Source organism: Paracoccus versutus (assembly GCF_000763885.1).
In the GTDB taxonomy this organism is placed as follows: domain Bacteria; phylum Pseudomonadota; class Alphaproteobacteria; order Rhodobacterales; family Rhodobacteraceae; genus Paracoccus; species Paracoccus versutus.
Genome location: NZ_JRKO01000009.1, coordinates 1 through 110,062 on the forward strand (window position 1 = coordinate 1; position 110,062 = coordinate 110,062).

The following is a 110,062-nucleotide window of genomic DNA, read 5'->3' on the forward strand; positions in this document are numbered from 1 at the left end:
CCCTCGGTGCGCTTGACCGGCCCCTCGACCACCTGCTCCAGCAGGTTGCCCAGCTCGATGGTGGAATGCTGCCCGGTGGTCGAGACCAGCGAGCCGACCATCAGGATCGACGAGGACGAGCGCGTGACCGAGACGCCGTCGTTCTGCACCGGCGTCGGCAGCCGGCTTTCGACCGAGCGGACCTTGGACTGCACCTCGTTCAGCGCATCGACCGGGTCCACGCTGTCGTCGAAGACCATCTCGATCACGCTGCGCCCGGTCGAGGCCGAGGAGATGGTATAGAGCAGCCCGTCGAGCCCGGTCAGCGCGTCCTCGATCGGCGTCGTGACCGAGTTCTGCACCGCCCGCGCCGTCGCCCCGGAATAGTTGGCGGTGATGCGGATCGTGGTCGGCGCGATGTCGGGATATTGCGAGACCGGCAGGTTGATCAGCGACCAGGTGCCGATCAGCATGGTCACGATGGCCAGCACCCAGGCAAAGACCGGGCGGTGAATGAAGAAACGTGCCATGTCCTAGCCTTCCCCGCGCTCGTCCATCTCGCGCACGACGCCCTGGGCGTCGATGGTGACGGGGACGGTGGCGATCTCGGCGCCGGCGCGCAGGTTTTCCAGCCCGTCCACGATCAGCTGCTCGCCCGGATTGATGCCCTGGGTGACGATCCAGCTGTTGCGATAGCTGCCCTGCTCGCTCAGCGTGACCTGCTGGGCCTTGCCGTCGCGGGCGACGAAGGCGGTCAGCGTGCCGTCCGAGGCGCGGCTGGTCGCGCGCTGCGGGACCAGCACCGCGCGGGTGGTGCCCAGCGTCAGCTTCACCCGCAGGAACTGGCCGGGCAGGATCATCCGGTCGGGATTGTCGAATTGCAGCCGGATCGGCACCGTGCCGGTGGTGGGCGAAACCGCGATGCCGGGGCTGACGATCCGCCCCTCGCCCTGGTATTCCTCGCCGGTCTCCAGGATCAGCTGGGTCGTCACCCCGCTGTTGACGACCAGCTGGCCGGCGCTGATGCGCGCCCGGTTGCGCAGCATGCGGGCGCTGGATTCCGAGACGTCGACATAGATCGGGTCGAGCTGGGTGATGGTGGTCAGCGATTCGGACTGGCTCGCCGTCACCAGGTCGCCGACCGAGACCGCCGCCACATCCGCCACGCCGTCCAGCGGGCTCTTGATCTCGGTGCGCTGCAGGGCCAGCCGCGCCGCATCCCGCGCGGCCTCGGCCGATTTCAGGTCTGCCTCGGCCTGTTTCAGCGACACCTCGGCATTGGCGCGGTCCACGGCCGAAACGCCCGAACCCTCCAGCCGGCGATAGCGGGTGACGGTGTTCTGCGCCTGGGTCAGGCTGGCCTCGGCCCCCGCCACGGCGGCCTCGGCGGCGGCCAGCGCCGCGGCCAGCGTCTCGGGGTCCAGGCGGAACAGCACGTCGCCGGCCTTCACCGGCCTTCCGGGATCATAAGAGATTTCAAGCACTTCCCCGCCAACCTGCGGCCGGATGCCGGTCTGCTGATAGGCGATGGCGCGGCCGGGCAGGGTGACGGTATAGGGCACATCCTCCTCGGCGGTGGCCACCACGCCGACCTCGGTCGGGCCCTGCGCCCCGCCCCCACCCGGACCCTGCTGCGCGAAAGCTTGCCCCGCCAGCATGATCGCCAGCGCCGCCCATCTCATCATCCCCTGCCCAGAGGCCATCTGCCGTTCCTTGCGGTTTTGGTGGTTGGCGCATTGTTTAGACGCCGAACCCCAATGGCAAGTAAACGGCCAGCTCAACGCCGTTCACGGATTCGCCAGCAGGGCGGATTTCTCCGTTCTCCAAATACCCATGCGACCGGGCAGCCGGGCACGGCGCCTCAGAAATCGACGCAGATGCCCTTCTTTTCGTAATCGCCATAGCGCACCGGCTCGGGCCCGTCGCGCCCGCCCAGCTCGACCGGCAGGTCCAGCGGCTTCGCCTTGCGGCGGCGCTCCTCGGCCTCGGCCAGCGCGCGCTGCGCGGCGGGCGGCAGATCCTTGCGGTCGGTCATGGCGGTTTCCCCTGCTTCACGCTAGACGGGATCAATCTAGGCAAGGGGCAGGCTTTGGACAAGTCACAGGGCAAGACGGTCAGGGACGGGGCACGCAAGGGCGCGCTGCGCCTGCTGGCCGCGGTGGACGAGGGCGCGACGCTGGACGAGGCGGCGGCGCTGACCGAGCGCCTGTCGCCGCCCGACCGCGCCCGCGCCCGCCGCCTCGCGCTCGAGGTGCTGCGCCGCGCCGACCGCGCCGACCTGCTGCTGGCGCCGCTGCTGGCCCGCCGCCCGCGCCCCGAGATCATGCGCATCCTGCGGCTGGCCACCGTCGAGATGCTGGCCCTGGACGAGGCGCCGCATGGCGCTGTCAATGCCGCCGTGGCGCTGGCACGGTCCTCGGGGCCAAAGGGGCAGGCGGCGGCCGGCATGGTGAACGCGGTGCTGCGCAAGATCGCCGGCGCCGCCCCGGCCTGGGCCGCGCTCTCGCCGCAGAAGATGCCGCCCTGGCTGCGCGCGCCCGTCGTCGCCGCCTGGGGCGAGGATACCGCCCGCGCCATCGAGGCCGCGCATGAGGCCGGCGCGGCCCTGGACCTGACCCCCAAGGGCGCGGATTGCCCCGGCGAGGCGCTGCCCACCGGCTCGCACCGGCTGCCTGCCGCCGCGCAGATCTCGGCCCTGCCCGGCTATGCCGAGGGCGACTGGTGGGTGCAGGACGCGGCCGCCGCGCTGGCGGTGCGGGTGCTTGATCCGCAGCCCGGCGAGGCGATCGCCGATCTTTGCGCCGCGCCGGGCGGCAAGACGCTGCAGCTCGCCGCCGCCGGGGCCGAGGTGACGGCGGTGGACATTTCCGAGCCGCGCCTGGCCCGCGTGGCCGAGAACCTGGCGCGCTGCCGGCTTTCCGCCCGGCTGGTCGCGGCGGATGCGCTGGACTGGCGGCCGGACGCGGCCCTGGACGCGGTGCTGCTGGATGCGCCCTGCTCGGCCACCGGCACCATCCGCCGCCATCCCGAACTGCCGCGCATCCGTGACGGCGAGGGGCTGGCCGAACTGACCGGCTTGCAGGCGCGGCTGATCGACCACGCGCTGTCCTTGCTCAAGCCCGGCGGACGGCTGGTCTATGCCACCTGCTCGCTCCTGCCCGCCGAGGGCGAGGCGCAGCTGGCCGCCGCCCTGGCCCGCCATCCCGGCCTGGCGGTCGAGCCGCCCCGCGCCCCCGGCATCGAGCCGGGCTGGATCACGCCCCAGGGCGGCTTGCGGCTGCGCCCGGACCTGTGGCCGGAACGCGGCGGCATGGACGGGTTCTTCATCGCGCGCTTGCGGAAATCCGCCGAGCGGACCTAAGGTTGCGCCGTCCTAGTGAATGCGTTGCCCATGACCGATAGCACCGTCGCGCCCAGGGGATTCCTGCGCCGTCCCGAACCCAAGGCCATCGGCCATCCCGGCCGCGGCGAACAGATCGCCGCGGGCACCCTGCACCTGGGCGGCATCACCCTGTCGGGCGATTTCTTCGCCGCCGACCTGCCCGCCAGCGTCGCGGCCGAGCTGGCCGGCTTCGGCTGGCTCGACGACCTTGCCGCCGTGGGCACGCCCCGCGCCCGTGCCATCGCCCAGGACCATGTGCTGCGCTGGCTGCGCCCGCATCGCCAGCCGCAGCCCGAGGCGCCGGAATGGGCGCCGCAGGTCGCCGGGCGGCGGGTGCTGCGCTGGATCTTCCATGCCGGGATGATCCTGCCGGGGCTGGACCGCGACGGGGCCGAGCCCTATTTCCGCGCCCTCGACCAGCACCTGCTCCACCTGCGGGACAAATGGTTCGACAGCACCGACGGGCTGTGCCGGATCGAGGCGCTGGCAGGGCTCGCCATCGGCGCCATGTCGCTGCGCGACCGCCAGGCCCTGGCGCAGCCGGCGCTGATCGCCCTGGCCGAAGAGGCGGACGCCATGGGCGTCGCCACCCTGTCCGAGGCGCGCGCGCCCGAATCGCTGCTGGAGGCGATGGCGCTTCTGGTCTGGGCGCAGGAGGTCGCCGAAGAGGTGGGGCTGGAATGCCCGCCCGAGCTGCGCGCCATCATCGCCGAGATCGCGCCGATCCTGCGGGCGCTGCGCCATGCCGACGGCGCGCTGCCCAGCTTTCACGGTGGCGGGCGCGGCGCGGCCGGACGGCTCGACCGCTGCCTGCGCGCGGCCGAAGGCCCGGCACTGCCTGTCAGCGGGCTCGCCATGGGCTTTGCCCGCATGGCGCGGGCCCGCACCACGCTGATCCTGGATGCCGCGCCGCCGCCCGGCGGTCCGGCGGCGATCCGCGCCCATGCCTCGACCCTGGCCTTCGAGTTGACCGTGGCGCGCCAGCCGCTGATCGTGAATTGCGGCCCCGGCGACGGCTTCGGCCCGCTGTGGGCCAGGGCCAGCCGCGCCACGCCCTGCCATTCGGCGCTGTGCCTGGCCGGCCTGTCCTCGTCGCGGCTGAACCCGAACCGGCAAGAGGGCGAGCCCGACATCCTGACCGAGCGCCCCGACCTGGTCTGGGCCGGCGATTGCGACGCGCTGGGCAACCTGACCGCCCCGGATTGCGGCCCGGCGCATTCGCCGGAACCCGCGCATCTGCTGGCCGGCCATGACGGCTGGCTGGCCAGCCACGGGCTGACGCATCTGCGCGAGCTTTGGCTCGATCCCGACGGCATGGGCCTGCGCGGCGAGGATTCGCTGGCGGCGCTGGACGCCAGCGCCCAGGCCCGGCTGGACCAGGTCCGCCCCGAGGAAGGTCTGGCCTTCGACATCCGCTTCCACCTGCATCCCGAGGTCCAGGCCCGCCAGCAGGGGCAGGAAATCCACCTGACCCTGCCGGGCGGCGAGGAATGGCTGTTCAGCCATGACGGCGTGGGCCAGCTGCGGCTGGAGGCGTCCTGCCTGCTCGACCGCGCCATGGCCGAGCCGCGCCCCTCGCGGCAGATGGTGATTTCCGCGCATCTGCTGGGCCGGGCGATCCAGATCGGCTGGACCTTGGCGCGTTCCGGGGGTAGGTGACGGGCCAAATCCGCCATCCACCGCACGGGGCCTCCGACCGATGACCGACCGCATTCCGCTGAAGCGCGCGCTGATTTCCGTTTCCGACAAGACCGGGCTGATCGACTTTGCGCGGGCGCTTTCGGCGCGGGGCGTCGAGATCCTGTCCACCGGCGGCACCGCCAAGGCGCTGCGCGAGGCGGGGCTGAGCGTGGTGGACGTGGCCGAAGTGACCGGCTTTCCCGAGATGATGGACGGCCGCGTCAAGACGCTGCACCCGGTGGTCCACGGCGGCCTGCTGGCGCTGCGCGACAACGAGGAACACATGGCCGCCGCCCGGTCGCACCGGATCGGCATGATCGACCTGCTGGTCGTCAACCTCTATCCGTTCGAGGCGACGGTGGCCAAGGGCGCCGCCCATGACGATTGCATCGAAAACATCGACATCGGCGGCCCGGCGATGATCCGCGCCGCCGCCAAGAACCACGCCTTCGTGACGGTGGTGGTCGATGTCGAGGACTATGCCGCCGTGCTGGCCGAGCTTGACGCCAACGACGACCGCACCAGCCTGGCCTTTCGCCAGCGGCAGGCGCAGATCGCCTATGCCCGGACGGCCGCCTATGACGCCGCGGTCTCGACCTGGATGGCCGGGGCCATCGGCGAGGAAACCCCGCGCCGGCGCAGCTTTTCGGGCCAGCTGGCGCAAACCCTGCGCTATGGCGAGAACCCGCACCAGTCCGCCGCCTTCTACAAGGACGGCTCGGACCGTCCGGGCGTCGCCACCGCGCGGCAATGGCAGGGCAAGGAACTCAGCTACAACAACATCAACGACACCGACGCGGCCTTCGAGCTGGTGGCCGAGTTCGACCCGGCCCAGGGCCCGGCGGTGGCGATCATCAAGCACGCCAACCCCTGCGGCGTGGCCCGCGGCGACAGCGCCGTCGATGCCTACCGGCGCGCCTTCGACTGCGACCGCACCTCGGCCTTCGGCGGCATCATCGCGCTGAACACCACGCTCGACGGCGAAACCGCGCAGGCGATCACCGAGATCTTTACCGAGGTGGTCATCGCCCCCGACGCCACCGACGAGGCGAAAGAGATCTTCGCCGCCAAGAAGAACCTGCGGCTCTTGACCACCGGCGGGCTGCCCGACCCGGCGGCGCCTGGGCTGGCCTTCCGCCAGGTCGCCGGCGGCTTCCTGGTGCAGGGCCGCGACAACGGCCGCATCCTGCGCGCCGACCTGAAGGTGGTGACGAAACGCCAGCCGACCGACCAGGAACTGGCCGACCTGCTGTTCGCCTGGACCGTGGCCAAGCATGTGAAATCGAACGCCATCGTCTATGCCCGCGACCTGGCCACCGTCGGCATCGGCGCCGGCCAGATGAGCCGCGTCGATTCGACCCGCATCGGCAAGCGCAAGTCCGAGGACATGGCCGAGGCGCTGGGCCTGGCGCAGGCGCTGACCATCGGCTCCTCGGTCGCCTCGGACGCCTTCTTCCCCTTCGCCGACGGGGTCGAGGCACTGGCGGCGGCGGGCGCGCGGGCGGTGATCCAGCCCGGCGGCTCGATGCGCGACGCCGAGGTGATCGAGGCCGCCGACCGGCTGGGCCTGGCCATGGTCTTTACCGGCCAGCGGCATTTCCGTCACTGATGGCCGAGACCGCGACCCCCAAGCCGCGGAAAAGCCCGGCGGCCCGCAAGCGGCGCGGCAAGAAGCAGCCGCCGCCGCGCGTCGGGCGCAACGTGGCGCTGGTGGCGGGGCTGGTCTTTGTGCTGGACCAGGCGCTGAAATACCTGGTCGTGCATGTGCTGCGGCTGGACCAGCTGCGCGAGATCGACGTGATCGACCCCTGGCTGAACCTGCGCATGGCCTGGAACCAGGGCATGAACTTCGGCCTGTTCGCCAGCGATGTCGAGGTGATGCGCTGGGTGCTGATCGCCATCGCGCTGGCCGTCTGCCTGTGGGTCGGGATCTGGGTCGGGCGGGCCAAGCCGTCGCGCTTTGCGCAAGCCTCGGCCGGGCTGCTGATCGGCGGGGCGCTGGGCAATGTCGTGGACCGGCTGACCTATGGCGCGGTCGCGGATTTCCTGAACATGTCGCTGCCGGGCTGGCGCAACCCCTACAGCTTCAACGTGGCCGACATCGCCATCTTCCTGGGCGCGATGGGGCTGGTGCTGCTGCCGCCCGAGCGAAAGCCCGAGCCGAAGAAGCGCCGCGCCCCGGCCAAGCCGCGGGCGCCCAAGCCCCGCCCCGCGAACGGCGAACGGCCCTTGGCCGGCGACGAGGCGCAGGCGGAACTGGCGCTGGACGACAAGACCCGTGACGAGGCCGGGAATACACGCTAAGAACGGGCCGGACGAACAAGAGGGACGCAAGATGCGGGCGATCGCGCTGACCATGACCACGCTGCTGCTGGCCGCTTGCAGCAGCGATCCGCGTCTGATGAACACCAACGCCGGCCGCACCAGCCCGGACGAATTCTCGATCCTGCCGACCAAGCCCTTGCAGATGCCGGCCGACCTGAACGTGCTGCCGCCGCCGACGCCGGGGGGCGGCAACATCACCGATCCGACGCCCCATGCCGATGCCGTGGCGGCGCTGGGCGGCAATCCGGGCCAGCTTGCCGCGCAGGGCGTCGGCGTCGCGGATGCCGCGCTGATCGCCCATGCCTCGCGCCTGGGCCGCGACCCGGCGATCCGCCAGACCACCGCGCAAGAGGATCTGGCCTGGCGCAGCCGCCATTCCCGCCGCGCGCTCGAGGTCCTGGCGCGGACCAATGTCTATTACCGCGCCTATGAATCGATGACGCTGGACAGCTGGTCGGAACTGGAACGCTGGCGCCCGACCGGCGTGCAGCTGCCCGCCGCGCCGCCCCGCGGCATGAGCAACGGCGACGTCGCCGCCCGACCCAGCGTGGTGGACCGCGTGCCGATCCTGCGCGAGGACTGATCGCGCCCCGATCACGCCGAGATGAGGGGCGGCAGGCTTGCGCGCGACCCCGCGCAAGGGCAGGTTCGTGGCGCGACCCCGAACCGGAGCCTGCCATGACCATCCTGACCCGACTTGCGCCCCTTGCGCTGCTGCTGGCCGCATCCCCCGCGCTGGCCGAAATGCCCAAGGGAATCAGCCATTTCACCCTGGAAAACGGCCTGGAAGCCGTGGTGATCGAGGATCACCGCGCCCCGGTCGTGGTGCAGATGCTGTGGTATCGCATCGGCTCGGCCGACGAGCAGCCCGGCAAGTCCGGCATCGCGCATTACCTGGAACACCTGATGTTCAAGGGCACCGACAAGCTGGGACCGGGGGATCTCAGCAAGACCGTGACCGCCAATGGCGGCATGGACAACGCCTTCACCAGCTACGACTTCACCACCTATTTCCAGCGCATCGCCAGCGACCGCCTGCCGCTGATCATGGAGATGGAGGCCGATCGCATGGCCAATCTCAAGATCGGCGAGGACGACTGGCAGGCCGAGCGCCAGGTGGTGCTGGAGGAACGCTCGCAGCGCACCGACAGCGACCCCGGCGCGCAATTCTCGGAAGAGCGCAGCGCGGTGCAGTTCTACAACCACCCCTATGGCCGCCCGGTGATCGGCTGGCGGCAGGAGATGGAGGGGCTGACGCGCGAGGATGCCATCGCCTGGTATGATGCGCATTACGCCCCGAACGCCGCGGTGCTGGTCATCGCCGGCGACGTGACCCCCGAAGAGGTGCGCGAACTGGCCGAGAAATATTACGGCCTCGTCCCGCCCAAGCCCGACGCCGCCCGCCAGCCGCGCCCGCAAGAGCCGATCCAGCGCTCGCCCCGGCGGATGGAGCGGGTGGACCCCCGCGTCGCCCAGCCGGTGATGATCCGCACCGTGATCGCGCCCGAACGCAACCGGGGCGAGCAGCAGCAGGCCGCCGCGCTGACCGTGCTGGCCAACCTGCTGGCGGGTTCCAGCCAGACCTCGGTCCTGGCCCGCGACCTGGTGCTGACCGGCAAGGCGCTTTACGTGAATGCCTCCTACGACGGGTTCGCGGTCGATCCGACCACCTTCGGCATCTCGATGGTGCCGGCGCCGGGGGTGGAGAATGCCGAGGCCGAGGCGGCGCTGGACGCGGCGCTGGCGAAATTCCTGGCCGAGGGCCCCGACCCGGCGCAGCTGGAACGGGTCAAGACCCGGATCCGCGCCGCCCGCATCTATTCCCAGGATTCGGCGCATGGCCGGGCCTATGACTATGGCCAGGGCCTGGCCACCGGCCTGACCATCGAGGACGTGAACGAATGGCCCGACATCCTGGCCGCCGTCACCACCGAGGACATCCGCGCCGCCGCCAGGCTGGTGCTGGAAAGCAAGGCCAGCGTCACCGGCTGGCTGCTGCCGCCGCCCGAGGAGCCGCAACCCGTCGCTGCCGAAGCCGCCAATCCGGGAGAAGCCGAATGATCCGCGCCCTTGCCACCCTTGTCTTCGTCGCCCTGGCCAGCCTGCCTGCGCGCGCCATCGAGATCCAGGAGATCACCTCGCCCGGCGGCATCAAGGCCTGGCTGGTCGAGGATCACTCGATCCCCTTCACCGCGCTGTCGTTGATGTTTCGGGGCGGCGCCAGCCTGGACGCGCCGGGCAAGCGCGGCCAGATGAGCCTGATGACCGCCCTGCTGGAGGAGGGCGCGGGCGAGATGGACTCGGTGCAATATGCCGAGGCGGTCGAGGGGCTGGGCGCGCAGAACCGCTTCGATGTCGGCGACGATGCGCTGACCGTCAACGCCCGCATGCTGACCGAGAACCGCGACCAGGCGGCCGAATTGCTGCGCCAGGCGCTGGCCGAGCCGCGCTTCGACCCCGATGCGGTCGAGCGGGTGCGGGCGCAGTTGCAGGCGGTCATCCGATCCGAGGCGACCAGCCCGAACGCCATCGCCAGCAAGGAACTGGCGCGGCTGGCCTGGGGCGAGCATCCCTATGCCACCTCGATCAACGGCACGCGCGAATCCGTGGCCGCGCTGACCCGCGACGACCTGGTCGCGGCCAAGGACCGCATCCTGGCCCGCGACCGCGTGGTGGTGGCCGCGGCCGGCGACATCACCGCCGAGGAACTGGGCCAGCTGATCGACGCCGTGCTGGGCGGGCTGCCCGAACAGGGCTCGGCCCCGCTGCCGGACAGGGCCCGGCTGCAACTGACCGGCGGGGTGACGGTGATCGACTGGGACAGCCCGCAGACCGTGGTCAGCTTTGCCCAGCCCGGCCTGCCCATGTCCGACCGGGATTACTTCGCCGCCTTCGTCGCCGATCACATCCTGGGCGGCGGCGGCTTTTCCTCGCGCCTGATGGACGAGATCCGCGAAAAGCGCGGGCTGACCTATGGCGTCAGCACCGGCCTTGCCAACGGCGTCTATGGCGAGACCTGGCAGGGCGGCATGGCCAGCGCGAACGACAAGGTGGCCGAGGCGGTCGGCCTGATCCGCCAGGAATGGGACCGTTTCGCCAAGGGCGGCGTCACGGAAAAGGAACTGGCCGATGCCAAGACCTACCTGACCGGCGAATATGCGCTGCGCTTCGACGGCAACGGCAAGATCGCCGGCATCCTGGCCGGGATGCAGCTGATCGGCCTGCCGGCGGATTACGTCAACACCCGCAACGGCAAGATCGAGGCGGTGACGGCCGCGGACGTGCAGCGCGTGGCGCAGCGCCTGCTGCATTCCGACCAGATCCGCTTCGTGCTGGTCGGCCGGCCGAAAGGCATCGACGCGACCAACTGACGAATCCTTTCCCGCCGCGCCGGGAAATGCTAGATCTGGGGGCATGAACACCCATGCCCCCAAGATGCGTCCCGTCATCCGGCAATTGGACGAGGCCGCGGCCAACCGCATCGCCGCCGGCGAGGTGGTCGAACGCCCGGCCTCGGCCGTCAAGGAACTGGTCGAGAACGCGCTCGATGCCGGCGCGACTCGGGTGGACGTGGCCATCGCCAAGGGCGGCAAGGCGCTGATCCGCGTCAGCGACGACGGCTGCGGCATGACGGCCGAGGATCTGCCGCTGGCGCTGGCCCGGCACGCGACCAGCAAGATCGACGGCAGCGACCTTCTGGACATCCGCAGCTTCGGCTTTCGCGGCGAGGCGCTGCCCAGCCTCGGCGCCGTGGGCCGGCTGTCGATCACCAGCCGCGCCGCCGGCCATGACGGCGCGCAGATCGCCGTCACCGGCGGGCGCATCGGCCCGGTCAAGCCGGCGGCGGGCAATCGCGGCACGGTGGTCGAGCTGCGCGACCTGTTCTTTGCCACGCCGGCGCGGCTGAAATTCCTGCGCACGGACCGGGCCGAGACCCAGGCCGTGGCCGAGGCGATCCGCCGCCTGGCCATGGCCGAGCCCTATGTCGGCTTCACGCTGACCGACGAGGACGAGGGCCGGGTGCTGTTTCGCGCCGATGCCGAGCAGGGCGAGCTGTTCGGCGCCTTGCAGACCCGGCTGGCCCGCGTCATGGGCCGCGACTTCATCGACAATGCCCTTGCCATCGACGCGACGCGGGACGGCATCACCCTGACCGGCTTTGCCGCCCTGCCGACCTATTCGCGCGGCGCGGCGGTGGCGCAGCATCTTTACGTCAACGGCCGCCCGGTGCGCGACAAGCTGCTGACCGGGGCGCTGCGGGCGGGCTATATGGACGTGCTGGCCTCGGGCCGGTATCCGGCGGCGGTGCTGTTTCTGACCTGCGATCCGCACCAGGTCGACGTGAACGTGCATCCCGCCAAGGCCGAGGTCCGCTTCCGCGAACCGGGCATCGCCCGCGGGCTGGTGGTCAGCGCGCTGCGCCATGCGCTGGCGGGGGCGGGGCATCGCGCCTCGTCCACCGTGGCCGCAGCGGCGCTGGGGGTGGCGCGGCCCGAGCCGGAACAGCCGCGCCGCTATCAGGCCAGCTACGCGCCCGCCCGCCCCTCGGGCCCGGCCATCGCCGCCAGCCTGGCCTTTCAGGCGCCGGGCTTTGCCGAGGCGCCGACCGCGCGGGTCGAGCCCGAACCCGAAGCCCAGCCCGAGCCTGCGGCCGAGGCGCCGCTGGGCGCCGCCCGCGCGCAGCTGCACGAGAACTGGATCGTCGCCCAGACCGCCGACGGCATCGTCATCGTCGACCAGCATGCCGCGCATGAACGCCTGGTCTATGAGCGGCTGAAGGCGCAGCTTGATGCCAGCGGCATCGCCAGCCAGGCCCTGCTGATCCCCGAGATCGTCGAGCTGTCCGAAGCCGACGCCCAAAGCATCCTTGCCATCGCCGATGAGCTGGCCGCGCTGGGACTGGTGATCGAGCCCTTCGGCGGCGGCGCCATCGCGGCGCGCGAGGTGCCGGCGCTGATCCAGCGCCTGGACGCCCGGCGGCTGATCCGCGACATCCTGGACGACCTGGCCGACCAGGGCACGTCCGAGCGGCTGCGGGCGCGGGTCGATGCGGTGCTGTCCTCGATGGCCTGCCACGGCTCGGTCCGCTCGGGCCGGCGCATGTCGGCGGACGAGATGAACGCGCTTTTGCGCGAGATGGAGCGGGTGCCGAAATCCGGCCAGTGCAACCACGGCCGCCCGACCTGGATCGAGCTGAAGCTGTCGGACATCGAGCGGCTTTTCGGCCGCTGAGCGATCCCGCCTGGCCGCGACCCGATGACGCAGGCGCGGCCGATGCCCGGCACCTTGGCCCGCCCCCCTGCCCCCGCTTGCAGCCGGGCCGGGCTTTTGCCCGCGCCTGCCGTCCCGCGCGGACCGCTCGGGGGCCATGGCCGGCGCGCGGTCCATCATCGCGCCCGCTTCGATCCCGATTGACCCCGGCGCCGGTCGGGGCGACAAATGGACAGATCCCGGAGGTGCCGCCATGCTGGAAATCAGTCCCGAAAAGATCGCCCATGTCATCATCCGCGCCCGCGAATACGAAAGCGGCGTGAACCCCTGGGCGCATAGCGGGCATCGCAAGGGCCATGGCACCCAGACCGAACTGGCCGAGTTCATCGCCAGCCTGAACGAGGACGAGCAGGCCAGCCTGGTCGCGGTGATGTGGATCGGCCGCGACACCTTCGGCCCCGAGGATCTGGACGAGGCGATCGAGACCGCCAAGGCCGAGCGCAGCACCCCCACCCAGGATTACCTGATGGGCGAGCCGCAGCTGGCCGATTACCTGGAAGCGGGGATGGAGGCGCTTGGCATCTCGCCCGAGGATGCCGAGGACGCGTTGCAGCGCCCGGTCTAGGGTCCAGATCGTCGACAATCCTGTTCGGAAGCCGAGAGCCTGCGGAGGCAAGTGCAGGTTCCCGGTTCTCAGCCGATTGTGGCTGCCGTCTTGGTGGCGATCCCAGGCTTTTGGTCCAGCGTCGTGATCGGGACCGGCAATCGGCACCTTGCCCTACAGTGCGGCGACCGGGCCTTCTCCAGCGAAGGCGCACCCGGCCCTCAGCCGCGCGCCAGCCGGATCAGTTCGCCCCCATCGGTCAGGATCAGCAGCGCCCCGTCCGGCGCCAGCTCGATGTCGCGCACGCGGCCGATGCCCTCCAGCAGGCGCTGCTCTCCGCTCACGCGGTCGCCCTCGATGCGCAGCCGCACCACCGCCCCGGCCTGCAGGCCGCCGATCAGCGCATCGCCTTCCAGTTCCGGGAACATGGCGCCGCGATAGAACACCATCCCGCTGGGCGCGATCACCGGATCCCAGTAATAGACCGGCTGCTCCATCCCCTCGCGCTGGGTGATGCCCTGGCCGATGGGGCCGCCGCTGTAGTCCTGGCCATAGGTGATGACCGGCCAGCCATAGTTGCGCCCGGCCTGCGGCAGGTTGAGTTCGTCGCCGCCCTGCGGGCCATGCTCGACCGTCCAGAGCCGGCCCTGTGCGTCCAGCGCCGCCGCCTGGATGTTGCGATGGCCCCAGGACCAGATCTCGGGCCGGGCCTGCCCCTCGGTGAAGGGATTGCCGGGCGCGGCGGCGCCGGTGGCGGGGTCGATGCGCAGCACCTTGCCCAGATGCGTGCCGAGGTCCTGCGCCAGTTGCCGCGGCTCGGGGCGCGAGCGCTCGCCGGTGGTGACGAACAGCTGCCCCTGCCGGTCGAAGACCAGGCGCGAGCCGAAATGCAGGGTCGAGGCCCAGGCCGGCTCCTGCCGGAAGATCACCCGCATCTCTTCCAGCGCGGTGCCGTCGGCCGACAGCCGCCCGGTGCCGACCACGGTGGCGTTGCGGCCATTGCCGCGCGGCTCGGAAAAGCTGAACCAGACCTGCCGCGTGCTGCCGAAATCCGGCGCCACCGCCACGTCCAGAAGCCCGCCTTGGCCGCGGGCATCGACCTCGGGCATGCCCTGGATGGGCTGGGACAGCTGGCCGTCGCGGTAAAGCCGCAGCGTGCCGGTGCGTTCGGTGATCAGCAAGCCGCCACCGGGCAAAAGCGCCATGCCCCAGGGATCGCTGAGCCCCCGGATCAGCGGAATCCGGCTGATCGGGATCTGCTCGCGGATCTCGGGGGCGCGGGTCTGGCCGGGAAAGGCCGGGCTCTGCCCGCTGGCGTTCGGGGGACGGTCGTTCAACTCGGCCAGCGCCGGCGGGGCGGCAAGGCACAGGACAAGGCTGGCGGCAATGGCGGCGGGTCGCGTCATCATGGTCGCATCCGTCTGACTGGGGTTCGCGGCCCAACGTCCCGGCCGCCGCTTGCGTTCCCGGCCGGCGTCAAGACGCGGCCAGATGGTCCCGAAACAGCGCCCCCGCCCTGCCCCAGGCCCCCTCGTCGATGCGGTCCAGGCGCTTCAGCACCGGCAGCAGCTGCGCGGCATAATCCAGCGCGCTTTCGCGCGGCAAGAGCGAGGGCAGGTTGTCGATCGCCATCACGTCCAACGGCGGGCGCTCGGCCAGGCGGATCGCCGGCCGGTCCCAGTCGGTCGCGCGGTCATAGACCTTGACCGGGTTGAAATCGCTGGAGGGATCGCAGGCAACATCGCCGATCACCGTCAGCGCCCGGCCGGGCCCGACCGCCTCGGACGGCACCAGAACCGGGGTCTGCGGCCCGGCCAGGATGCAGTTGACGAACAGCTCATGCGCCAGGATCTCGGGGAAGGGGCCGCCGCCGGCCGTCTCGGCCATGTCCCATTTCGTGACCCGCACCCCCATGCGGGCCAGCAGGTCCGAGGCGCCGCTGCCCACCCGCCCCAGCGCGCCGACGACGATGGCATGCGGCCGCGGCGCGCCGGTCGCGTCCAGCTCGGCACGCAGCTCGTCCTGCATCGCCTCTTGCGAGGGCCAGGCGGCGACCGGCCCGCAGAGGCTGCCGCGCCGCTGCGCCGCCCAGGCCTTCAGCGAGACGGCGGCCCCGGCAAAACCGGCCCAATAGCCGAAGGCCGCCAGCCGCCGGCCGTTCTCGTCGGTCAGGTATTCCAGGTCATACAGCACGCCGCCGCCGTCGCGAAACCGGCGCAGCAGCGCCAGCCCGGCCGGCTGGCCCTTGTAGGCATGACCGAACATGATGTGGCGATGCGCCAGGGGCGTGCCATCCTCGGGCAGTTCCTTGAGGCCGAAGACGATGGCCTCGGCCGGGGCGCCGGGCCAGGAAGCCGCGGGCGCGATTTCGGCCCCGGCCGCGGCGTAACCGGCGATGGGCAGGATGCGATGCGGGCTTTCCTCGACCGTGACGCGGAAGCCCTGCGCAATCAACTCGCCCACGCCGGCGGGGGTGATGCCGACCCGCTGTTCATTGGCGCGGCTTTCCGCGCGGACCCAAAGATGAACCATGCGCGCCTCCTTTGCGGCCAAGGCTAGGGGAACGGCGCCTGCACGGCAAGCGAGGGCCGTCTTGCGCCGCGAAACGGTCCCTGCCCGGCCGCGTCGATGCGCGCGATGGCCTGGGCGATGGGCTCGACGATCACCGCCATGGCCAAGGCGGTGGCATGGATCATGCGCTCGCCGTCCAGCGCCAGGGCGACATGGCCGGGCCAGAACAGCAGGTCGTTGCGGCGGATCGGGCCGTCCGCCGGGGGAAAGGCCGCCTCTTGCAGGTCGCTGTCGCCGGGACAGGGCACGGCGCAGGCCGCCAGCGCGGCCTGCGCCAGGCCCGAGCAGTCGATGCCGCAGCGGCTGTTGCCGCCCCACAGATAGGGCGTGCCCAGGAAACGCCCGGCCACCGCGACGGGATCGCGCTCGGCCCGGTCCGAGATATGCTGCGCCGGCACCCAGCCGCCCTGCGCCAGCCGGGCGAAACCGTCCCGCATGGCGATGACCGACAGCCGCGCACCCAGCGACAGCCGCATCGACTCGGGGGTCTTCATGTCCGGCTCGGCATAGACATGGGTGGCCGGGGCAGTGACGCGATGGGTGACGGCCGGCATCTGCCGGCTCAGCCCCTCGGCCCGGACCCAGCCGCAATAGCCGTCCGCAGCCGCCTGCACGAAGGCCCAGCCCCCGGCCTGCTCCAGCTGCACCAGGTCGGCGCCGAAGTTCAGCTGGCGGTCGCGGGCGCCGCCGGGCGCGCGGCACAGATCGGCCAGCGGCGCGGCCAGCCGCATCGGCTGGCCGGGCGTATAGGCCGGACGCTCCAGGATGCCGCGCAGGGATTCCAGCGCCACCCGCTCGGTCGCCGGGGTCAGCCGGCGGTCGGCGGGCGCGGTCATCGCAGGATTTCCGGCAGGGCGTGCAGGATGGCGCGCATGGCCTGGCCCGCGCCGCCCTTGGGCCGGCCGGGCGCGGCACTGGGCTGCCAGCCATAGATGTCGAAATGCGCATAGGCCCGCGCCTGGCCGGCAAAGCGGCGCAGGAACAGCGCCGCGGTGATCGCCCCGGCAAACCCGCCCGAGGGCGCGTTGTCCAGATCGGCGATGGCCGGCTCGATCATCGCCTCATAGGGTTCCCAGAAGGGCAGGCGCCAGACCGGGTCGCCATGGGCCCGGCCGGCGCCCTGGATCGCGGCCGCCAGCGCGTCGTCGTCGCAGAAGAAGGGCGGCAGTTCGGGGCCAAGCGCGACGCGGGCGGCGCCGGTCAGCGTCGCCATCGACACCAGCAGCTCCGGCGCCTCCTCCGCCGCCAGGGCCAGCGCATCGGCCAGCACCAGCCGGCCCTCGGCATCGGTATTGTTGACCTCGACCGTCAGGCCCTTGCGGCTGGTCAGGATGTCGCCGGGACGGAAGGCATTGGCGGAAATGGCGTTTTCCACCGCCGGGATCAGGATGCGCAGCCGCATGTCGCGATGCAGGCCCAGCCGGGCCAGGGTCTCGGCCAGGCCCAGCACATTGGCCGCGCCCCCCATGTCCTTCTTCATCAGCGCCATCGAGGCGGCCGGCTTGATGTCCAGCCCGCCGGTGTCGAAACAGACCCCCTTGCCGACCAGCGTCAGCCGCGGCCCCTCGCCCGGAAAGCGGATGTCGATCAGCCGGGGCGCTTGTGCCCCAGCCCGGCCGACGGCGTGGATCATCGGGAAGTTGCGGGCGATGAGGTCGTCGCCGCAGACCACCTCGATCCCGGCGCCATGCCGCCCGGCCAGGTCGCGCGCGGCCTGCTCCAGCTCGCCCGGACCCATGTCCGAGGCGGGGGTGTTGATCAGGTCGCGCGCCAGGTATTCGCCCGCGGCCATGGCGATCAGCCGGTCGCGGTCCAGCCCCTCGGGGCAGACAAGCCGGGCGCCCGGCGCCTCGACCCGCTTGTAGCGGTCAAAGCGATACTGCGCGAAAAGCCAGCCCAGGGCGCCCAGGGCCAGATCGAACCCCTGCGGCCGATTCGCCAGGCGCCAGTTGCCGGCCGGCAGCGCCTCGGCCGCCCGCGCCAGCGCGAAGCGGTCCCGCGCCGGGCGATCCGTGGGCTGGGGACCGAGGCCGAACAGCGCGCCGCCAAGCCCGCCATCCGGCAAGGGAAGCAGGCAGACCTGCCCCGCCTTGGCCGCAAAGCCTTGCGCCCGGGCCCAATTCGCGGCCAGGGAGTCGATGTCGGAGGGCAGGTCGGGCCCTGCCTCGTCCGGCCGGACCAGCCAGAGCGGAAGCGAAGGGGCATCGGAATCGGCAAACTGGGGTATCATCGGCATGGTCGTGACCTTCTGTCCTTTGCGGCACCCTAGCGCCCAGGCCAAGGGCTGCAAGGGCGCGTTCGTTCAAGAGGTTTCCGGCGGATCCCACAGCTCGGTCAGCGACCGGTTGCCGATCCGTTCAAGCCTGCAGGTCGTGGCGGCCAGCGCCGGTTCGTCCTGGCGTTCCGCGCAAGCGCCGACATCGATGGCGACCCCCGCCAGAGTGACGAGCCCCACCTGCCAGGCCAGCCGCGAAAGCTGGTCGGCATTGGCAACGACGGCCCCCAGGTCGCCCCGCCGCGAAGCGGCCACCGTGCGGCCCAGCGCCAGCGCAAGCTGTTCCAGTGCCGCGCCGATGATCTGGCCGGCCGCGGGCTCGCCCAGTTCACGAACGATCTGTTCAAGCCTTTGCACGTCGATCCGAACCGTCTCGTCCATGCTCAGAACTGCAATCTTCGTCATTCCCGCTCCCATATGGGCTTCCTGTCGCGCTGAGGCGCAAGCTGCCATCAATCCATCAAGAAAAGGTTATGAGGCGCGCGCTAAACCACTCGAACTTTATCGGTCCAGCCGCTATCACTCGTGCGATCGGTAGATGAGGATAGGAATGAAAGAAGCACGTCCACTGCCGCTGTATCTGGTCCAGCGCTACCACGGCTGGCGCGCCACAGCCTTTGTCGAAAATCGCGTCTGGTTTCGCCGTCTGGCCGAGGACGGCCAGCATCCCCGCGCCATGGTCATCGCCTGTTGCGATTCGCGCGTCCACGTGACCTCGATCTTCGGGGCGGATACCGGTGAATTCTTCATTCACCGCAACATCGCCAACCTGGTCCCGCCCTATGCCCCCGACGGCGAGCAGCACGGCACCTCGGCTGCGGTCGAATATGCGGTGAACACGCTCAAGGTCGCCCATGTGGTGGTGGTGGGGCATACCAATTGCGGCGGCGTTCAGGGATGCCATGCCATGTGTTCCGGCCATGCGCCCGAGCTTGAAGAGAAATCCAGCTTCGTCGGCCGCTGGATGGACATCCTGCGTCCGGGATACGAGCGCGTGGCGACGCTGCCGCCCGAACAGCAGATCCGCGGACTCGAGCGGCAAGCCGTTCTCGTTTCGCTTGAAAACCTGATGACCTTTCCCTTCGTGAAAACCGCAGTGGAATCGGGGAACCTGTCCTTGCACGGGGTCTTGCACGACATCGCCGAGGGAACGCTGGAGCAATACGATCATCAGGCCGGGGGCTTCACGCCGGTCATCTGAACCGCCGCCCGCCGCCGCTGACTGGGCCAGTTGCAGGTGCGGACAGGGATACCGCCGGGTGCCCGAAGCGCAGTCGCCCGCAACGGGCGGCTGTTCCGTTTTCAGTTCACGATGAATTCGGCGTGCAGCGCCCCGGCGGCATGGACCGCCTTCAGTATGTCGATCATGTCGCGGGGCCTGATCCCCAATGCGTTGAGCCCCGCAACCACCTCGGACAAGGATGATTCGCCGGATATTTCAGCGAAGCCAATCCCCGGCTCCTGGGTGATTTCGGCCTGCGTTCGGGGCAGAACCACGGTTTCTCCCGGAGAGAAGGGGTTCGGCTGCGACACGACGGGGGTTTCCCGCACCCGCAGGGTGAGGTTGCCCTGGGAAACCGCCACCCGCGAGATGCGCACATCCTCGCCCATGACGATAGTGCCGGACTTGTGGTCGATGACGACGCGAGCCGCTGTCTCGGGCTCGACGGTGATATTCTCGATCTGCCCCATCAGCCGCGCCGGGTTGACCCGACCCAAAACGGTCGAGTCGATCACGATGGTTCCCGAATCCACCAGTTCGGCCAGCCCACGTCCCAGCGTGCGATTGATCGCGGCCTCGACACGGGCGGCGGTGGTGAAATCGGGGTTTCTCAGCGCCAGGCGCAGGTTCGTCATTTGCGAGAAGTCGAAGGCCACTTCCCGCTCCACCCTGGCGCCCGAAGGGAGAGTGCCCGTCGTAGGCACGCCCTGGACGACCGAGGCAGCCGCGCCGGAAGCCTCGGCCCCCCCTGCCAGGACCGAGCCTTGCGCAACGGCATATATCTCGCCGTCTGCCGCGTTCAGCGGCGTCATGACCAATGTGCCGCCAAGCAGGCTTTTCGCATCGCCTATCGCGGCCACGCTGACATCGATCTGCGAACCGGCGCGCGCGAACGGCGGCAAGGTGGCGGTAACGATCACCGCCGCCACGTTCTTGGGACGGAATGCTTCGTCGGTGACATTGACGCCCAGCCGTTCAAGCAAGCCGGCCATGATCTCTTCGGTAAAAGGCGAGTTTCGCAGGCTGTCGCCCGAACCGTTCAGGCCGACGACAAGGCCATAACCGACCAGGTCGTTGCCGCGGACGCCGTCGATATTGGCCAGATCCTTGATCCGAACCGGCGCAGCAAGGCCCGGAGCGGCAAGGCCGAACAGGATCAGCAGAAGATACAGGAACCTCATGACAGGTAATCCGTGAGGCTGAGCCGGGAAAGCCGGACCGTGATGGCATAGAGGCTTTGAATCTTCGCTTCGGTCTCTTCCAGGGCGGTGACGGCTTCGGCGGGGTCGGCGCCGATCATGTTCGTACGCGCAATGGAAAGCGTTGTCGTTTCAGCCGAGTTTCTAGCCTGCGCCTGGGTAACGGCCGCCTGCTGTCGGCCCAGATCGGCGCGGGCGGTGGTCAACCCGAGCGTTGCCTTGGCCAGCCGGCCCCCCGCTTCGGAGAAGAGATCCCGCAAGGTCGCATCGTCGATTGCCGACCCGGCTTCGGACGCATAGGCCATCACGGCCATTCCCTTGAGCGTATCGCGCAGCTCCGCGGAATTGGCCGACAGATTGCTGTCGATCCGATGTTCGGGCGAGATCGAAAACCGGGTGCTGCCGTCATCGTCCCCCTGATAGACCGTGTCGGAAAAGCCCCCGGTTCCCTGGGGTGCGTCAAACCATGCGTCGATGCGGCTTGCGATAGTTGCCGCGGTGGTGGCACCGGCAACCGCGGTATTCAGTTCCGCGAGCATCGTTTCAAAACTGCCCAGCGCTGGACTGTCGGTTCGGTTGCCCCCAAACAAATATTGCCCGGCGGTGGCGGTGTTCAGGGTTCCGAACATCGACTGGAAATCCCGCTTGATGCTGTCGGCGCGCGCCCTAAGGTTTTGCTCTTCCAGAATATTACGTTCGGTCAGCACGCTGGGCCCCAGGTCGTCTACGACGGCTTGGATCTGCCCAAGCGCGGCCTGCATGCCCGCTAGCCTGTTTTGCGCCTCGGATGTGTTTTGCTGGAACGTGGTCAGCAGCTTCAGCCGGGATTCGATATGCGAAATCCCTGACAAATCGCCTGCCAGCGCTTTGGGAATATCCGCTTTGACCCCGGTCATCATTTCTTGGGTCAGCCGGTCCAGCCTGGCTTTCAGCCCCTGCTGCCCAAGCCGGAGCTGATAGGAACGGGAAAGGTCGCCGATGGAATGAAAAGGGGTCATGTCAGCCTCAGGATAGCATCCAGCATGTCATTTGCGGTCTGAAAGACCTTGGCATTTGCGGCATAGGCACGCTCCAGCGCGAGCAGGCCTTCCATTTCCTTGTCGCTGTCGACCCCTTCAGCCAGAAGGGCCGCCTGGAGGCCGGACTGGCGCGCGCTGCTTTGCATGGCGCCAGCTTCGGTTCGGATGCGATTCGTCGCCGCAACCGAGGTCAGGTCCGCCGAAAGGCCCTGCAGACTGCGCGGCACCGCGGACAAGCTGGTCGAAGCCGGCAAACGCGAGGCCGAGAGGGCCGATCCGAGCCGGTCAAGCAGCGTGCTTTCGCCAGAACGGCCGGGGCCGGTCGCATTGATTCCGGCGCGAATCCGCCACAGTTGCCCGCCCGTCTCGGGGTTCACCGCCCAGGCAACGGCAATGCGGCCGGCGAAGCCGGTTTCATCGGCCGAACTGAAAGCGCCCTGGGAATCGGTGAACAGCCCTGGGTCGCCTGGGGCCAGAGAGGGGTCGATCGCGGGATCGGACAGCCTGTCGTATAAATCGCGGGCGAAAGCGTCGATCTGCTGCTGATAGGCCGGGGCAATCTGGTCGCGAATGGCAAAGTTCGCCTCCAGGCTGCCGCCGTTAAACATGGTGTGCTGCATATCGCCGAGCGGCTTTCCGTTCAGCGTCAGCCCGGAAAGCGCGCCGCTGGCCGTGGACATATCGGCGGTGATGCTGGAGACAGCGCTGAAACCGATCCGGGCCGGCTCGGTCCCGTCCAGCAGAATGGCGCCGCCGGAGGTGAACAAGGCGACCCGGCCATTCTCGCGCGGCACTTCCTTGATAGGCACGATATCCGATACGCTGTCTATGAGCGCCTGGCGCGCATCCAACTGCAACGAAGCGTCTTTGCCCTGTGCCGACAGGGTGACGATCTGCGCATTCAATTTCGCCACTTGCTCAAGCGCCGTATTCAGCCGCGCAACGTCATTTTCGATGGCCTTTTCCGCCTTGCTGCGCTCGGCCTGGATGGTGGCGGAGATGTCGTTGACCTTTTTTGCCAGGGCCGTGGCCGTATCCAGCACCACTGCCAGGCGCGTCTCGTTGTCGGGCCTTGCGGCCGCGCTGGCCAGGGCGGATTCGAAATCTGTCAGGGTTTGCACCAGCGAGGACGCCTCGGTCCCCGTGCCGAAGGCTTTCTCCATCGCGGCGTGATAGGTCGCCACGGTCCGGGATGAACCGACATCCGCCTGGGCCAGGCGATTATCGGCGATCAGCCCCGCCGTGACCATTCGGGTAACGCCGTTGATGCTGACGCCGCCGCCCCGCTCGGCCAGGCGCGAGGACAGGTCGAGTTCCCTGCGCGCATAGCCCGGCGTCAGCGCGTTCGCGATGTTGGAGGACACGATTTCCGTGCCCCGCGAGGCCGCGGTCAGGCCCGAAACGGCATTGGAGATGGCGGACGAAAGGCTCATTTGCAGGCTCCGGTTTCCGAGCGCGGGACGGCAGGAAGCCGTCCCGGTCAATGTCAGCGTTTGAGATTGGCGGTTTCCTGCAGCATCTCATCGACGGTCTGGATGACCTTGGCGTTCGAGGTATAGGCGCGCTGGGTCTGGATCAGGTCGGTCAACTCGGCCGCGACATCGGTTGTCGATGCCTCGCGCGCATAGCCGGCGATTGCGCCGGTCGGACCGTCACCGGCGTCCCACAGGTAGAACGCGCCGGATTCAGGCGAAATCTTGTAGGTCTGGTTGTCCATTGCGATCAGACCGTTCGGATTGGGAACATCCACCAGCGGCACCTGATACAGGGTCCGCGTGAAGCCGGTGTCATAGGTTGCGCGAAGATAGCCGCTTTCATCGATCTCGAGCGCCGTCAGGTTGCCGACGGGCGAGCCGTTCTTGGTCACATTGGCCGGCGAGAAGCTGGTGCTGAGCTGGGTGATGCCCTGGCTGTCGCCATATCGCCCCAGGTTGATGGTCATCGGCCCGTTCGCGCCGGGGACGGTAAGAAGCCCGGTCGCCGCGCTATAGGCGCCGCCGGCCACCGTGGTGACTGCCGCAAGCGTGCCGCCGCCGGGCTGGCCGTCCTGGAATTCCAGCGTGTAGACGCCGATCAGCGATTCGTCGGCGGGGGTGGCCGGATCGTTGATGATGGCCGAATCGCGGATCTCCATCGTCCAGCGGTTCGTGCGCGTCCCGGCCGCGCCCGTCACCTCGGGCGTGAAGCTGACCGTCATCCTTTCGGAATTGCCGAGGTTGCCGAAATATTCGACCTCCATGTCCCAGGCGTCGCCGGCCGCGCCGGCGACCGCGTCGTCGGCGGGCAGGTTCACGCGCAGGTTGATCCGCGTCGTCGGGTCGGCCGCGGTCTGGCTGGGATTGATCAGGATCGGTTGCAGGCCGGTGGCGGAATCGCGCGGCTGGCTGGAAATCGTGCCGTCGGCAATGGCCGGCCAGCCCATCAGCACCAGGCCCGAGCTGGTGCGAAGATACCCCTCGTCGTCGGTGCGGAAGGACCCTGTCGTCGTCATCACCAGTTCGCGCTGCGTGCCCGGTCCCGAGGCCAGGGATGCCGAGTGGATCACGGGCAGCATGCCCCGCCCCGAAATCGCGATGTCCATCGGATGCGATGTGGGAACCAGGTTGCCGCGCTGATCGACCAGCCGGCTGGTCGAGGCGCGGACGCCGCCGGCCGTATAAAGCCCCCCGCCGCGTCCCTGGTTGATCACCATGCTTTCGAAACTGGTGTCCACCCGCTTGTAGCCATAGGTGCCGGAATTCGCGATATTGTCGGAAATATTGGCCAGGCGCGTGGAATTGGCGGCAAGCCCGGACACCCCGGCACTGAGGGCAGATGAAATCGACATTCTGATATTACCCTGTGTGAGTCGTTCTGCGTGAAGTTTGCCGGCCGGGGGTTAACATGCCGCTAACGGCGCCCCGCCCAGGCCGGTCATCTCAGTAAAATCACTTCGATCCGGTTGTTGTCGGGGTCCATCGGGTTCACCGACCGATTGCGCCGGTCGGCGAAGGCGGTGACGCGCTGGATGCGCGCGCTGTCGAAGCCCGAGCCCTCCAGCAGGTTGCGCAGGGCATGGGCGCGGGCGTCCGAGAGCGCCCAGACCGGCGACTGGATCAGCATCTCGGGATAGGCGCGGACATGGCCGGTCAGCGCCACCTCGTTCCTGATGCGCCCCAGGACGCCCGCGAGAATGCCGGCCAGTTCCTTCATGGCCGGGGTGGGCTGGGCGCTGTCGCCGACGAAAAGCGGCTCGTCCATCAGGTCGGTCAGTTCGATCACCAGCCCCTCGTCCGTCATGCGGGTCACGACATGGCGCAACAGGTTGACCTTTTGCATGGATTCCGCGCCGCTGCCGGTCAGCTGGTCCTGGACATGGCGGGCCATCTCCTCGAAACCCGATTCCCGGCCTTCGCGCGCCTGCGCGGCCAGCGTGTCGCGCGAGGCGCCGGCGCCCTTGCCCGAATCGGTTTCGGCATCCTGCACCTCGCCCCCGAAGGGGCCGTCTTGGCCGCTGCGGGTCGAATGGATCAGCGTCGGGTTGAAATACTCCGCCAGCCCCTGCCGCTGCTTTTCGGTGGTGGCGTTCAAAAGCCACATGAGCAGGAAAAAGGCCATCATCGCCGTGACGAAATCGGCATAGGCGACCTTCCAGGCGCCGCCGTGATGCCCGGCTTCGCACGCGCCCTGAACCTTCTTGATGATGATCGGGGCGCCGCCACCGTTCCCGGCCATGAACCATTCCTTTCGTTGCCTGCCCGGAAGGTCTAGCGTCGCGCGGCCAAATACCAGTTAACCGCTCAAATGCCGCCTATTTCCCTTGGGCGACGCCTGCCGCGGCGCCGCGTTGCCGGGGCATATCGGCGCCCCTGCCGGCCAGCACGGCCGGTTAACCGGACCAGCCGCGGCATCTTGCGCCGGCCCCGCGCGCGGATATTCTGTGCCGATGCAGACCGAAGGCGAATATGACCTGTCCACCGGCGCCGGGCTGACCGCCTGTCCGCGCTGCGACGCGCTGCATGTCGAGCGCGAGCTGGAGCCGGGCGAGACCGCGCGCTGCCTGCGCTGCAACACGCTGCTGGCCAGCCCGCGCGCCGGCGCCTTCACCCGGATCATCGCGCTGTCCTTTGCCTCGCTGGTGCTGATGGTGGGGGCGGTGTTCTTTCCGTTCCTGGAAATCTCGCGCATGGGATTCGGCAACGAAACCTCGCTGTTCGGCGTGGCGCTGGCCTTTTCGCACGGCGCCCTGATGCCCCTGACCGTGGCGGTGCTGGGCATGATCGTCGGGCTGCCGGTGCTGCGGGCGCTGCTTCTGGTCTATACGCTGCTGCCGCTGGCGCGGAAACGCCGGCCCTTTGCCCATGCCGTGCCGGCCTTTCGCCTGTCCGAGACGCTGCGGCCCTGGTCGATGGCCGAGATCTTCGTCATCGGCACCGCCATCGCGCTGGTCAAAGTGGGGGGCTTGGCCAACATCAGCTTCGGCCCGGCCTTCTGGGCCTTTTGCGGGCTGATCCTGGTCAACGCCGCCAGTAACGCCTTTACCAGCGCCGCGACGATCTGGGACGCCATAGAGGATGCCGGCATGGCCACCGACGGGCGCGAGATCGTGCCGGAGCCGCGGGCATGAGCGCGCCCGCCCATGACGCGCCGGTGCTGACCGCGCATCGCGCCGGGCTGGTCGGCTGCCGCAGCTGCGGCCGGGCCTGGCCGGAGGCCGAGACCATCTGCCGCCGCTGCGGCAGCGCGCTGGTGCCGCCGGACCGGCGCTGCCTGAACGCGGTCTGGGCCTGGCTGGCGGCGGGGCTCATCTTCTACATCCCGGCGAACCTGTTCCCGATGCTCAAGACCTCGACCTTCGGCGGGCTGCGCGGCAACAGCGAATCCACCATCCTCGGCGGCGTGGTCGAGCTGATGCATTACGGCAACTACGGCATCGCGGCGGTGATCTTTGCCGCCTCGGTCATGGTGCCGGTGGGCAAGTTCGTCGCCATCGCCTGGCTGGCGACGGTCGCGGGGCGGCCGGCGACGGTCGAGGCCGCGCACAAGCGGCTGGTGCTTTACGAGGTGGTCGAGTTCATCGGCCGCTGGTCGATGATCGACGTCTTCGTCGTGGCGATCCTGTCGGCGCTGGTGCAGCTGGGCTTCGTCGCCTCGATCCATCCCGGCCCTGCGGCGGTCTCCTTTGCGCTGTCGGTTGCCTTCACCATGCTTTCCGCGCAAAGCTTCGACCCGAGATTGATCTGGCGCGGCCTTCCGCTGCGCAGCCGCAAGGACCATGAATGACCGACAGGCCCTCGCCCGAGCGCAGCGACGCCCCCCTGAAACCCGCCGAACCCGTCCGCAAGCCCGCCGCCCGTGCCGTGCGGGCCGGGCTGCCGCTGATCTGGCTGGTGCCGATCGCGGCGCTGATCGTGACGCTGGGCGTGGGCTGGAACATGATCGCCGGGCGCGGCACGCTGGTCTCGGTCGCCTTCAAGGACGCGACCGGGATCACGCCGGGCGAGACGGCGCTGAAATTCCGCGAGATCACCGTGGGCAAGGTCGAATCGGTGCGCTTCACCGAGGATCTGCAACAGGTTCTGGTGAACATGCGCGTGGACAAGGATCTGGCCCCCTATATCGACAGCGAATCGCAGTTCTGGATCGTGCGGCCCCAGGTCTCGGCCCAGGGCATCTCGCGGCTGGACACGGTGCTGACCGGCGCCTTCGTCGAGGGTTTCTGGGACGACAAGCCGGACGAGCCGCAGACCCACTTCCAGGGGCTCGACCGGCCGCCGCTGACCAGCTTCGGCGAAAAGGGCACCTGGATCGTGCTTGCGACCGAACGCTCGCGCGGCATGACCGAGGGCGCGCCGGTGATGTTCCGCGGGCTGCCGGTCGGGCAGATGCAGAACCTGCGCCTGTCCGAGGACGACGAAAGCGTGCTGGCCGACGTCTTCATCGCCGCGCCGCATGACGCGCGGCTGACCACCAGCACGGTATTCTGGGACACCTCGGGCTTTTCGGTGTCGCTGGGGGCGCAGGGCCTGTCGCTGAACGTGAACTCGCTGGCCTCGGTGCTGCAGGGGGGTGCGGAATTCGCCACCCTGACCTCGGGCGGGCGGCCGGTCGAGGACGGCCATGTCTTCACCCTGCAGACCGACGAGGCGACGGCGCGCACCAACCTGTTCTCGGACGAGGCGCAGGCGTTGCGGCTGACCATGCGCATCGGCGAATCGGTCAAGGGGCTGGAGACCGGCGCCAATGTGCAGTTCATGGGCCTGACCGTCGGCCGCGTCACCGACCTGGCCGCCCGCGTGATCGCCGATGACGAGGGGCGCGAGCATATCGAGCAAGAGGTGACGCTGGCCCTGACCCCCGCCCGCCTGGGCCTGCCCGGCGACACCACGCCCGACCAGGCGCTGGATTTCCTGGCCGACCAGGTCCGGGCCGGCCTGCGGGCGCGGGTGGCCAGCGCCGGCTTCTTCGGCACCTCGCTGCAGGTCGAGCTGGTCGAGCTGCCCGATGCCGCGCCGGCCGAACTGGACCGCGCCGGCGATCCCTATCCGCTCATCCCCTCGGTCCCCGGCGAAATCTCCGATTTCACCGAGACGGCGCAGGGCTTCCTGACCCGCGTCGGCAACCTGCCGATCGAGGAGGCGCTGAAATCCGTCACCGACATGATGAACAGCGTCACCGCCATCGCCAGCAGCGAGGACACCCGCGCCATCCCCGGCGCCCTGCGCGGCACGCTGGAGGATGCCCAGGCCGCCGCGGGCGAGATCCGGCAAGTCACCACCGAGCTGCGCGAATCCGGCGCCGTGGGCCAGCTGCGCCGCATGGTGGACGAGGCGGCGGCCGCGGCCGAGGCGGTCAAGCTCGCCGCCGCCGACGTGCCGGCCATGGTCGACCAGATCGACGCCGCCGCGGTCAAGATCGAGGCGGTGGACTATGCCGCCATCGGCACCGAGGCCGAGGGCATCCTCAGGGACGTGCGCGCGCTTCTGGGCACCGAGGATGCCGAGCGGCTGCCCAGGGATCTGTCCGAGACGCTGAAGGCCGCATCGGGCCTGCTCAACGACCTGCGCGACGGCAATGCCGCGGGCAGCCTGAACGATGCGCTCGCCTCGGCCAGCACGGCGGCGCAGGATGTCTCGGACGCGGCGAAACGCCTGCCGCAGCTTTCGGCGCGGCTCGAGGCGCTGGCGGCGCGGGCCGATGCGGTGATCGCCGCCTATGGCGACCGCTCGAGCTTCAACAACGAGACCATCAACCTGATGCGCGAGATGCGCCGCGCCGCCAACGCCTTCGGCAGCCTGGCGCGGACCATCGAACGCAACCCGCAAGCCTTCATCCTGGGACGATAAGATGCGCCTGATCCTTGCCTCCGCCGCCTGCCTCGCCCTGCTCGGCGCCTGCTCGAACGGCGAAAAGACCGCGCGCTACCTGATCGACCCGCCCACGACGGGCGAACGGGTGCCCGACCGGCTGGGCACGGCCGAGTTGAAGGACGTGTCGCTGCCCGAATATGCCGCGGGCGACGAGGTCAGCTGGCAGAGCGGCGACGGCGCCGTGCGCTCGAACACCAGGCAGCTCTGGGCGGACAACCCGCAACGCGCCTTCACCCTGGCGCTGGCGCGCAGCATCTCGGACCTCTCGGGCGCCACGGTGATCGCCGAGCCCTGGCCGCTGGCCGAACCGCCCCGGCGCCGGCTGGAGGTGCGAGTCGAAAAGGCGCTGGCGCAGGCCGACGGCAGCTATCGCCTGTCCGGGCGCTATTTCGTCGCCGACGAGGGCGCGGGCGGCGCCAACCAGGCGCGCGGCTTCGACATCTCCGTGCCGCTCGCCGACCAAGGCCCCGCCGCCATCGCCCACGCGCAATCCCAGGCCATCGCCCGGCTTGCCCGCCAGATCGCCACGCTTTCCGGGCCGGGCCGGTCGATCCGCACCAGCACCGCGCCGATGCCGCGCATGGACGACATCTTCTCGCAGCCGCTGCCGCCGCTGGAAGGCAGCTGAGCCGGCTTTCTCCGTTTTCCAAATACTCCGGGGGAACGCCTTGCGTGCCCCATCAAGGGGCGCGCAAGGCGTGGGGGCAGAGCCCCCCGCTAGGCTCCATCGTCGGGCTCGAACTGGCCAAAGCGGCCGGCGGCGAAGACCAGCGGGTGATCGCCCGGCCCCGCCACGGTCACGCGCAGCACCCGCCCGATCAGCACCGAATGGTCCCCCGCCTCATGTACGGCATGGGCGGCGCAGTCGAACCGCGCCGCGACGCCGGGGATCACCGGCACGCCCTCGGGGGTCGGCACCGTGTCCAGCCCCTCGAACTGGCGGCCGCCGCGGGTAAAGCGCAGGCAGGTCTCCAGCTGCTCCGAGCCCAGCACATGCACCGACCAGGCCGCCGCCCCGGCAAAGGCCGCGTGCCGGGCCGAGGCGCGGGCCGGGCACCACAGCACCAGCGGCGGCTCCAGCGAGACGCTGGAGAAGCTGTTCACCGTCATGCCCAGCGGCCCCTGCGGCCCGGCGGTCGTCACCACGGTCACGCCGGTGGCGAAACGCCCCAGCGCCTCGCGCAGCAGCCGCGCCTCGGCCGTGGCGGGGTGAAAGGTGATCTCGTCGGCCAGCCGGTCGCGGGTCGCGGGGGGAAGTCGGCTCATGTTCGCGCCCTGTCATCTGCGGGACATGGCCAGAACAGCTCCGGCCTTTTCCCCTTCTTAGTCGGCAGGCGGCGGGGCATCAAGCGGACCGCCCGGCAGGACCATCCGCGGGGTCATGGCCGCGATCATCTGGCCGTGCAGGGCGGGCGGCGCCACCACCAGCCCGTCGGTCAGCGGCCGCGCCGCGTTGAAGCGCATCGGCGCGCCGGACAGGTCGCTGGCCACGCAGCCGGCGCGGGCAGCGATCAGGCTGCCGGCGGCCACGTCCCATTCCCAGGCCGGGCGGGTGGACAGCGTGGCGTCGAACTGCCCGTCCGCCACCAGGCACAGCCGCCAGGCCAGCGAGGGGCGGAAGCTGCGCTTGACCGGCGGCGCCACGCCGCGCCAATGCACCGGGTCGAGGCTCGGCTTGCCGGTCAGCACCCGCGCGCCCTCGAACCCCTGCGCCGAAGGCGCGATGGGCTTGCCGTCGCGCAGCGCCGGCCCGTCGGCCGCGGCGGCATAGGTCGTGCGCTGCGCCGGCAGATGCACCACGCCCGCCACCACCCGGTCGCCGCGGGTGATCGCCAGCGCATGGGAAAAGCCCACCTGCCCGTCGATAAAGGCGCGGGTGCCGTCAATCGGGTCGATGATGAAGCAATGCTCGGCCTCAAGCCGCGCCGGATCGTCGGCGCTTTCCTCGCTCAGCCAGCCGTAATCGGGACGGGCCGTGCGCAGCAGGCGCTCCAGATGCGCGTTGACGGCCAGGTCGGCCTCTGTCACCGGGCCGGCGCCGCCGGCCTTGTCCCAGACCCGCGGCTCGCGCCGCCAATAGCGCAGCGCGATCTCGCCCGCCTCATGCGCGGCCTGCTCCAGAAGCGCAAGGTCACTCGCCGGCAACGGTCATCCCTTCGACCAACAGGCTGGGCACGCGCATCGCCCGCCAGTCGGGCAGGTCGCAGGCGGCGGTCAGGCGCAGCAGCATGTCGCGCAGGTTGCCGGCGATGGTGCATTCGTTGACGGCATAGGCGATCTCGCCGTTCTCGACCCAGAAGCCGCCGGCGCCGCGCGAATAATCCCCGGTGGTGCTGTTGATCGAGGCGCCCAGCATCGAGGTCACGACCAGCCCGCGCCCCATCTGGCGGATCAGCTCGTCCCGCGTTTTGTCGCCCGCGGTCAGCTCCAGGTTGGTCACGCCGGGCGAGGGCGGGCTGCCCGCGCCGCGCATGGCATTGGCGGTCGAGTCCATGCCCAGCTTGCGCGCCGTGGCCAGGTCCAGCGTCCAGCCCTGCAAGACGCCGTCGGCCACGATCAGCCGCGGCGCGGTCGCCAGCCCCTCGCCGTCGAACAGGCGCGAGGAGCCATAGCGCGGCCGGTGCGGATCCTCGCGCAGGTCGAACCCCCTGGGCAGCACCTGTTCCCCCAGCGCATCGCGCAGCCAGCTGGCGCCGCGCGCGACCGAGGCGCCGTTCACCGCCGCGACCAGATGGCCGATCAGCCCCGAGGCGACGCGCTCGTCATAGAGGATCGGGAAGGCGCCGGTGGGCGGCTTGCGCGCGCCGCGCCGGGCGACGGTGCGCTCTCCGGCAAGCCGGCCGATCTCTTCGGGCGCGGGCAGGTCGGTGGCGTGGACGCGGCTTTCGCCGGCCCAGTCGCGCTCCATCCCCAGCCCCTCGCCGGTGATGGCGACGGCGGACAGGCTGTGGCCGCTGCGCCCGTAGCCGGCCGAGAAACCGTTGCTCGCCGCCAGCCACATGTGGCGCTGCGAATGGCTGGCGCCGGCAGATTCGATCGTCGAGACGCCCTCGACCGCCAGCGCCGCCGCCTCGGCGCGCAGAGCCAGATCCTGCAAATGCTCGGGCGTGGGCTCGGCATCGTGGTCGTAAAGATCCAGCCGGGTGCTGTCGATGTCGCGGGCCAGCTGCTCGGGCTCGGCCAGGCCCAGCGTGTCGTCGACCGGCGCCTCGCGCGCCATGGCGACGGCGCGGGCCGCCATTTCCTCGATGGTCCGGGCCGAGCGGTCCGAGGCCGAGACGCAGGCCTGCCGCCCGCCGACCAGCACGCGCAGCCCGATCTCGACCCCCTCGGCACGCTCGGCATGTTCCAGGTGCCCGGCGCGCACATCGACCGAGACGGCGGCCGCCTCCAGCGCCACGGCATCGGCCTGGTCGGCACCCGCCTTGCGTGCCGCCGCCAGAAGCTGCTGCGCCAAAGCCTCGAGTCGATGGTATTCGGACATGCGGTTCACCTTGGAATGGGACACGGGGGCCGTGGCACCAACGCCCGGCCCCCGCGATGCGATCCGTCAGGGCGCCGGGCGCCGCGCCCCGGAGGGGTTACTTGATCTGCTGGCCGTTGGCAAAGATCGAGCCGTCTTCCTTGAACTCGAGCCTGGTTTCCAGCTTGTCCTCGCCCTCGGCGACCGGCTTGGCGAACATGGCCATCATCATCCGCACGCCCATGATCTGGTCCTCGGGGATCAGGCCCATGGCGCCCAGCTTGTCGATCAACCCGTTCACGCCCTCGTAGCGGGCATGGACCTCGCCCACGGGGGTGGTCATGTCGCCGCTTTCCGGGGCTTTCAGCGCGCCCTCGGCATTCACCTTGGCGCCAAGCGCGTTCAGCGCGAACTGGTTGATCGCGACCTCGACCGGCTCGAAGGGCTGCGGGTCGGCCTCCGCCGCCTCCATGCCCTCGGCGCCGTCCGCGGTCCCGTCGGCCTCGGCTTCGGCCTCGTCCGAGGCGGGCGCCATGCTGGCCGGGTCGAAGATGTCCTTTGTCACCTTCATCTGCCCGGTCACGTCGATGTCCAGCGAGGCCGGGTCGCGCGGCAGCTGGCCCTGTGCGTCGAACAGGTTCCAGATCGCATCGCCCAGCGTCAGCCCGGCCAGCGAATAGGCGAACTTGAAGGGCTGCGCCTGCTCCGACTGCATCACCGGCATCTGCATGTCGAAGCTGCCGCTTTCGATGGCGTAGTTGATCGGGAAGGGCATGTCGCTGCTGGTCAGCTCGAAGCTGCCGGCATCCGAGCCGGCCTGGTAGGTCATGCCGTCCTGCGACAGGCCGAAGCTCAGCTCGAAGCCCTTGCCGTCGTATTTGCCTGCGCCGCTGGTCTCCTGGCCGTCCTCGTCGGTGCCGGCAAAGTCGAAGCTGACGGCCATGGCGCCGGCCTTCAGCACGCCGTCCATGGCAAGCCCGGCCTTCAGCGCGGCGTTCATGTCCTCTTCGATCTTCGTGCCGTCGGGCACCGCCATCTCGCCCGAGGTCTCGGCACCGTCGATGCTGCCCTCGAACTTGACCTTGTCGTCCTCTTCCGAGGTCACGTCGCCACTGAAGGTGATCCGGCCCGACTTCATCGCATAGTCGTATTTCGCCGGCGATCCGGCGACGATATGGAAGGTGCCGGTCGAATCCGCCACGCCCACCTTGATCGGCAGCGGGGTTTCCTTGTCGCCGCTCTTGATCGTGGTCAGGGCGAAATCCATCGTCGGATAGTCGAATTCATGCGTCATGTCCTCGGGCGCGCCCGAGGTGACGATGACGTTGCCGGGAATATCCAGGGTAAAGGGCACGCTATAGCTTTGCCCGTCGGGATCGGTGCCATGCGCCTCGCCGGTCATCTGGTCGGCAAAGACGGTCCTGACCGTGCCGTCGCCGCTTTCGCTCAGCGTGATCCGGGCAACGCTGAAGTCGACCTGGCTTTCGGGCATGCCCCCGTTGATGACGACATCGCTGAGCGTCAGCGTGTCGCCGGCCTTGTCGCGATTGCCCTCGGTCACGCTGTAGCCGAGCGATTGGTAATAATCGACCCAGGACTGCCACACCTGTTCCGAAGTCACATCGGCAAGCGCCGGGGCAGCCATCGCGGCCAGCGCCAGGGCCGAGCTTGTCAGTCGCAGGTTCATTTCATAACACCTTTTCGGCGAGAATTGCATAAGAAACACCGATCCGGCTTTTGCCACAGCCAGCGCGCGGGTCCAAGGAGGGAATGATGATCACCAGGGAAATCGTCGGCGGGATCGGCCGCATCACCATCGCGCGCCCGGCCAAGGCCAATTCGCTGACCGGCGCCATGCTGGCCGAGCTGACCGCCGCTTTCGACGCCCTGGCCGCCGAGCCCGCGCTGCGCGCCGTGATCCTGACCGGCGAAGGCCCGGTGTTTTCCGCCGGGGCCGACCTGGACGAGGCCCGCGCCGGGCTGGCCCTGTCCCCGCAATGGGAGCGGCTGTCGTCCCGCGTCGCCTCGATGCCCTGCCTGACCATCGCCGCGCTGAACGGCACCGCGGCGGGCGGCGCCCTGGGCATGGTGCTGGCCTGCGACCTGCGGCTGGCAGTGCCGGGGGCGAAGATCTTCTATCCGGTCATGCGCCTGGGCTTCCTGCCCCAGCCCAGCGACCCCTTGCGCCTGCGCGCGCTGGTCGGGCCGTCGCGGGCCAAGATGATCCTGATGGCCGGCCAGAAGATCCCGGCCGAAGAGGCGCTGGCCTGGGGCCTGATCGACCGGCTGGTCGCGCCCGAGGCGCTGCTGGACGAGGCCGCGGCGCTGGCCGCCGATGCCTGCGCCGCCGACGCCGCCCATGTCGCCGCGATCAAGCGGATGCTGGATTGACCGCGCCCGGCCGGGGTTCAGCGCCCGGCCGCGGCCTTTCGTGACGTTGCGTCACCGCCGTCAGGCATAGGCCGCCTGTTTGCCGAAATGCGTGCAGAGCATGTAATAGACCACCGCGCGATACTTGTTGCGGTTGGAGCTGCCGTATTTCGCGATCACCTCGTCGATGGCGGCGGAAAGCTCGGGGCCTTCGGGCAGGCCCAGCTTTTTCACCAGGTAGTTGGTCCTGATGCGCTCCAGCTCGGCCTTGTCCGATCCGGCCACGGTTTCCCCGTCGGCGTTGTAGATCGAAGGCCCGCAGCCGATGACCACCTTGGCCAGCAGGTCCATGTCGGGCGCGACGCCCAGCTTGTCCTGCATGTCGGCGGCGTATTTGGCGATCAGATCGTCGCGCTTGCTCATGCGCTGTCCCCCTTCGGATTGGTCCATCCCAGGGGAAAGCCTAGCGCCGGCCTAATAAATATCAACCAAAACCGCGCGTTCAGCCGTCGAAGGCCGGGGCCAGCGCCTGGACAATGCGCGCACCCTCGTCGGCCGGCAGCTGCGGCGGGGCCGCGAAGCTGCCAATGCCGTCCTTCAGATAGGCCTGCGAGGACACGTCATGCACATGGTGCATCGGCACGACATGCGCATGGGCATGGGCGACATGGATGCCGGTATAGAACAGCGCCACCCGCTCGACCGCGTAAAGCGCCTTCATCTGCCGGGCCAGGCGCTGCGCGCAGCCGGTGATGCGGGTGGCCAGATCCTCGGGAAGATCCTCGAACCAGGGATAATGCCGCTTGGGGATGACCAGGCAATGGCCGGGACGGATGGGATGCAGGTCCAGGAAGGCCAGGATATGCTCGTCCTCATGGACCCGGTGCGCGGGCAATTCGCCGCGCGCGATGCGGCAGAACAGGCAATCGTCGGACATCTGGCGCCCCCTCCTCCACGATATGCGGCGCGGCCCCGGCGGGACCGCGCCCGCGCGTTCAATAGCGGTAATGTTCGGACTTGAACGGACCCTCGGGGGTCACGCCGATATAGGCGGCCTGCTCTTGCGACAGGGTGGTCAGCTTGACGCCGATCTTGTCCAGATGCAGCCGGGCGACCTTTTCGTCCAGCGCCTTGGGCAGGATATAGACGCCCGGCCGGTATTCCCCCTCCTTGGCCCACAGCTCGATCTGCGCCAGCACCTGGTTGGTGAAGCTGGCCGACATGACGAAGCTGGGATGGCCGGTGGCGTTGCCCAGGTTCAAGAGCCGCCCCTCGGACAGCAGGATGATGCGATTGCCCGAGGGCATCTCGATCATGTCCACCTGGTCCTTGATATTGGTCCATTTGTGGTTTTTCAGCGCGGCGACCTGGATCTCGTTGTCGAAATGGCCGATGTTGCCGACGATGGCCATGTCCTTCATCTCGCGCATGTGCTCGATGCGGATCACGTCCTTGTTGCCGGTGGTGGTGATGAAGATGTCGGCGCTGGCGACAACGTCCTCCAGCAGCACCACCTCGAACCCGTCCATCGCGGCCTGCAGCGCGCAGATCGGATCGACCTCGGTCACTTTCACGCGGGCGCCGGCGCCGCGCAGGCTGGCGGCCGAGCCCTTGCCCACGTCGCCATAGCCGCAGACCACGGCGACCTTGCCGGCCATCATCACGTCGGTGGCGCGGCGGATGCCGTCGACCAGCGATTCCTTGCAGCCATACTTGTTGTCGAATTTCGACTTGGTGACGCTGTCGTTCACGTTGATCGCCGGGAAGGGCAAGAGCCCCTTGCGGTGCAGATCGTAAAGCCGATGCACGCCGGTTGTGGTTTCCTCGCTGACGCCGCGGATCGCGTCGCGCTGGCGGGTGAACCAGCCGGGGCTGGCGGCCAGCCGCTTGCGGATCTGGGCGAACAGCGCCTCTTCCTCTTCGCTGGCCGGCACGTCGATCAGCCCGGTCTCGCCCGCCTCGACCCGCGCGCCCAGCAGCACATACATGGTCGCGTCGCCGCCATCGTCCAGGATCATGTTCGCCGTGCCTTCCGCGAACTGGAAGATCTGGTCGGTATAGGACCAGTATTCCGGCAGCGTCTCGCCCTTGACGGCAAAGACCGGGATGCCGGCCTTGGCGATGGCCGCCGCCGCATGGTCCTGGGTCGAGAAGATGTTGCACGACGCCCAGCGCACCTCGGCCCCCAGCGCCACCAGCGTCTCGATCAGCACGGCGGTCTGGACGGTCATGTGCAGGCTGCCGGCGATGCGGGCGCCCTTCAGGGGCTTCGCCTCGCCATATTCGGCGCGCAGGGCCATCAGGCCGGGCATCTCGGTCTCGGCGATGTCCAGTTCCTTGCGGCCGTATTCGGCCAGGGCGATGTCGCGGATGATGTAATCGGTCATGGGGCCCTCGCGCCTTTTTCGGTTGGCGCGGCCTTAGCATTCCCCGCGCCTGGCTGCAAACCCAAGGCGCCCCGCGCCGCGGCTTTGCGGCAAAGCCGAGCCCGGCCGGAATGTTGGCGCTAGCAGCCCTGCGCGGGATGGCTTAGAAGGGCCCGGACAAGGGGCTGCGCGGCAGAAGGGGGAAGGCATGGCGATCCTGTTGGCGGATGTGGGCGGGACCAATGCGCGGATGGCGCTGGCACGCGGCGGCGCGCTTGCGGCCGACACCATCACCCGGTTTCGCGGCGACGACCATGCCAGCTTCGACGAGGTGGTGACGGCCTTCCTGGGCCAGCAGGGCAGCCCGCAGATCGAGGCGGTCTGCGTCGCCGTCGCCGGCCCGGTCTGGGGCGACGAGGCGCGGCTGACCAATCGCGACTGGAGCTTTTCCACGGCGCGGCTCTGCGCGCTGTCCGGCGCGCCGCGCGCCCGGCTGATCAACGACCTGATCGCCCTGGGCTATGCCACGCCGGCGCTGGACGGCGAGGCCGCGGGCTTCCTGCGCGCTGCGCCGCAGGGCACGCTGTCGAACGGGCAGCGGCTGGTGGTGAATGCCGGCACCGGCTTCAACGTCTGCGCGGTCAAGGTGCTGCCGGGTGGCGGCATCGCCTGCCTCGAGGCCGAAGAGGGCCACACCCGCCTGCCGCTTTCCGTGGCCGAACCGCTGGCCGAGGCGCTGGGTGCGGCCGCAAGGGCGATTGATTCGGTCGAGGAACTGTTCGCCGGCCGCGGCCTTGCCCGGCTGCACGCCCTGCGCACGGGCGCGCCGCAGGGCCGAGCCGAGGCCGTGGTCGCCGCCGCGGCCCAGGGCGATGGCGAGGCCGAGAAGACGCTGGCGCTTTATGCCCGCCTGTTCGGACTGCTCTGCCGCGAACTTGCCTTTCGTTTCATGCCGATGGACGGGATGTTCCTGGCCGGCAGCGTCGCGCGTTCCTGCACCGATCGGTTCGAAATATTCGAGCGCGCCTTCCTGTCCGACCCGCTGATGGCGCGGATTCCGCAGGCGGTTCCGGTCGGCGTGATCCGCGACGACATGGCCGCGTTGCATGGCTGTCTGGCCGCAATCCGCTGAAAATCGCCCCAAAAGGGGCAGCTGCGCTGGATTTTGTTGACGCGCCCTGCAATGCTTGCGGGAAAACCGCCAGAAGCAGGGCAATCAGGCAATGAAAAGCTGGATCAAGGCAGGAACGGCTGCCGCAATCGTGCTTGCAACCGGCGCGGGCATGGTCTGGGCGCAGTCCTCGGGCTCGCCCTCGTCTTCGCCGTCGTCCTCGCCGTTTTCGGGCTGGTTCGGCCGGGGGGACGGCAACGGCAATTCCCCCGTCGACCTGGATTTCCAGGTGACTGGCGGCGACGACGCCCTGCTGCCGGCGATCCGGCAGACCTCGCTTCTGGTCAGTGCCCAGGACGAGGGGCGGGTGACGGGGCAGGACATGCTGGCCGCCGCGCGCGGCGATTACGCCCGCATCCTGGGGGTGCTTTACGACCAGGGCTATTACTCGGGCATCATCGACATCACCCTGGACGGGGTCGAGGCCGCCGGCATCGCCCCGCTGGACGCGCCCCAGGTGGTGCGCCGGGTGGTGGTCTCGGTCCAGCCCGGCCCGCGCTTTCGCTACAGCCGGGCCGAGATCGCGCCGGTGGCGCCGGGGACCGAGCTGCCGCGCGACTATCGCCGCGGCGAGATCGCCCGAACCGGCGACATGAAGAACGCCGCCACCGCCGGCGTGGCGGGCTGGCGCGACGTGGGCCACGCCAAGGCCGAGGTGGCCGAGACCGAGATCGTCGCCGACCACGCCAGCAACCTGGTGGACAGCCGCATCCGCCTGGCTCCCGGCCCCGAGCTGCGCTTTGGCCAGCTGACCATCCGCGGCCACCAGCGCATGGACCCGCGCCGCCTGCGCAAGATCGCCGGCTTCCCCGAGGGCGAGCGCTTCGACCCCGAGAAGCTCGAGGATGTCAGGAAGCGCCTGCGCCGCTCGGGCGTGTTTTCGGCCATCACCCTGACCGAGGCGGACGGGATCGGCCCCGGCAACACGCTGGACGTGGACCTGCTGGTCACGGAACAAAAGCTGCGCCGCCTGGGTGCGGGCTTCGAATATTCCAACACCGACGGGCTGTCGCTGACGGGCTACTGGATCAACCGCAACCTGTTCCGCGGCGGCGAGCGGCTGCGCGTCGACGCCAGCGTCTCGGACATCGGCGGCGATACCGGGCGCGACTACAGCCTGGGGCTGCGCATCGACCGGCCCGCCACCATCACCGCCGACACCACCGGCTATGTGCTGGCCAAGGTCGAAAGCCTGCAGGAAGAGGATTACGACCTCAAGTCCGGCACCTTCGGCCTGGGCTTCACCTGGATCCCCAGCGACGAGTTGACGGCCGACATCGCCCTGCAATACCGGGCGCTGCGCGTGGACGACGACAGCGGCCGCACCGATTTCCGCCTGTTCGCCCTGCCCACCAGCGTGATCTGGGACAAGCGCGACGAGCCGACCGACGCCAAGCGCGGCTATTGGCTGTCGGGCGGCGTCACCCCCTTCGTCGGCCTGCAGGACGAAACCGGCTCGGGCGCGCAGGTGCTGGCCGAGGGGCGGGTCTATTACAGCTTCGGCACCGACGACCGCTTCACCCTGGCCGGCCGGGCGCGGCTGGGCACCGTGGTCGGCCCCGAGATCCAGGAAACCCCGCGCGACTACCTGTTCTGGTCCGGCGGCGGCGGCACGGTGCGCGGCCATTCCTATGAATCGCTGGGCGTCGAGGTGATCCCCGACGACAGCGGCGGCACGGTGCGCACCGGCGGCATGTCCATCGTCACCCTGACCGCCGAGACCCGCATCCAGGTCCGCGAGCGCATCGGGCTGGCGCTGTTCGCCGATGCCGGCCGGGTCTGGGAGGACAGCGGCTGGTCCGGCGCCAGCGGCTGGCAGGCCGGGGCCGGCGCGGGCATCCGCTATCGCACCCCGGTCGGGCCGCTGCGCTTCGACATCGCCGCCCCGGTCGGCGGCGGCGACGGCGACGACGGCGGGGTGCAGGTCTATATCGGTCTGGGGCAGGCGTTCTGATGCGTGATCTGGCTTATCGTCTTGTTGTCGCCCTCGGCCTTGCGCTGGCCGTCCCGCTGGCCGCGCTGGCGCAGGACAGCGCCGCCGAGATCTCGCAGGAGGTCGAGGACGACCGCGGCTTCATCACCCGCTTCCTGGAGGAAAAGCTGTCCGGCGCCGGTCGGCAGGTGGTGATCGAGGGCTTCCGCGGCGCGCTGTCCTCGCGCGCGACCTTCGACCGCATGACCATCGCCGACGACGACGGCGTCTGGATCACGCTGGAGAACGGCGCCATGCAATGGACCCGCTCGGCCCTGCTGGCGCGGCGGGTCGAGATCAACGAGCTTTCGGCCGAGCGCATCATCCTGCCGCGCCTGCCCGGCACCGGCGAGAGTGCGCCGCAGGCCGAGGCGCGGGAGTTTTCCCTGCCGCAGCTGCCGGTGGGGGTGAACATCGCCCGCATCGCCGTCGACCGGGTGGAACTGGGCCAGCCGGTGATCGGACAGGAGGCGGTGATCTCGATCGACGGCTCGATGAACCTGTCGGGCGGCGAGGGCGAGACCAGGCTGACCATCAACCGCGTGGACGGGCCGCGCGGCGAATTCGTCCTGGATACGGGCTTTTCCAACGAAACCCGCGTGCTGCGCCTGGACCTGCGGCTGGACGAGGACCGCAACGGGCTGTTCGCGAACGCGGTCAAGCTGCACGACCGCCCCGCCGTGCGGGCCGAGATCACCGGCGAGGGGCCGATGTCGGACTTCGCCGCCAATATCCAGCTGGCGACCGACGGCCAGCCGCGCGTGACCGGCACCGTCTCGGTCGATGCGGCCGAGCGCGACGGCGCCCCCGGCACCGCCTTCCGCGCCGAGTTGGGCGGCGACGTGGCCGCGCTGGTGCCGCCGCAGCACCGCGCCTTCTTCGGCACGCAGTCGCAGCTTCTGGCCGAGGGCTGGCGCGGGCAGGACGGCCGGCTGGTCGTCCCCTCGCTGCGGCTGGCGACCGAGGCGCTGCGGCTGGACGGCAACCTGGCCACCACCAGCCGGGGCGCGCCGGAAAGCGCGCATCTGACGCTGCTGCTGGGGCAGGATGCGGGGGCTGCGCAGCTGCCGGTGCTGCTGCCCTGGGCCGACCGGCCGACCACGGTGCGCTCGGGCAGCCTGCGGCTGGACTATGACGCCGCGCAGGGCTCGGGCTGGGTGCTGAAGGGCGTGGTGGGCGACATCGTCCGCGACGACATCGCCCTGTCCGAGCTGCGGCTGGACGGGCGCGGCCGCGTCGCCCTGACCGCCGAGCAGGCGCTGGAAGAGGTGCGCGGCTGGATCGCCTTCGGCATGGACGACCTGGCGCCGACCGATCCGGGCCTGGCGCAGGCCCTGGGCCGGGTGCTGAACGGCGGGCTGAACTTTGCCTTCACCCCCGGCAATGCGCTGCGGCTCTGGGGCATGAACATCAACGGCGAGGATTTCGGCTTCAAGGGCGAGACGACCGTCTCCGGCCTGCGGACCGGGATCACGCTGTCGGGCGACATCACCGCGCAGCACCGCAATGTCGCGCGCTTCTCGACGCTGGCCGGGCGCGAGCTGGGCGGCACCGCCGATGCCCATATCAAGGGCCGCTACGCGCTGCTGGGCAAGGGCTTCGACGTCGAGGCAGAGGTCTTGGGCAACGACATCCGCATCGGCCAGGACCATGCCGACCGCATGCTGGCGGGCCAGTCGCGCATCGAACTCAGCGCCCGGCGCGACACCTCGGGCATCAATCTGCGCAAGCTGGTGGTGAACGCGCGGAACCTGACGGCCGAGGCGCAGGGGCGGCTGGACAGCTATTCCAGCACCCTGACCGCGACCATCGAGATGCCGGACCTGTCGGTCGCCGACCCCGGCATGTCGGGCTCGGTCCGCAGCGAGCTTCGCGCCACCGGCGCGGCGGGGGCGCGCCGCGTGACCCTGACCGGCAAGGCGCAGGATCTTGTCACCGGCATCGCCGAGCTGGACGGCGCGCTAAAGGGCGAAACCGACCTGCTGGTCGAGGCCGCCGAGGCGCAGGGCGGCTTCGAGGTGCAGACCCTCCGCCTGACCAACCCGCAGATCGATGCCGAAGGCCGGGGCAGCTTCGCCCAAGGCGCGATGGATGCCCGGCTGAACCTGTCCATGCCCGACCTGGCGGTGCTGGGGCGCGGCCTCTCGGGCGGGCTGACCGCCGAGGCGACGGCGGTGGAGCAGGACGGCACCCGCCGGATCGAGCTGACCGGGCGCGGCACCGACCTGCGCCTGGGCCAGCAGGACGTGGACGGGGCGCTGACCGGCGTGACCGACCTGCGGCTTTCGGCCGAGCAACGCGGCGACGAGATCACCGTGCATGATTTCGAGCTGACCAACCAGCAGATGCTGGCCACGGCGCAAGGCCGCATCGCCCCCAGCGGCACCGACATGGAGGGCCGGGCCGAGATCCGCTCGCTGGCCAGCTTCGGCCGCGGCTGGCGCGGCGCGCTGAATGCGCAGGGCAGCTTCAAGGACGACGGCTCGGGCGCGCGGCGGCTGGACGTGACCGGCACCGGCACCGACCTGTCCTTTGGCCAGGCGCAGGTCGACGGCGCGCTGGTGGGCGAGACCCGGCTGGCGCTGCACGGGATCGAGCGCGACGGCGTGTTCACCATCGAGACCGCGACCGTCGAGAACCCGCGCCTGAACCTGGGCGCCGAGGGCCGGGTGGGCCAGGGCGCCACCGACTTGACCGCGACCTTGCGCGCCGACGACCTGCGCTTCCTGGGCCGCGGCTTCCGCGGCGCGGTCAGCGCCTCGGGGCATGTCGTGGACCAGCAGGGCGGCGGGCGTCAGATCACCGCCAACGGCTCGGCCCGCGGGCTGGGCGTCGGCAACCCGCAGGCCGATGCGGTGCTGGCGGGCGAGACCAGCTTCGACCTGGCCGCCGCGCAGCGCCCGGACGGCAGCCTGACCGTCAGCCGGCTGCGCGCCGGCAACGGCCAGTTCAGCATCACCGGCGACGGCAGCCCGACCGAGGGGCTGAACCTCGACGCCCGGCTGAACGACCTGGCCCTGGTGGTGCCGGGCTTTCCCGGCCCGGCGACGGTCGCCGGCACCATCCGCAACACCGGCAGCGCCTATGACGTGAACCTGACCGCCTCGGGGCCGGGCAATACCCAGGCGCGGGTGACGGGCTCGGCGGCGACGGACCTGTCCACCGCCGACATCGCGGTCAGCGGCAGCAGCAATGCCGCCGCCGCCAACCCCTTCCTGCGCACCCGCTCGGTCGAGGGGCCGCTGAGCTTCGATTTGCGCCTGAACGGGCGGCCGGGGCTGGAATCGCTGTCCGGCCGGGTGGCGCTGACCAACGGCCGGCTGGCCGAGCCGCGCTTCGGCCTGGCCGTGGGCAGCCTGAACGCCAATGCCGATTTCAACGCCGGCCGCATCGCGGTCGACCTGCGCGGCGCGGTCGAGGCCGGCGGCCTCATCACCGTCAGCGGCCCGGTCAACCTGGTCGGCGACCGGCAGATGAACCTGGACGTGCAGTTGTCCAACGTGGTGCTGCGCGACCCGAACCTTTACGAAACCCTGGTGAACGGCGGGATCAATGTCGCGGGCACGGTGGGACAGGGGCCGCTGGTCTCGGGCCGCATCGACGTGGGCCATACGGAACTGCGCATCCCCTCGACCGGGCTGGGCGGCGCCAAGGCGATCCCGGACATCATCCACCGTTCGGAACGCCCGCCGCAGCGCCAGACCCGCGCCAAGGCCGGGCTGCTGGAATATCCCAGCGAGGCCTCGCGCCAGGCCGGCATGGCCGCGCCGCCGGCGACGCCGCCGGCCAACCCGGCGCGCTTCGACCTGCTGGTCTCGGCCCCGTCGCAGGTCTTCATCCGCGGCCGCGGCGTCGATGCGGAACTGGGCGGCGAGCTGCGCCTGACCGGCAATGCCCGCCAGCCCATCCCCATCGGCCAGCTGGAGCTGATCCGCGGCCGGGTCGACCTGCTGGGCAAGCGGTTCGACATGACCGAGGGGCTGATCGAATTGCAGGGCAGCATGATCCCGGTGATCCGGCTGGTGGCCGAGACGGTGCAGGACGACATCACCGCCCGCATCATCATCGACGGCGAGGCGCAGGATCCCGAGATCACCTTTGAATCCTCGCCCGAGATGCCGCAGGAAGAGGTGCTGTCGCACCTGCTGTTCGGCCGCGGGCTGGACAATATCAGCGCGCTTCAGGCCGCGCAGCTGGCCAGCGCGGTGGCGACGCTGGCCGGGCGCGGCGGCGAGGGGATCGTCGGGCGGCTGCGCGCCTCGACCGGGCTCGATGACCTGGACCTGGCGACGGACGACGACGGCAACGTCTCGGTCCGGGCGGGGAAATACCTGTCCGAGAATCTCTATACCGACGTGCAGGTCGGCGGCGACGGCAAGACCAAGCTGAACCTGAACCTCGACATCTCCCCGACCCTGACCGCGCGCGGGTCCGTGGACAGCGAGGGCGAAAGCACCGTCGGCCTGTTCTATGAACGCGATTACTGACCCCCTCCGCCCCGCCCGCCACCATGGCGGCGCGGGGGGCGGGGCCGCCCCTTGCATAACCGGGGCGGATTCATTAGCTTGCTAATGAAATTTGCGGAGCAGCGGGAAAACCAATGCCAGACCGTCCCTTCACGCTTGTGGAATCGCTCATCGAACTGACCCGGACCCTGCGCGCCGCCTTTGAACAGCGCGTCGAGCAATACGGGCTGACCTTTGCCCGCGCCCGGCTGCTGACCACCATCGGCCGCAACGAGGGCGCAAGCCAGGCCCAGCTGGCCGCGATGCTGGGCATCGAGACGCCCACGCTGAAGCGCCTGCTGGACGCGCTGGAGGACCAGGGCCTGGCCGAGCGCCGCCCGATCCCCGAGGACGGCCGCAAATACGCCGTCTACCTGACCGAGGCGGCGCGGATCGAGCCGGTGCTGGGCTTTCGCGCCGAGGTCGATGCCACGCTGGCCCAGGGCATCGCGCCCGAGGATCTGGCGGTGACGCGCCGGACGCTGGCGCAAATGGCGCGGAATGCCGAAAGGCTGCGGCAGGCATGAGCCGATCCCAGGCCGCCCCCGCGGCGCCTGCGCCCGCAGCCCCGGCCGCGGCGGGCGCGCCGCCGCCCTTCGTGCCGATGTCCTGGCCGGCCACGCTGGGCTATATCGGCGCCTCGGTCGTCATCGGCCTAACCCAGGGCCTGGCGCAGGGCTTCGTCAGCACCAACATCCCGCAGATCGCCGGAGACCTGGGCGCGACCACCACCCAGGCGACCTGGCTGATGGCGGCCTTCATGATCCCGCGCGCCTCGATGCCGCTGTTGCTGATCAAGATCCGCACCCAGTTCGGCCTGCGCCGCTTTGCCGAGGTGGCGATCCTGGTCTATCTGGCGGTGTCGCTGGCGGCCCTTGCCATCTCGGACCTGCGCTCGGCGGTGGCGGTGCAATTCGTGGCCGGCATGGCCTCGGCGCCGCTGTCCACGCTGGCCTTCATGTATATGCTGGAGCCGTTGCCGCCCCAGTGGAAGATGCGGCTGGGCCTGCCCATGGTGCTGGCCATGGTCGCGACCGGGCCGATGCTGGCGCGGGTGATCTCGCCCGCGCTGATGGGGGACCACGGCTGGGACGGGCTGCATTACATGGCCCTGGGGCTGGCGGCGGTGTCGCTGGGGCTGGTCTATGCCCTGCCGCTGACCTCGGCGCCGCGCGTCAAGGTGATCGCCGCCATGGACCTGGTCAGCTGGCTGCTGATCGCCACCGGCTTCGGCGGGCTGACGGTCGGCTTCATCATGGGCTCGATCCATTGGTGGACCGACGTGGCCTGGCTGGGCTGGGTGCTGGCGCTGTCCATCGTGGCGCTGACCCTGGCCGTGGTGATCGAGCTGCACCGCAAGGCGCCGCTGCTGGACATCCGCTGGCTGGCCAGCCCCGCCATGCTGCACCTGACGGCGACGCTGCTGATCTTTCGGCTGGTGCTGTCCGAGCAAAGCGCGGGCGCGCCGCGCATGTTCCAGGTGCTGGGCGTGACGCAGGACCAGCTGGTGCCGCTGTTCGCGATGATCTCGGTGGCCTCGGTGCTGGGCGGGCTGGCGCTGATCCCCTTCATGAAGCCCGAGCGGGTGCCGCTGTTCCACATCATCGCGCTGGTGCTGATCGCCGCCGGCGCCTTCATGGACAGCCATGCCACCATGGACACCCGGCCGGCGCAGATGATGCTGAGCCAGGCGATGATCGCCTTTGCCGGCTCGTTCTTCCTGGCGCCGGCGATGATGCGCGGGCTGCTTTCGGCCCTGGCGCGCGGGCCGAACTACATCCTGTCCTTCGTCATCGTCTTTCTGTCCACGCAATCGCTGGGCGGCGCCATGGGCTCGGGCCTGTTCTCGACCCTGATCAACCACCGCCAGGCCCTGCACCTGCAAGTGCTGCGCGAAGAGCTGACCGCCACCGACCCGCAGACCGCGGCCGAGATCGCGCAGCGCAGCATGGCCCTGGCGCCGCAGATCGCCGATGCCGCGCAGCGCCAGGCGCAGGCGGTGGCGCAGATCGCGCAGGACGCCAGCGCCCAGGCCTATGTCATGGCCTATAACGACGCCTATTTCCTGACCTTCCTGCTGGCGGCGGCGGCGCTTTGCGCGCTGCTGCTGCACCTGTTCCGCGACTGGCTGGTGGCGCGGGGCAAGCCGCCTGCCGCCGATGCCCAGACCCATCCCGAGCCCGAGCCCGAGACATGACCAGAAACCACCTGATCCCGACCCTGATCGCGCTTGCCGCCGGCCTGGCCGGCCTGCTGATCGTGCTTTACGCCTGGCACCTGCCGCCGTTTCGCCCGGCGCATCCGCAGACCGAGAACGCCTATATCCGCGGCCAGCTGACCACCGTTGCGCCGCAGCTGTCGGGCTATGTCGCGGCGGTCGAGGTGCAGGACTTCCAGCCCGTGGCCCGCGGCCAGGTCATCGCCCGCATCGACGACCGGCAATACCGCCAAAGGCTGGCCCAGGCCCAGGCCATGCTGGAAGGCGCCGAGGCGGCGCTGAAGATCCAGGAACAAAGCGTCCATTCCGCCCAGGCCAGCCTGCAATCGGCCCAGGCGGCGCTTTCCGCGGCGCAGGCGGCGCGGGACACGGCGGCCTCGACCTGGGACCGCGCGCAGGCCCTGCAATCGCGCGGCGTGACGGCGCAAAGCTCGGCCGACCAGTCCGAACTGTCGCTGCGCCAGGCCGAGGCGGCCGTCACCCAGGCCGAAAGCGCCATCGCGGTGGCGCGCGAGAACGTCGCCGGCGCCGAGGTCGGACTGGCCGCCAAGCGCGCCGAGATCGCCTCGGCCCGCGCGGCGGTGGAGCTGGCGCGGATCGACCTGGACAATACGGTGATCCGCGCGCCCTCCGACGGGCGGCTGGGCCAGGTCGGGGTGCGGCTGGGCCAATATGTCACGGCGGGCACGGCGCTGGTCAGCCATGTCGGCCCCGAGGTCTGGGTCATCGCCAATTTCCGCGAGACCGAGCTGCACGGCATCCGCATCGGCGACCGCGCCACGTTCACCGTGGACGCCATGCGCCACCGCGCCTTCACCGGCCGGGTCGAGGCGTTCTCGCCCGCCACCGCCTCCGAGTTCAGCCTGCTGTCCGCCTCGAACGCCACCGGCAACTTCACCAAGGTCGCGCAGCGCCTGCCGGTGCGCATCGCGATCGACCCTGGGCAAGAGATGGCGGAATACCTGGAGCCGGGCCTGTCGGTGGTGGTGACGGTGGACGAAGGCTCGGGCGCCGACCGCGCGGCCCAGGCCCGGCCGATCATGGGGCACGAGGGCTGATCCAGGGACCAGCGCCGCCGGGCTTGCGCGTCCGGCCTGCGGCGGCTAGGCCGTGCGGGCAAGGGCAAGCCGCTTCCCGCCAGCCCCCCGACCGACCGGAGGCGACGATGCAGATCCCCCTTACCCGGCGCAGCATCCTTGCGGCATCGCTGGTCGCAATGGCCGGCAGCATGGCGTGGGCGCAGGAACGCCGGCAGCGCGGCCTGGAACCGGCCGAGAAGATCGCCGATCCGCGCGCCAGCCATTTCGACCTTGGCCCGGCCGAAACGCCCTGGCGCATCTTCCTGGGCCTGCCCTCGGTCGCGGCGCCGCCGGGCGGCTATTCCGCCATCCTGGCGCTGGACGGCAATGCGACCTTCCCGATCCTGTGGCATCTGCGCGAGGAACTGGCGCCCGAGGCGCCGGTGGCGCTGGTCGGCATCGGCTATCCGGTCGAGACCCGCTTCGACCCCACCCGCCGCTGGTTCGACCTGACCTCGCCCGGCAAGCAGGCGGTCCCGGCGAGGCAGGGGCAGCGCGGTCCCGGCGACCGCCCGACCGGCGGGCAGGACGCCCTGCTCGAGATGATCGCGGCGCAGCTTCTGCCCGAACTCGGCCGGCGCCTGCCGCTGGATACGGGCAACCTGACGCTGTTCGGCCATTCGCTGGGCGGGCTCTTCGTGCTGAACGCGCTGTTCACCCGGCCGCGCCTGTTCGCCCGCTATGCCGCCGCCGACCCCTCGACCTGGTGGAACGCCGGCGAGCCGCTGCGCGAGGCCCGCGCCTTTCGCGGCGGCATCCTGGCGGCGGGCGGGCGGCTGGACCCGGCAGTGCCGCTGCTGGTCGCCAATTCCGGGACCGGGGTGCCGCCGATCCTGGCCCCGCTGTCGGGCCTTCCAGGGCTCGACCTGGTCCACCGCCCGCATCCCGATGAAAACCACGGCTCGGTCATCCGCCCCGCCGCACGCGACGCGCTGGCGCTGCACCTGGGCCGGCTGGCGGGCTAGGCCGGCGCATGAAAAAGGCCGGGCGCGACGGCCCGGCCCCGATCCCGATCCCGATCCCGATGCGCGGCCCGGCTATACCTCGGGCACCAGAACCTCGCGCTTGCCGACATGGTTCGCCGGGGTAACGACGCCCTGTTCCTCCATCTGCTCGACCAGCCGCGCGGCCTTGTTGTAGCCGATGGCCAGCTTGCGCTGGATGTAGGAGGTCGAGCATTTGCGGTCCTTGGCCACGATGGCGACGGCCATGTCGTAAAGCTCGGCATCGCCGCCCTCGCCCGAGGACAGGCCCAGCACCTGGTCGATGCTGTCGGCGCGCTCCTCGTCTGGGCCCTCGACCACGCCGGACATGTAGCTGGGCGGGCCAAAGGATTTCAGGTGGTTCACCACCTCCTCGACCTCCTCGTCGGAAACGAAGGGCCCGTGGACGCGGGTGATGCGCGAGCCGCCGGCCATGTAGAGCATGTCGCCCTGGCCCAGCAATTGCTCGGCGCCCTGCTCGCCCAGGATGGTGCGGCTGTCGATCTTGGACGTGACCTGGAAGCTGATCCGGGTCGGGAAGTTCGCCTTGATCGTGCCGGTGATGACATCGACCGAGGGGCGCTGCGTCGCCATGATCAGGTGGATGCCGGACGCCCGCGCCATCTGCGCCAGGCGCTGGATGCAGGCCTCGATCTCTTTCCCGGCCACCATCATCAGGTCGGCCATCTCGTCGACGATGACGACGATATAGGGGAAGGTCTCGGGCTGGAATTCCTCGGTCTCGAAGACCGGCTCGCCGGTATCCTCGTCGAAGCCGGTCTGGACGGTGCGCTTGAACATCTCGCCCTTGTCCAGCGCCTCGCGGACGCGGCCGTTATAGCCCTCGATGTTGCGCACGCCCATCTTGGACATGCGGCGATAGCGTTCCTCCATCTCGCCCACGACCCATTTCAGCGCCACGACCGCCTTCTTGGGGTCGGTGACGACCGGGGACAGCAGGTGCGGGATGCCGTCATAGACCGACAGTTCCAGCATCTTGGGGTCGATCATGATGAGCCGGCATTCCTCGGGCGTGAGCTTGTAGAGCAGCGACAGGATCATGGTGTTGATCGCCACCGACTTGCCCGAGCCGGTGGTCCCGGCGATCAGCAGGTGCGGCATCTTGGCCAGGTTGGCCACCACCGGCCCGCCGCCGATGTCCTTGCCCAGCGCCAGGGGCAGCGGCTGGGTGCCGTCGCCATAGGCCTTGGAGGCCAGGATCTCGCGCAGCACCACCTTTTCGCGCCGGGCATTGGGCAGCTCGATGCCGATGACCGAGCGACCGGGCACGGTCGAGACCCGCGCCGACAGCGCCGACATCGACCGCGCGATGTCGTCGGCCAGCCCGATCACCCGGCTGGCCTTCAGCCCCGGCGCGGGCTCCAGCTCGTAAAGCGTGACCACCGGGCCGGGGCGGACCTCGGTGATCTGGCCCTTGACGCCGTAATCGTCCAGCACCGCCTCCAGCATGCGGGCGTTCTCCATCAGCGCCTCTTGCGACAGCTGGTGGCGCTCGACGGTGGTCGGCGCGGTCAGAAGCGACAGCGGCGGATGCTCGTAATGGCTGGCGGCATCGTCGAAGCGCAGCGCCGGCTGCGCCTCGGATTGCGCCTGGCGCGAGGGGGCGGGCTTCTTGGGCGGCACCACCACGCGCGGCGTCTCGGCGCCGAAGGGCGCAACGGTGACGGGTTCGGCGAAATCCTCGTCATCCTCGTCCTCGCCGGCGCGCAGCGGCGGCTCGTGCCGGGCGGGCGCGGCGCGGGCGCCGGTCAGCCGCGCCGTCACCGCCGACAGCAGCCCCTTGCCTTCCGAACGGGCGCCTTCCGAACGGGCGCCTTCGGAACGGCTGCGGATCGCATCGGTGATGCGGGCGCTGACCGCGGCGTTCGAGGGCGGCTCGTCATCCTCGGCATAATGCGTCTCGGGGTCGATCAGCTCGGGCTCGGGGGCAAAGTCGCGATCATCGGCCAGGGGGGCCGGCGCGGGACGCAGGCCCGGCAGGCCGCCGCGGGGCGCTTGCGGCAGGGCGGCGGAACCGGCGTGGCCCACGCGCTCGCGCCGGGCATCGGCGCGGGTCTTGAGCCCGCGCGCCGCGCCCGAGGACAGCCGCGCCCCGCGATCCATCGCCTGCAGCGCCAGGACGCGGGCGGTGGCCAGCCCCTCGCGCAGGAAGGTGCCGATGGTCGTCAGCTCCTTGCGGTCGAAGCCCAGCACGAAGGCCAGGAAGGCGACGGTGCCGACGGCGGTCAGCAGCGCCAGCAGCTTGATCGCGACCGAAGCCTTCATCGGCATGGCCGACAGCATGCCGCCCATCAGCATGTCGCCCAGATGCCCGCCCAGGCCAAAGCTTTGCGTCCAGTCCGGCGGCGGCGCCATCGAGGTGGCATAGATCGAGACCAGCACCATGGCGATGGGCAGGAAGATGCCGCGCATCAGCCGTTCCTCGCCCCGGTGCAGCATCAGCCGCAGGCCCCAGACCACGGCGCCGACCACCAGGATCCAGGTGCCGTAGCCGGTGATCATGAACAGCGCCGAGGCGACATAGGCGCCGAAGCGGCCCAGGTAGTTCTGCGCCGGCTGGTCGGTCGCCGACATGAAGCTGGGATCGTCGGGGGAATAGCTGACCAGCATCATCGCGATCAGCACGCCCAGAATGACCAGCCCCGCGCCCAGCAGTTCCTTGCCGCGCCGCTCCAGCGCCGCCTGCGTGCTTTGGTCAAACAGCGGATCGCGGTGTTTCGCCTGCCAGCTCGCCATGCGTCAACCCCCTTGATACAAACAATTCTTCAGGCGGTTCAGCGCCGCCTCGGTCTGCTCCGCCGGCGCGACCAGCGCCACGCGGATGAAATTCCGGCCCGGATTGCCGGCCAGGCTGTCGCGGGCCAGATAGGCGCCGGGCAGCACCTGGATGCCCGCCTCGGCCCACAGCTTTTTCGCCGCATCCTCACCGTCGCCGACGCTTTCGGGCACCGGCAGCCACAGGAAAAAGCCGCCCTGCACCGGCTGATAGCCCGGCACATTGCCCAGCACCCGGTCGGCGATGCGGTATTTCTGCTGGTAAAGCGCGCGGCTGGCCTCGACATGGCCCTCCTCGCCCCAGGCCATGGCGCTGACGCGCTGCACCGGCAGGGGCAGCGGCGCGCCGGCATAGCTGCGCAGCCGCCGCATCTGCGCGATCTGCTGGGGTCCACCGGCGGCAAAGCCCGAGCGCAGTCCCGGCAGGTTCGAGCGTTTCGACAGCGAGTTGAACATCACCACCCGATCGGCCAGCCCCATGCGCGTGGCCACCGCCAGCGCGCCGGGCGGCGGCGCGTCGCGCCAGATCTCGGAATAGCACTCGTCGGCGAAAACCAGGAAATCGTGCCGGTCGGCCAGGGCGATCAGTTCCTCGAGATAATCCTCGGAGGCGATGCTGCCCTGCGGATTGGCGGGCGAGCACAGATAGGCCACGGTGGCGCGGTCCAGCACCGCGGCCGGCAGGCCGGCAAAGCGCGGCAGGTGGCCGGTTTCTGCCGTGGCGGGGACAAAGACCGGCTCGGCGCCCACGGCGGCGGCGGCCACGGCATAGACCTGGTAGAACGGGTTCGGCACTAGGATCGCCGGCCGCTGGCCGTTCTTGCGTTCGGGCGCCAGCGCCAGGGCGGCATTGAACAGCCCCTCGCGCGTGCCGTTCAACGCCATGATCCGCTCGGGCGCGACATCCAGCCCGTGCCGGCGGGCAAGCCAGCCCGAGATCGCGGCCAGCAACTCGGCCGTGCCCTCGTTCGAGGGGTATTTGCCGAAATCGGCGATGCTTTCGGCCATGACCGGGCCGACGAAATCCGGCAGCGCATGGCGCGGCTCGCCAATGGTCAGGATCAGGGGATCGCCGCCGGGGTCGATGCCCGCAAGCAGCGTCCGCAGGCGCGGAAACGCGTAATCCGGCAGGTTCGAGAACCGCTCGGGAATTGCCATGACTGCCTCTCAGTCGGGGTCGTTGCGCCCCGTTTTGCCGCAAGACTACCGGCAATCCCCCCATGCGTCCAGAGTTTCACCGCCAGATTGCGCCCGTCCGTGCCGGATTTTCCCGGAAAATCCACGCCTCAGCGCAGCGCCGCCTCGGCTGCGGCGGCCGCCACCAGCAGCGCGCGGTCCTGGCCGGCGCGGCCCATCAGCGTGATGCCGCAGGCCGGATGGCCGGTCGGCAGGCTGACCGCCGGCAGGTCCAGCAGGTTGGCGATGCGGGTGTTGCGCAGCGTCAGCAGGTTTTCGCGGGCAAAGAACTCTTCCTCGGCCAGCAGCCGGTCCACCGGCGGCGGCAGGATCGGCGCCGTGGGCAGGATCACCGCGTCGAAACCGGCGACCAGCCGCGCCCAATCGGCGCGCAGCCGGCCCAACTCCTCCCAGGCGGCGACGTAATCGGCCGCCAGCACGAACTGGCCGCCGCGAAAGCGCTCCAGGATCGGCGGGTGCATCAGCTCGGGCGCGGCCTCGATCTGCTCGCGCCAGATGCCATAGGCCTCGGGCGCGAACAGCAGCGGCGCCAGCACCATCGCCTCGGCCACGCAGGGCGGCGCGGCATGGGTAATGCGGGCGCCGGCGCGGGCCAGGCGGTTCACCGCATCCTCGAAGCCGGCGACCGGCTCATGCCGCGCCTCGTCGAAGGGCACGCCGTCCAGCACCATCAGCCGCAGCCCGCGCGGGCTGGCATCGGCCAGGTCGGGGGCGGGCTCGCCACGCAGCACGGCGAAAAGCTCGGCGCAATCCTCGACCGTGCGGGCGATGGGACCGGCCACGTCGAAGCGGCGGCACAGCGGCACGATGCCGGCGCCGCTGACTGCGCCCGTGGTCGGCTTGAAGCCCACCAGCCCATTCCAGGCCGCCGGCACCCGGATCGAGCCGCCGGTGTCCGACCCCACCGCAGCCGCCGCCAGCCCCAGCGCCACCGAAACCGCCGCGCCCGAGCTGGAGCCGCCCGGCGCCAGTTCCTGGTCGATGCTGTTGGGCGGCGTCGCCGTGCGCGGGTTCACGCCTAGGCCGGAAAAGGCCAGCTCGGTCATATGCGTCTTGCCCAGGCAGACCAGCCCGTCCAGCGTCGCCCCGGCCAGGATCGCGGCATCCTGCCGGGGCACGCGGCCCTCCAGCAGGCGCGAGCCGGCCTCGGTCGCGATGCCGGCGCTGTCGATATTGTCCTTCCAGCTGATCGCCACCCCGTCCAGCAAGCCGCGGCGCAGCCCGGCGCGGGCGCGGTCATGGGCGGCGATGGCCTCGGCCCGCGCGCGCTCGGGGGTCAGCCGGGCATAGATGCGGTCGCCATAGGGATGGCGGGCCGCGGCGTCCAGATAGGCCTCGGCCTGCTCGACCGGGCTGATGAGCCCGGCCAGGATCGCCCTTCCCTGTTCCGCCGCAGATGCCCTGAGCCAATCCATGCCCTTCCCCCGACCGATCAAATCCAGATACCAAATAATGCACAGGCTATCCCGGCGCGGGCTGGCCCGCAATGCGCTTGGCGGCCGCCATGACGCATGGACATTGCCCGGCCGACGGTCATATTGCGTCCCATGAGGACCGATTTCGACATCCTGATCGCGGGCGGCGGGCTGAACGGCCCGGCCCTTGCCCTGGCCCTGGCCGATGCCGGCCTGTCGGTGGCGGTGGCCGACGCCCGCCCCGCCGATGCCCGCGCCGGCGACGCCTTCGACGGCCGCGCCTATGCGCTGGCGCTGGCCTCGCAGCGGCTGCTGGCCGCGCTGGGGCTGTGGCCCGAGCTGGCGCCGAACGCGCAGGAAATCCGCAAGGTCGAGGCGACGCAGGGCGCGCCGGGCGAAGGCGCCGGCCCCTTCGGGCTGCATTTCGACGGCGCCGAGCTCGAGGAAGGCCGGCTGGGCTACATGCTCGAGGACCGCTTCCTTTACCGCGCGCTTCTGGCCGCGATGCAGGGGCGGGTCACGCATCTGCCCGGCCTGTCCGTCACCGGGCAAGAGGCCGAGGGCGCGGCGATCCGCGCCACCCTGTCGGACGGCCGCAGCATCAGCGCCCGGCTGCTGGTCGGCGCCGACGGGCGGCAATCGGGCGTGGCGGCGCGGGCCGGCATCCGGCGCATCGGCCATGACTATGGCCAGATCGCACTGGTCGCGGCGGTCGATCACGAATTGCCGCACGAAGGCACCGCGCATCAGTATTTCATGCCCACCGGGCCGCTGGCGATCCTGCCGCTGCCGGGCAATCGCAGCTCGATCGTCTGGTCCGAGGCCGAGGCCAGTGCCCGCGCGATCATGGAACTGCCGGATGACGAATTCCTGGCGGTGCTGCGCCCGCGCTTCGGCGATTTCCTGGGCGAGATCCGGCTGGTCGGGCCGCGCTTTTCCTATCCGCTGAACCTGACCCTGGCCGAGCGCTACGTCGCCCCGCGCGTGGCGCTGGTCGGCGATGCGGCGCATGGCGTGCATCCCATCGCCGGGCAGGGGCTGAACCTGGGCCTGCGCGATGTGGCGGTGCTGGCCGAAGTGCTGGTCGCCGCCCGCCGCCGCGGCGAGGACATCGGCGCCGATCTGGTGCTGGCGCGCTATGAGGACTGGCGCCGGCCCGATGCGACGGCGCTGGCGCTTGGCATGGACGGGGTGAACGCGCTGTTTTCCAATGCCAATCCGCTGCTGCGCACCGCGCGCGAGATCGGCATGGGCCTGGTCGATGCCATCCCGCCCCTGCGGCGCGGCTTCATGCGCCAGGCGGCGGGGCTTAGCCTCGAGCCGATGCCGCGCCTGCTGACCGGGCGGCGGCTTTAGGGAACGCTCACGCCTTCGTCAGCGTTGAGGCGCCGCGCATCCAGCGAACGTGATGTGCAAGTCATTGGAGAATCGGTATCATTCCGCTCATGAAACTGAAGTCGCTCGCCCTTGCGCCCGTCCTGTGCCTGGCCCTGGCCTTTCCCGCCCTGGCCGAGAAGATCCCGCTGAACGAGATCTCGCGCTATCTCAACAGCCTCAAGACCGCCAAGGCGGATTTCACCCAGGTGAATGCCGACGGCTCGATCTCGACCGGGGTGGTCTATATCCAGCGCCCGCAGCGGGTGCGCTTCGAATACAAGGGCGACCGCACGCTGGTCATGGCCTCGGCCGGCAACGTCGCCGTGTTCGACGGCAAGACGCGCGGTGCGCCGCAGCAATACCCGCTGTCCAAGACGCCGCTGTCGCTGATCCTGGCGCCCAACATCGACCTGAGCCGGGCGCGCATGGTCACAGGCTATGCCGAGAAGAAGAACACCACCGTCGTCACCGCGCAGGATCCGCAGCATCCCGAATACGGCAATATCCAGATGGTCTTTACCGCCAATCCGACCCAGCTGCGGCAATGGGTGGTGACCGACGACACCGGCAAGCGGACCACGGTGATCCTGGGCGACATGCAGACCGGGATGAGCTTTCCCGCCTCGACCTTCGCCATCCAGAACGAGATCGCCCGCCGGCAATAGGCGGGCGAACCCGGTCAGCGGCAGGAGGCAAGCTGGCTGCGATAGGCCTCGGACCGGGCCTGGACCTTGCCGGCCACGCCCATCAGCCAGGGCTTCGAATTGTGCGAGCCCCTGGCAAAGCCCGAGCGGCCCTCGTGATAGGCCAGGTATTGCGAGGCGGCGTCCCATTTGGAAATGCCCAGCACCCGCGCCGAATCGTTCATGTACCAGCCCATGAAATCGGTGGCGTCGCGGATATTGTCGCGCCGGGCGCGGCGGTTGCCGGTCTGCTTGCGGTAATCGTCCCAGGTGCTGTCCAGCGCCTGGCTGTAGCCATAGGCCGAGCTTTGCCGGCCGATCGGAATGATGCCCAGCGCATATTGATGCGGCGTGCGGGCATTGCCGATGAATTTCGATTCCTGGTGGATCGTCGCCATCTGCACATGCACCGGCACCCCCCAGCGCCGCTCGGTCGCCTTCATCGCACGCATGTAGGCGGGCCGTTCGGCCGCGATGGCGCAGGCGCTTTCCAGATTGCGCGGCGCCTTGTAGTTCCCGCCCCCTCCGCAAGAGGCCACCAGCCCGACGATGGCGAGCTTGAGAAACCTGTTCATACTGCCCTCATGTTTTTTGCGGGCAGGATAAGCGCAATCCGGGGCGAGGCGCAAATGACAAAGGCTCGACCGTCCTAGCTGGGCAGGACCGAAACCGATTTCACGATGGCGTGGCAGGCGGTTCCCGGCTGCAATTCCAGCGCCTTGACCGAGCGCAGCGTGACCTGCGCAAGCATCCGCTCATGCTGCGCGCCCTGCCCCAGCGCCAGTTGCACCAGCCCGCCCTCGACGCAGGTCACAGTGACCGGCAGCAGATTGAGCGCCGACAGGCCCCGCGGCGCCTCGCGCGCCAGGATCACCTCATGCGCCAGGATGCGCAGCCGCAGCGCCTGCCCCGGCGCCAGGTCCAGTCCGGGCAGCAGCATCGGCCCGCCGGCGGTGGCGACCCGGACCATGCCGTCGGGTTCGCGCGCCTCGACCGTGGCGCGGATCAGCGCCCCCGCCTCGCGCGCGCCCAGCTGCGGGGCCAGTTCGGGATCGGCCAGGATCGCGGCCAGCGGGCCGGAATGGACCACCCGCCCCTGCCGCATCAGCACCACCGTCGTCGCCAGCCGCAGCACCTCGGGCACCGAATGGCTGACATAGAGGATCGGCAGCCGGATCTCGTCCCGCAGGCGTTCCAGCCAGGGCATGATCTCGGCCTTGCGCGCCTCGTCCAGCGCCGCCAGCGGCTCGTCCATGACCAGCAGCGCCGGATCCGACAACAGCGCGCGCCCGATGGCCACGCGCTGGCGTTCGCCGCCCGACAGCGTGCCGGGGCGGCGATGCAGCAGGGGCTCCAGCGCCAGCATCCCGGTGATGCGGTCGAAGTCCCGCGCCGCCCCGCGCCGCCAGCGCGAGGGATAGCGCAGGTTCGCCGCCACCGTCATATGCGGGAACAGCCGCGCGTCCTGGAACACGCAGCCGATGCGCCGGGCCTGCGGCGAAAGGTTGGTCCTGCCGTCGAACAGCACCCGCCCGTCCAGTGCGATGCGGCCCTGGTCGGGGCGCAACAGCCCGGCGATGGCGTTGATCGCCGTGCTCTTGCCGCAGCCCGAGGGGCCGAACAGCGCCGTCACCCCGCCCGGTGCCTGGAAGGCGACATCAAGCGAAAGCCCAGGAAAATCGTGGCGAAAGGCGACCTCCAGCATCAGGCCCGCCCCTCGGCGCGCCCATTCATGCGCGCGGTCATGCGCCAGGCCAGCCATTCCGACACCAGCACCGCCCCCATGGCGATCACGACCGAGACCAGCACCAGCCGCAGCGCCGCTGCATCGCCCGAAGGCACCTGCAACAGCGCATAGATGGCCGAGGGCAGCGTCTGCGTCTGGCCGGGAATGTTCGAGACGAAGGTGATGGTGGCGCCGAACTCGCCCATCGCCTTGGCAAAGCCCAGCGTCGCCCCGGCCAGGATCGCGGGCAGGATCAGCGGCAGCGTCACGGTCACGAAGATCCAGGCCCGCGGCGCGCCCAGCGTGGCGGCCGCCTGTTCAAGCTTTGGGTCCACCGCCTCGAATCCCAGGCGGATGGCGCGCACCATCAGTGGAAAGCTCATGATGCCGCAGGCCAGCGCCGCGCCGGTCCAGCGAAAGGCAAAGACGATGCCCAGCGGTTTCAGCAGGCTGCCCACCGGCCCCTGCGTGCCGAACGTGACCAGCAACAGGTAGCCGGTGACGACCGGCGGCAGGATCAGCGGCAGGTGGACGATGCCGCTCAGCAGCCCATGCCCCGGAAAGCGCCGCCGGGCCAGCAGCCAGGCGACGGCGACGGCCGGCGGCAGGCCGGCCAGCGTGGCGACGGCGGCGACCCGCAGGGACAGCCGCACGGCCTGCCACTCCTGGGGGCCAAGCCAATCGGTCGGGATCATTGCGTGACGGTAAAGCCTTGCGATTCAAAGACCGACCTTGCCGGTTCCTGCGACAGGCTGTCAAGAAAGGCCGCCGCCTGCGGCGTATCGGCCCCCGTCGTCACCGCGGCGGGATAGGTGATCTTTTCATGGCTGTCGACCGGGAAGGTCGCGACCACGCCCACGCCCGGCTCGGCCACGGCATCGCTGCCATAGACGATGCCCAGCGGCGCCTCGCCGGTGGCGACCAGCTTCAGCGCGGCGCGGACGTTGTCGGCCTGGGCCACCTGGCCCTCGACCTGATCCCACAGGCCCAGCGAGGTCAGCGCCTCCTTGCCGTATTGCCCCGCGGGGACGGAATCGACCATCGCCATGGCCAGCTTGCCGTCGCCCAGCAGGCCGGGCAGTTCGGTCACGGGCGCCTCGGCCGGCTTGCCGGTGCCGACCAGCACCAGCGTATTGCCCAGCAGGTCGCGGCGCGTCGCCGGGTCGATGTCGCCCGACTCCTGCACCGCATCCATCCACGAACTCGAGGCCGAGATGAACAGGTCCGCCGGCGCGCCCTCCTGGATCTGCTTGGCAAGCTGCGAACTGCCGGCATAGGAGATCACCACCGTATCGCCATGGCTTTCCTGCCAGGTGGCGGCGATCTCGTCCAGCGCGTCCTTGAGGCTGGCGGCGGCGAAGATGGTGATCTCGTCGGCCTGGGCGGCAGGCGCAAGCGCGATCAGGGCGGCGGCAAGGAAAGACAGGCGCATCGGGCGGGTCCATTCGTTGTGTCTGGATGGACATAACCAGCCATTGCCCGTGCTGGCAACCGTTATTTACGCCGAAGCAGATCGCTGCCCCGCACGCAGCCGCCCCAGCTCTGCGGCGCCCTGGTCACGCAGCAGCACCTCCAGCGCGCGGTAGTCGGCCAGCACCTGCCGGCCGCGCTCGGTCAGCTGGGCGCCGCCGCCATGGGCGCCGCCGCGGCTGCTGTCGACCAGGGGTGCGGCAAAATGCGCATTCATCTCTTCGACCAGCGACCAGGCGCGGCGATAGCTCATCCCCATGCGCCGCCCGGCGGCCGAGATCGAGCCCTCGTCGTCGATGGCCTGCAGCAGGTCGGCCTTGCCGCGGCCAAAGGTCAGGCCGGATTCGAAATGCAGGCGCAGGCTGATGCGGGGATCCTGGGTCATGGCCATATTCTGCCGTCTTTCCGCAAGGTCGCAAGGGGGCGGGTCTTTTCGATGTGCTATCGCGGCTCTAGCAGTAACATCATGCCAACGGCAATCGGGGGGAATCATGTCCGACAATGAAATCGTCATCCTGTCCGGGGCGCGCACCGCCATCGGCACCTTCGGCGGCAGCCTGGCCGGCGTGCCGCCGATCCAGCTGGCCGCGACCGCGACCCGCGCCGCGATCGAGCGCGCCGGCATCGGCCCCGAGCGCATCGGCACCGTGGTCTTCGGCCATGTGCTGAACACCGAGCCGCGCGACATGTACCTGTCGCGCGTGGCGATGCTGGAAGCCGGGGTGCCCGACACCACGCCGGCGATGAACGTGAACCGGCTCTGCGGCTCGGGGGCGCAGGCCATCGTCTCGGCCACGCAGGCGCTGATGCTGGGCGACGCCGATTTCGCCGTGGCGGGCGGCGCGGAATCGATGAGCCGCGCGCCCTATGCCGTGCCCGCCGCGCGCTTCGGCGCCAAGATGGGCGACGTGCAGATGCTGGACATGATGGTCGGCGCGCTGACCTGCCCGATGGGCACCGGTCATATGGGGGTGACGGCGGAAAACGTCGCGCGCGAACATGACATTTCGCGCCAGGCGCAGGACGAATTCGCGCTGGAAAGCCAGAAACGCGCAGCCGCCGCCATCGCCGAGGGCCGCTTCAGGGAGCAGATCGTCCCCATCGAGATCAAGACCCGCAAGGGCGTGGTCACCTTCGACACCGACGAGCATCCGAAGGCGACCGACCTGGAGAAACTGGCCGGGCTGAAGGCGGTGTTCCAGAAGGACGGCACGGTGACGGCCGGCAATGCCTCGGGCATCAACGACGGCGCGGGGGCGCTGGTGCTGGCGCGGGCCGAAGCGGCGCAAGCGGCGGGCGCCAAGCCGCTGTTCCGCATCCTCGGCCATGCCGTGGCCGGCGTGCGCCCCGAGGTCATGGGCATCGGCCCGGTCCCGGCCGTCGAGGCGCTGCTGAAGCGCACCGGCCTGAAGGCCGGTGATTTCGACGTGATCGAATCGAACGAGGCCTTTGCCGCCCAGGCACTGGCGGTGAACAAGGGCCTCGGCCTCGACCCCGCCAGGGTGAACCCGAACGGCGGCGCCATCGCCTTGGGCCACCCGGTCGGCGCGACCGGCGCCATCATCACCGTGAAGGCGATGTATGAACTGATGCGCACCGGCGGCAGCAAGGGGCTGATCACCATGTGCATCGGCGGCGGCCAGGGCATCGCGCTGGCCATCGAACGCCTCTGAGCCTGCGTTGACGACCCGGCCCTCAGCTGGGCCGGGTCTTCGGCTGCACTGTCGCATGAGTATTTGGGGAACGAAGAAGCGCAGGCCCGGCTTCTTCGTTCCATAAATACCCGAACTGCCTTTCACGCTTCGCCAAGCATGCCCTGCATGCGCGAATGCCGAAGCAGCGGAAAATGGAACGGGCCGCCCCCCTGGAGAACGGCCCGCGAGATCCACGGAGATGGTCCGGTTAGGGTTGGTGCCCACCGTCCCAGCCAGGGTTTACGACCCTTGGGGCTGCCCTCAGGCCACGGCCCCCCTGACTGTCCCGACACCTCTCTCCAATATCACTCTCGACACTGGACCACCTCCTTTCAATAAGTTGCCTTATGGGGTCCAGCCTGCCACAGAACCTTTAACAGTCAATGAATTTGCGCGCGGCGCTGGATCAAATTTCCGACGACGATGCGGAAGGGCACGAGCGCCAGGACTGCCTGCGCAAGCTTCACCCCGCAGTCGGCCACTGCCAGCGAAACCCACAGCGGCTGGACAGGCCCCTGGCCCAGCAGCGGAACCAGTTCATTTGCCCAGGAAACATCGTCCGCCGGGAAGATCGGCGTCAGCTGCGAGGCAAAGGCGATGCTGAAGAAAACGGCAGTGTCGAGGATCGAACCGGCGACGCTGGCCGCCAGGGGTGGTAGCCACCAGTTGTATTTTCGCAACTGGTTGAAGACCGAGATGTCCATCAGCTGCGCCGAAAGGAAGGCCGCGCCCGAGGCTATGGCGATGCGCAGCGTGGTCTTGTCCAGCCCCGCGGCCACGACCGAGCACAGCACGCCGGTCACGAAGCCGGCATAGACCACCTTGCGCGCGGCGGCCGGGCCATAGACCCGGTTCATGATGTCGGTCACGAGGAAGGCGACCGGATAGGTCAACGCCCCCCAGGTCAGCCAGGAGCCCAGCAGATGCTGGACCAGGATGTTCGAGGCCACCACGACGGCGGCCATGGCGATGACGCCGGGAAGGATACGGGACATGTCTGGTTTTCCGTTTTGGCAAGGTCGCGGAGACTCGGCCCCGTCGGGGCAAGGCCGCATAAGCCCGCCGGGCCCTTCTGTCAACGGGCTTGCGGGTCTATAGCGCGGCCGCAGCGGCGATTTCCACCGCAAAGGCGCCGTTCATCCCCTCGACCGCGGTATTGGTCAGCGCGACCAGGCTGCGGCCGCGCGCGGGATCGACGATCCAGCAGTGGCCGTAGATGCCGCCCCAGCCGAGGCTGCCCTGCGGCAGGCCAATGCCGGCCGTCTCTGCATCGGTGACAACCGCGCCCGCCCAGGCATGGCCCCATCCGGCACCGCGCAGCGGATGGCGCTGGCGGATGCGGTTGCGCCGGGCCTCGGCGCGCAGGTTCTCGGCCAGGAAAGGGCCGTCGCACAGGGTTTCCAGCAGCGCCAGCGCCGCCTCGGCCGTCCCTGCCATGCCGCCGCCGCCCGAGGGATAGGCCGAGGGGTCGCGGATGCGCTCGGGCAGGTAGGCATAGCTTTGCTCGGGTTGCAGCGGATTGCGGACACGGGTCGGGCCGCACATCCGTTGCGGCTCGGGGCGGGCATCGGCGTAGTTCGCGGCCAGGTCCACGGCATCCGGGGCCTGGAAGCCGGCCTCGATGCCCAGGGGGCCCGTCACCAGCCGGGCCATGGCATCGGGCAGCGGCATGTCGGCCGCGGCCTCGATCACCGCGCCCAGCACATCGGTCGCCAGCGAATAGCGCCAGCGCGTGCCCGGCGGCCGGTCCAGCGGCACCGAGGCGATGCGGCGCAGGTTCTCGGCCAGCGAGATGCCGCTGTCGCCGATCCCGTCCGAGACCCCGGCGCGGGCATAGGGGCCGTCCGGCGGCTGGTTGAAGCCGTAGTCCAGCCCCGCCAGATGCGACATCAGCTGGTCCACGGTGATCGCGGGGCGGGTGCCGTCGGGCAGGGCGGGGGCGAAATCCGGCAGCCAGCGCGTCCCCCGGTCTTCGGGCGACAGCCGGCCCGCCTGCATCAGCCGCAGCGCCGCGACGGTAGTAAAGGGCTTCGAGACCGAGGCATAGCGCAGCCAGGTCGCCTGCCGCATGGGCCGGCCGGCCTCGCGGTCGGCCAGGCCGGCGGCGCGGGCATGGACCAGCCGGCCGCCCTGGGCCAACAGGACCACGCAGCCGACGATCCGCCGCTCGGCCAGCGCGCTGTCGACGGCGCGGTCCAGCGCGGCGATGCTGGCGGAAAGGCTCATTCCGCCACCCGGTACTCGACCAGTTCGGTGCGTTGCAGCCAGCCGAAATTATCGTCCGAGATCATGGTGATGCGGATGCCCTGCCCGTCATGCCAGACCGAGATCCCCTCGAGGTTGTCATATTGCAGCGGCCGCGATTCCAGCAGCACCCGTTCGTTCGAGACGCCGCTTTCCGACAGGTCGAAGCGCCTGACGCGGGTGCGGAAGCCCAGGAGGCCCTTGAAGTCGCGCTCCAGCAGGTAGAAGCGCCCGTCCGGGCCGATGTCGGCGCCGACCGCCAGCCAGTCGCCCGAGCGCGGGATCGCGAAGGGCTGGTCCCACTTGCCCTCCCGCCAGCGCCAGACCGGAAAGGGCCGGGTCAGCGCGCCCGACCGCTCGGGCAGGGTCAGCAGCGTGCCGTCGGGCAGGATCGCCAGCGCCTCCAGCGAGGAGTTGCGCTGCATCGCCTTGAACTCGGGCGGCCGGGGCAGGGGCTTGGCCGGGCTGTCGGGCGTGTCGTGGCGGGCGACGCGGGTCAGCCCCTCGAAGCTGATCCAGATCGTGCCGTCGGGGGCGATGGCCAGCCCCTCGCTGTCGCCCTGCCAGCCGGGTTTCAGCGGCTTGCCGGCGCTGTCGCGCAGATGGGCGCGGCCGGCCAGCTCCAGCCCGCGGATGCGGCCCTGCGCATCGCGCTGGACGCTGCCCCAGCGGATGGTGGCGCGGTCGGAAAGCGCGGTGAAGCGGCTGCCGTCGGCGCTGATCTCGATGCCCGAGAAGCCGCCGAATGTCTCGTCCTCCATCCGCCAGACATAGGTCGCGACATATTCCACCTTCGGCATGGGCGGAGGCGAGGGATCGGCCGCGCAGGCCGATGAGGCCGAGACAAGCAGCAGCGCCAGCGCAAGGCCCGGCAGGCGGCGGGGCCGCCCTGCCGCGCCGCCGGCCGTGCCGCCGCGCCTTAGCGGGCGGTGGCGACGACCTGGCATTGACGGGGCATCTCGCTTAGCCGGAAGCTGCGGGGGTGGCGATAGTTCGGATCGGGCGGCACCGGCTTGACCCGGCTGGGGTCGATGCGGTTCTTGATCCATTCCGCGGCCTCGGCGCAGCCGTCGCCGGGCGGCGGCACGTCCTGCTGCTGGCAGACCGAGCCCGCCGGGCAGGCCAGGCGGACGTGGAAATGATAGTCGTGGCCACCCAGCGGCCGGATCTTGCGCAGATAGCTGCGGTCGCCGGTCTCGGACTGGCACATCGCCAGCTTGGCGACCGGATCGACGAAGATGCGCTCGACCCGCGGGTCGCGGGCGGCGGCGCGCATGATCGCCATGTGACCGCCGCTCCACAGGCCCGAGGGCGCGGTGCCGGCCTTGTTCACCACCGATTGCGACGAGATCTTCTCGCGCTGCGCGGCGCTGAGGCGCAGGCTTTGCGGCGGCAGCATCCAGATGTCGGCATCAAGCCCCGACTGGTGGCTGGCATGGCCCGAGGTCATCGGCCCGCCGCGCGGCTGGCCCATGTCGCCGATGTAAAGCCCCTGCCAGCCGACCTGGCGCGCAGCCTGCGACAGGCCGATCAGGAAGCTGACCAGCTCGGGATGGCCCCAGTTGCGGTTCCGGGACAGGCGCATGGCCTGCCAGGTCGGGCCGGATTCCGGCAATTGCATGGCGCCCGAGACGCAGCCCTTGGAATAGAACCCGATCGAGACCGGGGCACCCCCGGTCGGGCCGGGGACGGCGCCGAAGACGTTGCGGGCCAGCGGGTCGGCCCCGGCGGGCTGGACCAGGCCAAGCCCGGTCAGCGCCAGCACGGCGGCGGTCAGGAATTTGCGGATCACTGCGCGGCCTCTCCTTTTGCTTTGACCCAACCTAGCAGAACCAGCGCCAGAAGGAACATCACGATGAGCGGAGAGATGCCGAGCCGTTGGCTTCCGGTCACATCCGTCATCGTGGCGATCAGCAAGGGTGCCAGGAAAGCCGTCGCCTTGCCCGACAGCGCGTAAAGGCCGAAGGCCTCGGTGGCGCGCTGGGGCGTGGTGTGGCGCACCATCATGGTGCGGCTGGCCGATTGCAGCGCGCCACCCGCGCCGCCGATCAGCACACCGCAAAGGAAGAACAGCACATCGGGCAGGCGCGAGCCCTCGGCCAGCGGCAGGCCCAGGATCTGCTGGCGGCTCATGCCGGTGATCAGGATGCAGACCGCGATCAGGACCAGCGTGCAGGCGACGATCACCGGCTTGGGCCCCCAGCGCCGGTCGGCGCGGCCGCCGATCCAGCTGATGACGGCGGCCGAGATGGCGCTGACCACGCCAAAGACCCCGGCCAGGAACACCGGCCAGCCCAGCACCGTGCCAGCATAGACCCCGCCGAAGGCGTAAAGCGCGTTCAGCGCATCGCGCGAGAACATGGACGACACCAGCCAGGCCGCCAGCGAATGCCGGTGCCGCAGGCTGGCCAGCAGCCGGCCCAGCTCTGCCATGGACGCGCCCAGCCGCAGCGGGCGGCGCGGCCCCCGCGTCTCTGGCACCCAAAGCGCAAAGGGGATCATGAAGACCAGATACCACAGCGCGGTAAAGGGCCCCACAGCCCGCGTGCCCTCGCGCAGCGCCGGATCAAGCCCCAGGACCGGCGCGATGCCCAGCATGGTGCGCCCGGTCTGCGCATTCTCGGCCAAAAGCAGCAGCACCATCGCCAGCGCGATCACGCCCCCCAGGTAGCCGAAGGCAAAGCCCGAGCCCGAGATGCGGCCGATCTCGCCATGCGGCGCCAGCCCCGGCAGCAGGGCATTGGTGAAGATGGTGGCGAACTCCATGCCGATCAGCCCGATGCCGAAGCAGACGATGGCCAGGTGCAGGTTCGGCTGGTCCGGCATCAGGAACCACAACCCCCAGGAGCCCGCCATGTAGAAGGCGGAAAAGATCCAGACCCAGACCAGCCGGCGCCCGCTGGTGTCGGCGATGGCGCCCAGCACCGGCGCCAGGAGCGCGATGATGACGCCGCAAATGCTCAGCCCGTAGCCCCAGAGCGACTGCGCCGCCGCCCCCGCCGCCTCGGGGGTCATGCCCTGCGCGGCATAGTGCTGGCGGGCGACCTCGGCGTAATAGACCGGGAAGATGAAGGTCAGCAGCAGCGTCGCAAAGGGCTGGCTGGCCCAGTCGAAGAACCACCAGCCCCAGATGCGTTTGCGTTCCATGCCACCCCTCTTGCCCGCCGGTGCTGCCGCCCGTCCCGCAGCCCGCGCGCATAAGGCCCCAGCCGGTTCAGGCTGGCAAGTCTGGATTGCGCTCGTCCGGCAGGATGGGCGGCAGCACCGGCGGCCAGGGCCGCCCGGCATCCGCCGCGATCCAGGCCTGCACCCAGCCCGGCAGTTCCGGGCTTTCCGGGTCGCGCCCGGCCGCCTGCATCAGCCGCGCCGGGGCGACGATGCCCTGGTCCGAGGTGATCGCCCCGCGCAGCAGCATGTGGTTGCAGCACTCGCCCCGCCGCCACATGCTTTGCTCCATGTAAAGGAAGCGCGCGTCCCAGCCCAGCGTGCGCGAGACCATGGTGAAGCGGTCGAAGGCCCTGATCCGGCGGCGATAGCGCACGGTATTGCCGGCCACGGTGATGCCCCAGCGGTTCTGCCGCATGGTGTCGATGATCCCGGTCCTGACCGCCATCGGCAGGCGCCCCAGGTCGTAAAGCGTCAGGGTGCGGCCGTTGTTCAGCTCGATCCAGGGGTCCAGATCCCAGGGCCAGCAGCGATGGGTCGAGACATGCGCCTCCAGCACCCCGATCCGGGGACTGCTGCGGAACTTGAGCATCTCCTTGGCAAAGCGGAGCATGGGATACATGGGCGGCCTCCCTTTGGGACGGCTGCGGGGCTAGCCTTGGACCGGCGGCGCGTCAATCGGAACGCTGCGGCGGCGATGCTTGCTGCTTGCGCAATGCGGATGCCTGCCTTACCTGTCCGGGGAACAGCCGGAAGGGGATGGAATGGGCACGCTCTACGAAGCCTTGATGCTGATACTCGACGTGGTCTGGTTCGTGATGATCGCCCATATCATCATGTCATGGCTGATCAACTTCCAGGTGCTGAACCTGCGCCAGCCGCTGATCTGGCAGATCTGGAGCGGGCTCAACCGCCTGCTGGAGCCGATCTACGGCCCCGTCCGCTCGATCCTGCCCAATACCGGCGGGCTGGACCTGGCGCCGCTGGTGGTCTTCATCGGCATCATCATCCTGCAGCGCGCGCTTGCCAATAACGCGGCCTGGTTCTACGGCTTCTGATGTCGGCCGCGCCCCTTCTGCGGCAGGTCTTCGGCTTCGATGCCTTCCGGCCGGGGCAGGAAGAGATCGTCGATGCCGTGGCCGCGGGCCGCGACGTGCTGGCGATCATGCCGACCGGCGGGGGCAAGTCGCTGTGCTACCAGCTGCCGGCGCTGATGCGGGACGGGCTGACGGTGGTGATCTCGCCGCTGATCGCCCTGATGCGCGACCAGGTGCGGGCGCTGACCGAGGCGGGCGTCGCCGCCGCCGCCCTGACCAGCGGCAATTCGGACGAGGAAAACAGCGAGGTTCTGCGCGCGCTGAACGCGCGCGAGCTGCGGCTGCTCTACATGGCGCCCGAGCGGCTGGCCTCCGGCGCGACCATCCCGATGCTGCGCCGCGCGGGCGTGCAGGCCATCGCCGTGGACGAGGCGCATTGCGTCAGCCAGTGGGGCCATGACTTCCGCCCCGACTACCTGCGCGTGGGCGAGTTGCGCCGGGCGCTGTCCGTGCCGCTGGCCGCCTTCACCGCCACCGCAGATGCGGAAACGCGCGACGAGATCGTCAAGCGCCTGTTCGACGGCGCGCAGCCGCAGATCTTCCTGCGCGGCTTCGACCGGCCGAACATCCACCTGGCCTTCCAGCCCAAGGACGGGCCGCGCCGGCAGATCCTGGATTTCGCCGCCGCCCGCCGCGGCCAGTCGGGCATCGTCTATTGCGGCACCCGCGCCAAGACCGAGACGCTGGCCGGCGCGCTGAACGAGGCCGGCCTTGCCGCCGTCGCCTATCACGGCGGCATGGAGCCCGACCAGCGCCGCGAGGTCGAGATGCGCTTCCAGCGCGAGGACGGGCTGATCGTGGTGGCGACCGTGGCCTTCGGCATGGGCATCGACAAGCCCGACATCCGCTGGGTCGCCCATGCCGACCTGCCGAAGTCGATCGAGGCCTATTACCAGGAAATCGGCCGCGGCGGCCGCGACGGCGCCCCGGCCGAGACGCTGACGCTTTACGGTCCCGACGACATCCGCCTGCGCCGCGGCCAGATCGACGAGGGGCTGGCCCCGCCCGAACGCAAGGCCGCCGACCACGCCCGGCTGAACGCGCTCTTGGGCCTGGCCGAGGCGACGGGCTGCCGCCGCGTCGCCCTGCTGCGCTATTTCGGCGAAGAGGCCGGGCCCTGCGGCAATTGCGACATATGCGACAACCCGCCCGAATGCTTCGACGCCACCGAGGCGGCGCAGAAGGTGCTGTCGGCCATCCTGCGCACCGGCCAGACCTATGGCGCGGGCCATGTCATCGACGTGCTGACCGGCACCATGACCGACCGCATCCGCAGCCGGGGCCATGACCGGCTGCCGACCTTTGGCGTCGGGCGCGACATGGCCAAGCCGCAATGGCAGGCGGTGATCCGGCAGATGCTGGGCCACGACCTGATCCGCCCCGACCCGGAGCGCCATGGCGGCCTTGCCATCACCGCCGCCGCCCATCCCGTGCTGCGCGGCGAGACGCGCATCACCCTGCGCCGCGACGCCATGGCCCGCGCGCGCCCCGCCGTGGTGGTCCGCGCCTCGGTCGACGAAGAGGACGCGCCGCTGCTGTCCGCGCTCAAGGCCAAGCGCCGCGCGCTGGCCGAGGCGGCGCGGGTGCCGGCCTATGTCATCTTCCCCGACCGCACGCTGATCGAGATGGCGCAGACCCGGCCCCGGACGCTGGACGAGATGGCGCGGGTGAACGGCGTCGGCGCGAAGAAGCTGGAAAGCTATGGCGAGGAATTCCTGCGCGTCATCGCCGGCGAGGTCGCGCCCATGCATCCCGCGCGCCGGGCGCTGGCTGGCCGTGCCTCGGGCGACCTGTTCGACCGGCTGGCCGAGGCGCAGTCCCGGCTGACGCGCGGCGAGGACGGCACCGAAAAGCCGCTCTCCGTCAGCAACTCCGCCCTGCGCCGCATCGCCGAGGACCGGCCGCGCGAGCTATCGCGCTATCTGGACGAGGCGCGGCTCGAGCGGTTCGGCACCGCCTTCGCCGCCGAGATCGCCGCCGACCCCGAGGGCTGAGCGGGGCCGATGTCTTGTCAGCCACTAGGCACCGCCTGCCAACAGCGAGGACCAGGCGGAGCCGTTCCCGTTGGCGCGCGGGCCCAGGCGGTTTCGCCGCGGTCGTGATCTTCGGCCCGTCGGCCGGATGGCCTTCACGGTGGCGGCACAGCCATGCGGGGCAGCGGCGGCCACGTCCCGCCGCGGCAAGGTCAAAGCCAGGATCCCGCCATGGCTGCGGGAACCTCTTCCCGCTTCTCTTGGCCCGGTGGATTCCGGCAGGGACATTGTCGCGACATCCGGGCGATGGGCGACCGTCCTTCCCGGCGGCACACGTCGCGGCCGGGTTCTGACCCGGCCTCCGCAATCCGGCCCCGACGCGGCATCCCGCGCATCTGCCCGCCCTGCGCAACAGGGCGAAGATGGGCTGCTGTCGCCGGACTCACGTCCAGGCGCCGCCGCGGACGGCAATCCGCATTGCGCCACCGGCCCCCTTCCCGCCCGCACCGCGCCTTATTCTTGCGCGGCGGCGCGGGCGCGGTCCTCGGGGTCCGGCATCGGGTCGCCCTCGGGCGGTCGGACCCGGAAGACGGCACAGTAAAGCGCCGGGACGAAGATCAGCGTGACCAGCGTGCCGGCGATGATGCCGCCCATCATCGCGAAGGCCATCGGCCCCCAGAACACCTGCCGCGAGATCGGGATCAGCGCCAGGCTGGCCGCCGCCGCCGTCAGCAGGATCGGGCGGGCGCGGCTGTCCGATGCCTCGAAGACCGCGTCCCATTTCGCGTGCCCCTTGGCGATCAGCTCCTGGATCTCATGCACCAGGATGACCGAGTTTCGGATCAGGATGCCGATCAGCGCCAGGATGCCCAGGATGGCGACGAAGCCCATCGGCACGCCAAAGGGCAACAGTGCCGCGACCACGCCGATCAGCCCCAGCGGAGCCGCGGCAAAGACGATCAGCGACAGCCGGAAGCCCTGCATCTGCACCATGACCAGCGTCGCCATGATCAGCAGCATGATCGGCACCACCGCGGCGATGGGCTGCTGGCTTTCGGCCGAGGTCTCGACCGTGCCGCCGACGACGACCTTGACGCCGGGCGGCAGGCCGGCCTGGAAGCGTGCGACCTTTTCGGCCAGCGCCTCGACCAGCGTGGCGGGCTGGTCCTTGCTGGCGATGGCGGCCTTGACCGTCACCGTCGGCAATCCGTCGCGCTGCATGATCAGCGGCTGCTCGGTATCGTATTCCAGCTTGGCCAGCGAGGCGAGCGGGATCGGCATCCCGGTCGGCGTCGCCAGTTGCAGGTTCTGGATCGATTCCAGCGATTCGCGATCCGCCTGCGAGCCGCGGGCGACGACGTCGATCAGGAAGATGCCGTCGCGCAGCTGGGTGATGGTCCGGCCGTTGAAGGTGCCCGAAAGCGCGCCCGAGATGTCCTCGTTGGTCAGGCCCAGCCGGCGGGCCTGGTCCTGGTTCACCTGCAGCCGCACCACGCGGGCGGGTTCGTTCCAGTCCAGCGCGATGTCGCGCAGCCGCGGCTCGGTCGCCAGCACCGCGGCCAGTTCGCGCGCCGCGTCGCGCGCCTGTTCCGGGTCGGGCGACGAGACGCGGTATTGCACCGGCTTGCCCACCGGCGGCCCGATCTCGAGGTTCTTGACATAGATGTCGGTACCGACCAGTTCGCGCCCGGCGAATTCGGCCAGCCGCGCCTTGAGCCGGTCGCGCGCCGCCAGGTCCGGGGTCTGGATCACGATCTGGCCCATGTAGGGACCGGGCGTGGGCACGTCCATCGACAGGATGAAGCGCGGCGCGCCGCGGCCGACATAGGTGGTCCAGAACTGCGCGTCCGGTTCCTCGGCCAGCATCGCCTCGATCCGGGCCATGTCGGCGTCGGTCTTGCCGATCGAGGCATTGGCGCGCTCGGTCACGTCCACGATGATCTCGGTCCGGTCCGAGGTAGGGAAGAACTGCTGCTCGACGAAGCGCATGCCCACGACCGAAACCGAGAACACGGCCAGCGTGATGGCGATGGTCAGCCATTGGTGGCGCATGCCCCACAGGAGCAGGCCGTGGAACTGCCGGCGCAGCCAGGTCGGCCGCTCGGACTTATGCGCCATGGTCGCGGGCAGCATGGTGACGCCCAGCAGCGGCGCGAACAGCACCGCGACGATCCAGCTGACGATCAGCGAGACGGCGATCACCACGAACAGCGAAAAGGTGAACTCGCCCGCCGCCGAGCTGTTCAGCCCGATGGGGATGAAGCCCGCCACCGTGACCAGCGTGCCGGTCAGCATCGGGAAGGCGATGGAGCTCCAGGCATGGCTGGCGGCGCGTTCCAGGCTGTCGCCCACCTCGAGCCGCGAGATCATCGTCTCGATGGCGATCATCGCGTCGTCGACCAGAAGCCCCAGCGCGATGATCAGCGCGCCAAGCGAGATGCGCTGCAGCGTGATGCCATAGATGTCCAGCACGATGAAGGTGATCGCCAGCACCAGGGGAATGGTCAGCGTCACCACCAGCCCGGCGCGCAGCCCCAGGCTGACGAAGCTGACCAGCAGCACGATGGCCACCGCCTCGGCCAGGGCCTGGACGAAATGGCCCACGGCCTCGTTCACCACATGCGGCTGGTCGGCGAACTTGGCCATCTCGATGCCGATGGGCAGGCCGCGGGCCACCTCGGCCATCAGCGCATCGACCTGCTCGCCGAATTCCAGGATATTGCCGCCCTCGCGCATGCCGATCTGAAGGCCGACCGCCTCCTTGCCGTTATAGCGAAACAGCGCGCTCGGCGGGTCTTCGTAGCCGCGCTGCACGGTGGCCACGTCGCCGATGTTGAAGAAGCGGTCGCCGACCCGCAGGTTCACCGCCGCGATCGCGGCCGCATCGTCGAACTGGCCGCCGACGCGCACCAGCACCTGCTCGGGCCCGGCCTGCACGATGCCCGAGGGCGAGATGGCGTTTTGCAGCGCCAGCGTCTGCACCACCTGGTTGTGGTTCAGCCCCATCGCCGCCAGCCGGGCCGAGGAAAACTCCAGGAAGATCCGTTCCTTGCGCACGCCCAGCAGCAGGGTCTTGCCCGCCATGGGCAGGGCCTGGACCTGCTTGCGGATGTCCTCGACCCGGTCGCGCAGCTCGCGCTGGGTAAAGCCGTCCGAGGTGAAGGCATAGATATTGCCGAAGACGTCGCCGAAATCGTCGTTGAACTGGAAGCCCTGGAACTCCTGCGGAAATTCCGGGCGGATGTCCGACATCATGCTGCGCACGCGCTTCCAGACCTCGGGCACCTGCGGGCCGCGGATCGTCGGGTCCAGCTCCAGGTAGACCACCGACTGCCCCGGCATGGTGACCGAGCGGGTGAACTTCAGCTCGTCGAGTTCCTCGAGCTTGGTCTCGATCCGGGTGGTGACCTGTTCCAGCGTGTCCTCGATGGTGGCGCCGGGCAGCGAGGCGCTGATCACCATGATCTTGATGGTGAAGTTCGGATCCTCTTCGCGGCCAAGGCGCAGATAGCCGAGCGTGCCCGCCACCATCGAGACGATCAGCAGGAACCACACCAGCGAACGGTGATGCAGCGCCCAGTCGGACAGGTTGAAGCCGCCTCTGGTCATGGTGTCACGCCTTGTCCCACGGATTGGCCCTCAGCCAAGGAATGGATGCCGCGGATCACCACCTCCTCGCCTTGGGCCAGGCCCGAGGCGACGGTGACGCGCCCGCCGATCGGCGGTCCCAGGGTCTCGATCCGGCGCAGGGCGACGGTGCCCTGGTCGCCGTCGCGGCTGACCACCCAGACATGCTGGGCGCCGTCGCGTTCAAGGATGCCGGCCTGGGGCAGGACCAGCCGCGCGGCGGCGGCGCCGGCGGGACGGGCCCGCACCAGCGCGCCCAGGCGGAAATCGGCATCCTCGCCAAGCGCCAGGTGGATGCGTCGGGTCCGGGTCGCGGCATCCGCCACCGGCTCGATCTGCGAGACCGTCGCCGGCACGATGCGTCCGGGGTCGTTTTCCGTCCAGACCTCATAGGGATCGCCCTGCCCCACGCGCGACAGCACGATGTCCGGCAGGTCGATCACCGCCTCGATGCCGTCCTGGGTGGACAGCCGCAGCACCGGCTCGCCGGCGCTGACCACGGCTCCGGCATTGACGAAAACCGCGCTGATCACCCCGGCAAAAGGGGCGCGCATCTCGGCGAAGCCCTCGGCGTCGCGGGCCTGGATCAGTTCGGATTGCGCCTGCTGCTCGGCGGCCTGCGCCGCGGCCAGCGCGCGTTCGGCCTGTTCCAGCTGCGCGGTCGAGGCGACGTTGCGGCTGGCCAGCGACCGCGTGCGCTCGGCCGTGGCCTGGGCGGTGCGCAGTTCCACCTGCGCCGCCTCGACCGCGGCCTGGGCGGCGCGGACGTCGCCCTGCAGGTCGTCGGGATTGAGCGTGGCCAGCACGTCGCCCTGGCGGACGACATCGCCGACATCGACATTGCGCGCGGTCACGCGGCCAAGGGTCTGGAAGCCCAGGGCGACCTCGATCCGCGCGGCGATCACGCCGGGGATGGAATGGCCGGCCGCCTGGGCGTCGCTGACCAGGATGCTGGCCACCGGGCGCGGGGCCGGGGCGGGCGCCTCGCCGGATTTCTGCCAGGGCCACGAGAAAGCGGCCGCGCCGCCGGCAAGCGCGACCAGGACCAACAGCGCGGACATCAGGGCCTTGCGCATCATTCCCCCTCTACCGCTGCATCCGCGACCACGCGGCCGGGATAAAGCATCTGCGACCCGGCCCCGACCACGGTCTGCCCCGGTTCCACCCCCACGCCCAGGATCACCGTGCCGTTGGCGAAACGCTCGATCCGAACCGGCGCCAGAGAGACGCGATTGTCATCCCCCACCAGCCAGACCGCCGGCTCGCCCTCCACCGAGGTCAGGGCCGTCCAGGGCACGGCGATGCCGCTGCCTGCGGGGAAATGCACCGCGCCCCGCACCGCCGCACCCAGCAGGCTGGCGGTCGGCGGGGCGTTCTCGATCTCGGCCCGCACCGTGACCGAGCCGGTGGCGGGATCGACCAGCGGCGCGATCTCCGTCACCTGCGCGGTCATGTGCAGGTCGGGAAAATCGATCCCAGTCAGCGTCACCGGCGCGCCGATCGCACCGCGCAGCAGCGGCGTGTCCGGACTTTGGAACACCGCCTCGCGCCCGGTGGCCGAAGCCAGCGAGATCACCGCCTGCGCCGCCCCGACGATCTGTCCCGGCTCGGCCCGGCGCGCAGTGACGATGGCGTCGCCGGGGGCGCGGATCACCGTATCCTCCAGCGCGCGCTGCGCCTGGCCCAGGGCGGAGCGCGCCTGCGCCAGCCCGCCGCTGGCCGCCGACAGAGCCTGGCTTGCCGCGTCAAGCGCGGCGCGCGTACCCACGCCGCGCTTCAGCATCGCATCGGCGCGCTGCAGCGCCTGGCGGGCCTGGGCCTCGGCCGCCTCGGCCGAGGCGACCGCCGCCTGCGCCACGCGCAACGCCTGTTCCTGCTGCACCGGATCGGTCCGCGCCAGCGGCTGGCCCTGGGTGACGCGATCGCCTTCGCGCACCAGCACCTCGATCACGCGGCCGCCCAGCCGGAAACCGACATCGACGCTGTCCTTGGCATGGACGGTTCCGGTCAGGGCGGCGTCAAAGGTCAGGGCGGCCTTCTCGACCTGCACGAACTCGACCCGCAGGGGGGGCTGGGCCATGGCCGGCGCCGCCGCGAAAAGCGCCAGGATCAGCGCAAGCAGGCGGGGCATCGCCCTGCCCCCACCTGGCCTGCTGTCCGTTTCCGGTCGGATGTTCAAATTCGCTGCTCCTGAAAATATCGGAACGACATGACCTTGCGGATGCGCCGGCCCCAGGCTGGCCCGGAACGTCCGGCGAACGGTTTGTCATTGATAGCTGCGCACCAGCGCGGCCGCAATCATGCCCCAGCCGTCCACGACGACAAAGAAGGCCAGCTTGAAGGGCAGGGCCACCACGACGGGCGGCACCATCATCATGCCCATCGACATCAGCACGGCCGAAACCACAAGGTCGATGATGAGAAAGGGCAGCGCGACCAGGAAGCCGATCTCGAACGCCCGCTGGATCTCGCTCAGCATGAAGGCGGGGATCAGCACCGACAGCCGGTCGGGCGATGCCTGGGGATCGGGGGCGATCTCGGCCAGGGTGGCCAGCATCTCGGGGTCGGTGCGATGCTCCATGAAGCCGCGGAAGGGCACGATGCCGCGCTGGAACGCCTGTTCGACGCTGATCGCGCCGTCGCGCAGGGGGGCGCCCGCGACCTCCCAGGCCTCGGTCAGAACCGGGCTCATCACGAACCAGGTCAGGAACATGGCCAGGCTGACGATCAGCATGTTCGGCGGTGATTGCTGCAATCCCAGCGACTGGCGCAGGATCGACAGCACCGTCACGATAAAGGGAAAGCAGGTCACCATGATGGCGATCCCCGGCGCCAGCGACAGCGCCGTCATCACCGCCAGCAGCGTGATCGAATGCCGGCCGATGCCGCCGGCCACCGCATCGAGGCCCGCCGCGTCGATCAGCGGCAGATCCTGCGCCGCCGCAACTTGCGGCAGCAGCAACGCAGCAACAAGGACAAGGGCAAGCCGGATCACGATACGCTGGCCGGGCCAAGGATGCGGACGCAAAGCCGGTTGCCGGTTTCATCGCCCGAGACCAGTTCCCCCCGCGCGATGACCTTGTCGCCGACGCAGATCTCGACGCCGTCCGACATGTCCTGGTCCAGGGTCAGCACGTCGTCCGGCCGCAGGCGCGACAGCTCGGCGACGGTCAGTTGCGTGCCGCCCAGCCGGATGGTGATTTCCACCTGGATCTGGTCGGTGGCGATAAGGCTGGCAAGATCGTCCATGATCAGTCCTCGGTCTTGATGTCGTCGATGATGGCCTTCAGTTCGGCCCCGACCGCCGCAGGGTCAAAGAGGATCGTGCCCTGGCCGGCGACCAGTTCGACCATCTCCCGGCCCGGCGGCAGGTTCTCGATCCGAACCTGGGGAAATTGCGCGCGGGCCAGGCAATCGGCCAGGTCCGGGTGCAGGTCTTGCGGGCAACGGACCACCAGCGCGCGGTCCGGCGCATGCTCGATGATGCGCGCCACCTCCTCGGCCAGGGCAAGCCGCAGCCGTTCCCTTTGCGAGCGCGGGCCAAGCAGGTCTACCAGCGCGTGCAGCACCGGCGCCAGCGCCTTGCGGAGATCGGCGCGCAACGCGGCCTCTTTTTCCTGGCCGATCTGCATGTCGCGGCGAAACTCGGCCAGCGCCTGGGTCAGCGCATCCAGGCTGGCCTCTCGTCCCTCGGCCAGGCCCTTTTCATAGCCGCATTGAAAGGCTTCCTCGCGCTCGATCGCGGCGGCCAGCTGCCCGGCATCCGCAGCGCCCGAGGAAAACGAATCAAGCCGAAGCGCGGCAGGTCTCATAGCGCATCCTCACGTTTCTCGATCCAGCCCGACAGGATCTGCAGGCTTTCGTCCTTGCGCGATTTCATCAGTTCCTTGAGCCGCCCGACCGGATCGCCATCCTCTGCCCCCATGGGCGTGAAGTCGATCTCGGGGACGATGCTGGCCTGGGCCGGCAGGGGGTCGCCCTCGGCCCTGGCGGCCGCCAGCACCGCCGGCGGCTCCGAGCGGTCCAGCAGGGCCGGCGCCGGATTGCCCGCGGGCCTCGAGCGAAGCAGCGGGCGCAGCAGGAAGGCCGCCAGCGCCAGCGCGAAAAAGCCGACCAGCACGAGGCGGATCAGCCCGTTCAGGTCCAGCCTGGACAGGAGGCCGCCGGTGCTGGCCAGGGTGCCCGCCTCGGACAGCGAGGCGAAGGCCAGCGATTTCACGGTGATCGCGTCGCCCCGCCCCTCGTCGAAGCCCACGGCCGAGGCGACGAGTTCGCGAATCGCCTGAAGCTCGGCCTCTTCGCGCGGCACCAATGCGGTTTCGCCATTGGCCTCGGTCCGGGCGACGCCGTTCACCAGCACGGCGACGGTCAGGCGGCGGGTGGCGCCGGGCTGGCGCGTCACCTCGCGCGTGACCTTGCTGACCTCGAAATTCGAGCGCTGGCGGGTTTCCGACCGCGACGAGCGGCTTTGGTCGCCGGCATTCTCCTGGCCCTCGGGCAGGTTCGAGGCGGCCGTGACCGCGCCCTGCTGCGCATTGCTGCTTTCGTCGGCGCTTTCCTCGCTTTCCTGCGAGATCAGGGCGCGTTCCTGCGGGTCGAAGCGCTGCTCGGTCAGCAGTTCGGATTCGTTGACCACGTCCAGGTGCAGCTCGACGATGGCGTTGCCATGGCCGACATGCGCGGCCAGGATGCGCTCGACATTGCGCTTCATCTCGGCCTCGCGGTCCTCGCCGGCGAAATCCTCGCCCGAGGAAATGACGCCGCGTTCGCTGTCGATCACCGCCACCCGGTCCGCCGACATGCCCGGCACGCCCGAGGAAACCAGGAACTTCAGCGCCTTGGCCTGGCTGCGGTTGATCGGCGTGCCGTCGGTCGTCAGCGTGACCGAGGCGGTCGCCTCGGCCTCGCGCCGATAGCCGCGGCCCTGCGGGACCGCCAGGTGCACGCGCGCCGCCTTGACGTTCGGCAGGGCCAGGATGGTGCGGGCCAGCTCGCCCTCCTTGGCGCGCCAATAGGCGGCGTCGAACATCTGCGAGGTGGTGCCGAAGCCCGACATGCCGTCCAGGATTTCATAGCCCTTGCCCCCGGCCGAGGGCAGCCCCTCGCCGGCCAGCATCATGCGCAACTCGTCGCGCCGGCTCTCCGCGACCCAGATCGAATCGCCCCGGATCTGATAGGGGACGCCGGATTTCTCGACCGCGGCCATGACGGCGCCGGATTGCTGCGAATCCAGCCCCGAATACAGCAGCGCCATGCCGGGCCGGCTGGCCAGCCAGGAAAGCCCGGCAATGGCGGCAAAGGTGAACAGGAAGGCAGCCGCCAGCACGGCCCTTTGTCTTGCGCTTCTTTCGCGCCAGTAGTCCTGCAGCTTCAGCAAAACCGTCCCCTTCGAATCGCCGTGATCCTTGTCGCGACCTTCATGGCACGGGGGCGATTAAGAATTGGTTAGCCCGCTGGTGATATCCAGTCCCCGGACGGACGGAGAATCACCATGACCGATGTCGCCGACATCAACGCGGAAGAAAAAACCGGCGGGGGGATCAAGCGCATCCTGCTGCCGCTGGGGCTGGCCCTTGTCCTGGGCGGGGCGGGCTTCGCCTCGACCTGGCTTGGCTTCTGGTCGCCCATGTCGCTTCTGGCGCCCAGGCAGGAAAAGGTGCAGCCCGTGGCCGCGCCGGCCGTGGCTTTCGTCGACATTCCCCAGATCGTGCTGACGCTGGCCGGGCCGCGGGCGCGGACCCTGGTGATGACGGTCAAGATCGAGACCGACCAGAACCGCCGCGCCGAGGTCGAGCACCTGATCCCGCGCCTGCTGGACAGCTTCAACGGCTTTCTCACCGACATAGACCCCGCGGCTTTCGAAAAGCGCGGAATATTGGACATCGTCCGCGACGAGCTGGCGACGCGTGCCGTCTTCGTCCTGGGCAAGGAGGCGTTCACCGATGTCCTCATCACGGAGTTCAGGATCCAATGACGATTGCGCAGCTTTTACAGGTCGTTCTGATCACCTTCACCATCGGGCTGTCGGGATTCTGCTTCATGCTGGCCCGCCGGCTGCGCAAGCTGAACGACCTGGAGACCGGCCTGGGCGGCGCCATCGCCGTCATGACCAGCGAGATCGGCCGGCTGGAGAAATCCATCCTGCTGGCCAAGGCCGAGGCCACCGCCGCCACCCAGGCCCTTGCCGACGAGATCGAGCGCGCCAAGCAGGAACGCGCCTTCTGGATGCTCCAGCAGAAATTCGCCGAGCCCGGCCCGCAGCGGCCGAACCGGCTGCAACGCCGCCGGCGGCGCGAGGGAGCGGTGGCCGATGCGTAAGCCGGTCCTGTCGATCCTGGGCGGCGTGATGATCCTGGCCGCGGCCGGCCAGGCGGCGATGCTGATGGACGGGCTGTCGCGCCTGTCGGCCCATGCCGTGCCGTCCGAGCTGATGGCCGGCTGCACCGATGTCCCCGAAGCGGTGGCCTTGGCCGAGACGCTGCGCGAACGCGCCTTGCGCATCGACCGCTACATGCAGGACATCGAGCGTCGCAAGGCCGAGATCGCCTCGGCCGAAAGGCGGCTGACCGAGCGGCTTATCGAACTGCGCAAGATCAAGCAGCAGATCGCCCAGAACAACCGGGGCCAAAGCCAGGCGCAGACCGAGGACATCGCACGGCTGATCGCGGTCTACGACCAGATGAAGCCGGAACAGGCGGCCATGGTCCTGTCGAACCTGCCGCCGGATTTCGCCGCGCAGATCCTGGCACGCGTCCAGCCGGAAACCGGCGCACGCATCATGGCCTCGGTCGAGCCGGGCCATGCCGCGGTCCTGACCTCATACATGGGCGCCCTTCGGGCCGCCGGGAAGTAGGTGAACAGATGTTCGGCATGATCGGCATTGTCGTGACCTTCGCGATGGTCTTCGGCGGCTACCTCCTGGCCGGCGGAAAGCTGGGGGTCATCCTGCATTCGCTGCCCTTCGAGATGATGATGATCGGCGGGGCGGCGATCGGCTCGTTCCTGCTGTCCAACGAGACGGTGGTGATCAAGCAGGCGCTGGGCGGCATCGGCCGCTCGCTCAAGGGGCCGCGCTGGCACGAATCCGACGTGCAGGACGTGCTGTGCCTGCTGTTCCAGCTGCTGCGGATCGCCCGCGCCAGCCCGGTCGAGCTGGAAGAGCATATCGAGAACCCCGGCTCCTCGCCGATCTTCCAGGCCTATCCGCGGATCCTGGCCGACGAGCATGTGGTGACGCTGATCGCCGACACCCTGCGCTCGGCCAGCCTGAACTACGACGACCCCTATCAGGTCGAGGAGATGCTTTCGCAGCGCATCGGGCTGATGAACGAGGAAGCCATGCATGCGCCGCATGCGCTGCAGAACATGGCCGACGCCCTGCCGGCGCTGGGGATCGTCGCCGCCGTGCTGGGCGTGATCAAGACCATGAGCTCGATCGACCAGCCGCCCGAGGTGCTGGGCAAGATGATCGGCGGCGCCCTGGTCGGCACCTTCCTGGGCGTGTTCCTGGCCTATGGGCTCGTCGCGCCCTTCGCCCAGCGGCTTGGGGCGGTGACCAAGCAGGACCAGGCCTTCTACGACGTGATCAAGTCGGTGCTGATCGCCGGGCTGCACCAGCATGCGACCAACCTTTGCGTCGAGGTGGGCCGGCAATCCGCGCCCGAACATGTCCGCCCCTCGTTCGGCGATGTCGAGAACGCGCTGCGCGAGCTGAAGAGGGCATCGTGATCGCGGTGCTGATCCTGTCCGCGGCACTTGCCGCCGGACCCGGCCCGGACGGGGCGCCGACCCGCGACGGCCTGATCCGCGAGGCGACCGACCGGCTGCTTTATGGCGAGCCGCTGCCGGCCGACATGGGCGACAGGCTGATGCGGCTTTCGCCCGCGGACCGGATCGAAGTCCTGATCTTTCTCAGGCGCTCGGGCATGCTGGCCGGCCCGGCCTGGAGCATCGAGCGCCTGCTTGAACCCGCCAGACCCCCCAGCCCCCAAGGAGCCCAGGAATGAGCCTTGCCGAGACATCCGCAACCGGCTGGGCGGCGCGGCCGCTGATCATCACCGGGGTTCTGCTGCTGATCGTGCTGTCCATGGTCATCCCCATGCCGGCGCGGCTGCTGGACCTGGGGATCGCGCTGTCCATCGCCAGCGCGACGCTGATCCTGGTGATGGCCTCGCTGGTGGAAAAGCCCACCGATTTCCAGGCCTTCCCGGTCCTGCTGCTGGTCTCGCTGCTGATCCGGCTGTCGCTGAACATCTCGTCGACGCGGCTGATCCTGACCGACGGCCAGAACGGCACCGCCGCGGCGGGCCATGTCATCCAGGCCTTTGCGGAATTCGTCGCCGGCGGCTCGCTCCTGGTCGGGCTGACGGTGTTTGCCGTGATCACGGTGGTGAACTTCATGGTCATCACCAAGGGGTCGGGGCGCATGGCCGAGGTCTCGGCCCGCTTCGCGCTGGATTCGCTGCCCGGCAAGCAGCTGGCCATCGACGGCGACCTGAACTCGGGCGCCATCGACCATGACGAGGCCAAGCGCCGCCGCGCCCGCGAACAGCGCGAGATCAGCTTCTTCGGCTCGCTCGACGGCGCGTCGAAATTCGTCAAGGGCGACGCCATCGCCGGCCTGGTCATCACGCTGATCAACCTGTTCGTCGGCCTGGCCGCGGGCGTGCTTTTGCACGGCATGCCCCTGGGCGAGGCGATGAGCACCTATTCCAAGCTGACCATCGGCGACGGGCTGGTCAGCCAGATCCCGGCGCTGATCACCTCGATGGCGGCGGCGCTGCTGCTGTCGCGCGGCGGCGCGACCGAGACGACGGCGGACCTTCTGTCGCAGCAATTCCTCAGCAACTGGCAGGTGCCCTTCATCAGCGCGGTCGGGATGCTGGTCATCGGCATGGTGCCCGGCATGCCGACGCTGGTGTTCTTCGGCCTGGCGGCGGTGCTGGGCACGACGGCCTGGTTCATCCGCGCCCGCCAGGACAAGGCGGCCCCCAGGGCCGCGCCGGACGAGCCCCGGAACGCCGCACCTGCGCCGACCCGCATCGGCGACGTGCTGGACACCGACGAGATCTGCGCCGAGATCGGTGCGGGGCTGATCGTCAGCGCGCTGGACCCGGCGCGCGGGCTGGGCCAGCGCATCACCAACCTGCGGCTGCATATCGCCCGCGCCTACGGGCTGATCCTGCCCGATGTCCGCATCACCGACGGCACCGGCTTCCAGGACGGCGAATATGTCATCCGGCTGCACGGCGTGGTGCGCGGCAAGGGCGTCCTGCGGCCGCAGGGCGTGCTGGCCTTGGGTGCGGAATCCACGCTCGAGGGGCTTGCGGGCGAAAGCGTGCGCGAGCCGGTCTACGACAGCGCCGCGCGCTGGATCGCCCCGGAATGGCAGGACGAGGCGGCGATCGCCGGCGCCACCGTCGTCACCCCGATGGAGGTTCTGTCCACGCATTTGATGGAGGTGGTCAAGACCAACCTGCCCGCGCTTCTGACCCTGTCCTCGATGCAACGCATGATCCGCGAGCTGTGCGGCGTTTCGGACGAGCATCGCGCCCAGGTCAACCAGCGCTTCTTCGACAGCATGGTGCCCGACAAGGTGTCGCCCGAGATGCTGCTGGCCGTGCTGCGCGGCCTGCTGGAGGAACGCATCTCGATCCGCAACCTGGTTCTCATCACCGACGCGGTTCACGAATCGCGCAATGCCGCCTCGCCCGAGGCCGTCTATGAACAGGTGCGCAAGCGCCTGCGCGGCCAGATCACCGAACAGTTCCTGGATCAGGACGGCTATCTGGGGTTGCTGCAGCTGCATCCGCAATGGGAGGCCGAGATCGCCCGCGGCGAGGCCGAGGGCGCCAGGGCCGGGGCCAGTGCCGTCCCGCAGATCCAGAAACGCCTGGCCGAGGCCGTCCAGGCCACCCTGGCCGGCCTGTCCCCCGGACTGGAGGTGGTGCTTGCGGTGCCCGATCACCGCAGGCGCCTGGTGCGGATGATGCTGTCCTCGGCCGGGATCGCGACGCCGGTGCTGGGGCTGGACGAGATCGACCCCGCCGCGCAGATCCGGCTGCGCGGCACGGTGGCGCCATGACGCAATTCCTGGCCGATCCGCGCCTGGCGGCCATGCTGGCCACGCTGATGCTGACCTATTGCCGGGTGCAGGCCTGTTTCGCGATGCTGCCGGTCTTTTCCGAACGCGCCCTGCCGGTGCGGGTGCGCGCCGCGCTGGCCATGGCGGTCACGCCCCTGCTGGCGGAAGGCGCGCAGCCCCTTGGGGACATCGGCAGCCTGCTGCACCTGGCCGCCCTGGCCGGGGCCGAGATCCTGACCGGGCTGGTTCTGGGCGGGCTGGTGCGGCTCTTCGCGATGGCGCTGGACATCGCGGCGACGGCCATGGCCGCGACCGCATCGCTGTCGCAGCTGATCGGCGCCGCCAACGAATATTCCCCGCATCCGATCGGCAACCTGATGCACCTGGCGGGCCTCGCCCTGCTGATGGCCCTGGGCTTTCCGATCCTCGCCTTCGACCTGTTGCGCGAAAGCCTGGTGCTGCGGCCCTTGGGCGACTGGCCGCAGGTCTCCGAGGTGCTGTCCAGCGCCGTCGCGCTTGTCGGGCAGGGCTTCGTCCTGGCCATGCTGCTGGCGGCGCCCTTCATCCTGGGCGGGTTCCTGTTCCAGGTGCTGTCGGGCATGATCAGCAAGGTCATGCCCACGCTGCCGGTCGTCTTCATCGTCGCCCCCGGCGCGATCCTGCTGGCCTTGCTGGCGCTGGTCGTGCTGGCACCCTCGATCCTGTCGGTCTGGGCCGATGCGGTCCTCGGCAAGATGGGAACGCTGCTGCGATGAGCCAGGAAAGCAGCGACGACAAGCAATTCGACGCCTCGGAAAGCAAGCTGCGCAAGGCGCGGCAGGAAGGCGACGTCCCCCGCTCGGCCGAACTGCAATCGGCGCTGATGTATCTGGGCTTCTGGTTCGCGGCGCTGTTTGCCAGCGCCTGGGCCGCGCCGGCATGGATCGGCATGGCCGCGCGCGCGCTTGGCGGCGAGCCCTGGCCCGACGGCGAGGGCCGCGCCGTCACCGACCTGGCCCGCGCCCTTGCGGGACAGGCGGGGCTGGCGACCCTGGCCGGCGTGGCGATCATCGCCCTGCCGATCCTGCTGGGCATGGTGGCGCAGCACTCGGTCGTGCTGACGCCCAAGAAGCTGCTGCCCGATTTCAAGCGCATCAACCCGGTCAAGAACGCCGCGCAGAAATTCGGCAAGAGCGGGCTGGTCGCCTTTGCCATCTCGCTGGGAAAGGCGCTGCTGGTCGGGGTGGGCGGCTGGTTCCTTTACGCCTCGCTTCTGTCCTGGCTGATGGCCTCGGGCGCCATGCAGGATCTGCAATGGGTCGAGGGGCTGGGCCTGATCCTGCGCCGGGCGGTGCTGCTGGCGCTGGGGATCGGCGCGGTCTTCGCCGTCATCGACCTGATCTGGAAGCGCCTGGAATACCTCAAGCGGCACCGCATGTCCCGCCAGGAGATGCAGGACGAGCACAAGGAGAACGAGGGCGACCCCCACCTGAAGGCCGCGCGGCGGCAAAAGGGCGTGGACATCGTGCTCAGCACCATGCTGGCCGATGTCGAAAAGGCCGATGTGATCATCGTCAACCCGACGCATTTCGCCGTGGCGCTGGAATGGAAGCGCGGCAGCGGCCGGGCGCCGGTCTGCCTGGCGAAAGGGGTGGACGAGGTCGCCCGCCGCATCCGCGAGCGCGCGCAAGAACACCAGGTGCCGATCTGGTCGGATCCGCCCTGCGCCCGCGCGCTGCATGCCACGGTCGAGATCGGGCACGAGATCAGGCCCGAGCATTTCGCCCCGGTCGCCGCCGCGATCCGCTTTGCCGAGGCCATGCGCAAGAAGGCGCGCGAGGGCTGGGGCGGCGCCCCCCGCCGCAGGGAGGAAGCATGAGACAGGACCGCGACGCGCTGGCCGGGCTGGAGCGGATCGCCCGGCTCAAGGCGGATATGGAGATGCGCCGCCTGGCCGCCTTTCGCGCCCATGTCGAGGCGACGCGCCATCGGATCGGCCAACTGGAGACCGAGCTTCAGGCGATCTATCGCGCGGACCAGCCGTTTTCCGTGGCCGAGGCGCGGCTGACCAACGCGCTGGCCGGAGAACGCAGCCGGGCGCTGCTGGCCGCCGAGGAAGAACTGGCCCGGATCCTGCCCGGCTATGAGCGGGCCCGGCAGGCGGCCGCGCGCGAATTCGGCCGCGGCGAGGCCGTGCAGGCGCTGCGAAAGGATCTGGTTGCGCAGGCGCGGCGCGACAGGGCGCGGCGGGGCGGCGGATGACGGCGCGGGCCTGCGACAAAACGCCGCTAGCCCGGCAAGCCGGAGGGCAGATGCCTGCCCGGACCGACAGGCCGGCACCGCCGCAGGCAAGCGCGTGCCAGTCGGTCCATTCCCGGCCGGTCAGGCGTCCTGCCCTACCCGACGGCCGGCCTGGCCGGGGCGGCGACCGTGGCCGATCCAGGAGCCCCGCGCAGGCGAATCATGCCAAGCGGGCGTGGCGCCTGCGAATTTTTTTCGCGCCCGCGGCCTTCCCATCCGGCCGGCGCGGGGCGATGCGGGTCGGCAAAATGCGCCGCTTCTTCAGGTTTTTGCCATCCGCGTCACAAGGCCGCCCCGGCAAAGACGATTCGCTATTGATCCAACGGAGATGCTGGGCCAATCAGGAAACAACTTTTAGACATATTGTACTTCACCGCGCAGAACCTTTGCAACGAATCCGGTTTGCCCTTATGGAACGGGAAGGCTCGATTTGCGTCGGCGTTACGGTGTCTGAGTTCCGTTCTGCGGGACACGCAGGGCAGGTTAAGGAGTAATGAGGGGGTTCTAGCGGATGCCTAAGGCTCTTCCGGTAACGCGTGGTCGCAAATTCTTGCAGGTGCTGGAGGGCGCCCGGACCATTTTTCTGCGCGACGGCTTCGAGGGGGCGAGTGTCGATGACATCGCCCGCGAGGCAGCAGTGTCCAAGGCGACGCTCTACAGCTATTTTCCCGACAAGCGCGTCATGTTCATGGAGGTTTTCCGCAACGAGCTTGCCCGCGAGGCGGCCGATGCCAGCGCCCTGATCGAGGTCGAACTGCCGGTCGAGCAGGTGCTGCCCTTCATCGTCCAGATCATCTCGGCGCATATGATCTCGGAATTCGGGCTGCGGATCTTCCGGGTCAGCGTGGGCGAGGCCGAGCGCTTCCCCTCGCTCGCGCAGGAATATTACGAGTCGGGGCCGGCGCTGCTGCGCCAGCAGCTGATCGGCTATCTGGAGCGCTGCATCGAACGCGGCGAATTGCGCATTCCCGACCTGGAACTGGCCGCCGACCAGCTTATCGAGCTGGCCGGGGTCACGATCCACGACCGCGCCCTGTTCCTGGGACCGCAATCGGTGGACAAGGAGCTTCTGCGCAAGGTGAACCGCAGCGCGGTGGCCATGTTCCTGTCCTGTTACGGCAACGGCCGGAACGCGCTGGCCGAGGCGGCCGAATAGGCCGCCGCACCCGCGGTTTCGCAGCAACGCCGTGCCGCAATCGTCAAGGCGCCGCTTCTCATTCCGACGCCGCGCCCTTATGCTGCCGCGCCAGAAATTCCCTTACTGGATGATTGCCCGATGACCCGAGCCCTGATCGCGCTTCTTGCCCTTGCCCCCCTGGCCGCCTGCGCCCCGGCCTATGCGCCGGCGCCCGAGCCGGTTCCGGCCGTCGCGCCGCTGCCGCCCGTGCCGGTGGCCGGCGTCAGCGGGCTGGAATCGCGCGAACCCGACGCCTGCCATGCCAAGAACTATGTCTCGGCCCTGGGCCAGCCCGGCAGCATCATCCCGACCCTGGGCGTGACCCGCGATTATCGCGTCGTCGAATATCGCGGCATCGAACCGCAGGAATACGATCCGCTGCGCATCGTCTTCCGGCTGGATGCCGCAGGCAATATCTACAATATCGATTGCGGCTGACGATGCGGGGGATCGGGCGTTTCCTGCTGCTGGCGCCGCTTTGTGCGCTGGCAGCCTGTGCCGAGGCCCCGCCCCCGGCGCAGCCGCCGGCGCCGCAGGCCGACAGCTGCAACGCGGCGCCGTTCCGGGGCCTGGTCGGCCAGCCGCGCGCGGTGCTGGACAGGATGATCCTGCCCGCCGGCACCCGCATCATCGGCCCGCGCGATGCGGTGACGATGGATTACCGCGCCGACCGGATGAATTTCGAGATCGGCGAGAACGGCCGGATCGCCAAGATCGGCTGTTATTGACACGCATGGCTGTGGCGGGCGGAACCGCCGCGCCCCCATGCGACGCGCTTGCGGCATGACGAAGTCCTGGGCCCCAGGGGCCTTTGGGTCGGAAGAACGCCGCATTCCCTGGCGGCCGGTTCCACCGGGCCGCGCCTTTCGCGATATGCGCTACGATATGGGGCCGGCCAGCCCGGTTGCGCCGCGCCGGGCTGGACCCCATGCGCGGCCGATCCGGCGAGGGCCTTGCCTTGCCGCGCGCCATGCCAGGATCGCGGCTATGGACCGGTCGGGGCGGATGCTCTAGACATTTCCGGGGCAAGCAGGCGGCCCAAGGAGGAGCTGGGAATTGGCCACGCTGAAGGATGTCGCGCGGGCCGCCGGGCTGTCGATCACGCAGACCAGCCGGGCGCTGAACGACCATTCCGATGTGAACGAGACGACGCGCAAACGGGTCAAGGCCGTGGCGCGGTCGCTGAACTATCAGGCCAATATCTCGGCGCGCAAGCTGGTGACCGGGCGTTCGGGCATGGTGGCGCTGGTGGTGCCGCAATCGACCAACCTGGCCGAGGACGGGCTGTTCATGGAGGGCGTCGCCGGGCTTTCGGCGCAATTCTCGGGGCGCGGCATGCAATTCGTGCTGCATGTCACCCGCCCGCAAGAGCCGGTCATCGAGGTCTACAAGCGCCTGATCGGCAACGGGGTTCTGGACGGTTTCGTGCTGTTCAGCCCCTCGGACGACGACCCGCGCGCGGCCTTCCTGCGCGACAACGACATCCCCTTCGTGGTGCATGGCCGCATCGGCCCGGCGCCCGACCACGCCTATTTCGACATCGAGAACGAAGGCATCCTGCACCAGATGGCCAGCCACCTGACCGGGCTTGGCCATCGCCGCATCGCGCTGATCAACGGCCGGCCGGGGCTGAGCTTCGCCTCGGCCCGGCTGCGCGGCTATCGCCGGGCGCTGGAGCAGGCCGGCATCGCCTTCGACCCGGCGCTGACCCGGCACGGCGAGATGACCGAGGCGCTGGGGCTGGTCTCGACCGTCGAGATGTTCCGCCAGGGCGGCCGGCCCCCGACCGCGATCATCTGCAGCCATGTCCATATCGCCAAGGGCGTCTACAAGGCGCTCGAGGCGCTGGGGCTGGGGATACCCGGCGACGTGTCGGTCATGGCGCATGACGACCACCTGCCGGCGCTGCGGGCCTCGGCCTTCTTCCCGGCGCTCAGCGTGACCAAGGCGCCGCTACGCGACAGCTGGGAGCCGCTGGCCGATTGCCTGGCCGGCCTGCTCGAGGGCCGGCCGCTGAAGGAATTGCAGCGCGTGGGCCCGCATGAGCTGATCATCCGCAACTCGACCGGCCCGGCGCCGGAGCCATCCGACAAGGACGAGCCATGACCCTTCCCGACCGTGCCGCGATCGAGGCGATGGACGCGCAGGACCCGCTGCGCCACCTGCGCGACGCCTTCATCCTGTCCCCGGACGAGGTCTATCTGGACGGCAATTCCCTGGGCGTGCCGACCCACGCCGCGCAGGAGGAGCTGCTGCGCGCCGCCCGCGACGAATGGGCCGGCCAGCTGATCCGCAGCTGGAATGGCGCCGGCTGGTTCGACCTGCCGGTCGAGCTGGGCGAGCGCATCGGCCGGCTGGTCGGCGCGGCGCCGGGGCAGGTGGTGGTGGCGGACACCACCTCGGTCAACATCTACAAGGCGCTGCATGCCGCCATGGCGCTGCGGCCGGGGCGCCGCACCATCGTCGCGGAAAGCGGCAGCTTCCCGACCGACCTCTATATCGCCGAGGGCGTCGCCTCGACCCTGCCCGGCGCGCGGCTCCGGCTGGAGGGCGTCGACGGCGCCACCATCGAGGATCTGCTGGACGCCGATGTCGCCGCCGTGCTGGTCAACCATGTGAACTACAAGACCGGCGAATTGCGCGACATGGCGGCCCTGACTGCGCGCATCCAGGCGGCGGGCGCCATCGCCGTCTGGGATCTGTGCCATTCGGCCGGGGCGCTGCCGGTGGAACTGGACGCGGCGGGGGCGGATTTCGCCGTCGGCTGCACCTATAAATACCTGAACGGCGGGCCGGGTTCGCCGGCCTTCGTCTATGTCGCGCACCGGCACCTGGGGCAGGCGCGCCAACCGCTCAGCGGATGGTGGGGCCATGCCCGGCCCTTCGCCTTCGAGACGGGATACGAGGGCGACCCCGGCATCCGCCGCTTTCAATGCGGCACCCAGCCGATCCTGTCGATGCGGGCGCTCAAGGGCGCGCTGGCGATCTGGGACGGGGTGGACATGGACGTCTTGCGGGCGAAAAGCCTGGCCCTGACCGATCTGTTCATCCGGCTGGTCGAGGCGCGCTGCGCCGGGCTGGGGCTAACGCTGGAAAGCCCGCGCGAACCCGCCCGCCGCGGCAGCCAGGTCGCCTTCGGCCACGACCACGCCTGGCCGGTGATGCAGGCGCTGATCGCGCGCGGGGTGATCGGCGATTTCCGCGCGCCCTCGACGCTGCGCTTCGGCTTTGCGCCGCTCTACCTGCGCCATGTCGACGTGCTGCGCGCGGTCGAGGTGCTGGAGGAGGTGCTGAAAAGCGCAAGCTGGAAAGACCCGCGCTTTGCCCGGCCCGCCGCCGTGACCTGAGGGACGAATGCGCCCCGCGCCGCAGGGCCGCCTAATTCAGGTATTTCTCGGGATCGACGCTGTCGAAGCCGTTGCGCACCTCGAAATGCACGACGCCCTGGCTGCGGGCCTTGCCCAGCGGGGTGCCGGCGCTGACGGACTGGCCCTTGGTCACGGCGACATCCTCGAGCCCGGCATAGACGGTCATCAGGTTGCCTTCGTGGCGCACGACGATGATCGGCACCTGGTCGGTGTCGCGGGTGATGGCGGCGACGGTGCCGCTGCCGGCGGCCGCCACCGTGCTGCCGGGTGCCGCGGAAATGTCGATGCCGTCGTTCTTGCCCTTCTGGTAGGTGCGGATGATGGCGCCGTTGGCGGGCATGCGGAACTTGCCGCTGCCCGAGGCGGCGGTGCGGGTCTGGCCCAGGTCGGGGCCGGCCGGCTTGTTCACCGCGCTGGCGGCGGGCTGCGTGCGCTCGTTCGGCAGGGGCTCGGCCGAGGATGGCGGCCGGGGCGTCGGGCTTCCGGTTCCGGGCGCGGTGACGACCGCCGTGGCGGGGCGGCTTTGCCCGGCGACGGGGATCAGCAGGCGCTGGCCGGTGCGCAGCGTCATCTGCTGCGTCAGCCCGTTCCACTGGGCCAGGTCGTTGACCGAGACATTGTATTTGCGGGCGATGGACCAGGCCGTCTCGCCGGCGGCGACGACATGCTGGCGGGGCTGGCTGGCGGCCGGCAGGGTCTGCGCCGTCACCGCCCCCGCCGCCCCCGCGGCCGGGGGCACGTTCGGCTGCCGCACGCCCTGCCCGGCAAAGGGATCGCTGACCTGCCCGGTGGACGAGACGACAGGCGCCGCCGCCGGCACCCCGGCGGAAACGCGGCGCGGCAGGGCGACCACCGCGCCGGGGTTCAGCACGGTATTGGCCTCGATGGCGTTGTACCTGGCCAGTTCGGCCGCGTTCAGCCCCAGCCGGGCGGCGATGGTGGCCACCGTATCGCCCTGCCGCGCGATGGCGACCTGGTAGCCCGGATAGGAGATCACGCCGCGCTGGTCCGGCGCCGGACGGGGCTGGGCCCGCGCCGCCGCCCCGGAGGTTTCCAGCCCGCCCCGGCCCCAACGCCGCAGGTCGGGGTCGAAATTGCTGAAATCCAGGCCACCCTGCGGCCCGCAGGACGCCAGCGCCACCGCAGCGCCGGCGAGCATCGCCAACTGCCTGATCTTGATCATCTGCCCGTTCCTCACTCTGGACGGCCGGGGGTCATGTCTGTCCCAACCCCTCGACCAGCGGCACGAAGCGCACCTGCCGCAATTCGTCATAGTCAAAGCCGCTTTCGCCGCGCCGCACGCGGATCAGGGTCTGGACCGCATCCGACTGCCCGACCGGCACCACCATGATACCGCCGATCTTCAACTGCGCCAAGAGCGGGCCCGGCGGATCCTCGGCCGCCGCCGTCACCATGATGCGATCGAAGGGCGCCTGCTCGGGCAGCCCGCGCGAGCCGTCGGCGACCAGCGCGGTGATGTTGGGCAGGCCCAGGTGGCGAAACAGCGCCTCGGCCTCGGCCACCAGCCGGCGGTGGCGGTCGATGGTATAGACCCGGCGGCACAAGAGCGACAGCACCGCCGCCTGGTAGCCCGAACCGGTGCCGATCTCCAGCACCTTGTCGCGCGGCCCGACCTCCAGCGCCTGCGTCATCAGCCCCACGACCGAGGGCTGGCTGATGGTCTGGCCGCAGGGAATGGGCAGCGGCGTGTCGTCATAGGCGCGATCCTCGAAATGGCCGCGCACGAACTCGCCGCGGTCGATGCGCTCCATCGCCTCCAGCACGCGCGGATCCGTGACCCCGCGCTGCCGCAGCGCGAACAGGAAGCGCATCTTGCGTTCGGCGGTCTCGGGATCGTCGCTCATGCCCAGGTTCAGCCCTCCTCCAGCACGCCGCGCAATTCGGCCAGGGTCTTGTGGCAGGTCAGGTCCGGCCGCATCGGCGTCAGAGAGATATAGTCGCGCATATTCGCGTCCACGTCACTCTCTGGCGTGGCCTGCGCGGTCTGCGAGCCGCCCAGCACCCACAGGAACCGCCGCCCGTTCGGGGCGTGATAGGGCTCGACCTCGAAGCGGACGCCCTGGCGGCGGCCCTGGGGCGCGACCCGCGTGCCCTTGACCGAGGCCGCGTCGCAGGGCGGGAAATTGATGTTGTAGAACAGCCGGAAATCCTGGTCCGAGGTCCAGTCGCCGTAATCCAGCAATTGCCGGATCAGCCGCGGCCCATGCATCCGGGCCGCCTGGAACGGATCGTCCAGCGCCGCAGTGCGCTGGCCCATGTATTGCGACAGCGCGATGGCGGGCAGGCCCTGCAGCGCCGCCTCCATCGCGCCGCCCACGGTGCCGGAATACATCACGTTCTCGCCCGAGTTGTTGCCGCGGTTCACGCCCGACAGCACCAGGTCCGGCGGATTGTCCCGCATCACGTCGGCGATGGCGGCCAGCACGCAATCGGCCGGCGTGCCCTCGGCGGCATAGCGGCGCGGGCCCAGCTCGGCAATCAGCGTCGGGTGGACATAGCTGATGCAATGGGCGACGCCCGATTGCTCGAAGGCGGGGGCGACGGTCCAGACCTCGCCGCCCGGACCGGCGACCTCGGTCGCGATCGCCTCCAGCGTCTCGAGTCCCGGAGCGTTGATGCCGTCGTCGTTGGTAATCAGAATGCGCATGGTCTTCCCTGTCCGGCGGCCGCGCCGGGCCGCTGTCCACGCCGCCCGCGTCCCTTGCCGTTATCTGCCCGTCACATCTGCTTTATCCGCGCCACAGGCTTGCGACAACCCGCCGGAAGGGCCACGGAAGCGTTTGACGCAGGGCTGTTGCCGGGGCAGCATCGGGACAAGGCAATAAGCCGGGCAGGACATGCAGATCTATCTTCCCATCGCCGAAGTGGCGGTCAATGCGCTGGTGCTGATCGGCCTGGGCGGCATCGTCGGGCTGATGTCGGGCCTGTTCGGCGTCGGCGGCGGCTTCCTGATCACGCCGCTCTTGTTCTTCATCGGCATTCCGCCGGCCATCGCGGTGGCGACCGGCGCCAACCAGGTCGTCGCCTCGTCCTTTTCCGGCGTGCTGGCGCATGTCAAGCGCAAGAGCGTGGATTTCCGCATGGGCTGGGTCTTGCTGGGGGGCGGCCTTGTCGGTTCCTCCGCGGGGGTGCTGCTTTTCAACATGCTGTCGCGGCTGGGCCAGGTCGACCTGGTGGTGCAGCTTTGCTATGTCGTCTTCCTGGGCCTGATCGGCGCGATGATGCTGCAGGAAAGCCTGCGCGCACTGCACCGCGCGCGCCGCAGCGGGCCGATCAAGCCGATGCGCCGCCACCAGCACGGCTGGGTCCACAAATGGCCGCTGAAGATGAAGTTCCGCGCCTCGGGGCTTTACATCAGCGCGATCCCGGTCCTGCTGGTCGGCGCCGCCGTGGGGGTGCTGGGCGCGATCATGGGCGTCGGCGGCGGCTTCATCATGGTGCCGGCGATGATCTATCTGCTGGGGATGCCGACCAAGGTGGTCATCGGCACCTCGCTGTTCCAGATCACCTTCCTGTCGGCCTATACCACGCTGATGCATGCCGTCTCGTCGAACACGGTGGACGTGATGCTGGCGGTGCTGCTGATCGTCGGCGGCGTGACCGGGGCGCAGATCGGCACCCACCTGGGCGCCCGGCTGCGGGCCGAGCAGCTGCGCATCCTGCTGGCGCTTCTGGTGCTGGGGGTCTGCGGCAAGCTGGCGCTGGACCTGTTCCTGCGCCCGGACGAGCTTTATTCGATCACGCCGGGGATCCTGCCATGATCCGGCACGCGCTTTTCGCCGCCCTGGCGCCGGTCCTGCTGGCGCTGCCGGCGAATGCGCAGCCGGCCACCCCGCAGCCCCCGCCCGAGCAGATCGTCGCCGGGCTGTCGCGGGACGACGTGGACATCACCACCAGCTTCGACGGTTCCGAGATCATCATCTACGGCGCCATCAAGCGCGAGACGCAGATCCCGGCGGGCGCGCCCCTGGACGTGATCGTCACGCTGGAGGGGCCGGCCCAGGCGCTGACCGTGCGCCACAAGGAACGCCGGCTGGGCATCTGGATCAATACCGGCCGGGTCAGCGTCGGCGCGGCCCCCAGCTTCTACGTGGTGGCGACGACGCGGCCCCTGCACCTGATCCTGCCCACGGCCGAGGACCAGCGCCACCGCATCTCGATCCCGCTGGCGATGCGCGCCTTTGCCGGGCCGATGGAGGTCGAGGATGCCGTGCCCTATACCGAGGCGCTGATCCGCCTGCGGCGCGCGTCCGACCTTTACCGCCAGGACGACGGCGCCGTGCGGCTGGCCGAGCAGACGCTGTTTCGCGCCGATGTCCGCCTGCCCGCCAACCTGGTCGAGGGCGTCTACAGCACCCGCATCTTCCTGTTGCGCGACGGCCGGGTCATCGACACCTTCCGCGCGCCCATCGAGGTGCGCAAGGTCGGGCTGGAACGCTGGCTCTATCGCCTGGCGCTGGAGCAGCCGTTCATCTACGGCATCATGTCGCTGGCCATCGCGGTGGCGGCGGGCTGGGGCGCCTCGGCCGCGTTCCGGCTGGTCAAGCGTCCCTGACCTCGCCGCGGCGGAACGGACCCATCTCGGCCAGGATCGCCATTTCCTGGTCCACGGCCTCACGCTCGCGTTCCAGATAATCGGCGATGGCGTCGTGAAAGCCGCGGTCGGCGACCCAATGCAGCGAATGGGTCTGGCTGGGCATGTAGCCGCGCATCAGCTTGTGCTCGCCCTGCGCACCGGCCTCGACGCGGGACAGGCCATGGGCGATGGCCCAGTCGATGGCCTGATGATAGCACAGTTCGAAATGCAGGAACGGGTGGTCCTCGGTGCAGCCCCAATAGCGGCCGTAAAGCGCGTCGCTGCCGACCAGGTTCAGCGCCCCGGCGACGGGGCGGCCGTCGCGCAGGGCCAGGACCAGCAGGCAGTCGTCGCGCATGGTCCGGTGCAGGATGTCGAAGAAGGCGCGGGTCAGGTAGGGCCGGCCCCATTTGCGCCCGCCGGTATCCTGGTAGAAGGTCCAGAAGGCGTCCCAATGCTCGGGCCGGATCTGGTCCCCGGTCAGGCTGCGGATGCTGCCGCCGAAAGCCTGCGCCCGCTCGCGTTCCTTGCGGATCGCCTTGCGCTTGCGCGAGGACAGCTGCGCCAGGAAGTCGTCGAAGCTGGCATAGCCCCGGTTCAGCCAGTGGAACTGCTCGCTGGCGCGGGGCAGGAAGCCGGCCGCCTCGCCCAGCCTCGCCTCGGCCTCGGTGCAGAAGGTGACATGGGCGCCGGACAGGCCCGATTGCTGCGCGAATTGCGCCATGGCCGCCAGCAGCCCGCGCCGCACCGCCGGGCTGGACGCGATCAGCCGCGGCCCGGTGACGGGGGTAAAGGGCACGGCGCATTGCAGCTTGGGGTAATAGCGCCCGCCGGCCCGCGCATAGGCCTGCGCCCAGCCGTGGTCAAAGATGTATTCGCCCTGGCTGTCGGTCTTGACATAGCAGGGCGCGACGCCCGCGACCTGCCCGTCCAGCCGCGCGACCAGGTGGCTGGGGTGCCAGCCCGTCCCCTCGCCGACCGAGCCCGATTGCTCCAGCGCCGACAGGAAGCGATGGGTGGTGAAGGGGTTGGCGCCCGCCCCGCAGCCGTCCCATTGGGCGGCGTCGATCCCGGAAATCGCAGGCAGGACGGAAACGGCAAGCTCGCTCATGGGGGCAACATAGGCGCGGGCGCGGCGATTGTCAGGGCTTGGCGGGCAGGTAATGCTCGAATGTGATGTTGTCGGCGACGCGGCGCGCCTCGGCCTCTTCGGCGGCCGAGCGCACGGTCCAGCACAGCACCGGCACCCCCCGCGCCTTCAGCGCCGTCACCGCCGGATTGGCCAGGTCGCGGCGGTCATGCGAGATGAAGCCGGCCCCCACCCGGTCGAAATCGGCGATGGCGGCCAGATGCGCGCGGGTTTCGGCGTCCAGCATGTCCCAGTCCTCGGCCTCATAGCCGCAGGTGGTCAGCCCCACCGTCACCCCCGGCGCAGCGGCATGGAAGGCCGCGACCGCATGGGGGTTGAAGGACATGACCGCGACCGGGCCGTCATAGCCGGCAAGCAGCCGCGCCACCTCGGCCTGCAACGCACCCACCTCGGCCGAGGAGCGCAGGCTCTGGTCCTTGATCTCGATCAGCAGCGGCACCCGGCCCGCGACCTCGGCCAGCAGTTCCGAGAGCGTCGGGATATGCTCGGCGGTGCCCATGATGCGCAGCATGGACAGCGCGTCGATGCCCAGGGCGCTGACCAGCCCCTCGGCCCCGGTCAGCCGCGGCAGGTCGTCGTCGTGAAACACCAGCGCCGTGCCGTCCGCCGCGCGCTGGATGTCGCATTCGATGCCGTAGCCCGCGGCGATGGCGGCGCGAAACGCCGCCATGCTGTTTTCCGGCACGCCCGGCCCGTGCAGCCCGCGATGGGCGATGGGCAAGCGCAGGAAATCCGGGTCAAGACCCATCAGGCGAACTCGAAGATCGCCTCGACCTCGACCGCGACGCCGCGCGGCAGGGCCGGGGCCGAGACGGCGGCGCGGGCATGGCGGCCCTTGTCGCCGAAGACCTCGACCATCAGGTTCGAGCAGCCGTTGATCACCTCGGGCTGGTCGGTGAACTCGGGCGTCGAGTTGACGAAGCCGGTCAGCTTGACCACCCGCACCACCCGATCCAGCGACCCCAGCGCCGCCCGCGCCTGCGCCAGCAGCGCCAGGCCGCAGCCGCGCGCCGCCTCGGCCCCCTCCTCGACCGCCAAGTCGGCGCCGAGCCGCCCCTTGGCCGGGCTGATCTGGCCCGAGACGAACAGCAGGTTGCCCGTCATCACATAGGGCACGTAGTTCGCCGCCGGCGCGGGCGCGTCGGGCAGCGTGATCCCCAGCTCTGCCAGTTTCGTCTCGATGGACATGCTTTTCTCCTACCAGTCGATGAAGTCGCGGAAATCGCTCAGCACGATGCGCCAGGTATCCAGCGCGTCGTCGAAATTCTTGCGCCCGATGCCGTCGCCTGCAACCCCGATATCCATCTCGATGAAGGGATCGCCGGTCTCGTCCAGCCAGACCTTGCCGAAACGCTTCTCGCGGTTCCAGCGGTTCGCCATGCTCTCGGGCATCGAATCGTCCAGGTCGAACCCGGCCGAGAACTGGATCGCGCCGCAGGTCTTTTCGCATTGGTAGAAATAGACCTGGAAGCTGGTGCCGTCGATGCGGCTTTCGATCAGCGGATCGCCGGCGCTGTCGGTGGTCAGCTTGGCCGGCAGGCCGAAATCCGTCATCAACAGGCGAATCACCTCGGGATCGCCCATGACCTGCGCCTGTGCCGCGGGCGCCTGGATCAGCGCCGCCAGCACAAGAGGAACCAGGGTTCGCATCATCTTCTCCGTTGCGGAAATCGCGCGCTGATTACCGCTTTGCGCGTCAGGCCACCAGAGCCTCCGCGCGCTTCAGATCCACGCTGACCAGCTGGCTCACGCCCTGTTCCACCATCGTCACGCCGAACAGCCGGTCCATGCGCGACATGGTGACGGCATGGTGCGTGATCACAAGAAAGCGGGTCTCGGTCCGCCGCGTCATCTCGTCCATCAGGTCGCAGAACCGGGTGACGTTGGCGTCGTCCAGCGGCGCGTCCACCTCGTCCAGCACGCAGATCGGCGCGGGGTTGGCCAGGAAGACCGCAAAGATCAGCGCCAGCGCCGTCAGCGTCTGCTCGCCCCCCGAAAGAAGGCTGAGCGTCGAGAGCTTTTTCCCCGGAGGCTGGCACATGATCTCCAGCCCCGCCTCCAGCGGGTCGTCGGATTCGACCAGCACCAGCCGCGCCTCGCCGCCGCCGAAGAGATGCGTGAACAGCGTGGTGAAATTGGCGTTCACCGTGTCGAAGGCGGCCAGCAGCCGCTCGCGCCCCTCGCGGTTCAGGCTGCCGATGCCCTGGCGCAGCTTGCGGATCGCCTCGGTCAGGTCCTCTTTCTCGGTCGCCAGCCGGTCGCGCTCGGTCTCCAGCTCGCGCTTGTCCTCGTCGGCGCGCAGGTTCACAGCGCCCAGCGCGTCGCGGCTCTGGCGCAGGCGGGCGATCTGGTCCTCCAGCGCCTCGGGGGCGATTTCCTCGACCTCGCCCAGGGATTCCAGCAGCGCCTCGGGCGTGGCTTCCAGTTCCTCGTGGATGCGCAGGCGGGCGGCGGTTTCGGCCTGGATCGCCGCCTCGGCGCGGGCCTCGCGGGCGGCGCGGGACTCGCGCGCGTCGGATGCGGCGCGCTCGGCCTCGCGCTCGGCCTCGGCGGCGAGGCGCAGCGCCTGGTCGGCGGCGGAGAGCGCGGCACGGGCGCGGGCCAGGCGGGCGGCGGCCTGCGCCTCGGCCTCGGTCAGCACGCCGCGGCGCTCGGCCAGGATCTCGGGCTGGGCCTCGGCTTCCTCCAGATCCTCTGCCGCCTGCTCGCGGCGGGCGGCCAGTTCGGCGGCGCGGGTGCCGGCCTGGTCCAGCCGCAGCCGCCAGCCGGATTCCTCCTTGGCGATCTCTTGCAGGCGCTTCACCCGCGCATTGGCCTCGCGCCGCAGCTCGTCCAGCCCGCTGCGCCGGGTCATGGTGGCGATGCGCGCCGCCTCGACCCCGGTGCGGGCATGTTCCAGCGCCGCGGCCGCCGCACCGCGGTCGGGCAGCTCGGCCAGCGCCCGCTCGGCCTCGGCCAGCCGGGCGCGGGCGTCCAGCGCATCCTCGCGATGCCGGGCTAGTTCGGCGCGGGCGGATTCGGCGCGGCTTTGCGTCATGGCCAGTCCGGATTCGGCACGGGTCACGGCGCGCACGGCGTCCGAGAGCCCGCGCTCGGCCTCGCGCCTTGCGTCGCGGGCGCGCTTCTCGGCCTCGGTCGCGGCCAGGTGGCGGTCGCGCAGCGCCTGATGCGCGGCCTGCGCATCCTCGGCGCGGGCCTGCGCCGCCCCGGCCTGTTCAGCCAGCTCGGCCAGCTGGTTGACCTTTTGCAGATGCAGCGCGGCCGAGGACGCCGCCTCGCCCGCCATCACCCGCATGCCGTCCCAGCGGAACAGGTCGCCCGCCCGCGTGACCAACCGCTGGCCGGGGGCAAGCCGGGCCTGCATCGCCGCGCCCATGGCCGCATCCGCGACCAGCCCGACCTGCGACAGCCGCCGCGCCAGCGTCTCCGGCCCCTCGACATGCGGCGCCAAGGGCTCGGCGCCCTCGGGCAGTGCCTGCGCTGCGTCATAGCCCGGCAGCAGGTGCCAGCCCGAGCCATCATCGGCCAGCCCGACGCCCAGGTCGTCGCCCAGCGCCGCGCCAAAGGCGGTCTCATGACCGCGCGCGACCCGCACCAGGTCCAGGATCGAATCGCCGCCCTGCCCGCGTTCCACCAGCCGCTTCAGCGCCGCCATCTCGGCATTCAGCGCCGAGACCTCGCCCTCGGCCTCGGCCCGTGCCGCACGGGCGGCGGATTCCTCGGCCTCCAGCGCGCCGCGGGCTTCCTCGGCCTCGGCCAGCGCTTCTTCGGCGGATTCGACGCGCTCGCGGGCCTCTTCCTGCGCCTCCTCGGCGGCTTCGCGGGCCGCATCGGCCTCGGCGCCGGCATCGGCGGCGCGGGCGGCGGCGGCCTCGGCCTCGGCGGCGGCGCGGGTAGCGCGTTCCTGCATCTGGCGCAGGTCGTGGACCAGCCGCTCGGCCGATTGGTGGCGGGCGGCAAGGCGGGCGGATTCGTCGGTCAGCTCGGCCAGCTTGGCCTCGACCTCGCGCAGGGCCTCGGCGGCCTCTTCGGCGGCGGTGCCGGCGGCGTCCAGCCGCTGGTCATGGCCCTGCCCGGCCTTTTCCAGTTCGCGCCTTTCCCATTCCAGCCGCTCGATCACCTCGCCGGCGTCGCGGTTCAGCGCCGATTCCCGCTCGATGTCGCGATCGAGTTGGGCGATGCGCGCCAGAAGCGTCTGGATCGCCTGGCCGGCGCGGGCCTCGGCCTCGTCCAGCGCCTCGCGCTCGACGGTGGCGCGGGACAGGATGGCGGCGGCGACCTGTTCCTCCTCGCGCAGCGGCGGCAGCTTCGCCTCGGCCTCCTCGCGGGCGGCGATGGCGCGGCGGGCCTGGGCTTCGGCATCAGTGGCGGCGCGGATCGCAGCGCGCAGCGCCTCGGCGGTCGCGGCCTTGGCCTGGTCGGCCTCGGCCCAGCGGCGATACAACAGCACCCCTTCGGCCCGGCGCAGCGCGGCGCCGATCTCGCGATAGCGCGCGGCGGCGCGGGCCTGCCGCGCCAGGCTGGCCGCCTGCGTGGACAGCTGGTCCAGCGTGTCGTCGACCCGCGTCAGGTTCGCCTCGGCCGCGTTCAGCCGCAACTCGGCCTCGTGCCGGCGCTGGTAGAGGCCGGAGATTCCCGCCGCCTCCTCCAGCACGCGCCGGCGCGCCTTGGGCTTGGCGTTGATCAGCTCGGAAATCTGTCCCTGCCGCACCAGCGCCGGCGAATGCGCCCCGGTCGAGGCATCCGCGAACAGCATCTGCACGTCGCGCGCCCGCACCTCCTTGCCGTTGATGCGATAGGCGGAACCGGCGTCGCGGGTGATGCGGCGGGTGATGTCCAGCGAATCCGCGTCGTTCAGCCCGGCGGGGGCAAGGCGGTCCTTGTTGTCGATGGTCAGCGTGACCTCGGCATGGGCGCGGGCGGAACGCCGCGCGGTGCCGGCAAAGATCACGTCCTCCATCCCGTCTCCGCGCATGGCGGTGGGCCGGTTTTCGCCCATGACCCAGCGCAGCGCCTCGAGCAGGTTCGACTTGCCGCAGCCGTTCGGGCCAACCACGCCGGTCAGGCCCTCGTGGATGACCAGGTCGGTCGGGTCCACGAAGCTCTTGAAACCATTGAGGCGCAGGCGGTCGAAACGCAATGCGAAGGGTCCACGAAGATCGTTCAAATCCCCCGGATTCTTCGCCATCGGGCCGCTCAAGTCAACACAAACCCCCAGATATGGCGGGCGCTCGGCGGTTATCCACAAGATTTAAGGGTTCACCACAAGAAATCCGCTGCTAATCTGGCCGGCATGATTCCCGCGCTTGCCATCATCCTGGTCTTCCAGCTCATCGGCGAGGTTGCCACGCGCAGCCTTGGCCTTTTGTTGCCCGGCCCGGTGCTGGGCCTGCTGCTGCTGGTGCTGTCCTGCACGCTGCGCCCGGCGCTGGCCGAGATGCTGCGCCCGGTCGTCACCGGCATCCTGGGCCATCTGTCGCTGTTCTTCGTGCCGGCGGGGGTGGGCGTGGTGGCGCATCTGGGGCAGTTTCGCAGCGACGGGCTGGCGGTGGCGCTGGCACTGACCGTCTCGACCGCGCTCGCCATTGCGGCGGGGGCGCTGGTGTTTCGCGCCGTGGTGCGCTGGACGGGCGGGTCCGAGGAATGACCGACGCGGCGCTGATCTGGAGCTATTTGACCCAAGGGCCGCTTCTGTGGCTGACGGCGACGCTGATCGCCTATTGGCTGGGCGACACCTTCTTTCGCGCCATGGGCCGGCAAAGCTGGGCCAATCCGGTGCTGTGCGCGGTGATCCTGCTGGCTTGCGTGCTGGGGCTGACCGGCACCAGCTACCAGACCTATTTCGAGGGCGCGCAATTCGTGCATTTCATGCTGGGCCCGGCCACGGTGGCGCTGGGAATGCCGCTTTACGACAACCTGCGCCGGGTCAGGAAGGCGGCGCTGCCGCTGGTCGCGGCGCTGCTGGCGGGCTCGGTGACGGCGGTGGTCTCGGCGCTGGCCATCGGCAAGGCTTTCGGGCTGTCCGAGGTGATGCTGGCCAGCCTGGCGCCGAAATCGACCACCGCCCCCGTCGCCATCGGCATCGCCGAGGGCCTGGGCGGCGAGCCCACGATCACCGCCGTCCTGGTGCTGGTCACGGGCATCTTCGGCGCGATCATTGCCACGCCGCTGCTGAACGCGCTGGGGATTCGCGACTGGCGGGCGCGCGGCTTTTCGCTGGGCGTGGCCGCGCATGGCATCGGCACGGCGCGCGCCTTCCAGGTGAACGAGACCGCCGGCGCCTTTGCCGGCATCGGCATGGGGTTGAACGCGGTGCTGACCTCGATCATCGCGCCGCTGGCGCTGCGGCTGTTCGGGTAAGAGGGCAAGGAGCTTGAGCCCTTAGCTCCGACCTAAATTCGGACCAGCGACTCGCAGAGGAAATCAATCCTCTGCCGGAAGCAGTTCCGGGTTCCAGACAATTTCCCACAAGTGCCCGTTTGGGTCGCGGAAATAGCCCGCATAGCCGCCGTAGAACGTGTCCTGCGCGGGTTTGACGATCTCTGCACCTGCCTGTTCCGCAGCGGCCATGATCTGATCAACCTCCTCCCGTCGCCTTACGTTATGGCCGATGGTGAAGGCGGTCGGACTGACGGGCCGCTTCGGCAAGCCGGTATCATGGGAAATGTCGGCCTGGGCCCAGAGCGCCAGTTTCAGCCCGCCAGAGAGATCGAAGAACGCCACCGCGCCATGCTCGAACTCCTGGCCGACGATGCCTTTCGTGGGTAGCCCAAGGCCGTCGCGGTAGAAGGAAAGCGATTGTTCCAGATCGGCAACGCCGAGAGTCAGAACGGAAATCCTGGGTTTCATGCCATGCCCTTTCTATCGGCACCTGCACCGCGCAGGCGTCTTGATAGTCTTGGGCCGTTGCCAGCAACGGAAGGACCCGCAGGGCGGGGGCCGGGCCAACCTTCCCGAGCCTAACCTGTTTCAGACGAGCAGATGCTAGGCCGAGGGTTCTGGCCGGTCAAGGTCGGGCATGTCCCGCCAAGCTGACCTTCCCTCGCCGATTCAACGAAAAAGGCCGCCCCGCGGGACGGCCCATCAGCGCGCGACGGGGGCGATTACGCCGCGTCGGCTTCCTCGGCGGCGTGGCGGCGTTCGCTTTCCTCGCGCGACAGCGCGACCGAGGTGCGCACGCCCTTGGCCACGAATTCCATCAGCCCCTTCACGACACGCTCGTTCGGGTCGATGCCGGCGCAGGACAACACCTCGCGCCCATCGCGCGAGCGTGCCCAACGTGCAATCTGATCGGGCCCGTTGCCGTATTTTTTGTCATCGGCGATCGCATCGTCCAGCGCAGCCAGCACAACGGCGGCAAAAAGCTTGCGGGCCCGCTGTCCCTGTTCGAAATTGAAAGCCGAGCCATCCACGAAATCGCGCATCATCATTATCCTGTTTTTCTTGCGGAGCCCCCGCACCTCGACCCTTGCCAAGGCTGCTGCATCATCTTGCCTCTAGGCGGCGCTGGCCGGCTTAGCCGATCCGTGCCGTGATTCGGTATGCCTCCAGCCGCATGACCGCCATGCACAGGGCGCAAGCCCCGGCAGATACGCAGAATAGCCGCCAAAAGCAACGATCTTGCGACATGCAGAAATGCGATGGCACCCTTGACAACGCATGAAACGCGTTTCGGTTGCCTTGAGGCACGGCAATGGATATAGGTGCCCGCAATCGCGGTTCAACCCCCGAGCCCTGGGCGATTTTCCAATTCTTTCAAGGTGATCCTGAATGGCCAAGATCAATGGCAATGAAATCAAGCCCGGTGTCGTGCTGGACCATGACGGCGGGCTGTGGGCGGCGGTCAAGGTGAACCACGTCAAGCCCGGCAAAGGCGGCGCCTTTGCCCAGGTCGAGCTGAAGAACCTGCGCGACGGGCGCAAGCTGAACGAACGCTTCCGTTCCGAGGACAAGGTCGAGCAGGTGCAGCTGGAGACCAAGGACCAGCAGTTCCTGTACGAATCCGACGGCAAGCTGGTGTTCATGGACAGCGAAACCTTCGAGCAGACCGAGCTTGACGCCGATCTGCTGGGCGAGCGGCGGCCCTTCCTGCAGGACGGCATGGTCGCGGCGGTGGAATATTACGGCGACGAGGCGCTGTCGGTGCGCATCCCGCAGAAGGTGGTCTGCCGCGTGGCCGAGACCGAGCCGGTGCTGAACGGCCAGACCGCCGCGAAAAGCTTCAAGCCGGCGATCCTGGACAACGGGGTGCGCGTCATGATCCCGCCCTTCGTCGGGGTGGACGAGGCCATCGTCGTCAATACCGAGCTTTTCGAGTATTCCGAACGCGCCTGAGCCGGCCGTCGGCCCGTTCCCGCCGCGCGTCACGACGAATATGGCCAAGCGCGCCGCACGGTCATAGGATCGGCGAAAGGGCAATGTCGAACGGCGGTGGGTCGCGATGGCGAAAGGGATCGGAAAGACGGGAAAAGGCCGGGCCGGCAAGGGCAAAGCCCTTCCGCTGCGCCAGGTTCCCGACGCTTCCGACGGGCTGGACGAGGTCCGCGCCGCCATGGGCGAGGCGATCGAGCGGCTTTCCCGGCTCGAGGATGTCATGTGCGAGATGATCCAGGCCGGGCTTGCCCCCACCGTGGGCGGCGGCGAGGGGCTGATCGCCACCGGCCCGCCCAGGGAAATCGCCGAGGCCGAGGTCTCGGCCGCCCTTGCCGCGATCCTGGCCACCACGCCCAGGAGCGCCGAATCGCATACGACAGCCGGCCCGCAGGACGCGGCCGGCACCGCCGGAAGCGCGCCCGTTCCCGGCTATATCTCGCGCCGCATGCTGGTGGAGCTGGCGGTCGGCCTGGGCGAAACCCCGCTGCATGCCCGACCCTGCGCCCGGCGGGGGCTGCACCTGGTCGGCGGCGCGCGCCAGGGCACGCCCGTGCCGCTTTACCTGCGGCTTGACCGGCACCTGCGCCTGCCGCTCGACTGCGGCTCGAATTCGCTGGAGATCGAGCGCCGGCTGGGCGGGCGCTGGCACCGCACCGGGCTGCGCGCCATCAAGGACGGCATGGGCGGGATCGAGATCGACATCGCCATGCTGGAACGGCTGGCCGGGCCGTTCTCGCCGGAATTGCGCCGCGCCCTGACGCTGGATTCCCGGCCGCCGCCGAACCGCCACGGACCGCCCCGCCCGCAGCCGGGGTGACGGCCAGGCCCCTTGGCCGCAACGTCGCAAGCGCCGGGGATGGACCGGATCGGACCCGCCATGCGTTATGGCGGCAACGAGACGGAGGAAACCATGGTGCAACTGACCATCCATGTCACCCATGAGGATTACGGCAGTTCCGGCCGCTATGCCGTCGCCATGCCCGGAATCGAGGGCGAGGCGGAGCTGACCTGGCATGCCGGGGGGCCCGGCATCATCGTCGCCGACCATACCTATGCGCCCGACGCCATGCGCGGCTCGGGCGCCGCCGCCGCCATGGTGCGGCGGCTGGTTGCGGATGCACGCGCCCGCGGCGTGCTGATCGTGCCGGCCTGCAGCTATGTGCGCGCCCAGTTCGAGCGCAATCCCGATTGGTCCGACCTCTGCGCCGATGCCTGAAGCCGCCCCGGCCGGCATCTGCATATCAATTTCGGTATGCAAACACACTTTCTGCATGATTGACGGACATATCGGCCGGGTCTAGCCTCGCGGTGGGATGGGTGGTCCGCGACCGCCGCCGCCGCGCGGAATCGTCGCAGGAGCCGGTTTTCCGCGTCCCGCGCAACAAGGGGGAAGCACCGGCTGGCCATGGCCGTGGAGGCGGCCGCCAGCGGGGCAATATCGACAGGGAGGATTTATGCGGAATCTCAGGAAATACGCCCTGGCTCTGGCCTCGGCGGCGGCGCTTTCGCTGCCCGGCCTGGCCGCGGCCGAGGGCATGGTCGGGATCTCGATGCCGACCAAGACCTCGGCGCGCTGGATCGACGACGGCAACAACATGGTCAAGCAGTTCCAGGAGGCGGGCTATCAGACCGACCTGCAATATGCCGACGACGACATCCCCAACCAGCTGGCGCAGATCGAGAACATGATCACCAAGGGCGTGAACGTGCTGGTGATCGCCGCCATCGACGGCACCACGCTGTCGAACGCGCTGGCCAATGCCAAGGCCGCGGACATCAAGGTCATCGCCTATGACCGGCTGATCCGCGACACGCCCGACATCGACTATTACGCCACCTTCGACAACTTCAAGGTCGGGGTCGAGCAGGCGACCACCCTGGTCGACGGGCTCAAGGAACGCTTCCCGGACGAAAAGCCCTGGAACGTGGAACTGTTCGGCGGCAGCCCGGACGACAACAACGCCTATTTCTTCTATGACGGCGCCATGTCGGTGATCCAGCCGCTGATCGACGACGGCTCGGTGGTGGTCGCCTCGGGGCAGATGGGCATGGACAAGGTGGGCACGCTGCGCTGGGATCCGGCCACGGCCCAGGCGCGCATGGACAACATCCTGTCGGCCAATTACACCGACAAGCAGGTGCATGGGGTGCTGTCGCCCTATGACGGGCTGTCCATCGGCATCCTGTCGTCGCTGAAAGGCGTGGGCTACGGCTCGGGCGACCTGGCCATGCCCATCGTCACCGGCCAGGACGCCGAGATCCAGTCGGTCAAGTCGATCCTGTCCGGCGAGCAATATTCCACCATCTTCAAGGACACGCGCGAACTGGCTCGCGTCACCGTCGGCATGGTCAACGCGATGATGAAGGGCGAGGAGCCCGAGGTGAACGACACCGAAAGCTACGACAACGGCGTCAAGACCGTGCCCTCATACCTGCTGGAGCCGGTGGCCGTGACCGAAAAGAACCTTGCCGAGGTTCTGGTCGGCTCGGGCTATTATACCGAAGACCAGCTGAAGTGACCTTCGCGCGCCGCCGCAGGACTATTGCGGCGGCGCCATCCGCGTGACCGCAGGGGGTGGCCATGGACGCGATTCTGGAAATGCGGGGGATCACCAAGGAATTTCCCGGCGTGAAGGCCCTGGACGACGTCAACATGACCGTCCGGCGCGGCGAGATCCGCGCGCTGGTCGGCGAGAACGGCGCCGGCAAATCCACGCTGATGAAGGTGCTGTCGGGCGTCTATCCGCATGGCAGCTATCAGGGCGAGATCCTCTATGGCGGCCAGCCGATGGCGTTTCGCGACATCAAGGACAGCGAGGCGCAGGGCATCGTCATCATCCACCAGGAACTGGCGCTGGTGCCGCAGATGTCGATCGCCGAGAACATCTTCCTGGGCAACGAGATCGCCCAGCGCGGCGTCATCGACCGGCGCGAGACCAACCGCCGCACCGCCGAGCTGCTGGCGCAGGTCGGCCTGCGCGAAAGCCCGGAAACCAAGGTCGGCGGCCTGGGCATGGGCAAGCAGCAGCTGATCGAGATCGCCAAGGCGCTGTCGAAAAAGGTCGACCTGCTGATCCTGGACGAGCCGACCTCGTCGCTGAACGAGAACGACAGCGACGCGCTGCTGCGCCTGCTTGCCAGTTTCCGCGACCGGGGCATGACAGCGATCCTGATCTCGCACAAGCTCAACGAGATCAGCCAGGTCTGCGACAGCATCACCGTGCTGCGCGACGGCGCGACGGTGGCGCATCACGGCGGCATGGTCGAGGAATCGCGCATCATCCGCGACATGGTCGGCCGCTCGATGAACGACCGCTATCCGCCGCGCCAGCCGAAGGTCGGCGAGGTGGTGATGCAGGTCAGGGACTGGACCGTCGCCGATCCCGCGCGCGAAGGCCGCCTGCTGGTCAAGGGCGCCAGTTTCGAGCTGCGGCGCGGCGAGGTTCTGGGCATCGCCGGGCTGATGGGCGCGGGCCGCACCGAACTGGCGATGAGCCTGTTCGGCCGCTCGATGGGCGAGTGGAAATCGGGCTCGGTCACGCTGCACGGCAAGCCGGCCGACCTGTCCACCGTGCCGCGCGCGATCCGCGCCGGGCTGGCCTATGTGACCGAGGACCGCAAGTCGCTGGGCCTGGTGCTGGACGACACCATCCGCCGCAACATCCCGCTGGCGAACCTGGCCGGCATCTCGGTCCGCGGCGTGGTGGACCGCCAGCGCGAGGGGGCGGTGGCGCGCGACTATCGGAGCCGCATCAACATCCGCTCGCCCTCGGTCGAAAGCCGGGCGGTGAACCTGTCGGGCGGCAACCAGCAAAAGGTGGTGCTGGCGAAATGGCTGTTCGCCGAGCCCGAGATCCTGATCCTGGACGAACCGACGCGCGGCATCGACGTGGGCGCGAAATATGAAATCTACACCATCATCCGCGACCTTGCCGCCGCCGGAAAGTCGATCATCGTCATCTCGTCGGAAATGCCCGAGCTGCTGGGCATCACCGACCGCATCCTGGTCATGAACGAGGGCCGGCTGGTGGGCGAGATGCCGACGGCCGAGGCCACGCAGGAACGCATCATGCAGGTCATCATCCGCTCGGGCCACGACCTGACCGACGAAACCGTCACCCCCGAGGAAATCGAGGCAGAGGCCGCCCATGTCTGACACGACCACCGAACGCCGCGGCGACACCTTCGGCTTCATCCGCCGCAACATCCGCGAATACGGCATCCTCTTTGCGCTGATCGTCATCATGGCCTTCTTCCAGGTGGTGACGGGCGGCATCCTGTTCCGGCCGGTGAACCTGACCAACCTGTTCCTGCAAAACAGCCATATCGTCATCATGGCGGTCGGCATGCTGCTGGTCATCGTCGCCGGTCATATCGACCTGTCCGTCGGCTCGGTCGCGGCCTTCGTCGGCGCGCTTTCGGCGCTGATGATCGTCCGGCTGGGCCTGCCGATCCCGGTCGTCGTGGTGCTGAGCCTGGCCGCCGGCGCGGTGATCGGCGGCATCCAGGGCTATTGGATCGCCTATTGGAAGATCCCCAGCTTCATCGTCACCCTGGCGGGGATGCTGGTGTTCCGCGGCCTGACCATGTGGATCCTGCAAGGCCAGTCGATCGGCCCCTTCCCGCGCGAATTCCAGATGATCGCCTCGGGCTTCATCCCGGACCTCTTCGGCCCCGACAAGCCCAACACGCTGTCGCTGATCCTGGGCTGGGGCGCGGCGCTGGCGATCCTGTGGCTGCAGATCCGCGGCCGCAAGCGGGAAGAGGCGGTGGGCATCGTGGACGAGCCCTTCGCCTTCTTCGCCGCCAAGAACGCGCTGATCTTCCTGGCGCTGGTCTGGATGACCTGGGTGCTGGCGAATTTCCGCGGCCTGCCGAATGTCTTCATGGTCATGGCGGTGCTGGTCGCGCTTTACGCCTTCGTGTCCGAGCGCACCACCATCGGCCGGCGCATCTATGCCATCGGCGGCAACGCCAAGGCGGCCAAGCTTTCGGGCATCAATGCCGAGCGGGTGGTGTTCCTGACCTTCATGAACATGGGGATGCTGGCGGCGCTGGCCGGGATCGTGGTCTCGGCCCGGCTGAACTCGGCCACGCCCAAGGCCGGCGTGGGGTTCGAACTGGACGTGATCGCGGCGGTGTTCATCGGCGGCGCCTCGATGGCGGGCGGGGTCGGCACGGTGATCGGCGCAGTGGTCGGCGCCTTCATCATGGGGGTGATGAACAACGGCATGTCGATCCTGGGCATCGGCATCGACTACCAGCAGGTCATCAAGGGGCTGGTGCTGATGGCCGCGGTGATCTTCGACGTCTCGAACAAGAGCAAGGCGTGACGCCCGAACCAACCGCCGATGCCCCGACCGCCCCCCGCTGGATCGCCGTCGACTGGGGCACCACAAGGCTGCGCGCCTGGGCCATGCGCGGCGCGCGGCCGGTGGACGCCCGCGCCTCGGACCGCGGCATGGGCAGGCTGGCCCCGGCCGGGTTCGAGCCGGCGCTGCTCGACCTGATCGGCGACTGGCTGCCCGCGGCCGGCCGGATGCGCGTCATCGCCTGCGGCATGGCCGGCGCCCGCGGCGGCTGGGCCGAGGCCGAATACCGCGCCGTCCCCTGCCCGCCCATCGAC

General features: G+C 69.6%; 103 protein-coding genes. 52 read left to right on the top strand and 51 right to left on the bottom strand.

Going from position 1 to position 110,062, the window contains the following annotated elements:
* The 3 genes from IT40_RS05130 to IT40_RS05140 form a co-directional block, all read right to left on the bottom strand.
* Positions 1 to 509 (bottom strand): efflux RND transporter permease subunit (locus tag IT40_RS05130; RefSeq protein WP_036751454.1); only part of this gene is annotated, 509 nt, incomplete at its 3' end.
* Positions 510 to 512: 3 nt separating this feature from the next.
* Entirely contained in the window at positions 513 to 1,682 is a 1,170-nt protein-coding gene (locus IT40_RS05135; RefSeq protein WP_036751456.1) for an efflux RND transporter periplasmic adaptor subunit, read from the bottom strand.
* A gap of 158 nt (positions 1,683 to 1,840) precedes the next feature.
* Positions 1,841 to 2,014: a DUF1674 domain-containing protein gene (locus IT40_RS05140; RefSeq protein WP_036751458.1), complete on the bottom strand. Its 174-nt coding sequence runs from the start codon at positions 2,012 to 2,014 to the stop codon at positions 1,841 to 1,843.
* A 54-nt stretch (positions 2,015 to 2,068) separates the two neighbouring features.
* Between IT40_RS05140 and IT40_RS05145 the strand changes: the two genes are divergently transcribed.
* The 9 genes from IT40_RS05145 (at position 2,069) to IT40_RS05185 (ending at position 13,202) form a co-directional block, all read left to right on the top strand.
* On the top strand, positions 2,069 to 3,340 hold the full coding sequence (locus IT40_RS05145) for an RsmB/NOP family class I SAM-dependent RNA methyltransferase (RefSeq protein ID WP_036751460.1): 1,272 nt from the start codon (positions 2,069 to 2,071) through the stop codon (positions 3,338 to 3,340).
* A 30-nt stretch (positions 3,341 to 3,370) separates the two neighbouring features.
* Entirely contained in the window at positions 3,371 to 5,020 is a 1,650-nt protein-coding gene (locus IT40_RS05150; protein WP_036751462.1) for a heparinase II/III family protein, read from the top strand.
* A 40-nt stretch (positions 5,021 to 5,060) separates the two neighbouring features.
* Positions 5,061 to 6,650, top strand: a complete 1,590-nt coding sequence (purH, locus tag IT40_RS05155) for a bifunctional phosphoribosylaminoimidazolecarboxamide formyltransferase/IMP cyclohydrolase (RefSeq protein WP_036751464.1) — start codon at positions 5,061 to 5,063, stop codon at positions 6,648 to 6,650.
* Positions 6,650 to 7,345, top strand: a complete 696-nt coding sequence (lspA, locus tag IT40_RS05160; RefSeq protein WP_052095754.1) for a signal peptidase II — start codon at positions 6,650 to 6,652, stop codon at positions 7,343 to 7,345. The genes purH and lspA overlap by 1 nt, the downstream gene beginning before the upstream one ends.
* Positions 7,346 to 7,376: 31 nt before the next feature.
* Complete coding sequence (locus IT40_RS05165) at positions 7,377 to 7,949, top strand: DUF3035 domain-containing protein (protein ID WP_036751466.1); 573 nt, start codon at positions 7,377 to 7,379, stop codon at positions 7,947 to 7,949.
* Between the two features lie 95 nt (positions 7,950 to 8,044).
* The gene (locus IT40_RS05170; RefSeq protein WP_036751468.1) at positions 8,045 to 9,427 is read left to right on the top strand and encodes a M16 family metallopeptidase; all 1,383 of its coding nucleotides are present in this window, start codon (positions 8,045 to 8,047) and stop codon (positions 9,425 to 9,427) included.
* A complete protein-coding gene (locus IT40_RS05175; protein WP_036751469.1) occupies positions 9,424 to 10,737 on the top strand; it encodes a M16 family metallopeptidase in 1,314 nt (437 codons plus the stop codon). The genes IT40_RS05170 and IT40_RS05175 overlap by 4 nt, the downstream gene beginning before the upstream one ends.
* Positions 10,738 to 10,780: 43 nt before the next feature.
* Complete coding sequence (gene mutL / locus IT40_RS05180; RefSeq protein ID WP_036751472.1) at positions 10,781 to 12,598, top strand: DNA mismatch repair endonuclease MutL; 1,818 nt, start codon at positions 10,781 to 10,783, stop codon at positions 12,596 to 12,598.
* 232 nt (positions 12,599 to 12,830) lie between these two features.
* Positions 12,831 to 13,202 (top strand): DUF3775 domain-containing protein, encoded by a 372-nt coding sequence (locus IT40_RS05185; protein ID WP_036751474.1) that lies wholly within the window; start codon positions 12,831 to 12,833, stop codon positions 13,200 to 13,202.
* 200 nt (positions 13,203 to 13,402) lie between these two features.
* Here the strand turns inward: IT40_RS05185 and IT40_RS05190 are convergent, their stop codons facing one another.
* From IT40_RS05190 to IT40_RS05210, 5 genes are all read right to left on the bottom strand, one after another.
* Positions 13,403 to 14,590 (bottom strand): PQQ-dependent sugar dehydrogenase, encoded by a 1,188-nt coding sequence (locus IT40_RS05190; RefSeq protein WP_036751477.1) that lies wholly within the window; start codon positions 14,588 to 14,590, stop codon positions 13,403 to 13,405.
* 67 nt (positions 14,591 to 14,657) lie between these two features.
* Positions 14,658 to 15,713, bottom strand: coding sequence for a saccharopine dehydrogenase (locus tag IT40_RS05195; RefSeq protein ID WP_036751634.1), 1,056 nt, complete (start codon positions 15,711 to 15,713; stop codon positions 14,658 to 14,660).
* 23 nt (positions 15,714 to 15,736) lie between these two features.
* A complete protein-coding gene (locus IT40_RS05200; RefSeq protein ID WP_036751479.1) occupies positions 15,737 to 16,588 on the bottom strand; it encodes a C40 family peptidase in 852 nt (283 codons plus the stop codon).
* The gene (locus IT40_RS05205) at positions 16,585 to 17,982 is read right to left on the bottom strand and encodes a leucyl aminopeptidase family protein (protein ID WP_036751481.1); all 1,398 of its coding nucleotides are present in this window, start codon (positions 17,980 to 17,982) and stop codon (positions 16,585 to 16,587) included. Before IT40_RS05205 ends, IT40_RS05200 begins: the two co-directional genes overlap by 4 nt.
* A 72-nt stretch (positions 17,983 to 18,054) precedes the next feature.
* Positions 18,055 to 18,432, bottom strand: coding sequence for a hypothetical protein (locus IT40_RS05210; RefSeq protein WP_036751483.1), 378 nt, complete (start codon positions 18,430 to 18,432; stop codon positions 18,055 to 18,057).
* Positions 18,433 to 18,577: 145 nt separating this feature from the next.
* Here IT40_RS05210 and IT40_RS05215 point away from each other — a divergent pair, with 145 nt between their 5' ends.
* The gene (locus IT40_RS05215) at positions 18,578 to 19,228 is read left to right on the top strand and encodes a carbonic anhydrase (protein ID WP_036751485.1); all 651 of its coding nucleotides are present in this window, start codon (positions 18,578 to 18,580) and stop codon (positions 19,226 to 19,228) included.
* A 101-nt stretch (positions 19,229 to 19,329) separates the two neighbouring features.
* Here IT40_RS05215 and IT40_RS05220 read toward each other — a convergent pair whose 3' ends face one another.
* From IT40_RS05220 to IT40_RS05240, 5 genes are all read right to left on the bottom strand, one after another.
* Positions 19,330 to 20,430: a flagellar basal body P-ring protein FlgI gene (locus IT40_RS05220; protein ID WP_036751487.1), complete on the bottom strand. Its 1,101-nt coding sequence runs from the start codon at positions 20,428 to 20,430 to the stop codon at positions 19,330 to 19,332.
* On the bottom strand, positions 20,427 to 21,446 hold the full coding sequence (locus tag IT40_RS05225) for a flagellin (RefSeq protein ID WP_036751489.1): 1,020 nt from the start codon (positions 21,444 to 21,446) through the stop codon (positions 20,427 to 20,429). Before IT40_RS05225 ends, IT40_RS05220 begins: the two co-directional genes overlap by 4 nt.
* Entirely contained in the window at positions 21,443 to 22,900 is a 1,458-nt protein-coding gene (gene flgK, locus IT40_RS05230) for a flagellar hook-associated protein FlgK (RefSeq protein ID WP_036751491.1), read from the bottom strand. Before flgK ends, IT40_RS05225 begins: the two co-directional genes overlap by 4 nt.
* 53 nt (positions 22,901 to 22,953) lie before the next feature.
* A complete protein-coding gene (locus IT40_RS05235; RefSeq protein ID WP_036751493.1) occupies positions 22,954 to 24,294 on the bottom strand; it encodes a flagellar hook protein FlgE in 1,341 nt (446 codons plus the stop codon).
* Between the two features lie 86 nt (positions 24,295 to 24,380).
* The gene (locus tag IT40_RS05240) at positions 24,381 to 25,181 is read right to left on the bottom strand and encodes a flagellar motor protein MotB (RefSeq protein WP_036751495.1); all 801 of its coding nucleotides are present in this window, start codon (positions 25,179 to 25,181) and stop codon (positions 24,381 to 24,383) included.
* A gap of 211 nt (positions 25,182 to 25,392) precedes the next feature.
* Between IT40_RS05240 and IT40_RS05245 the strand changes: the two genes are divergently transcribed.
* From IT40_RS05245 to IT40_RS05260, 4 genes are read left to right on the top strand one after another with little or no spacing between them, the layout of a single operon-like run.
* Positions 25,393 to 26,073, top strand: coding sequence for a paraquat-inducible protein A (locus tag IT40_RS05245; RefSeq protein WP_036751497.1), 681 nt, complete (start codon positions 25,393 to 25,395; stop codon positions 26,071 to 26,073).
* A complete protein-coding gene (locus IT40_RS05250) occupies positions 26,070 to 26,729 on the top strand; it encodes a paraquat-inducible protein A (RefSeq protein ID WP_036751499.1) in 660 nt (219 codons plus the stop codon). Before IT40_RS05245 ends, IT40_RS05250 begins: the two co-directional genes overlap by 4 nt.
* Positions 26,726 to 28,792 (top strand): PqiB family protein, encoded by a 2,067-nt coding sequence (locus tag IT40_RS05255; protein WP_052095755.1) that lies wholly within the window; start codon positions 26,726 to 26,728, stop codon positions 28,790 to 28,792. Before IT40_RS05250 ends, IT40_RS05255 begins: the two co-directional genes overlap by 4 nt.
* 1 nt (position 28,793) lies before the next feature.
* Positions 28,794 to 29,444: a PqiC family protein gene (locus tag IT40_RS05260; protein WP_036751501.1), complete on the top strand. Its 651-nt coding sequence runs from the start codon at positions 28,794 to 28,796 to the stop codon at positions 29,442 to 29,444.
* A gap of 89 nt (positions 29,445 to 29,533) precedes the next feature.
* On the opposite strand, the gene ferA is transcribed toward IT40_RS05260, so the two are convergent.
* The 4 genes from ferA to IT40_RS05280 all read right to left on the bottom strand — a co-directional run bounded on the left by ferA (position 29,534) and on the right by IT40_RS05280 (position 33,966).
* Positions 29,534 to 30,082, bottom strand: a complete 549-nt coding sequence (gene ferA, locus IT40_RS05265) for a flavin reductase FerA (protein ID WP_036751503.1) — start codon at positions 30,080 to 30,082, stop codon at positions 29,534 to 29,536.
* 57 nt (positions 30,083 to 30,139) lie between these two features.
* The gene (locus IT40_RS05270; protein ID WP_036751505.1) at positions 30,140 to 30,961 is read right to left on the bottom strand and encodes a 3'(2'),5'-bisphosphate nucleotidase CysQ; all 822 of its coding nucleotides are present in this window, start codon (positions 30,959 to 30,961) and stop codon (positions 30,140 to 30,142) included.
* Positions 30,948 to 32,300, bottom strand: coding sequence for a TldD/PmbA family protein (locus IT40_RS05275; protein ID WP_036751507.1), 1,353 nt, complete (start codon positions 32,298 to 32,300; stop codon positions 30,948 to 30,950). Before IT40_RS05275 ends, IT40_RS05270 begins: the two co-directional genes overlap by 14 nt.
* 97 nt (positions 32,301 to 32,397) lie before the next feature.
* Entirely contained in the window at positions 32,398 to 33,966 is a 1,569-nt protein-coding gene (locus tag IT40_RS05280) for a DUF2125 domain-containing protein (protein WP_036751509.1), read from the bottom strand.
* An 86-nt stretch (positions 33,967 to 34,052) separates the two neighbouring features.
* On the opposite strand from IT40_RS05280, the gene IT40_RS05285 reads away from it, so the two are divergent.
* Positions 34,053 to 34,670 (top strand): enoyl-CoA hydratase/isomerase family protein, encoded by a 618-nt coding sequence (locus IT40_RS05285; RefSeq protein WP_036751638.1) that lies wholly within the window; start codon positions 34,053 to 34,055, stop codon positions 34,668 to 34,670.
* A gap of 60 nt (positions 34,671 to 34,730) precedes the next feature.
* Here IT40_RS05285 and IT40_RS05290 read toward each other — a convergent pair whose 3' ends face one another.
* The 3 genes from IT40_RS05290 to ahcY form a co-directional block, all read right to left on the bottom strand.
* Complete coding sequence (locus tag IT40_RS05290; RefSeq protein WP_036751511.1) at positions 34,731 to 35,072, bottom strand: DUF2853 family protein; 342 nt, start codon at positions 35,070 to 35,072, stop codon at positions 34,731 to 34,733.
* 79 nt (positions 35,073 to 35,151) lie between these two features.
* The gene (locus IT40_RS05295) at positions 35,152 to 35,586 is read right to left on the bottom strand and encodes an HIT family protein (RefSeq protein WP_036751513.1); all 435 of its coding nucleotides are present in this window, start codon (positions 35,584 to 35,586) and stop codon (positions 35,152 to 35,154) included.
* 58 nt (positions 35,587 to 35,644) lie between these two features.
* Positions 35,645 to 37,036, bottom strand: coding sequence for an adenosylhomocysteinase (ahcY, locus tag IT40_RS05300; RefSeq protein WP_036751514.1), 1,392 nt, complete (start codon positions 37,034 to 37,036; stop codon positions 35,645 to 35,647).
* Between the two features lie 187 nt (positions 37,037 to 37,223).
* Between ahcY and IT40_RS05305 the strand changes: the two genes are divergently transcribed.
* The 7 genes from IT40_RS05305 to IT40_RS05335 all read left to right on the top strand — a co-directional run bounded on the left by IT40_RS05305 (position 37,224) and on the right by IT40_RS05335 (position 48,925).
* A complete protein-coding gene (locus IT40_RS05305) occupies positions 37,224 to 38,147 on the top strand; it encodes a glucokinase (RefSeq protein WP_036751516.1) in 924 nt (307 codons plus the stop codon).
* Between the two features lie 91 nt (positions 38,148 to 38,238).
* Positions 38,239 to 40,140: an autotransporter assembly complex protein TamA gene (locus IT40_RS05310; protein WP_036751640.1), complete on the top strand. Its 1,902-nt coding sequence runs from the start codon at positions 38,239 to 38,241 to the stop codon at positions 40,138 to 40,140.
* A complete protein-coding gene (locus tag IT40_RS05315) occupies positions 40,140 to 44,645 on the top strand; it encodes a translocation/assembly module TamB domain-containing protein (RefSeq protein ID WP_036751518.1) in 4,506 nt (1,501 codons plus the stop codon). The genes IT40_RS05310 and IT40_RS05315 overlap by 1 nt, the downstream gene beginning before the upstream one ends.
* A 113-nt stretch (positions 44,646 to 44,758) precedes the next feature.
* A complete protein-coding gene (locus IT40_RS05320; RefSeq protein ID WP_036751520.1) occupies positions 44,759 to 45,190 on the top strand; it encodes a MarR family winged helix-turn-helix transcriptional regulator in 432 nt (143 codons plus the stop codon).
* Positions 45,187 to 46,860 carry an efflux MFS transporter permease gene (locus IT40_RS05325; protein WP_036751522.1) on the top strand — a complete coding sequence of 558 codons (1,674 nt, stop codon included), beginning with the start codon at positions 45,187 to 45,189 and terminating at the stop codon, positions 46,858 to 46,860. The genes IT40_RS05320 and IT40_RS05325 overlap by 4 nt, the downstream gene beginning before the upstream one ends.
* Positions 46,857 to 47,939: an HlyD family secretion protein gene (locus tag IT40_RS05330; protein WP_036751524.1), complete on the top strand. Its 1,083-nt coding sequence runs from the start codon at positions 46,857 to 46,859 to the stop codon at positions 47,937 to 47,939. Before IT40_RS05325 ends, IT40_RS05330 begins: the two co-directional genes overlap by 4 nt.
* Before the next feature lie 107 nt (positions 47,940 to 48,046).
* On the top strand, positions 48,047 to 48,925 hold the full coding sequence (locus tag IT40_RS05335; protein ID WP_036751525.1) for an alpha/beta hydrolase: 879 nt from the start codon (positions 48,047 to 48,049) through the stop codon (positions 48,923 to 48,925).
* A 72-nt stretch (positions 48,926 to 48,997) separates the two neighbouring features.
* Here IT40_RS05335 and IT40_RS05340 read toward each other — a convergent pair whose 3' ends face one another.
* The 3 genes from IT40_RS05340 to IT40_RS05350 all read right to left on the bottom strand — a co-directional run bounded on the left by IT40_RS05340 (position 48,998) and on the right by IT40_RS05350 (position 54,351).
* Complete coding sequence (locus IT40_RS05340; RefSeq protein WP_036751528.1) at positions 48,998 to 51,700, bottom strand: DNA translocase FtsK; 2,703 nt, start codon at positions 51,698 to 51,700, stop codon at positions 48,998 to 49,000.
* A gap of 3 nt (positions 51,701 to 51,703) precedes the next feature.
* Positions 51,704 to 52,897, bottom strand: coding sequence for an aminotransferase class I/II-fold pyridoxal phosphate-dependent enzyme (locus IT40_RS05345; RefSeq protein WP_036751530.1), 1,194 nt, complete (start codon positions 52,895 to 52,897; stop codon positions 51,704 to 51,706).
* A gap of 128 nt (positions 52,898 to 53,025) precedes the next feature.
* Entirely contained in the window at positions 53,026 to 54,351 is a 1,326-nt protein-coding gene (locus IT40_RS05350; RefSeq protein WP_036751532.1) for an amidase, read from the bottom strand.
* A gap of 132 nt (positions 54,352 to 54,483) precedes the next feature.
* On the opposite strand from IT40_RS05350, the gene IT40_RS05355 reads away from it, so the two are divergent.
* Positions 54,484 to 55,707, top strand: coding sequence for a UbiH/UbiF/VisC/COQ6 family ubiquinone biosynthesis hydroxylase (locus IT40_RS05355; protein ID WP_036751534.1), 1,224 nt, complete (start codon positions 54,484 to 54,486; stop codon positions 55,705 to 55,707).
* Positions 55,708 to 55,796: 89 nt separating this feature from the next.
* Complete coding sequence (locus IT40_RS05360; RefSeq protein ID WP_036751537.1) at positions 55,797 to 56,393, top strand: LolA family protein; 597 nt, start codon at positions 55,797 to 55,799, stop codon at positions 56,391 to 56,393.
* Between the two features lie 14 nt (positions 56,394 to 56,407).
* Here the strand turns inward: IT40_RS05360 and IT40_RS05365 are convergent, their stop codons facing one another.
* The 5 genes from IT40_RS05365 to IT40_RS05385 form a co-directional block, all read right to left on the bottom strand.
* Entirely contained in the window at positions 56,408 to 56,986 is a 579-nt protein-coding gene (locus tag IT40_RS05365; RefSeq protein WP_036751539.1) for a transglycosylase SLT domain-containing protein, read from the bottom strand.
* Positions 56,987 to 57,060: 74 nt separating this feature from the next.
* Complete coding sequence (gene modC, locus IT40_RS05370) at positions 57,061 to 58,116, bottom strand: molybdenum ABC transporter ATP-binding protein (protein WP_036751641.1); 1,056 nt, start codon at positions 58,114 to 58,116, stop codon at positions 57,061 to 57,063.
* Entirely contained in the window at positions 58,116 to 58,832 is a 717-nt protein-coding gene (gene modB, locus IT40_RS05375) for a molybdate ABC transporter permease subunit (RefSeq protein WP_036751541.1), read from the bottom strand. Before modB ends, modC begins: the two co-directional genes overlap by 1 nt.
* Entirely contained in the window at positions 58,829 to 59,569 is a 741-nt protein-coding gene (modA, locus tag IT40_RS05380) for a molybdate ABC transporter substrate-binding protein (RefSeq protein ID WP_036751542.1), read from the bottom strand. Before modA ends, modB begins: the two co-directional genes overlap by 4 nt.
* 66 nt (positions 59,570 to 59,635) lie before the next feature.
* A complete protein-coding gene (locus IT40_RS05385) occupies positions 59,636 to 59,992 on the bottom strand; it encodes a winged helix-turn-helix domain-containing protein (protein ID WP_036751642.1) in 357 nt (118 codons plus the stop codon).
* A gap of 106 nt (positions 59,993 to 60,098) precedes the next feature.
* Between IT40_RS05385 and IT40_RS05390 the strand changes: the two genes are divergently transcribed.
* Positions 60,099 to 61,280 carry an acetyl-CoA C-acyltransferase family protein gene (locus IT40_RS05390; RefSeq protein WP_036751544.1) on the top strand — a complete coding sequence of 394 codons (1,182 nt, stop codon included), beginning with the start codon at positions 60,099 to 60,101 and terminating at the stop codon, positions 61,278 to 61,280.
* 401 nt (positions 61,281 to 61,681) lie between these two features.
* On the opposite strand, the gene IT40_RS05395 is transcribed toward IT40_RS05390, so the two are convergent.
* The 6 genes from IT40_RS05395 to IT40_RS05420 form a co-directional block, all read right to left on the bottom strand.
* Positions 61,682 to 62,296 (bottom strand): queuosine precursor transporter, encoded by a 615-nt coding sequence (locus IT40_RS05395; protein ID WP_036751545.1) that lies wholly within the window; start codon positions 62,294 to 62,296, stop codon positions 61,682 to 61,684.
* A gap of 97 nt (positions 62,297 to 62,393) precedes the next feature.
* Complete coding sequence (locus IT40_RS05400; protein WP_036751547.1) at positions 62,394 to 63,527, bottom strand: serine hydrolase domain-containing protein; 1,134 nt, start codon at positions 63,525 to 63,527, stop codon at positions 62,394 to 62,396.
* The gene (locus IT40_RS05405) at positions 63,524 to 64,492 is read right to left on the bottom strand and encodes an esterase-like activity of phytase family protein (protein WP_036751549.1); all 969 of its coding nucleotides are present in this window, start codon (positions 64,490 to 64,492) and stop codon (positions 63,524 to 63,526) included. The genes IT40_RS05400 and IT40_RS05405 overlap by 4 nt, the downstream gene beginning before the upstream one ends.
* Positions 64,465 to 65,337, bottom strand: coding sequence for a penicillin-insensitive murein endopeptidase (mepA, locus tag IT40_RS05410; RefSeq protein ID WP_036751551.1), 873 nt, complete (start codon positions 65,335 to 65,337; stop codon positions 64,465 to 64,467). Before mepA ends, IT40_RS05405 begins: the two co-directional genes overlap by 28 nt.
* Positions 65,334 to 66,692: an MFS transporter gene (locus tag IT40_RS05415; protein ID WP_036751553.1), complete on the bottom strand. Its 1,359-nt coding sequence runs from the start codon at positions 66,690 to 66,692 to the stop codon at positions 65,334 to 65,336. The genes mepA and IT40_RS05415 overlap by 4 nt, the downstream gene beginning before the upstream one ends.
* A gap of 67 nt (positions 66,693 to 66,759) precedes the next feature.
* Entirely contained in the window at positions 66,760 to 67,332 is a 573-nt protein-coding gene (locus IT40_RS05420; protein ID WP_036751555.1) for an acyl-CoA thioesterase, read from the bottom strand.
* 142 nt (positions 67,333 to 67,474) lie between these two features.
* Here IT40_RS05420 and IT40_RS05425 point away from each other — a divergent pair, with 142 nt between their 5' ends.
* Positions 67,475 to 67,768, top strand: coding sequence for a YggT family protein (locus tag IT40_RS05425; RefSeq protein WP_036751557.1), 294 nt, complete (start codon positions 67,475 to 67,477; stop codon positions 67,766 to 67,768).
* On the top strand, positions 67,768 to 69,801 hold the full coding sequence (recQ, locus tag IT40_RS05430) for a DNA helicase RecQ (RefSeq protein WP_036751560.1): 2,034 nt from the start codon (positions 67,768 to 67,770) through the stop codon (positions 69,799 to 69,801). Before IT40_RS05425 ends, recQ begins: the two co-directional genes overlap by 1 nt.
* 492 nt (positions 69,802 to 70,293) lie before the next feature.
* Here recQ and IT40_RS05435 read toward each other — a convergent pair whose 3' ends face one another.
* The 7 genes from IT40_RS05435 to fliF all read right to left on the bottom strand — a co-directional run bounded on the left by IT40_RS05435 (position 70,294) and on the right by fliF (position 78,784).
* On the bottom strand, positions 70,294 to 73,389 hold the full coding sequence (locus tag IT40_RS05435; RefSeq protein WP_036751563.1) for an efflux RND transporter permease subunit: 3,096 nt from the start codon (positions 73,387 to 73,389) through the stop codon (positions 70,294 to 70,296).
* On the bottom strand, positions 73,386 to 74,486 hold the full coding sequence (locus tag IT40_RS05440; RefSeq protein WP_036751565.1) for an efflux RND transporter periplasmic adaptor subunit: 1,101 nt from the start codon (positions 74,484 to 74,486) through the stop codon (positions 73,386 to 73,388). Before IT40_RS05440 ends, IT40_RS05435 begins: the two co-directional genes overlap by 4 nt.
* Positions 74,483 to 75,538: an efflux RND transporter periplasmic adaptor subunit gene (locus tag IT40_RS05445; protein ID WP_036751568.1), complete on the bottom strand. Its 1,056-nt coding sequence runs from the start codon at positions 75,536 to 75,538 to the stop codon at positions 74,483 to 74,485. Before IT40_RS05445 ends, IT40_RS05440 begins: the two co-directional genes overlap by 4 nt.
* A 135-nt stretch (positions 75,539 to 75,673) precedes the next feature.
* Positions 75,674 to 76,402: a flagellar type III secretion system pore protein FliP gene (gene fliP, locus IT40_RS05450; RefSeq protein ID WP_084196875.1), complete on the bottom strand. Its 729-nt coding sequence runs from the start codon at positions 76,400 to 76,402 to the stop codon at positions 75,674 to 75,676.
* Complete coding sequence (locus tag IT40_RS05455) at positions 76,399 to 76,656, bottom strand: FliM/FliN family flagellar motor switch protein (protein WP_036751570.1); 258 nt, start codon at positions 76,654 to 76,656, stop codon at positions 76,399 to 76,401. Before IT40_RS05455 ends, fliP begins: the two co-directional genes overlap by 4 nt.
* A gap of 2 nt (positions 76,657 to 76,658) precedes the next feature.
* Positions 76,659 to 77,219: a hypothetical protein gene (locus IT40_RS05460; protein WP_036751572.1), complete on the bottom strand. Its 561-nt coding sequence runs from the start codon at positions 77,217 to 77,219 to the stop codon at positions 76,659 to 76,661.
* Positions 77,216 to 78,784: a flagellar basal-body MS-ring/collar protein FliF gene (fliF, locus tag IT40_RS05465; RefSeq protein WP_052095756.1), complete on the bottom strand. Its 1,569-nt coding sequence runs from the start codon at positions 78,782 to 78,784 to the stop codon at positions 77,216 to 77,218. Before fliF ends, IT40_RS05460 begins: the two co-directional genes overlap by 4 nt.
* Before the next feature lie 114 nt (positions 78,785 to 78,898).
* Between fliF and IT40_RS05470 the strand changes: the two genes are divergently transcribed.
* From IT40_RS05470 to kynU, 14 genes are all read left to right on the top strand, one after another.
* Positions 78,899 to 79,381 (top strand): flagellar basal body-associated FliL family protein, encoded by a 483-nt coding sequence (locus IT40_RS05470; protein WP_036751574.1) that lies wholly within the window; start codon positions 78,899 to 78,901, stop codon positions 79,379 to 79,381.
* Positions 79,378 to 79,725 (top strand): hypothetical protein, encoded by a 348-nt coding sequence (locus tag IT40_RS05475; RefSeq protein WP_036751577.1) that lies wholly within the window; start codon positions 79,378 to 79,380, stop codon positions 79,723 to 79,725. The genes IT40_RS05470 and IT40_RS05475 overlap by 4 nt, the downstream gene beginning before the upstream one ends.
* Complete coding sequence (locus tag IT40_RS05480; protein WP_036751579.1) at positions 79,718 to 80,260, top strand: MotE family protein; 543 nt, start codon at positions 79,718 to 79,720, stop codon at positions 80,258 to 80,260. The genes IT40_RS05475 and IT40_RS05480 overlap by 8 nt, the downstream gene beginning before the upstream one ends.
* Positions 80,261 to 80,268: 8 nt before the next feature.
* Complete coding sequence (gene motA, locus IT40_RS05485) at positions 80,269 to 81,135, top strand: flagellar motor stator protein MotA (protein ID WP_036751581.1); 867 nt, start codon at positions 80,269 to 80,271, stop codon at positions 81,133 to 81,135.
* On the top strand, positions 81,132 to 81,413 hold the full coding sequence (locus tag IT40_RS05490) for a hypothetical protein (RefSeq protein ID WP_036751584.1): 282 nt from the start codon (positions 81,132 to 81,134) through the stop codon (positions 81,411 to 81,413). The genes motA and IT40_RS05490 overlap by 4 nt, the downstream gene beginning before the upstream one ends.
* Complete coding sequence (locus IT40_RS05495) at positions 81,410 to 83,491, top strand: flagellar biosynthesis protein FlhA (RefSeq protein ID WP_036751586.1); 2,082 nt, start codon at positions 81,410 to 81,412, stop codon at positions 83,489 to 83,491. Before IT40_RS05490 ends, IT40_RS05495 begins: the two co-directional genes overlap by 4 nt.
* Positions 83,488 to 84,246, top strand: a complete 759-nt coding sequence (locus IT40_RS05500; protein ID WP_036751588.1) for a flagellar biosynthetic protein FliR — start codon at positions 83,488 to 83,490, stop codon at positions 84,244 to 84,246. The genes IT40_RS05495 and IT40_RS05500 overlap by 4 nt, the downstream gene beginning before the upstream one ends.
* Positions 84,243 to 85,349: a flagellar type III secretion system protein FlhB gene (flhB, locus tag IT40_RS05505; protein WP_036751590.1), complete on the top strand. Its 1,107-nt coding sequence runs from the start codon at positions 84,243 to 84,245 to the stop codon at positions 85,347 to 85,349. Before IT40_RS05500 ends, flhB begins: the two co-directional genes overlap by 4 nt.
* Positions 85,346 to 85,732, top strand: coding sequence for a hypothetical protein (locus IT40_RS05510; RefSeq protein ID WP_036751592.1), 387 nt, complete (start codon positions 85,346 to 85,348; stop codon positions 85,730 to 85,732). Before flhB ends, IT40_RS05510 begins: the two co-directional genes overlap by 4 nt.
* Positions 85,733 to 86,282: 550 nt before the next feature.
* Positions 86,283 to 86,927, top strand: a complete 645-nt coding sequence (locus IT40_RS05515; RefSeq protein WP_036751594.1) for a TetR/AcrR family transcriptional regulator — start codon at positions 86,283 to 86,285, stop codon at positions 86,925 to 86,927.
* A 120-nt stretch (positions 86,928 to 87,047) separates the two neighbouring features.
* A complete protein-coding gene (locus tag IT40_RS05520) occupies positions 87,048 to 87,386 on the top strand; it encodes a hypothetical protein (protein ID WP_024842717.1) in 339 nt (112 codons plus the stop codon).
* A 2-nt stretch (positions 87,387 to 87,388) separates the two neighbouring features.
* Positions 87,389 to 87,676 carry an I78 family peptidase inhibitor gene (locus tag IT40_RS05525; RefSeq protein WP_052095757.1) on the top strand — a complete coding sequence of 96 codons (288 nt, stop codon included), beginning with the start codon at positions 87,389 to 87,391 and terminating at the stop codon, positions 87,674 to 87,676.
* A 328-nt stretch (positions 87,677 to 88,004) separates the two neighbouring features.
* Positions 88,005 to 89,054, top strand: a complete 1,050-nt coding sequence (locus IT40_RS05530) for a substrate-binding domain-containing protein (protein ID WP_036751596.1) — start codon at positions 88,005 to 88,007, stop codon at positions 89,052 to 89,054.
* On the top strand, positions 89,051 to 90,295 hold the full coding sequence (gene kynU / locus IT40_RS05535) for a kynureninase (protein ID WP_036751598.1): 1,245 nt from the start codon (positions 89,051 to 89,053) through the stop codon (positions 90,293 to 90,295). The genes IT40_RS05530 and kynU overlap by 4 nt, the downstream gene beginning before the upstream one ends.
* Before the next feature lie 31 nt (positions 90,296 to 90,326).
* Here the strand turns inward: kynU and IT40_RS05540 are convergent, their stop codons facing one another.
* From IT40_RS05540 to surE, 3 genes are read right to left on the bottom strand one after another with little or no spacing between them, the layout of a single operon-like run.
* A complete protein-coding gene (locus tag IT40_RS05540; RefSeq protein ID WP_084196877.1) occupies positions 90,327 to 91,499 on the bottom strand; it encodes a LysM peptidoglycan-binding domain-containing protein in 1,173 nt (390 codons plus the stop codon).
* Positions 91,500 to 91,530: 31 nt separating this feature from the next.
* Complete coding sequence (locus tag IT40_RS05545) at positions 91,531 to 92,181, bottom strand: protein-L-isoaspartate(D-aspartate) O-methyltransferase (protein ID WP_036751599.1); 651 nt, start codon at positions 92,179 to 92,181, stop codon at positions 91,531 to 91,533.
* A gap of 8 nt (positions 92,182 to 92,189) precedes the next feature.
* A complete protein-coding gene (gene surE / locus IT40_RS05550) occupies positions 92,190 to 92,984 on the bottom strand; it encodes a 5'/3'-nucleotidase SurE (RefSeq protein WP_036751602.1) in 795 nt (264 codons plus the stop codon).
* A 190-nt stretch (positions 92,985 to 93,174) separates the two neighbouring features.
* Here surE and IT40_RS05555 point away from each other — a divergent pair, with 190 nt between their 5' ends.
* Both IT40_RS05555 and IT40_RS05560 read left to right on the top strand, forming a co-directional pair.
* Complete coding sequence (locus tag IT40_RS05555; protein WP_036751604.1) at positions 93,175 to 94,098, top strand: sulfite exporter TauE/SafE family protein; 924 nt, start codon at positions 93,175 to 93,177, stop codon at positions 94,096 to 94,098.
* Positions 94,095 to 94,892, top strand: a complete 798-nt coding sequence (locus IT40_RS05560) for a TIGR02186 family protein (protein ID WP_036751606.1) — start codon at positions 94,095 to 94,097, stop codon at positions 94,890 to 94,892. Before IT40_RS05555 ends, IT40_RS05560 begins: the two co-directional genes overlap by 4 nt.
* Here IT40_RS05560 and IT40_RS05565 read toward each other — a convergent pair.
* Genes IT40_RS05565 through IT40_RS05585 form a run of 5 tightly spaced genes read right to left on the bottom strand, consistent with a single transcriptional unit; the run spans position 94,879 to position 101,203 of the window.
* Entirely contained in the window at positions 94,879 to 96,024 is a 1,146-nt protein-coding gene (locus IT40_RS05565) for a GNAT family N-acetyltransferase (RefSeq protein WP_036751608.1), read from the bottom strand. The two genes, IT40_RS05560 and IT40_RS05565, sit on opposite strands and share 14 nt — an antisense overlap.
* 31 nt (positions 96,025 to 96,055) lie before the next feature.
* On the bottom strand, positions 96,056 to 96,811 hold the full coding sequence (locus tag IT40_RS05570) for a glycerophosphodiester phosphodiesterase family protein (protein ID WP_036751610.1): 756 nt from the start codon (positions 96,809 to 96,811) through the stop codon (positions 96,056 to 96,058).
* Positions 96,811 to 97,251 carry a RidA family protein gene (locus IT40_RS05575; RefSeq protein WP_024842728.1) on the bottom strand — a complete coding sequence of 147 codons (441 nt, stop codon included), beginning with the start codon at positions 97,249 to 97,251 and terminating at the stop codon, positions 96,811 to 96,813. Before IT40_RS05575 ends, IT40_RS05570 begins: the two co-directional genes overlap by 1 nt.
* Positions 97,252 to 97,260: 9 nt before the next feature.
* Positions 97,261 to 97,716 (bottom strand): YbjN domain-containing protein, encoded by a 456-nt coding sequence (locus tag IT40_RS05580; RefSeq protein WP_240540287.1) that lies wholly within the window; start codon positions 97,714 to 97,716, stop codon positions 97,261 to 97,263.
* Positions 97,717 to 97,759: 43 nt separating this feature from the next.
* Positions 97,760 to 101,203 carry a chromosome segregation SMC family protein gene (locus tag IT40_RS05585; protein ID WP_036751612.1) on the bottom strand — a complete coding sequence of 1,148 codons (3,444 nt, stop codon included), beginning with the start codon at positions 101,201 to 101,203 and terminating at the stop codon, positions 97,760 to 97,762.
* A 153-nt stretch (positions 101,204 to 101,356) separates the two neighbouring features.
* Between IT40_RS05585 and IT40_RS05590 the strand changes: the two genes are divergently transcribed.
* Positions 101,357 to 101,710, top strand: coding sequence for a CidA/LrgA family protein (locus IT40_RS05590; protein WP_036751614.1), 354 nt, complete (start codon positions 101,357 to 101,359; stop codon positions 101,708 to 101,710).
* The gene (locus IT40_RS05595; protein WP_036751616.1) at positions 101,707 to 102,423 is read left to right on the top strand and encodes an LrgB family protein; all 717 of its coding nucleotides are present in this window, start codon (positions 101,707 to 101,709) and stop codon (positions 102,421 to 102,423) included. Before IT40_RS05590 ends, IT40_RS05595 begins: the two co-directional genes overlap by 4 nt.
* A gap of 63 nt (positions 102,424 to 102,486) precedes the next feature.
* On the opposite strand, the gene IT40_RS05600 is transcribed toward IT40_RS05595, so the two are convergent.
* Complete coding sequence (locus IT40_RS05600; protein WP_036751618.1) at positions 102,487 to 102,912, bottom strand: VOC family protein; 426 nt, start codon at positions 102,910 to 102,912, stop codon at positions 102,487 to 102,489.
* A 254-nt stretch (positions 102,913 to 103,166) separates the two neighbouring features.
* Entirely contained in the window at positions 103,167 to 103,487 is a 321-nt protein-coding gene (locus tag IT40_RS05605; RefSeq protein ID WP_024842734.1) for a DUF6280 family protein, read from the bottom strand.
* 346 nt (positions 103,488 to 103,833) lie between these two features.
* Between IT40_RS05605 and efp the strand changes: the two genes are divergently transcribed.
* The 7 genes from efp to IT40_RS05640 all read left to right on the top strand — a co-directional run.
* Positions 103,834 to 104,397, top strand: a complete 564-nt coding sequence (gene efp / locus IT40_RS05610; protein ID WP_036751620.1) for an elongation factor P — start codon at positions 103,834 to 103,836, stop codon at positions 104,395 to 104,397.
* 106 nt (positions 104,398 to 104,503) lie between these two features.
* Positions 104,504 to 105,253, top strand: a complete 750-nt coding sequence (locus IT40_RS05615; protein WP_036751622.1) for a hypothetical protein — start codon at positions 104,504 to 104,506, stop codon at positions 105,251 to 105,253.
* Between the two features lie 39 nt (positions 105,254 to 105,292).
* A complete protein-coding gene (locus IT40_RS05620; protein WP_338117894.1) occupies positions 105,293 to 105,652 on the top strand; it encodes a GNAT family N-acetyltransferase in 360 nt (119 codons plus the stop codon).
* 238 nt (positions 105,653 to 105,890) lie between these two features.
* A complete protein-coding gene (chvE, locus tag IT40_RS05625) occupies positions 105,891 to 106,955 on the top strand; it encodes a multiple monosaccharide ABC transporter substrate-binding protein (RefSeq protein ID WP_036751624.1) in 1,065 nt (354 codons plus the stop codon).
* 62 nt (positions 106,956 to 107,017) lie between these two features.
* Complete coding sequence (gene mmsA, locus IT40_RS05630) at positions 107,018 to 108,592, top strand: multiple monosaccharide ABC transporter ATP-binding protein (RefSeq protein ID WP_036751626.1); 1,575 nt, start codon at positions 107,018 to 107,020, stop codon at positions 108,590 to 108,592.
* Complete coding sequence (mmsB, locus tag IT40_RS05635; protein WP_036751628.1) at positions 108,585 to 109,769, top strand: multiple monosaccharide ABC transporter permease; 1,185 nt, start codon at positions 108,585 to 108,587, stop codon at positions 109,767 to 109,769. The genes mmsA and mmsB overlap by 8 nt, the downstream gene beginning before the upstream one ends.
* A partial coding sequence (locus tag IT40_RS05640) for a 2-dehydro-3-deoxygalactonokinase (protein ID WP_036751631.1) occupies positions 109,766 to 110,062 on the top strand: 297 nt, incomplete at its 3' end. The genes mmsB and IT40_RS05640, both read left to right, overlap by 4 nt.

Excerpts from the sequence above, each read along its gene's own strand:
- purH (WP_036751464.1), top strand. The coding sequence starts at position 5,061 with ATGACCGACCGCATTCCGCTGAAGCGCGCGCTGATTTCCGTTTCCGAC.
- IT40_RS05445 (WP_036751568.1), bottom strand. The coding sequence starts at position 75,538 with ATGCCCCGCCTGCTTGCGCTGATCCTGGCGCTTTTCGCGGCGGCGCCG.
- IT40_RS05345 (WP_036751530.1), bottom strand. The coding sequence starts at position 52,897 with ATGGCAATTCCCGAGCGGTTCTCGAACCTGCCGGATTACGCGTTTCCG.
- IT40_RS05470 (WP_036751574.1), top strand. The coding sequence starts at position 78,899 with ATGACCGATGTCGCCGACATCAACGCGGAAGAAAAAACCGGCGGGGGG.
- IT40_RS05555 (WP_036751604.1), top strand. The coding sequence starts at position 93,175 with ATGCAGATCTATCTTCCCATCGCCGAAGTGGCGGTCAATGCGCTGGTG.
- modC (WP_036751641.1), bottom strand. The coding sequence starts at position 58,116 with ATGCTGGAGGTCGCCTTTCGCCACGATTTTCCTGGGCTTTCGCTTGAT.
- IT40_RS05350 (WP_036751532.1), bottom strand. The coding sequence starts at position 54,351 with ATGGATTGGCTCAGGGCATCTGCGGCGGAACAGGGAAGGGCGATCCTG.
- IT40_RS05255 (WP_052095755.1), top strand. The coding sequence starts at position 26,726 with ATGACCGACAGGCCCTCGCCCGAGCGCAGCGACGCCCCCCTGAAACCC.
- IT40_RS05415 (WP_036751553.1), bottom strand. The coding sequence starts at position 66,692 with ATGGAACGCAAACGCATCTGGGGCTGGTGGTTCTTCGACTGGGCCAGC.
- efp (WP_036751620.1), top strand. The coding sequence starts at position 103,834 with ATGGCCAAGATCAATGGCAATGAAATCAAGCCCGGTGTCGTGCTGGAC.
- IT40_RS05475 (WP_036751577.1), top strand. The coding sequence starts at position 79,378 with ATGACGATTGCGCAGCTTTTACAGGTCGTTCTGATCACCTTCACCATC.
- IT40_RS05385 (WP_036751642.1), bottom strand. The coding sequence starts at position 59,992 with ATGACCCAGGATCCCCGCATCAGCCTGCGCCTGCATTTCGAATCCGGC.
- IT40_RS05290 (WP_036751511.1), bottom strand. The coding sequence starts at position 35,072 with ATGAGCAAGCGCGACGATCTGATCGCCAAATACGCCGCCGACATGCAG.
- IT40_RS05435 (WP_036751563.1), bottom strand. The coding sequence starts at position 73,389 with ATGACCAGAGGCGGCTTCAACCTGTCCGACTGGGCGCTGCATCACCGT.
- IT40_RS05330 (WP_036751524.1), top strand. The coding sequence starts at position 46,857 with ATGACCAGAAACCACCTGATCCCGACCCTGATCGCGCTTGCCGCCGGC.
- IT40_RS05260 (WP_036751501.1), top strand. The coding sequence starts at position 28,794 with ATGCGCCTGATCCTTGCCTCCGCCGCCTGCCTCGCCCTGCTCGGCGCC.
- IT40_RS05460 (WP_036751572.1), bottom strand. The coding sequence starts at position 77,219 with ATGAGACCTGCCGCGCTTCGGCTTGATTCGTTTTCCTCGGGCGCTGCG.
- IT40_RS05175 (WP_036751469.1), top strand. The coding sequence starts at position 9,424 with ATGATCCGCGCCCTTGCCACCCTTGTCTTCGTCGCCCTGGCCAGCCTG.
- IT40_RS05220 (WP_036751487.1), bottom strand. The coding sequence starts at position 20,430 with ATGAGGTTCCTGTATCTTCTGCTGATCCTGTTCGGCCTTGCCGCTCCG.
- motA (WP_036751581.1), top strand. The coding sequence starts at position 80,269 with ATGTTCGGCATGATCGGCATTGTCGTGACCTTCGCGATGGTCTTCGGC.
- ahcY (WP_036751514.1), bottom strand. The coding sequence starts at position 37,036 with ATGACCGATTACATCATCCGCGACATCGCCCTGGCCGAATACGGCCGC.
- IT40_RS05310 (WP_036751640.1), top strand. The coding sequence starts at position 38,239 with ATGAAAAGCTGGATCAAGGCAGGAACGGCTGCCGCAATCGTGCTTGCA.
- IT40_RS05575 (WP_024842728.1), bottom strand. The coding sequence starts at position 97,251 with ATGTCCATCGAGACGAAACTGGCAGAGCTGGGGATCACGCTGCCCGAC.
- IT40_RS05170 (WP_036751468.1), top strand. The coding sequence starts at position 8,045 with ATGACCATCCTGACCCGACTTGCGCCCCTTGCGCTGCTGCTGGCCGCA.
- modA (WP_036751542.1), bottom strand. The coding sequence starts at position 59,569 with ATGCGCCTGTCTTTCCTTGCCGCCGCCCTGATCGCGCTTGCGCCTGCC.
- IT40_RS05190 (WP_036751477.1), bottom strand. The coding sequence starts at position 14,590 with ATGATGACGCGACCCGCCGCCATTGCCGCCAGCCTTGTCCTGTGCCTT.
- IT40_RS05600 (WP_036751618.1), bottom strand. The coding sequence starts at position 102,912 with ATGAAACCCAGGATTTCCGTTCTGACTCTCGGCGTTGCCGATCTGGAA.
- IT40_RS05560 (WP_036751606.1), top strand. The coding sequence starts at position 94,095 with ATGATCCGGCACGCGCTTTTCGCCGCCCTGGCGCCGGTCCTGCTGGCG.
- IT40_RS05335 (WP_036751525.1), top strand. The coding sequence starts at position 48,047 with ATGCAGATCCCCCTTACCCGGCGCAGCATCCTTGCGGCATCGCTGGTC.
- surE (WP_036751602.1), bottom strand. The coding sequence starts at position 92,984 with ATGCGCATTCTGATTACCAACGACGACGGCATCAACGCTCCGGGACTC.
- IT40_RS05280 (WP_036751509.1), bottom strand. The coding sequence starts at position 33,966 with ATGAACCTGCGACTGACAAGCTCGGCCCTGGCGCTGGCCGCGATGGCT.
- IT40_RS05520 (WP_024842717.1), top strand. The coding sequence starts at position 87,048 with ATGACCCGAGCCCTGATCGCGCTTCTTGCCCTTGCCCCCCTGGCCGCC.
- IT40_RS05395 (WP_036751545.1), bottom strand. The coding sequence starts at position 62,296 with ATGTCCCGTATCCTTCCCGGCGTCATCGCCATGGCCGCCGTCGTGGTG.
- chvE (WP_036751624.1), top strand. The coding sequence starts at position 105,891 with ATGCGGAATCTCAGGAAATACGCCCTGGCTCTGGCCTCGGCGGCGGCG.
- kynU (WP_036751598.1), top strand. The coding sequence starts at position 89,051 with ATGACCCTTCCCGACCGTGCCGCGATCGAGGCGATGGACGCGCAGGAC.
- IT40_RS05595 (WP_036751616.1), top strand. The coding sequence starts at position 101,707 with ATGACCGACGCGGCGCTGATCTGGAGCTATTTGACCCAAGGGCCGCTT.
- IT40_RS05275 (WP_036751507.1), bottom strand. The coding sequence starts at position 32,300 with ATGTCCGAATACCATCGACTCGAGGCTTTGGCGCAGCAGCTTCTGGCG.
- IT40_RS05480 (WP_036751579.1), top strand. The coding sequence starts at position 79,718 with ATGCGTAAGCCGGTCCTGTCGATCCTGGGCGGCGTGATGATCCTGGCC.
- IT40_RS05185 (WP_036751474.1), top strand. The coding sequence starts at position 12,831 with ATGCTGGAAATCAGTCCCGAAAAGATCGCCCATGTCATCATCCGCGCC.
- IT40_RS05210 (WP_036751483.1), bottom strand. The coding sequence starts at position 18,432 with ATGACGAAGATTGCAGTTCTGAGCATGGACGAGACGGTTCGGATCGAC.
- IT40_RS05235 (WP_036751493.1), bottom strand. The coding sequence starts at position 24,294 with ATGTCGATTTCATCTGCCCTCAGTGCCGGGGTGTCCGGGCTTGCCGCC.
- IT40_RS05325 (WP_036751522.1), top strand. The coding sequence starts at position 45,187 with ATGAGCCGATCCCAGGCCGCCCCCGCGGCGCCTGCGCCCGCAGCCCCG.
- flhB (WP_036751590.1), top strand. The coding sequence starts at position 84,243 with ATGAGCCAGGAAAGCAGCGACGACAAGCAATTCGACGCCTCGGAAAGC.
- IT40_RS05205 (WP_036751481.1), bottom strand. The coding sequence starts at position 17,982 with ATGATACCCCAGTTTGCCGATTCCGATGCCCCTTCGCTTCCGCTCTGG.
- IT40_RS05510 (WP_036751592.1), top strand. The coding sequence starts at position 85,346 with ATGAGACAGGACCGCGACGCGCTGGCCGGGCTGGAGCGGATCGCCCGG.
- IT40_RS05305 (WP_036751516.1), top strand. The coding sequence starts at position 37,224 with ATGGCGATCCTGTTGGCGGATGTGGGCGGGACCAATGCGCGGATGGCG.
- IT40_RS05620 (WP_338117894.1), top strand. The coding sequence starts at position 105,293 with ATGGACCGGATCGGACCCGCCATGCGTTATGGCGGCAACGAGACGGAG.
- IT40_RS05455 (WP_036751570.1), bottom strand. The coding sequence starts at position 76,656 with ATGGACGATCTTGCCAGCCTTATCGCCACCGACCAGATCCAGGTGGAA.
- IT40_RS05545 (WP_036751599.1), bottom strand. The coding sequence starts at position 92,181 with ATGAGCGACGATCCCGAGACCGCCGAACGCAAGATGCGCTTCCTGTTC.
- IT40_RS05195 (WP_036751634.1), bottom strand. The coding sequence starts at position 15,713 with ATGGTTCATCTTTGGGTCCGCGCGGAAAGCCGCGCCAATGAACAGCGG.
- IT40_RS05580 (WP_240540287.1), bottom strand. The coding sequence starts at position 97,716 with ATGATGCGAACCCTGGTTCCTCTTGTGCTGGCGGCGCTGATCCAGGCG.
- IT40_RS05225 (WP_036751489.1), bottom strand. The coding sequence starts at position 21,446 with ATGACCCCTTTTCATTCCATCGGCGACCTTTCCCGTTCCTATCAGCTC.
- IT40_RS05140 (WP_036751458.1), bottom strand. The coding sequence starts at position 2,014 with ATGACCGACCGCAAGGATCTGCCGCCCGCCGCGCAGCGCGCGCTGGCC.
- recQ (WP_036751560.1), top strand. The coding sequence starts at position 67,768 with ATGTCGGCCGCGCCCCTTCTGCGGCAGGTCTTCGGCTTCGATGCCTTC.
- mmsB (WP_036751628.1), top strand. The coding sequence starts at position 108,585 with ATGTCTGACACGACCACCGAACGCCGCGGCGACACCTTCGGCTTCATC.
- IT40_RS05135 (WP_036751456.1), bottom strand. The coding sequence starts at position 1,682 with ATGGCCTCTGGGCAGGGGATGATGAGATGGGCGGCGCTGGCGATCATG.
- IT40_RS05340 (WP_036751528.1), bottom strand. The coding sequence starts at position 51,700 with ATGGCGAGCTGGCAGGCGAAACACCGCGATCCGCTGTTTGACCAAAGC.
- IT40_RS05495 (WP_036751586.1), top strand. The coding sequence starts at position 81,410 with ATGAGCCTTGCCGAGACATCCGCAACCGGCTGGGCGGCGCGGCCGCTG.
- lspA (WP_052095754.1), top strand. The coding sequence starts at position 6,650 with ATGGCCGAGACCGCGACCCCCAAGCCGCGGAAAAGCCCGGCGGCCCGC.
- IT40_RS05250 (WP_036751499.1), top strand. The coding sequence starts at position 26,070 with ATGAGCGCGCCCGCCCATGACGCGCCGGTGCTGACCGCGCATCGCGCC.
- IT40_RS05615 (WP_036751622.1), top strand. The coding sequence starts at position 104,504 with ATGGCGAAAGGGATCGGAAAGACGGGAAAAGGCCGGGCCGGCAAGGGC.
- IT40_RS05355 (WP_036751534.1), top strand. The coding sequence starts at position 54,484 with ATGAGGACCGATTTCGACATCCTGATCGCGGGCGGCGGGCTGAACGGC.
- IT40_RS05285 (WP_036751638.1), top strand. The coding sequence starts at position 34,053 with ATGATCACCAGGGAAATCGTCGGCGGGATCGGCCGCATCACCATCGCG.
- IT40_RS05425 (WP_036751557.1), top strand. The coding sequence starts at position 67,475 with ATGGGCACGCTCTACGAAGCCTTGATGCTGATACTCGACGTGGTCTGG.
- IT40_RS05320 (WP_036751520.1), top strand. The coding sequence starts at position 44,759 with ATGCCAGACCGTCCCTTCACGCTTGTGGAATCGCTCATCGAACTGACC.
- IT40_RS05400 (WP_036751547.1), bottom strand. The coding sequence starts at position 63,527 with ATGAGCCTTTCCGCCAGCATCGCCGCGCTGGACCGCGCCGTCGACAGC.
- IT40_RS05165 (WP_036751466.1), top strand. The coding sequence starts at position 7,377 with ATGCGGGCGATCGCGCTGACCATGACCACGCTGCTGCTGGCCGCTTGC.
- IT40_RS05440 (WP_036751565.1), bottom strand. The coding sequence starts at position 74,486 with ATGATGCGCAAGGCCCTGATGTCCGCGCTGTTGGTCCTGGTCGCGCTT.
- flgK (WP_036751491.1), bottom strand. The coding sequence starts at position 22,900 with ATGAGCCTTTCGTCCGCCATCTCCAATGCCGTTTCGGGCCTGACCGCG.
- IT40_RS05390 (WP_036751544.1), top strand. The coding sequence starts at position 60,099 with ATGTCCGACAATGAAATCGTCATCCTGTCCGGGGCGCGCACCGCCATC.
- IT40_RS05540 (WP_084196877.1), bottom strand. The coding sequence starts at position 91,499 with ATGATCAAGATCAGGCAGTTGGCGATGCTCGCCGGCGCTGCGGTGGCG.
- IT40_RS05605 (WP_024842734.1), bottom strand. The coding sequence starts at position 103,487 with ATGCGCGATTTCGTGGATGGCTCGGCTTTCAATTTCGAACAGGGACAG.
- IT40_RS05360 (WP_036751537.1), top strand. The coding sequence starts at position 55,797 with ATGAAACTGAAGTCGCTCGCCCTTGCGCCCGTCCTGTGCCTGGCCCTG.
- mmsA (WP_036751626.1), top strand. The coding sequence starts at position 107,018 with ATGGACGCGATTCTGGAAATGCGGGGGATCACCAAGGAATTTCCCGGC.
- IT40_RS05525 (WP_052095757.1), top strand. The coding sequence starts at position 87,389 with ATGCGGGGGATCGGGCGTTTCCTGCTGCTGGCGCCGCTTTGTGCGCTG.
- IT40_RS05150 (WP_036751462.1), top strand. The coding sequence starts at position 3,371 with ATGACCGATAGCACCGTCGCGCCCAGGGGATTCCTGCGCCGTCCCGAA.
- ferA (WP_036751503.1), bottom strand. The coding sequence starts at position 30,082 with ATGAGCCGACTTCCCCCCGCGACCCGCGACCGGCTGGCCGACGAGATC.
- IT40_RS05240 (WP_036751495.1), bottom strand. The coding sequence starts at position 25,181 with ATGGCCGGGAACGGTGGCGGCGCCCCGATCATCATCAAGAAGGTTCAG.
- IT40_RS05590 (WP_036751614.1), top strand. The coding sequence starts at position 101,357 with ATGATTCCCGCGCTTGCCATCATCCTGGTCTTCCAGCTCATCGGCGAG.
- IT40_RS05570 (WP_036751610.1), bottom strand. The coding sequence starts at position 96,811 with ATGGGTCTTGACCCGGATTTCCTGCGCTTGCCCATCGCCCATCGCGGG.
- IT40_RS05365 (WP_036751539.1), bottom strand. The coding sequence starts at position 56,986 with ATGAACAGGTTTCTCAAGCTCGCCATCGTCGGGCTGGTGGCCTCTTGC.
- mutL (WP_036751472.1), top strand. The coding sequence starts at position 10,781 with ATGAACACCCATGCCCCCAAGATGCGTCCCGTCATCCGGCAATTGGAC.
- IT40_RS05245 (WP_036751497.1), top strand. The coding sequence starts at position 25,393 with ATGCAGACCGAAGGCGAATATGACCTGTCCACCGGCGCCGGGCTGACC.
- IT40_RS05215 (WP_036751485.1), top strand. The coding sequence starts at position 18,578 with ATGAAAGAAGCACGTCCACTGCCGCTGTATCTGGTCCAGCGCTACCAC.
- IT40_RS05315 (WP_036751518.1), top strand. The coding sequence starts at position 40,140 with ATGCGTGATCTGGCTTATCGTCTTGTTGTCGCCCTCGGCCTTGCGCTG.
- IT40_RS05565 (WP_036751608.1), bottom strand. The coding sequence starts at position 96,024 with ATGAGCGAGCTTGCCGTTTCCGTCCTGCCTGCGATTTCCGGGATCGAC.
- modB (WP_036751541.1), bottom strand. The coding sequence starts at position 58,832 with ATGATCCCGACCGATTGGCTTGGCCCCCAGGAGTGGCAGGCCGTGCGG.
- IT40_RS05405 (WP_036751549.1), bottom strand. The coding sequence starts at position 64,492 with ATGCCAGGTCGTCGCCACCGCCCGCTAAGGCGCGGCGGCACGGCCGGC.
- IT40_RS05295 (WP_036751513.1), bottom strand. The coding sequence starts at position 35,586 with ATGTCCGACGATTGCCTGTTCTGCCGCATCGCGCGCGGCGAATTGCCC.
- IT40_RS05515 (WP_036751594.1), top strand. The coding sequence starts at position 86,283 with ATGCCTAAGGCTCTTCCGGTAACGCGTGGTCGCAAATTCTTGCAGGTG.
- IT40_RS05200 (WP_036751479.1), bottom strand. The coding sequence starts at position 16,588 with ATGACCGCGCCCGCCGACCGCCGGCTGACCCCGGCGACCGAGCGGGTG.
- IT40_RS05420 (WP_036751555.1), bottom strand. The coding sequence starts at position 67,332 with ATGTATCCCATGCTCCGCTTTGCCAAGGAGATGCTCAAGTTCCGCAGC.
- IT40_RS05500 (WP_036751588.1), top strand. The coding sequence starts at position 83,488 with ATGACGCAATTCCTGGCCGATCCGCGCCTGGCGGCCATGCTGGCCACG.